General features: G+C 62.0%; 109 protein-coding genes and 1 tRNA gene (1 of these 110 cut by a window edge). 64 read left to right on the top strand and 46 right to left on the bottom strand.

Annotation, left to right across the window (positions count from 1 at the left end; all coding sequences use genetic code 11):
- The 7 genes from LMG28727_RS06385 to LMG28727_RS06355 form a co-directional block, all read right to left on the bottom strand.
- Nucleotides 1-2,352 carry the 5' portion of a fimbria/pilus outer membrane usher protein gene (locus LMG28727_RS06385; RefSeq protein ID WP_236591634.1) on the bottom strand. 237 nt of this gene lie to the left of the window's left edge, so 2,352 of the gene's 2,589 nt are visible here — the first part of the coding sequence; its start codon is at nt 2,350-2,352; its stop codon lies beyond the left edge, outside the window.
- A 129-nt stretch (nt 2,353-2,481) separates the two neighbouring features.
- The gene (locus tag LMG28727_RS06380; protein WP_201641476.1) at nt 2,482-3,237 is read right to left on the bottom strand and encodes a fimbrial biogenesis chaperone; all 756 of its coding nucleotides are present in this window, start codon (nt 3,235-3,237) and stop codon (nt 2,482-2,484) included.
- Nucleotides 3,238-3,254: 17 nt separating this feature from the next.
- The gene (locus tag LMG28727_RS06375) at nt 3,255-3,737 is read right to left on the bottom strand and encodes a Csu type fimbrial protein (RefSeq protein ID WP_236591665.1); all 483 of its coding nucleotides are present in this window, start codon (nt 3,735-3,737) and stop codon (nt 3,255-3,257) included.
- 521 nt (nt 3,738-4,258) lie between these two features.
- A complete protein-coding gene (locus LMG28727_RS06370) occupies nt 4,259-5,467 on the bottom strand; it encodes an MFS transporter (protein ID WP_201641474.1) in 1,209 nt (402 codons plus the stop codon).
- Between the two features lie 113 nt (nt 5,468-5,580).
- Nucleotides 5,581-6,057 carry a VOC family protein gene (locus tag LMG28727_RS06365; RefSeq protein ID WP_201641473.1) on the bottom strand — a complete coding sequence of 159 codons (477 nt, stop codon included), beginning with the start codon at nt 6,055-6,057 and terminating at the stop codon, nt 5,581-5,583.
- A 44-nt stretch (nt 6,058-6,101) separates the two neighbouring features.
- Complete coding sequence (locus LMG28727_RS06360; RefSeq protein ID WP_201641472.1) at nt 6,102-6,569, bottom strand: VOC family protein; 468 nt, start codon at nt 6,567-6,569, stop codon at nt 6,102-6,104.
- 182 nt (nt 6,570-6,751) lie between these two features.
- Nucleotides 6,752-8,431, bottom strand: coding sequence for an SH3 domain-containing protein (locus tag LMG28727_RS06355; protein WP_201641471.1), 1,680 nt, complete (start codon nt 8,429-8,431; stop codon nt 6,752-6,754).
- A gap of 275 nt (nt 8,432-8,706) precedes the next feature.
- Between LMG28727_RS06355 and LMG28727_RS06350 the strand changes: the two genes are divergently transcribed.
- From LMG28727_RS06350 to LMG28727_RS06330, 5 genes are all read left to right on the top strand, one after another.
- Nucleotides 8,707-9,129 (top strand): TOBE domain-containing protein, encoded by a 423-nt coding sequence (locus tag LMG28727_RS06350; protein ID WP_201641470.1) that lies wholly within the window; start codon nt 8,707-8,709, stop codon nt 9,127-9,129.
- Nucleotides 9,130-9,320: 191 nt separating this feature from the next.
- Entirely contained in the window at nt 9,321-9,833 is a 513-nt protein-coding gene (locus tag LMG28727_RS06345) for a GAF domain-containing protein (RefSeq protein ID WP_201641469.1), read from the top strand.
- Nucleotides 9,834-10,070: 237 nt separating this feature from the next.
- The gene (locus tag LMG28727_RS06340; protein ID WP_201641468.1) at nt 10,071-11,141 is read left to right on the top strand and encodes an aromatic ring-hydroxylating oxygenase subunit alpha; all 1,071 of its coding nucleotides are present in this window, start codon (nt 10,071-10,073) and stop codon (nt 11,139-11,141) included.
- 27 nt (nt 11,142-11,168) lie between these two features.
- Nucleotides 11,169-11,336 carry a rubredoxin gene (locus LMG28727_RS06335; protein WP_201641467.1) on the top strand — a complete coding sequence of 56 codons (168 nt, stop codon included), beginning with the start codon at nt 11,169-11,171 and terminating at the stop codon, nt 11,334-11,336.
- Nucleotides 11,333-12,574: an NAD(P)/FAD-dependent oxidoreductase gene (locus tag LMG28727_RS06330; RefSeq protein WP_201641466.1), complete on the top strand. Its 1,242-nt coding sequence runs from the start codon at nt 11,333-11,335 to the stop codon at nt 12,572-12,574. The genes LMG28727_RS06335 and LMG28727_RS06330 overlap by 4 nt, the downstream gene beginning before the upstream one ends.
- 136 nt (nt 12,575-12,710) lie before the next feature.
- On the opposite strand, the gene LMG28727_RS06325 is transcribed toward LMG28727_RS06330, so the two are convergent.
- Nucleotides 12,711-13,631, bottom strand: coding sequence for a LysR family transcriptional regulator (locus LMG28727_RS06325; RefSeq protein ID WP_201641465.1), 921 nt, complete (start codon nt 13,629-13,631; stop codon nt 12,711-12,713).
- Nucleotides 13,632-14,122: 491 nt separating this feature from the next.
- Here LMG28727_RS06325 and LMG28727_RS06320 point away from each other — a divergent pair, with 491 nt between their 5' ends.
- From LMG28727_RS06320 to LMG28727_RS06305, 4 genes are all read left to right on the top strand, one after another.
- A complete protein-coding gene (locus LMG28727_RS06320; protein ID WP_201641464.1) occupies nt 14,123-15,829 on the top strand; it encodes a putative bifunctional diguanylate cyclase/phosphodiesterase in 1,707 nt (568 codons plus the stop codon).
- Nucleotides 15,830-16,074: 245 nt separating this feature from the next.
- Complete coding sequence (locus LMG28727_RS06315) at nt 16,075-16,884, top strand: mechanosensitive ion channel family protein (RefSeq protein WP_201641463.1); 810 nt, start codon at nt 16,075-16,077, stop codon at nt 16,882-16,884.
- A 198-nt stretch (nt 16,885-17,082) separates the two neighbouring features.
- Nucleotides 17,083-17,739, top strand: coding sequence for a biliverdin-producing heme oxygenase (locus LMG28727_RS06310; RefSeq protein WP_236591633.1), 657 nt, complete (start codon nt 17,083-17,085; stop codon nt 17,737-17,739).
- 20 nt (nt 17,740-17,759) lie between these two features.
- Nucleotides 17,760-19,451: a sensor histidine kinase gene (locus LMG28727_RS06305; RefSeq protein ID WP_201641461.1), complete on the top strand. Its 1,692-nt coding sequence runs from the start codon at nt 17,760-17,762 to the stop codon at nt 19,449-19,451.
- A 119-nt stretch (nt 19,452-19,570) separates the two neighbouring features.
- Here the strand turns inward: LMG28727_RS06305 and LMG28727_RS06300 are convergent, their stop codons facing one another.
- The 14 genes from LMG28727_RS06300 to upp form a co-directional block, all read right to left on the bottom strand.
- A complete protein-coding gene (locus LMG28727_RS06300) occupies nt 19,571-20,008 on the bottom strand; it encodes a response regulator (protein ID WP_201641886.1) in 438 nt (145 codons plus the stop codon).
- Nucleotides 20,009-20,018: 10 nt separating this feature from the next.
- A complete protein-coding gene (locus tag LMG28727_RS06295; RefSeq protein WP_201641460.1) occupies nt 20,019-22,394 on the bottom strand; it encodes an ATP-binding protein in 2,376 nt (791 codons plus the stop codon).
- A gap of 257 nt (nt 22,395-22,651) precedes the next feature.
- The gene (locus LMG28727_RS06290) at nt 22,652-23,773 is read right to left on the bottom strand and encodes an extracellular catalytic domain type 1 short-chain-length polyhydroxyalkanoate depolymerase (protein ID WP_201641885.1); all 1,122 of its coding nucleotides are present in this window, start codon (nt 23,771-23,773) and stop codon (nt 22,652-22,654) included.
- Between the two features lie 56 nt (nt 23,774-23,829).
- Nucleotides 23,830-24,255 carry a CopG family transcriptional regulator gene (locus LMG28727_RS06285; protein WP_201641459.1) on the bottom strand — a complete coding sequence of 142 codons (426 nt, stop codon included), beginning with the start codon at nt 24,253-24,255 and terminating at the stop codon, nt 23,830-23,832.
- Nucleotides 24,256-24,540: 285 nt separating this feature from the next.
- Nucleotides 24,541-24,804 (bottom strand): hypothetical protein, encoded by a 264-nt coding sequence (locus LMG28727_RS06280; protein ID WP_201641458.1) that lies wholly within the window; start codon nt 24,802-24,804, stop codon nt 24,541-24,543.
- 230 nt (nt 24,805-25,034) lie between these two features.
- Entirely contained in the window at nt 25,035-26,504 is a 1,470-nt protein-coding gene (gene rng / locus LMG28727_RS06275) for a ribonuclease G (RefSeq protein WP_201641457.1), read from the bottom strand.
- 9 nt (nt 26,505-26,513) lie between these two features.
- Nucleotides 26,514-27,143, bottom strand: coding sequence for a Maf family protein (locus LMG28727_RS06270; protein ID WP_201641456.1), 630 nt, complete (start codon nt 27,141-27,143; stop codon nt 26,514-26,516).
- A 301-nt stretch (nt 27,144-27,444) separates the two neighbouring features.
- Nucleotides 27,445-27,915: a 23S rRNA (pseudouridine(1915)-N(3))-methyltransferase RlmH gene (gene rlmH, locus LMG28727_RS06265; protein ID WP_201641455.1), complete on the bottom strand. Its 471-nt coding sequence runs from the start codon at nt 27,913-27,915 to the stop codon at nt 27,445-27,447.
- A gap of 104 nt (nt 27,916-28,019) precedes the next feature.
- Nucleotides 28,020-28,481, bottom strand: a complete 462-nt coding sequence (gene rsfS / locus LMG28727_RS06260; RefSeq protein ID WP_201641454.1) for a ribosome silencing factor — start codon at nt 28,479-28,481, stop codon at nt 28,020-28,022.
- A gap of 4 nt (nt 28,482-28,485) precedes the next feature.
- Nucleotides 28,486-29,226, bottom strand: coding sequence for a nicotinate-nucleotide adenylyltransferase (locus tag LMG28727_RS06255; protein WP_201641453.1), 741 nt, complete (start codon nt 29,224-29,226; stop codon nt 28,486-28,488).
- A 31-nt stretch (nt 29,227-29,257) separates the two neighbouring features.
- Nucleotides 29,258-30,181, bottom strand: a complete 924-nt coding sequence (gene hemF / locus LMG28727_RS06250) for an oxygen-dependent coproporphyrinogen oxidase (protein WP_201641452.1) — start codon at nt 30,179-30,181, stop codon at nt 29,258-29,260.
- A 263-nt stretch (nt 30,182-30,444) separates the two neighbouring features.
- Nucleotides 30,445-31,743: a phosphoribosylamine--glycine ligase gene (purD, locus tag LMG28727_RS06245; RefSeq protein WP_201641451.1), complete on the bottom strand. Its 1,299-nt coding sequence runs from the start codon at nt 31,741-31,743 to the stop codon at nt 30,445-30,447.
- A gap of 298 nt (nt 31,744-32,041) precedes the next feature.
- Nucleotides 32,042-32,770 carry a YebC/PmpR family DNA-binding transcriptional regulator gene (locus tag LMG28727_RS06240; RefSeq protein ID WP_201641450.1) on the bottom strand — a complete coding sequence of 243 codons (729 nt, stop codon included), beginning with the start codon at nt 32,768-32,770 and terminating at the stop codon, nt 32,042-32,044.
- Nucleotides 32,771-33,538: 768 nt separating this feature from the next.
- On the bottom strand, nt 33,539-34,189 hold the full coding sequence (upp, locus tag LMG28727_RS06235; RefSeq protein WP_201641449.1) for a uracil phosphoribosyltransferase: 651 nt from the start codon (nt 34,187-34,189) through the stop codon (nt 33,539-33,541).
- A gap of 240 nt (nt 34,190-34,429) precedes the next feature.
- Here upp and LMG28727_RS06230 point away from each other — a divergent pair, with 240 nt between their 5' ends.
- The 15 genes from LMG28727_RS06230 to LMG28727_RS06160 all read left to right on the top strand — a co-directional run bounded on the left by LMG28727_RS06230 (nt 34,430) and on the right by LMG28727_RS06160 (nt 50,886).
- Nucleotides 34,430-35,209 (top strand): SDR family oxidoreductase, encoded by a 780-nt coding sequence (locus LMG28727_RS06230; RefSeq protein WP_201641448.1) that lies wholly within the window; start codon nt 34,430-34,432, stop codon nt 35,207-35,209.
- A 192-nt stretch (nt 35,210-35,401) separates the two neighbouring features.
- Nucleotides 35,402-35,791 carry a methylglyoxal synthase gene (locus LMG28727_RS06225; RefSeq protein ID WP_201641447.1) on the top strand — a complete coding sequence of 130 codons (390 nt, stop codon included), beginning with the start codon at nt 35,402-35,404 and terminating at the stop codon, nt 35,789-35,791.
- 67 nt (nt 35,792-35,858) lie between these two features.
- Nucleotides 35,859-36,833, top strand: a complete 975-nt coding sequence (locus LMG28727_RS06220; protein ID WP_201641884.1) for a quinone oxidoreductase family protein — start codon at nt 35,859-35,861, stop codon at nt 36,831-36,833.
- 305 nt (nt 36,834-37,138) lie between these two features.
- The gene (locus LMG28727_RS06215) at nt 37,139-37,252 is read left to right on the top strand and encodes a hypothetical protein (protein WP_007175652.1); all 114 of its coding nucleotides are present in this window, start codon (nt 37,139-37,141) and stop codon (nt 37,250-37,252) included.
- Nucleotides 37,249-37,341, top strand: coding sequence for a K(+)-transporting ATPase subunit F (gene kdpF / locus LMG28727_RS06210; RefSeq protein WP_201641446.1), 93 nt, complete (start codon nt 37,249-37,251; stop codon nt 37,339-37,341). Before LMG28727_RS06215 ends, kdpF begins: the two co-directional genes overlap by 4 nt.
- Nucleotides 37,338-39,143, top strand: a complete 1,806-nt coding sequence (gene kdpA, locus LMG28727_RS06205; protein WP_201641445.1) for a potassium-transporting ATPase subunit KdpA — start codon at nt 37,338-37,340, stop codon at nt 39,141-39,143. The genes kdpF and kdpA overlap by 4 nt, the downstream gene beginning before the upstream one ends.
- Nucleotides 39,144-39,210: 67 nt before the next feature.
- Complete coding sequence (kdpB, locus tag LMG28727_RS06200) at nt 39,211-41,295, top strand: potassium-transporting ATPase subunit KdpB (RefSeq protein ID WP_201641444.1); 2,085 nt, start codon at nt 39,211-39,213, stop codon at nt 41,293-41,295.
- Between the two features lie 30 nt (nt 41,296-41,325).
- Complete coding sequence (gene kdpC / locus LMG28727_RS06195; RefSeq protein ID WP_201641443.1) at nt 41,326-41,904, top strand: potassium-transporting ATPase subunit KdpC; 579 nt, start codon at nt 41,326-41,328, stop codon at nt 41,902-41,904.
- A 166-nt stretch (nt 41,905-42,070) separates the two neighbouring features.
- A complete protein-coding gene (locus LMG28727_RS06190; RefSeq protein ID WP_236591632.1) occupies nt 42,071-45,019 on the top strand; it encodes a DUF4118 domain-containing protein in 2,949 nt (982 codons plus the stop codon).
- Nucleotides 45,012-45,710 carry a two-component system response regulator KdpE gene (kdpE, locus tag LMG28727_RS06185; RefSeq protein WP_201641442.1) on the top strand — a complete coding sequence of 233 codons (699 nt, stop codon included), beginning with the start codon at nt 45,012-45,014 and terminating at the stop codon, nt 45,708-45,710. Before LMG28727_RS06190 ends, kdpE begins: the two co-directional genes overlap by 8 nt.
- 145 nt (nt 45,711-45,855) lie before the next feature.
- Complete coding sequence (gene sugE, locus LMG28727_RS06180) at nt 45,856-46,176, top strand: quaternary ammonium compound efflux SMR transporter SugE (RefSeq protein ID WP_201641441.1); 321 nt, start codon at nt 45,856-45,858, stop codon at nt 46,174-46,176.
- A gap of 279 nt (nt 46,177-46,455) precedes the next feature.
- Nucleotides 46,456-47,067, top strand: a complete 612-nt coding sequence (locus tag LMG28727_RS06175) for a DUF4126 domain-containing protein (RefSeq protein ID WP_201641440.1) — start codon at nt 46,456-46,458, stop codon at nt 47,065-47,067.
- Entirely contained in the window at nt 47,064-49,652 is a 2,589-nt protein-coding gene (locus LMG28727_RS06170; protein WP_201641439.1) for an ABC transporter permease, read from the top strand. Before LMG28727_RS06175 ends, LMG28727_RS06170 begins: the two co-directional genes overlap by 4 nt.
- Before the next feature lie 111 nt (nt 49,653-49,763).
- Nucleotides 49,764-50,177 carry a group II truncated hemoglobin gene (locus LMG28727_RS06165; RefSeq protein ID WP_201641438.1) on the top strand — a complete coding sequence of 138 codons (414 nt, stop codon included), beginning with the start codon at nt 49,764-49,766 and terminating at the stop codon, nt 50,175-50,177.
- Complete coding sequence (locus LMG28727_RS06160) at nt 50,170-50,886, top strand: DUF924 family protein (RefSeq protein ID WP_201641437.1); 717 nt, start codon at nt 50,170-50,172, stop codon at nt 50,884-50,886. Before LMG28727_RS06165 ends, LMG28727_RS06160 begins: the two co-directional genes overlap by 8 nt.
- A gap of 221 nt (nt 50,887-51,107) precedes the next feature.
- Here the strand turns inward: LMG28727_RS06160 and LMG28727_RS06155 are convergent, their stop codons facing one another.
- The 10 genes from LMG28727_RS06155 to LMG28727_RS06110 all read right to left on the bottom strand — a co-directional run bounded on the left by LMG28727_RS06155 (nt 51,108) and on the right by LMG28727_RS06110 (nt 58,822).
- Nucleotides 51,108-51,854, bottom strand: coding sequence for an SDR family oxidoreductase (locus tag LMG28727_RS06155; RefSeq protein WP_201641436.1), 747 nt, complete (start codon nt 51,852-51,854; stop codon nt 51,108-51,110).
- A 198-nt stretch (nt 51,855-52,052) separates the two neighbouring features.
- Nucleotides 52,053-52,637, bottom strand: a complete 585-nt coding sequence (locus LMG28727_RS06150; protein WP_201641435.1) for an LOG family protein — start codon at nt 52,635-52,637, stop codon at nt 52,053-52,055.
- 2 nt (nt 52,638-52,639) lie between these two features.
- Nucleotides 52,640-53,365 carry a TetR/AcrR family transcriptional regulator gene (locus tag LMG28727_RS06145; protein ID WP_201641434.1) on the bottom strand — a complete coding sequence of 242 codons (726 nt, stop codon included), beginning with the start codon at nt 53,363-53,365 and terminating at the stop codon, nt 52,640-52,642.
- 338 nt (nt 53,366-53,703) lie between these two features.
- Complete coding sequence (locus tag LMG28727_RS06140; RefSeq protein ID WP_201641883.1) at nt 53,704-54,387, bottom strand: diacylglycerol kinase; 684 nt, start codon at nt 54,385-54,387, stop codon at nt 53,704-53,706.
- Entirely contained in the window at nt 54,387-55,418 is a 1,032-nt protein-coding gene (locus LMG28727_RS06135) for a glycosyltransferase family 4 protein (RefSeq protein WP_201641433.1), read from the bottom strand. Before LMG28727_RS06135 ends, LMG28727_RS06140 begins: the two co-directional genes overlap by 1 nt.
- A 32-nt stretch (nt 55,419-55,450) precedes the next feature.
- Nucleotides 55,451-56,389: a UDP-2,3-diacylglucosamine diphosphatase gene (locus LMG28727_RS06130; RefSeq protein ID WP_201641432.1), complete on the bottom strand. Its 939-nt coding sequence runs from the start codon at nt 56,387-56,389 to the stop codon at nt 55,451-55,453.
- Between the two features lie 125 nt (nt 56,390-56,514).
- Entirely contained in the window at nt 56,515-57,036 is a 522-nt protein-coding gene (locus LMG28727_RS06125; protein WP_201641431.1) for an RDD family protein, read from the bottom strand.
- Nucleotides 57,037-57,049: 13 nt separating this feature from the next.
- Nucleotides 57,050-57,817, bottom strand: a complete 768-nt coding sequence (locus LMG28727_RS06120) for a DUF3106 domain-containing protein (protein WP_201641430.1) — start codon at nt 57,815-57,817, stop codon at nt 57,050-57,052.
- Between the two features lie 16 nt (nt 57,818-57,833).
- Nucleotides 57,834-58,262, bottom strand: a complete 429-nt coding sequence (locus tag LMG28727_RS06115; protein WP_201641429.1) for a DUF3619 family protein — start codon at nt 58,260-58,262, stop codon at nt 57,834-57,836.
- On the bottom strand, nt 58,259-58,822 hold the full coding sequence (locus tag LMG28727_RS06110; RefSeq protein ID WP_074763516.1) for an RNA polymerase sigma factor: 564 nt from the start codon (nt 58,820-58,822) through the stop codon (nt 58,259-58,261). Before LMG28727_RS06110 ends, LMG28727_RS06115 begins: the two co-directional genes overlap by 4 nt.
- Nucleotides 58,823-59,185: 363 nt before the next feature.
- Between LMG28727_RS06110 and LMG28727_RS06105 the strand changes: the two genes are divergently transcribed.
- The 6 genes from LMG28727_RS06105 (at nt 59,186) to LMG28727_RS06080 (ending at nt 66,333) form a co-directional block, all read left to right on the top strand.
- On the top strand, nt 59,186-60,949 hold the full coding sequence (locus LMG28727_RS06105; protein WP_201641428.1) for an acetolactate synthase 3 catalytic subunit: 1,764 nt from the start codon (nt 59,186-59,188) through the stop codon (nt 60,947-60,949).
- A 134-nt stretch (nt 60,950-61,083) separates the two neighbouring features.
- A complete protein-coding gene (gene ilvN, locus LMG28727_RS06100) occupies nt 61,084-61,575 on the top strand; it encodes an acetolactate synthase small subunit (protein WP_042327505.1) in 492 nt (163 codons plus the stop codon).
- A gap of 109 nt (nt 61,576-61,684) precedes the next feature.
- Complete coding sequence (ilvC, locus tag LMG28727_RS06095) at nt 61,685-62,701, top strand: ketol-acid reductoisomerase (protein ID WP_074763518.1); 1,017 nt, start codon at nt 61,685-61,687, stop codon at nt 62,699-62,701.
- 122 nt (nt 62,702-62,823) lie between these two features.
- Nucleotides 62,824-63,462, top strand: a complete 639-nt coding sequence (locus LMG28727_RS06090) for a phosphatidylserine decarboxylase (protein WP_074763519.1) — start codon at nt 62,824-62,826, stop codon at nt 63,460-63,462.
- Nucleotides 63,463-63,486: 24 nt separating this feature from the next.
- The gene (gene pssA / locus LMG28727_RS06085) at nt 63,487-64,356 is read left to right on the top strand and encodes a CDP-diacylglycerol--serine O-phosphatidyltransferase (RefSeq protein WP_201641427.1); all 870 of its coding nucleotides are present in this window, start codon (nt 63,487-63,489) and stop codon (nt 64,354-64,356) included.
- Nucleotides 64,357-64,785: 429 nt separating this feature from the next.
- Nucleotides 64,786-66,333, top strand: a complete 1,548-nt coding sequence (locus LMG28727_RS06080; RefSeq protein WP_201641426.1) for a 2-isopropylmalate synthase — start codon at nt 64,786-64,788, stop codon at nt 66,331-66,333.
- A 120-nt stretch (nt 66,334-66,453) separates the two neighbouring features.
- Here the strand turns inward: LMG28727_RS06080 and LMG28727_RS06075 are convergent, their stop codons facing one another.
- Entirely contained in the window at nt 66,454-67,005 is a 552-nt protein-coding gene (locus tag LMG28727_RS06075) for a hypothetical protein (RefSeq protein WP_201641425.1), read from the bottom strand.
- A 190-nt stretch (nt 67,006-67,195) separates the two neighbouring features.
- Between LMG28727_RS06075 and LMG28727_RS06070 the strand changes: the two genes are divergently transcribed.
- From LMG28727_RS06070 to LMG28727_RS05930, 30 genes are all read left to right on the top strand, one after another.
- Nucleotides 67,196-68,524, top strand: coding sequence for a branched-chain amino acid ABC transporter substrate-binding protein (locus LMG28727_RS06070; RefSeq protein WP_201641424.1), 1,329 nt, complete (start codon nt 67,196-67,198; stop codon nt 68,522-68,524).
- Nucleotides 68,525-68,742: 218 nt separating this feature from the next.
- A complete protein-coding gene (gene rpsO / locus LMG28727_RS06065; RefSeq protein WP_074763524.1) occupies nt 68,743-69,015 on the top strand; it encodes a 30S ribosomal protein S15 in 273 nt (90 codons plus the stop codon).
- Nucleotides 69,016-69,373: 358 nt separating this feature from the next.
- Nucleotides 69,374-71,509 carry a polyribonucleotide nucleotidyltransferase gene (gene pnp, locus LMG28727_RS06060; RefSeq protein ID WP_201641423.1) on the top strand — a complete coding sequence of 712 codons (2,136 nt, stop codon included), beginning with the start codon at nt 69,374-69,376 and terminating at the stop codon, nt 71,507-71,509.
- 212 nt (nt 71,510-71,721) lie between these two features.
- Entirely contained in the window at nt 71,722-72,738 is a 1,017-nt protein-coding gene (locus LMG28727_RS06055; RefSeq protein WP_201641422.1) for an NAD(P)H-quinone oxidoreductase, read from the top strand.
- Nucleotides 72,739-72,859: 121 nt separating this feature from the next.
- Nucleotides 72,860-73,642 carry a triose-phosphate isomerase gene (tpiA, locus tag LMG28727_RS06050; protein ID WP_201641421.1) on the top strand — a complete coding sequence of 261 codons (783 nt, stop codon included), beginning with the start codon at nt 72,860-72,862 and terminating at the stop codon, nt 73,640-73,642.
- A gap of 79 nt (nt 73,643-73,721) precedes the next feature.
- Nucleotides 73,722-74,108, top strand: a complete 387-nt coding sequence (gene secG / locus LMG28727_RS06045; protein WP_201641420.1) for a preprotein translocase subunit SecG — start codon at nt 73,722-73,724, stop codon at nt 74,106-74,108.
- 111 nt (nt 74,109-74,219) lie between these two features.
- Nucleotides 74,220-74,304, top strand: a tRNA-Leu gene (locus LMG28727_RS06040).
- 169 nt (nt 74,305-74,473) lie between these two features.
- The gene (locus tag LMG28727_RS06035; RefSeq protein ID WP_007175615.1) at nt 74,474-74,833 is read left to right on the top strand and encodes an NADH-quinone oxidoreductase subunit A; all 360 of its coding nucleotides are present in this window, start codon (nt 74,474-74,476) and stop codon (nt 74,831-74,833) included.
- Between the two features lie 63 nt (nt 74,834-74,896).
- Nucleotides 74,897-75,376, top strand: coding sequence for a NuoB/complex I 20 kDa subunit family protein (locus tag LMG28727_RS06030; protein WP_006052903.1), 480 nt, complete (start codon nt 74,897-74,899; stop codon nt 75,374-75,376).
- 21 nt (nt 75,377-75,397) lie between these two features.
- On the top strand, nt 75,398-76,000 hold the full coding sequence (locus tag LMG28727_RS06025) for an NADH-quinone oxidoreductase subunit C (protein ID WP_201641419.1): 603 nt from the start codon (nt 75,398-75,400) through the stop codon (nt 75,998-76,000).
- Between the two features lie 9 nt (nt 76,001-76,009).
- Nucleotides 76,010-77,263: an NADH-quinone oxidoreductase subunit D gene (locus tag LMG28727_RS06020; protein ID WP_201641418.1), complete on the top strand. Its 1,254-nt coding sequence runs from the start codon at nt 76,010-76,012 to the stop codon at nt 77,261-77,263.
- A 130-nt stretch (nt 77,264-77,393) separates the two neighbouring features.
- Nucleotides 77,394-77,879 (top strand): NADH-quinone oxidoreductase subunit NuoE, encoded by a 486-nt coding sequence (nuoE, locus tag LMG28727_RS06015; RefSeq protein WP_074763530.1) that lies wholly within the window; start codon nt 77,394-77,396, stop codon nt 77,877-77,879.
- On the top strand, nt 77,876-79,204 hold the full coding sequence (gene nuoF / locus LMG28727_RS06010; protein ID WP_201641417.1) for an NADH-quinone oxidoreductase subunit NuoF: 1,329 nt from the start codon (nt 77,876-77,878) through the stop codon (nt 79,202-79,204). The genes nuoE and nuoF overlap by 4 nt, the downstream gene beginning before the upstream one ends.
- Nucleotides 79,205-79,314: 110 nt before the next feature.
- Nucleotides 79,315-81,648: an NADH-quinone oxidoreductase subunit NuoG gene (nuoG, locus tag LMG28727_RS06005; protein ID WP_201641416.1), complete on the top strand. Its 2,334-nt coding sequence runs from the start codon at nt 79,315-79,317 to the stop codon at nt 81,646-81,648.
- Nucleotides 81,649-82,713, top strand: a complete 1,065-nt coding sequence (gene nuoH, locus LMG28727_RS06000; RefSeq protein WP_201641415.1) for an NADH-quinone oxidoreductase subunit NuoH — start codon at nt 81,649-81,651, stop codon at nt 82,711-82,713. It abuts the gene before it with no gap.
- Nucleotides 82,714-82,728: 15 nt separating this feature from the next.
- Nucleotides 82,729-83,217 (top strand): NADH-quinone oxidoreductase subunit NuoI, encoded by a 489-nt coding sequence (gene nuoI, locus LMG28727_RS05995; RefSeq protein WP_074763534.1) that lies wholly within the window; start codon nt 82,729-82,731, stop codon nt 83,215-83,217.
- A gap of 199 nt (nt 83,218-83,416) precedes the next feature.
- On the top strand, nt 83,417-84,115 hold the full coding sequence (locus LMG28727_RS05990; protein ID WP_201641414.1) for an NADH-quinone oxidoreductase subunit J: 699 nt from the start codon (nt 83,417-83,419) through the stop codon (nt 84,113-84,115).
- A gap of 20 nt (nt 84,116-84,135) precedes the next feature.
- Complete coding sequence (nuoK, locus tag LMG28727_RS05985) at nt 84,136-84,441, top strand: NADH-quinone oxidoreductase subunit NuoK (RefSeq protein WP_013339863.1); 306 nt, start codon at nt 84,136-84,138, stop codon at nt 84,439-84,441.
- A 17-nt stretch (nt 84,442-84,458) separates the two neighbouring features.
- Nucleotides 84,459-86,531, top strand: a complete 2,073-nt coding sequence (gene nuoL, locus LMG28727_RS05980) for an NADH-quinone oxidoreductase subunit L (RefSeq protein WP_201641413.1) — start codon at nt 84,459-84,461, stop codon at nt 86,529-86,531.
- A gap of 19 nt (nt 86,532-86,550) precedes the next feature.
- Nucleotides 86,551-88,041, top strand: a complete 1,491-nt coding sequence (locus LMG28727_RS05975; protein WP_201641412.1) for an NADH-quinone oxidoreductase subunit M — start codon at nt 86,551-86,553, stop codon at nt 88,039-88,041.
- Nucleotides 88,042-88,066: 25 nt separating this feature from the next.
- Nucleotides 88,067-89,539 carry an NADH-quinone oxidoreductase subunit NuoN gene (nuoN, locus tag LMG28727_RS05970; protein ID WP_201641411.1) on the top strand — a complete coding sequence of 491 codons (1,473 nt, stop codon included), beginning with the start codon at nt 88,067-88,069 and terminating at the stop codon, nt 89,537-89,539.
- A complete protein-coding gene (locus tag LMG28727_RS05965) occupies nt 89,539-89,835 on the top strand; it encodes a DUF2818 family protein (RefSeq protein WP_201641410.1) in 297 nt (98 codons plus the stop codon). Before nuoN ends, LMG28727_RS05965 begins: the two co-directional genes overlap by 1 nt.
- A gap of 43 nt (nt 89,836-89,878) precedes the next feature.
- Complete coding sequence (locus tag LMG28727_RS05960) at nt 89,879-90,463, top strand: NUDIX domain-containing protein (protein ID WP_201641409.1); 585 nt, start codon at nt 89,879-89,881, stop codon at nt 90,461-90,463.
- 313 nt (nt 90,464-90,776) lie between these two features.
- Nucleotides 90,777-91,022 (top strand): hypothetical protein, encoded by a 246-nt coding sequence (locus tag LMG28727_RS34035; RefSeq protein WP_236591631.1) that lies wholly within the window; start codon nt 90,777-90,779, stop codon nt 91,020-91,022.
- Nucleotides 91,023-91,076: 54 nt separating this feature from the next.
- Nucleotides 91,077-91,601, top strand: a complete 525-nt coding sequence (locus tag LMG28727_RS05955) for a helix-turn-helix transcriptional regulator (protein ID WP_201641408.1) — start codon at nt 91,077-91,079, stop codon at nt 91,599-91,601.
- A 244-nt stretch (nt 91,602-91,845) separates the two neighbouring features.
- Nucleotides 91,846-92,271, top strand: a complete 426-nt coding sequence (locus LMG28727_RS05950) for a DUF1178 family protein (RefSeq protein ID WP_201641407.1) — start codon at nt 91,846-91,848, stop codon at nt 92,269-92,271.
- A 48-nt stretch (nt 92,272-92,319) separates the two neighbouring features.
- On the top strand, nt 92,320-93,516 hold the full coding sequence (locus LMG28727_RS05945; protein ID WP_201641406.1) for an acyl-CoA dehydrogenase family protein: 1,197 nt from the start codon (nt 92,320-92,322) through the stop codon (nt 93,514-93,516).
- Between the two features lie 10 nt (nt 93,517-93,526).
- Entirely contained in the window at nt 93,527-94,663 is a 1,137-nt protein-coding gene (locus tag LMG28727_RS05940; RefSeq protein ID WP_201641405.1) for an acyl-CoA dehydrogenase family protein, read from the top strand.
- A 36-nt stretch (nt 94,664-94,699) separates the two neighbouring features.
- Nucleotides 94,700-95,155, top strand: coding sequence for a MaoC family dehydratase (locus LMG28727_RS05935; protein WP_201641404.1), 456 nt, complete (start codon nt 94,700-94,702; stop codon nt 95,153-95,155).
- Nucleotides 95,155-95,631, top strand: a complete 477-nt coding sequence (locus tag LMG28727_RS05930) for a MaoC family dehydratase (RefSeq protein WP_201641403.1) — start codon at nt 95,155-95,157, stop codon at nt 95,629-95,631. Before LMG28727_RS05935 ends, LMG28727_RS05930 begins: the two co-directional genes overlap by 1 nt.
- 141 nt (nt 95,632-95,772) lie before the next feature.
- Here LMG28727_RS05930 and LMG28727_RS05925 read toward each other — a convergent pair whose 3' ends face one another.
- The 6 genes from LMG28727_RS05925 to LMG28727_RS05900 form a co-directional block, all read right to left on the bottom strand.
- Nucleotides 95,773-96,474, bottom strand: coding sequence for a glutathione binding-like protein (locus tag LMG28727_RS05925; protein WP_201641882.1), 702 nt, complete (start codon nt 96,472-96,474; stop codon nt 95,773-95,775).
- A 159-nt stretch (nt 96,475-96,633) separates the two neighbouring features.
- Nucleotides 96,634-97,893 carry an acyl-CoA dehydrogenase family protein gene (locus LMG28727_RS05920; RefSeq protein WP_201641402.1) on the bottom strand — a complete coding sequence of 420 codons (1,260 nt, stop codon included), beginning with the start codon at nt 97,891-97,893 and terminating at the stop codon, nt 96,634-96,636.
- A gap of 82 nt (nt 97,894-97,975) precedes the next feature.
- Nucleotides 97,976-99,082: a phosphotransferase gene (locus LMG28727_RS05915; protein ID WP_201641401.1), complete on the bottom strand. Its 1,107-nt coding sequence runs from the start codon at nt 99,080-99,082 to the stop codon at nt 97,976-97,978.
- A gap of 20 nt (nt 99,083-99,102) precedes the next feature.
- Nucleotides 99,103-99,819: a histidine phosphatase family protein gene (locus LMG28727_RS05910; protein ID WP_201641400.1), complete on the bottom strand. Its 717-nt coding sequence runs from the start codon at nt 99,817-99,819 to the stop codon at nt 99,103-99,105.
- A gap of 35 nt (nt 99,820-99,854) precedes the next feature.
- Nucleotides 99,855-100,643, bottom strand: a complete 789-nt coding sequence (locus LMG28727_RS05905) for an oxepin-CoA hydrolase, alternative type (RefSeq protein ID WP_201641399.1) — start codon at nt 100,641-100,643, stop codon at nt 99,855-99,857.
- On the bottom strand, nt 100,640-102,199 hold the full coding sequence (locus tag LMG28727_RS05900) for a 3-hydroxyacyl-CoA dehydrogenase (RefSeq protein WP_201641398.1): 1,560 nt from the start codon (nt 102,197-102,199) through the stop codon (nt 100,640-100,642). Before LMG28727_RS05900 ends, LMG28727_RS05905 begins: the two co-directional genes overlap by 4 nt.
- Nucleotides 102,200-102,337: 138 nt before the next feature.
- On the opposite strand from LMG28727_RS05900, the gene LMG28727_RS05895 reads away from it, so the two are divergent.
- Complete coding sequence (locus tag LMG28727_RS05895) at nt 102,338-102,985, top strand: glutathione S-transferase family protein (RefSeq protein ID WP_201641397.1); 648 nt, start codon at nt 102,338-102,340, stop codon at nt 102,983-102,985.
- A 119-nt stretch (nt 102,986-103,104) separates the two neighbouring features.
- Here LMG28727_RS05895 and LMG28727_RS05890 read toward each other — a convergent pair whose 3' ends face one another.
- The gene (locus LMG28727_RS05890) at nt 103,105-104,277 is read right to left on the bottom strand and encodes a pyridoxal phosphate-dependent aminotransferase (RefSeq protein WP_201641396.1); all 1,173 of its coding nucleotides are present in this window, start codon (nt 104,275-104,277) and stop codon (nt 103,105-103,107) included.
- A 150-nt stretch (nt 104,278-104,427) separates the two neighbouring features.
- On the bottom strand, nt 104,428-104,925 hold the full coding sequence (locus LMG28727_RS05885) for a putative toxin-antitoxin system toxin component, PIN family (RefSeq protein ID WP_201641395.1): 498 nt from the start codon (nt 104,923-104,925) through the stop codon (nt 104,428-104,430).
- 57 nt (nt 104,926-104,982) lie between these two features.
- Between LMG28727_RS05885 and yaaA the strand changes: the two genes are divergently transcribed.
- Both yaaA and LMG28727_RS05875 read left to right on the top strand, forming a co-directional pair.
- Complete coding sequence (gene yaaA / locus LMG28727_RS05880) at nt 104,983-105,765, top strand: peroxide stress protein YaaA (protein WP_201641394.1); 783 nt, start codon at nt 104,983-104,985, stop codon at nt 105,763-105,765.
- Nucleotides 105,766-105,809: 44 nt separating this feature from the next.
- Entirely contained in the window at nt 105,810-106,964 is a 1,155-nt protein-coding gene (locus LMG28727_RS05875) for a M14 family metallopeptidase (protein ID WP_201641393.1), read from the top strand.
- 122 nt (nt 106,965-107,086) lie between these two features.
- Here LMG28727_RS05875 and LMG28727_RS05870 read toward each other — a convergent pair whose 3' ends face one another.
- From LMG28727_RS05870 to LMG28727_RS05855, 4 genes are all read right to left on the bottom strand, one after another.
- Complete coding sequence (locus LMG28727_RS05870; RefSeq protein WP_201641392.1) at nt 107,087-107,692, bottom strand: BspC domain-containing protein; 606 nt, start codon at nt 107,690-107,692, stop codon at nt 107,087-107,089.
- A gap of 185 nt (nt 107,693-107,877) precedes the next feature.
- A complete protein-coding gene (locus tag LMG28727_RS05865; protein ID WP_201641881.1) occupies nt 107,878-108,552 on the bottom strand; it encodes an energy-coupling factor ABC transporter permease in 675 nt (224 codons plus the stop codon).
- Between the two features lie 117 nt (nt 108,553-108,669).
- Complete coding sequence (locus LMG28727_RS05860) at nt 108,670-109,542, bottom strand: response regulator transcription factor (protein ID WP_201641391.1); 873 nt, start codon at nt 109,540-109,542, stop codon at nt 108,670-108,672.
- A 470-nt stretch (nt 109,543-110,012) separates the two neighbouring features.
- A complete protein-coding gene (locus tag LMG28727_RS05855; protein WP_201641390.1) occupies nt 110,013-111,227 on the bottom strand; it encodes a DUF2863 family protein in 1,215 nt (404 codons plus the stop codon).
- 272 nt (nt 111,228-111,499) lie between these two features.
- On the opposite strand from LMG28727_RS05855, the gene LMG28727_RS05850 reads away from it, so the two are divergent.
- On the top strand, nt 111,500-112,615 hold the full coding sequence (locus LMG28727_RS05850) for an AI-2E family transporter (protein WP_201641389.1): 1,116 nt from the start codon (nt 111,500-111,502) through the stop codon (nt 112,613-112,615).
- On the opposite strand, the gene LMG28727_RS34030 is transcribed toward LMG28727_RS05850, so the two are convergent.
- Nucleotides 112,567-112,774, bottom strand: a 208-nt coding sequence (locus LMG28727_RS34030; RefSeq protein ID WP_236591630.1) for a hypothetical protein, incomplete at its 5' end; no start/stop codon positions are given. The genes LMG28727_RS05850 and LMG28727_RS34030 overlap by 49 nt on opposite strands.

Genomic DNA, 112,774 nt, shown 5'->3' with positions numbered 1-112,774 from the left:
CGTCAACCCGTCATAGCCGACAATCGTGTCGCCGCCGCTTTCGACGTGATGCACGCGGGTGCCCGGCGGCATGAGCTTGCCGTCGGCGTCACGCAGAATCACCGAGGCCGCGCTGTAACGCGACACGCGAAAGCCTGCGAGCACCCCCGCATGCGATTGCGGCACCAGATCCATCGCGACCGTCGCGATGCGTGTGTCGGCGGGAAGATTCATGCTGTCGATCGCCACCTGGTTGTGCTGGTACGCGTTCAGATCGGGGATCAGCAGGTGGCCGCCGGTATCGGTCGTACCGATCACGCGGTTTTCGTGCAGCACCGGCACATTCGCGACGCCGTCGGTGGACACCAGTGCAAAGCCATCGTCGATCCGTCGTGCGGGCTGGACGGTGCGATCCATGAATACGACCGCGCCGCTCATGTCGAGCGACGCGCTCGCCTGCCCATCCAGGTCCTGGGCGATGGCCGTCACCTCGCCGTATTTGCCGAGGTATTGCGCCTGGGCCTGACGGTAGGGCACCGCGCCCGTGCCGCCCGCCTGCACGCCCCAGCCCCAGCCGCCTGCGTAATCGGGCGGGCGCTGCGCATTGACGTTGTAGGTGGACTGGCCGTTCTGCCGTCCCACGCTGGCATTGATCGCGGTGTTGTTGCCCAGACCGAAGCTCGCGGTCAGGAAAATCCCTTGCGAATCGTGCTGCAGAAAATCCTTGTAGGTACTCAACGTCAGCGAAGCGAGGTTGCCGAAGTTCAGCGTGTACGACAGCGAGCCGATCCGCGATGAAGGAGCGCCCGGAAAGCGATAGCCGATATAGCTGAGCGACAGGGTCTGGCGGCTGAAGAAGGGCAGCGCCAGCGTGACGCGGTCGGTGGCGGTGGGTACGGGGGTGCCGTCGCGCGCGCCCAGATCGCCGTAGTTGCCGTACGCGCGCAGGGTCTGCGCATCGATCGAGAAGCGCGGCTCGATCAGTTGATAGCCGATGCCCAGCTGGGCGCCGTTCAGCTTGCCCGCGCTGGCCGACGCCGAGCCGCTGATGACGCCCGCCATCCCCATGCGCACCAGCGCACCCGCGCCGGCGTTGACGAGGCCGCCGGTCGCTTCAGCGTGGCCTTCCAGCGTCAGCGAATCGGTGACGCCCCGGCGTGCGGTCGCGCTCACCGCCGGGCTCGGATCGTATGAAAACGACTCGACGCCGTAATTGCGGCGCAGAAAGCCCGCTTCGAACGAATAGCTCGACAGGCCCGCGGCCAGCATGCGGGTGTCGACATACAGCGGCAGCGTGGTCGAGATCGTCCGGCCGAGCGCGTCGTGCGTGATGACGGTCGCCTCGCCCGCGCCGGTGATGCCCGGCACGTTGTTGACGATGAATGGCCCGCTCGGCACGTTGCCGGTGAACTGCCGCACATTGTTGATATACAGATCCACCGCCGACGGCACGACGGCGGTCCCCGACAGCGCCTGCAAGGGGAAGGTCACGAGGTCGGGGCGCAGCGCGAAGTTGCTGCGCCACTGGAAACCGGCGATCCGAAACGAGCGGGTCCAGTCGAGCGACGACGAGATCGTGTCGCCGAACTGCGTGGTGCTGAGCGTCGCGGGATTCGACATGCTCCACGACGTGTCGTAGCGCACGTAGCGGTGCAGATCGCTGTACAGATACGCGATGCCGGTGTTGCTCAGCACGCCGGCCGGGTCGAAATAGCGTTGTTCGCTCCATAGCGCCAGTTGCGCATTGGATTGAGTCTGCGCGAACGCGTCGTAGTTGATCAGAAAGCCGCGCGACGAGGTCGCGTTCGGCGTCGCGATGAGTTCGCGCGTGTCGAACGTGTACGGCTTGCGAATCGCGTCGGGCACTTCCATGTCGATGCTTTGCGCAGCCGCGTCGTAGCGATAGCGCAGGCCCGCAATCTGGTCGAGTTCGAGCGTCGCGGTGTCGGCTGCGCCGAGTTTATCGGTGGCGATGCCGAGCTCGCTGAGGTCTTTCGCTGTCGCGCTGAGCTTGCCGTCCCGCTCGCGAAAGTGAGCGATCAACGAAGTGCGCTGGCCGTTGAGCATGACTTCCAGATACAGATCGCGGCCCGCTACGGCGCGTGATGCGGCTGTCGTGGCGGCCGGTTGTGTGCCGGACCTGACGCTGGCTGGCGCGGTGCCGCCAGACCCGTCGCCTGCGTTGTCGCCGGCCGCTGCATTCGATCCTCCACCGAGATCAACGCCCGCTGCCACGCGCGCGTCGGCGCCGGTATCCGCGAATGGCAGCGGCGGCTGCGCGGCGGCCCGGGTGGCACCCAGCAGGTAAAGCGTGGTCGTGAGCGCAATGGCATGCGGCCTCCATCCTCCATGACGTTTTTGCCGTCGTGTCATTCTCATTGGTTGCGTGGCGCTGCATCGTGTCCATCCCTATGGGCGCGGCGCGGTCAAAGCCGGGAGCCGGTCTTGCCCGACGCCGGACGCCGGGCGCGGAAGACCGGTCGGGCCGGCGCTCCCGCGTGCTCATTCGATTGCCACGGCGGCTTCAGCGGGCAGTGAGTTGACCGCCGCCCGCACTCTCAGCGGACCGTTCTGCGCGACGTCATCCGGCAGCGTGACCTGCCAGTGCCGTTCGCGTCCGGCCAGCGCGTAGCCGAGCAGCCCCTTGTTGATCGGGTAGGCGTTCCCGGCGTGATCGATGAGTTGCACGGCGGCGATCTGCGCGCGCTTGCCGCCTGCGTTGTCGACCCGCAGCATCCAGTGCTGGGCGTCGCGCGACAGATGCCACGACAGCCGGGGTTGACCGCCATCGGCAGCGGGTTCGACGAACACCGGCACCGAGTAGCGCAAACGGATCGTCACGCCGCTGGTCGGGGCCGCGTCGGGTTCGGGCAATTCGTCGATCAACACGCGATAGCCCTGCTCGGCGGCGTTAGGCCCAGGTGCTGTGCGAACCAGCCGCACCAGTTGATCGGCATGCGCGGCGATCTGGATCAGCGGCGGGCTGGCGACGAGATCCTGGGTCGGCGTCAGCGTGTCCTCGCCGTTCGCCTGATCCCAGCGGAACACGCGCACCTGGCCGAAGAGCGGCTTCTCACCCGGATTCTTCAACGTGATGCCGGTGGCGTTCGCGTCGGCCGATATATCGACCATCACCGGCGAGATCTGCAGCGTCGCCGCTTGCGCGGGCAGCGTGCACAGACTCCACGTAGAGGCAGCTGCGCACGCGCTGGCGACGAGCCCCCGCCATATCCCGCCGCCGTTGCGCCGCGCGCTCATGGCGCTCGCGCGGCCCGTCAAAAGTAGACCGTGGCGGTGACGGTGGTCTGGTAGGTGTCAGGCTTCGGGGTGGTTTGCGCCGGCACCTGGCCGTACACGACGAGCGGTTGCGCCGAGCCGCTGCCCGTGCCGCTGACCGTGTTGGTGCCTTGCGTGTTGCCCCACAACACGGTGTGACCGGCGTCCTGATAGAGCTCGAAGCCCACGGTCGTGCCGGTGTTGCCGGTGGCCGTGCCCGCCATCAGCCGGTTGGTCACCGACGAGCCGGTAACCGTGCCGGCGTCGAGCCCGACGTTGTAGGGCGTGGTGTTGGTGCAGGTGACCGAGACGGTGGTTTGCTGGTTGAGCGCGCTGGTCAGCACGCCGTTGCTGCCGAAGCTCAGCGGCGTGGCGGCGATCGAGCAGTTGGCGTTGAGCGTGAGCGTGACGGTGAAGGTCGCGGTGGCGGTGCCGTTTGAATACACCGCGGCGCGCGCGAGTTGCAAAGGCAAGCCGAACATCAACGCGACGATCAGGCCGGATGACAGCAATTTTCGTTTCATTGTGCAACCTCTCTCAGGGTCACGGAACACCGCTTCCATTGCATGTTCATGTCAAATCGAGTCGCTATAACGCACGCTCAATTACATGGAATTATCATGCTGGATAATTGAATTGTGATTGGTGCTATTGCAATTGCTGAAAATCAGTCTACACACACTTTCTTGTTCATACAAATTATTGCGTGGGTAATTGATGCTGAATGCCTTGGTGGATGGGAGGTTTGATGCGTATATCATCAAGCGTTGACGTAAATATTTCTTAATTCAGGGTGAGTGGGAATGCCTGATTGGAGGTAAATTTTTCTAATCGGTATGATGTGCATAAATTTCCTGATTGAGTAATTAATGGCTAAATATGCGATCAGAATAATTAATTAAAGTGCGGAATAGCCCGGTTCGAAATGATGAAAAAGGCGTTTGCCCGGCGACTGGCGCAGTTCGCAGCTTTTAACGAAGGCCTACAGATAAAACAGAGGCCATCAGTCGCCGAGCGCGACTGCGCGCCTGCGCCGCAACAGCACCGAGCCGATCGTCACCGCGACGCCGATGCCGCCCATCGCGAGCGACAGTCCCACGATCAACGGGCCGGTTTGCGTGCGCGCAGGAAAGAGCGTGACCAGCAGGCCGGCGAGCGGCTGCGTCAGGTTATTCAGCAGGATCACTACCCCTGTCGTCTTGCCGAAATCCTGCGGCGGAATGATCCGCTGACGCGCGCTGCGAATGTAGACGTTGAACATCTTGTCGAAGCCGACGATCAGCAGAAAGCCGAGCGCATAACCCCACGGCGCCGCACTTGCCCCGGCGATCACACCGCCCACGCAGATCGACACGAACGCGACGCGGCCGAGCGTGCGGGCGGGCCACGCGGCGCGCGCGATCGTCAACAGAATCAGGACCGTGGTGACGGCGCCCGCCGTCTGCAAGACGGCGTAGTAGCGGTTGGATTGCGCGTGCAAGCCCGTGACCATTGCTGCGGACGTGGCGAGCGTCACGCCGATGACCAGGTTTTCGGCAGCCGCCAGCAAGACGACTTTCTTAAGGCCGGGCAGCAACGCGACGTGGCGCAACGCGATGCGCAACGGCAGACTCCAGTGCCCCGTGGGACCGGGTGGCGGTCTGTTCGAGTTGAAGCCGCTCGTGCGTTGCCACAGTAACAGCGCGCCATCCGCCGAAAGAAACAGCACGCCGGTTGCAGCAACGACCCATTGCCAGTGCCACAGACCCAGCAGCAATGCGGCCAGCATCGGGCCGAGAACGAAGCCCAACTGGTCGGCCAGTTGCGAATACGCGAGCACACGCTGGAATTGTTGGGTGCTGAAGATTTGCGGCAGCATGACTTCGCGTGCGACCAACCCTTGGCTCGTCAGCACGCCGCAGAGCGCCGACAACGCGATCAGCCAGCCGATACCGCCAACCAGCGCGTACGCGAGCATCCCGCCGAAGCACACCAGCGCGCGCACGGTCTGACTGACCCGCATCAGCCTGAGTGGCGAGATGCGGTCACATAAGGCGCCGAAGAAGGGGAACACCAGATAACGCGGCAGCGTTTCGATGAAGAACGCGAGGCCTGACCACGAGACCTGGCGGGTCGTCTGGAACACGACGAGCGGGACGAGAAATAGCAGGATCTGGTCGGCAAGACGCGCGACAAACAGCGAGCAGAAGAAAGCGTGATGGTTGACTCGCACCGTTGATGTCCCGCCGCGGATGGATCGTGTGTAGGTCGAAGATGGTCGACACCGATCCTATCAAAGTTGGCGATGACGTGGCCGCGCCAGCTCATGCACGACGCGTGTACAACTCACCCGCCGCGATACGCTTGCTCCAGTTGCGCGACATCGAGCTTGACCATCTTCATCATTGCCGCCATCACGCGGCTCGCTTTCGCTTTGTCCGGGTCTCGCAGCATGTCGCCGAGCGCGTCGGGGACGATCTGCCACGAGACCCCGAAGCGGTCCTTCAGCCAGCCGCATTGCCACGGCGAACCGCCACCTTCAATGAGCTTCGTCCAGTAGCGATCCACCTCCTGTTGCGAACTGCAATGCACGAACAGCGAAATGGCCGGTGTGAACGGAAATTGCGGACCGCCGTTCAACGCCATGAATTCCTGACCCTCGATCTCGAACGTGATGGCCAGCACCTTGCCCTCAGGCCCGGGACCGGCATCGGTGTAATGCATCACGGTGGCGATGCGGGAATCGGCAAACACGGACGTATAGAAGTGGGCGGCTTCTTCCGCATTGCCGTCGAACCACAGGCACGGTGCAATTTTCTGCATGACGTTTCTCCTGCCAACCGGCGCATGGGCGCCGGGGGCGCGTGTTATTTCATCGCCGAAGCCATCGCCTGCTGGATGTCGTCCGCACTCATATCGCGCGTGTGCGTGGCAAGCGACCAGCGATGGCCGAACGGATCTTTCAGCTGTCCGTAGCGGTCGCCCCAGAACATGTCGGTGACGGGCAGCGTGACGGTTGCGCCCGCCTCGACGGCCTGTTTGAAACTCGCATCGACGTCTTGCACATAGTGGTGGATGGTGACCGGCGTGCCGTTCAGCGTATTCGGCCCGGCCATCTGATGCTCCGGCCATTCGTCGGTCAGCATCAGCATCGAGTCGCCGATTTTCAGGCACGCGTGCATGACCTTGCCATCCGGACCGGGCAGACGGAACTGTTCGACGGCGTTGAAGGCTTTCGTGTAGAACGCGATGGCCTCCGCCGCGTTGGCGCAGATCAGATACGGTGTGAGCGAATGCATCCCGTCCGGGATCGGTTTGACAGCGGGGCTGGTCATGACGGCGACTCCTTGGTAGCAGATTCGTAAGTTGAAAGGCCGGCTGCGGGAACCTGGTAAGCCAAAACCGGCCAGTCGAACCAGGCCTTCCACATTACGACGACCCCATGACCGTTGAATCGACACTCCGGAAAAAATATTTTCGGCCAGCGATTCGTCTTCGCCGCACGGGCCGGCCAGCTTCAACCCGCCGGATTGTCCTCATCGGATGGCGCGGCGGCGGGCGGCGTCGGCGCGCCGTCCGGCGTGCCGAGGATGCTGATCTGGAAGGTCGGCGTAGCCGCCAGCGACTGCAGCGTGGCGTCTTCGGGAATGTGTTCGAAAAGCGGCAGGATCACCGAGCCGCCGATCACCGCGCGCCGGCTGTTATCGGCCGGCCGCAAGCCCCACACATCCTGATAGACGACGGGAACCGCGACGCCGTTACGCGTCGTGTTGCCGATATACAGCATCACATGGCCGCCGATGTAGATCAGCGTGCGCAGCGGCACGCCGTGCCGGGCCAGATAGTCGAGCCGTTGGGCGGGCGTCGACGCAGAGAGATCGGTCATGCTGCCGGCGTTCATCTGGGTCGACGAATGACGCGGCAGCCACACGCCGAATACGGCGAAGATGCTTTGCAGTTCCGACGAACAATCGTTGTAGAGGCCGCTATTGCCCCAGCCATACGGACGGCCGATCAGCGCCTTCATCAGCATGGCCAGATGGCGCGGCGTGGCGGCGAGCGGCAGCGGCGCGATCTGCGTGTCGTTCAGCGTCGCGGTGCGGAGGAGCGCATGGCCGTCGACATCGCGAGCGGGAATGAGAACGGTGCGCGCGGCACGGAGGTCGGCGTTGCTGGCGGGGTTGTCGGCTGACGCGCGGGTGCCTGGGTTGGCGGGGGCGTTAGCCACGCGCGGCTGCGTGTCGCTGCGGGCGGCAGACAGCGGCAACAGGGTCCCGGCGGGGGCGTCGAAGCGGAACACGCCGTGGCTGTCGCGCACCGGCGCCGACGCGACCGTGACGGCACCGAGCGAGCGGGCTGTCGCCGCACGCCATGTGTCGATGAAGCGCTCGTCCGCCATTGCGACGCCGTCGCTGCGTACCCAGCCCTGCACATCGGGCGTCTGCACGTAAAACCACGCGCCGTCGGTGCTGCTGCCCAGTACATACAACGGCGTGCCGGGCCGCACGGCCGAAATCTGCAGATTGTCGAACGGGTAGCCTTCGCCGGCCAGGTGGTGGTCGTAGAACGCTGGGTCGGTGGTCGGCAGTTCACGCACCATCAGATTGCTGGCCGCGACGGCGCGCCGTTCGGGCTGGTAAAGCGTGTTCTGCGTGAACTGTCCGACATTCATGTTTTGCGCGATGGCGTCGATCCACGCTTTGTCATGCGCACGGAAATTTTCGCCGTAGCCCACGGCAGCGCCGCTTTTGCCGGCGTTGTCGAAACGGTCGAGGCGCCGCTGCTGCAACGCGGCAATATCCGCGCCCTGCTGACGATAGACGCGCATCGTCACATAGGCGGCATTCCACGGCGACGGCGCGTTCGTGCCGGTGCCGAAATAGCGTGCGTAGAGCGCGCTGAAGTGCGCCTGCTGGTCTGCGGGACTCAGGAAGGGGCGGTCGTAGTCCGGGCTGTCGGGATCGAGCCAGTGATCGACGTTCTGGTCGTAAGCCGCGATCGGAAATAGCGTGACGGTGTCGGGCGCTACGTGCGCGTCGCGAGCCGGCGCCGGGTTGCCGCACGCGGAGAGTGTCGCGATCGCGGCGCACAGCGCGGCGGCGCGGCAGAGGTTCGGCCACGACACAGCGGCTGACACGGACGACACAGACACCGCGAAAGATGTGGCAACGCGGCGGGACAGGGCGGCAACGGGCATGAGGTTCGACGCAGTGGATGGGTCAGGAGGCACGATGATACGGTCCAGCGAGCCGGCCATGTGTTGTACGGACGCCGCGCTATGAGCATATCGCTACAACGTTTATGTGGTTTCATTCGGGGTTGTCCGATTTTTCAGCGCGGTTGCGACACGCGGTACGTCAGACACTGGCGGACGCGCTTGTGACTAACTACGGCCGCCTCACATCTCAACGGCTGACCGCGGCTCGCCCGTGCCCCAGCCAGTTCAACCGGAATCAACCAGGAGAGCACACCATGCAAACCAGCGCCCGCAATCAATTCGTCGGCGAAGTCACCGAAGTCAAACACGGCGCCGTGAACGACGAAGTCACGCTACGCACTCAGGACGGCCTCGAGATCGTCGCGATCATTACGCACGGCAGCGCGACGTCGCTCGGACTCGCGGCGGGCAAGAAAGCCTTTGCGCTGGTCAAGGCGTCGTCGGTCATCGTGATGGTCGATGTGGCGGCGCATCAGGTATCGGCGCGCAATTGCATTGCCGGGACGGTGTCGGCGGTCACCAAGGGTGCGGTGAATGCCGAGGTGACGATCGGCGCAGGCGCCGCCCAGATCGCGGCGATCATCACAAACGAGAGCGTTGAGCGCCTGGGACTGGCGAACGGCAAGCCTGCGACGGCGATTTTCAAGGCGTCGAGCGTGATCATCGGGGTCGACTGAGTTGGCAGGGGCCGCAGCGGCGGTGCAATCCGTTGCAGCGCTGACGGCGCTCAGGCAACGCAGGCGCAACTGACGTCTGCCGCAGAAATGAGGGCAGCATGCGCGGTTTCGATCTGATGAACGAAACCGTCGCTTGCTTTAAACTGCACAGCCTCGCTGTTCCTCTTTCCGCTTTCATCACGGACACCGTCATGTTCGAAGTTTCCTCCTCCGCATCGCCTCTGCCCAAAGCCGCGCACTACGAAGAACTGGTCGCTCAGGCGCGCTCGCTGCTTGCCGGCGAAACCGACTGGATCGCCAACGCCGCGAACTTCTCCGCGTTCGTGTTCCATTCGCTGAGCGAGCTGAACTGGGCCGGTTTTTATTTCCACGATGGCCGCGAACTGGTCGTCGGCCCGTTTCAGGGCAAGCCCGCTTGTGTGCGTATCCCGCTCGGCAAGGGTGTGTGCGGTACCGCCGCGCAAACCCGGCAGACCCAGGTCGTCCGTGACGTGCACGAGTTTCCGGGCCATATCGCGTGCGATTCCGCATCGCAATCCGAAATCGTCGTGCCGCTCGTCGCGCCGGACGGCACGCTGATCGGCGTATGGGACGTGGACAGCCCGGTCGTCGCACGATTCGACGACGAAGACGCGAAGGGCATGCAAGCGCTGTGCGCGGTGTTCATCGAAGCGGCGTTGCCGCGCGGTGCGTCGGCGGCGTAACGGCTTCATCGGAGCGTCATAGGGGCGTCCTGAAGGGCGTTCCCGTCGAGCCCCCGGGCAACGCCTGCAGCGCATGGCAACGCACCGGCCATGCGCCAGCCACGCGCCCCATGCGCGTTCGTACATAGACTAGATGCAGTTCAGGGGATGGGTCGGCGGACCTCATCCCGTTATCGTTTCTCCACGCGCTCGGCCCACCCCATGAGCGCGACCAACCCACAGGTTCTGGAGACACGCATGAGTTCCGCCACGGCATCCGCCACCGCCACCGCGCCGCTGACTTTTCAACGCTCCCCCGCATTACCCCGCCATTGCACGTTCGAAAGCCACGACTGGGAGATTCTCAGCCGCTACTGGCATCCGGTCGCGTTTGCCGCCGACGTCGCCGATCGACCCATCAGCGTGACACTGCTCGATGAGCCGCTCGTCGTCTTCCGCTCGAACGGTCAACTGGTGAGCGCGCGCGACATCTGTCCGCATCGCGGCGCGCCGCTGAGTCAGGGGTGGGTCGAGCAGGGCAATATCGTGTGTCCGTATCACGGGCTGGCCTACGGCAACGACGGCAAGTGCAAACACATTCCGTCGCAAACGGGCGGCCCGATCCCCGCGCGCCTGCATCTCGTCACTTACGCGACGCAGGAAGCCTACGGGCTCGTGTGGGTTTCGCTCGGCGGCGGCACCGAAGCGTTGCCCAGCTTTTCTCACTGGGACGACCCCGAGTTCCAGCAGATCCTGCCGCCGTCGATCGATATCAACGCATCGGCCGGACGTCAGACCGAAGGGTTCATCGACGTCGCGCATTTCGCGTGGATTCACCACGACAGTTTCGCGGACCGGCACAACCCGGTGGTCCCGCAATATTCGGTCGAGCGGCGCGACCGCGGCATGCGCGCGGAGTATGTGAGCACGGTCAGCAACTTCCCGAAGTCGATGCAGCATCGCGCGCCCGAGGGCTATTTGTGGCGCCGCAATTTCGAGGTGGACGTGCCGTTCTTTGCGCGTCTGACCGTGCAGTTTCCCGACCATGGCCGTCTGTCGATTCTCAACGCCGCGAGCCCGGTGTCCGCGCGCAAGACGCGTCTGTTCGTGCCGATCGTGCGTAACTTCGACAAGGATCTCCCGCTTGACGACGTGTACGCATTCAACCGCCAGGTATTCGAGGAAGATCGCGCGATCGTCGAGCAGCAGCGTCCCGAAGACTTGCCGATCGACCGCACGGCGGAAGCGCCGATTCTCGCGGATCGTTCGTCGGGCGCCTATCGGCGCGCGCTGGCCGAAATCGGACTCGGCCAGGCGTATGTGCGCTAACCCGCGCGGCCATTCTGGAGAGATGCGATGAGAGTATGGGAATGTGTGATCTGCGGCTTTCGCTATGACGAAGCATTGGGTCTGCCCGAAGCGGGCATCGCGCCGGGCACGCGCTGGGACGATGTTCCGGACGACTGGCTGTGCCCGGACTGCGCGACCGGCAAACATGACTTCGATATGCAGGTGATCGCATGACGGCCGCCCAGCAGGAGAACAGCGCGCAGCCGGTCGTAATCGTCGGCACCGGCATGGCGGGCTATACCGTCGCGCGCGAACTGCGCAAGCTCGACAGCCAGGTGCCCATCGTGATGATCAGCCGCGACAACGGCAGTTTTTATTCGAAGCCGATGTTATCGAATGCGCTCGCCATGAAGAAAGAGCCGCACACGCTGGCCACTTTCGACGCGATGGCGATGGCCTCGCAACTCGGCGCATGGATACGCGTGGGTCAGAACGTCGAGCGAATCGTGCCGGACCAGCATGTGCTGGTCGTGGACCATGCGTTGCTCGGCTATAGCAAGCTGGTGCTCGCAACGGGCGCGGACCCGCGCCGCTTGCAGGTACCGGGCGACGGCGCGGCCGACGTGCTGTCGATTAACGACCTCGACGACTACGCGCGCTTCAGGCTGGCGCTCACGGGTTGCCGTTCGGTGGCGATTCTGGGGGCGGGGCTGATCGGCTGCGAGTTCGCCAACGATCTGGCGGCCGCCGGTTACGCGGTGCATCTGATCGATCCTGCGGCCACCCCGCTAGTGCGTCTGCTGCCGCAGCAGATGGGCGAAATCTTCGCGCGCGCGCTCGGTCACGGCGGCATTCGCTTTCACGCAGGACGCAGCGTGCAGCGGATCGACCGCTTGTCGGACGGCTACCGGTTGAGTTTCGCCGACGCTGAGCCGATCGATGCCGATCTGGTGGTGTCCGCGATCGGGCTGGCGCCGCGCACGTCGCTGGCTGCGGCGGCCGGTCTGCACATCGAGCAGGGCATTCGCACCGACGCGTGGTGCCGTACCAGCGAGCCGGATATTTACGCGCTCGGTGATTGCGCGGCGATCGACGGCAAAGTGCAGCCGTACGTGTTGCCGATCATGCATGCAGCCCGTGCGCTGGCGCGTACTCTCGCTGGCGAACCCACGCGGGTCGCTTTCCCCGTGATGCCGGTGACGGTGAAGACGCCCGCGAGTCCGGCGGTGGTCGTCTCGCCAGCGAGTGAAGGCGCATGGACGATTGAAGCGGGTGAACGCGCGGGTGAACACGCAAGCAACCAGGCGGGCGACGCTATCGCGGTGCACGCGGCGCGCGCCGTTTGCCGCGATGCTGCAAGCGAACGTCCGGTGGGCTTCGCGTTACTCGGCGCGGCCATCGAGGGCAAGGCCGCTCTCGTCAAAGCGATGAGCGCAAACGAAACGAGCCCGCCATCAGCAACAGCACCATAACAACTTCCGTCTGACCGACCTCACCGTGTGATCGTTTGATGTCTGAGAGGGCCTGTCACCTCGAAGGAATCCGATGATTGCGTTTCACGCCGCAAGCTCTGCTTGCGGCTTTTTTTATCGGCATCGACAACGTCGATCAGGATGCCAGATCTTTGGCGATACTCGCAATCAGTCGACGCAGCCAGATCGCCGCCACGCTGCGATGGGTGCGGTCGTGCCACAGCTGGTAGTAGGTGAGCGCGCGCGGTTCGCCGGGAACCGGCTCGATACGCAGCGGCAACAGCTTCGTGTAATGCGTGGCCAACGCGCGCGTGGTCGTGAACAGCAGATCGGAGCGCGCCAGCACATAGGGCGCCATGCCGAAGTAAGGCAGCGTGGTCGTCACCGTACGCGACAGGCTGTTGCGCGCGAGTTCGACATCGACGGTGCCCCACGCCGTCGTGTTGCAGGTCATCACCGCGAGATGATCGGCCTCTTCATACACGGGTTTGCTGAGCCGCCCCGGTTTGACCGGATGACCATTGCGCATCACGCAGACCAGCTCGTCCTTGCATAACGGCTGTAAATGCAGATGCTCCGGCGGCGTGCTCCAGTTGCCGATCACCAGATCGAGAAAGCCACTCTCCAGCCCATGTTCGTAGCCGCCGTCAACCATCATCAGATGACGGAATTCCAGCTTGGCGTGCGGTGCTTCGCGATGAAACGCATCGACGACGGCGGGCACGAAGAACGCGTCGAGATAGTCGGGAGAGCCGATCCGGAACGTCTGGCGGGTGGTGGCCGGATTGAACGATGCAGTGGGATGCAGGATCGCGTCGATACTATTTAATGCCTGCGCGGCAGGCTCGATCAACGTGAGTGCATGCGCGGTCAGCACCATCCGGCTGCCGCTGCGCACCAGCAGCGGATCGCCCGTGAGGTCCCGAAGCCGGCGCAACGCGACGCTGACCGTGGGCTGCGATTGTCCGAGCAAGGTGGCGGTGCGCGAGACGCTCGATTCGGTCAGCAGCGTGTGCAGCACCTTCAGAAGGTGCGAGTCGATGACTTCCCTGGACATGAAATGCGGGACTCTGTACCGCGCGGATCCACCTGTCGGAACGGCGCTTATTTTATCGAAGAAACTGCAGTGGAAACGTGCTCGAAATATATTCACGGATATAACGGTCGTCAATCCGGCGTGCCCCGGTGAAGCGGCCGCGATCACTGGTCAAGTCAGTGTCAAACCGGCGTTCAAGGCCCGTACGGGCTGACTTATTACGCGTGGAATATGCCAGGCATAGTGCGCACGTTATGCGCATGCGACCGGATAAATGCCCGCATGGAGAATCGGCACACGCAGCAGGGAAAGCGATCGGCGCGACGAAGGTGCCGTCCAGGTGGGGCGAATGGGGCTTGAAAGCCGCTATCATATGAACGATAAGGATCGTTTTGGCGCGTCGCCACGGATATCGGACCGGAGACTCCTGGCAACTGAGCGCTTGCGCCTCAAGCGTCGAGACAACGCACAATCGCTTCCACAAAACTCAGGAAAATCAAAAGGCTGTCGCGATGCAAGACCTTCAATACGCCGAACTGCAAAAGCGCGCTGCCGCGCTGGCCGCAGCGCCCTACGGCATGTTCATCTGCACTGCGGACGGCACCTTCGAAACCGTCAACGCCGCTTTCGAAAAGCTGACGGGGCTGACGGCCGAGGAGCTGGTGGGGCGGCGTACGTTCGAATCGCTGCACGACCCCGCTGAACTCGCGAGGCGCCGCGCGGAATTGCCGTCGCTGGCGGCGATCTATTCGCGCTACGAAGGCGAATGGACCTATATGCGGCGCAACAGCCCGCCGATTCGCGTGGTACTCGCGCTGGCGCCTGTCGCTGACCACGCGCACGCGTGTGCGGCGGGCGCGCGGCCAGAACGCTATGTCGGCATCGTGCTCGACATGACGCGTTACGCGCAATCCGAAGCGCGCCTCTGGTACGTGGCTCATCATGACGGCGTGACGCGTCTACCGAACCAGACGCTGTTCACCGAACGTCTCGAACTGATGATCGCGCGTTGCCAGCGCAGCGGTAACGGCTTTACGGTGCTGGTCGCGGAGCTCGATCATCTGCGCAAGCTGCGCGATGCGCTCGGGCTGCATGCAGCCGAACTCGTGTTGCAGATCGTCGGCGAACGGCTGCGCGGACTCTTTCCCCACGACGGCACGATTGCGTCGATCGGCGGCACGCAGTTCGCGTTGCTGATCAACGAATGCGGCCCGCACGCCGACGCTTTCGCGGACGAGGCATTGGGCCGCATTGCCGAATCGATCGATTATGGCGGCACGCCGCTCAACATTACCGCGAGCATCGGCATCGTCGCGTATCCCGCCGACGGTGCCGACGCACCCACGCTGATGCGTCGCGCGGGCGTGGCGTTGTCGGCTGCATCGGCGATCAATGGCAATGCGGTGCGGCGGTTTTCCACCGCGCTCGAAGGTCAGGCCGCGCGCCGCTTCGAACTGGAAACGATGTTGCGCGAAGCGCTCGAGAAGCAGCAACTGCATCTCGTGTATCAGCCGCAGGTGACGCTCGCAACGGGCTGCATCGCGCAGGTTGAAACGCTGCTGCGCTGGAATCATCCGCAGCGCGGTTTGATCAGCCCGGTCGAGTTCGTGCCGGTGGCGGAAGAGTCGGGCCTGATCGAGCAGATCGGTGAATGGGTGATCCGCACCGCGTGTCGCGACGCCGGCAAATTGCTGCGCCAGACGGGCACGTTGCCGCGTATCGCGGTGAACGTGTCGCCTCAGCAGTTCCAGCGCCACAATCTGTTCGAGACGATCCGCGAAGCGCTGGAAGACGCCGCGCTCGATCCCTGCTATCTCGAAGTCGAAATCACCGAGGGCGCGTTGCTGGGGGATACCGAGCAGGCATTGCAAACGCTGCATGCGCTGCGCGAATTAGGCGTGGAAGTCGCCGTCGACGATTTCGGCACCGGTTATTCGAGCCTTGCCTATTTGACGCGCTTTCCATTGAACCGGTTGAAAATCGACCGTTCGTTTGTGACCGGCATGACGACCGATCCGCAAAGCGCGGCGCTGGTTGGCGCGATCATCGCGATGGCGCATGCGCTCAAATTGCGCGTGACGGCCGAAGGTGTCGAGACCGCAGAACAGGCCGCGCAACTGGAAGCGTTGGGCTGCGATGAAGCACAGGGGTTCTGGTTTTCGCGTCCCATCACGATCACCGCACTGCGCAATGTGTTAAAGCCGCTGGGTACCGTTTGATATATCGGGCAATGCATCGGCGTGTACCCGCTGAGGTGGTGAGCGATTCATATTAAACGGCGTGGTGGCTTTGCGCTTTTTTTCCGCTCGTTGCAGTGCGTAAGTAGAAATGACACACGCAACAGGCGTGGCGCGTTGAGCACGCAAGCGCTATGCCTCGTATGTCCGATGGAAGAACGTCAGGAACATATCCTGCTGCTTCGTCCTTTCATGGAACTCATACCGCAACGGAACGAAGGCTCGCGATGAACGATCTCCTTGGCCGCTTATTGCATTTCCAGCCGTCGGTGCTCGTCACGATGACGCACGACGCCCTTCATATCGTCTTGGCCCTGCTGATTCTCGTGATCGGCTGGTGGCTGTCCAACCGGGTAGGTGCGCTGTTTGCGAGGGCACTCGCGCGCACCCATGCCGATCCGACACTTGCACCGATGCTGGCCGCCATGAGCACCTGGGCGGTGCGCGTGCTGGTGTTTATCGCCGCGCTCGGTGAAGTCGGCATCGCGACCGCGAGCGTACTCGCCGTACTCGGCGCCGCCGGTCTTGCGATCGGCCTCGCATTGCAAGGCACCTTGCAGAATATCGCTGCCGGCATGATGTTATTGCTGCTGCGGCCGTTTCGCGTCGGCGACGTGATCGAAGGCAGCGGGGCGGCGGCCGGTATCGTGCGCGAAGTGGGGCTGTTCACCACGCGCATCGAGCGCGGCGACGGCAACGCGGTGTTCGTGCCGAACAGTCAGATCTGGAGTAATCCGGTGATCAACTACAGCAGTGGTGGCACGCAGCGTATCGAGGTCGAAGTAGAACTTGCGCAACGCAAGGACGTTGATGCAGCGATCGGCGAGTTGAAAAAGCTGGTCGCTGACGAACCGCGCGTGCTGAGCGGTTCGACCCTCGCGCCGCTCGTCACGGTCGCCGGCTATCCCGACGACGGCGGCGCGAAATTGCGTATCGCCGCGTGGGTGCGCACGCCGGACGCGTCGCTCACCAGTGACGATCTGCACGAGCATGCGCAGGCGGCGCTTGAACAAGCCGGATGTCCGGTCGCGGCCTGATCTCTTCGCTGGCTCATGTACTCGCGTACTCGTCCCGCCACGCAACGGCGACTCGTCGGGAGCGTGGCAATCAACGGACAATGTGAGCCCGTCATTGAGCCCCGTACGCGCGCCGCCCTTTGTGTCAGACGCGTCTCGCGTCGATAAAAAGGCCCCTCTATAATCGCACTCTGCTTATTCATGTTGAACCGGACGCACTTGATCGACACATCTGAATCCGCCGGCCACTCATCGGGCGAAAAACCCGGCACGCCGGGCGTGCTGGTTGCGTTGCGCGATGCCACGGCCGAGCGCCATGAATTGCTGCACGAGATCATGCCGCTGTCGGTGGATAGCGTCGCGCTGCGCGACTATGTCAGCCATCTGGCCATCCTGCGTGACTGGCTCGAACCGCTGGAAGCGTGGCTTCAGATCTTTAACGATGGTCCGCAATCTCCGGCGCTGCCGCCACGCATACAGCGTCTAGCGTTGATCGACGCCGATCTCGCACACGAATCGGTGCGTCCGCAAGATGCCGCTGTTATGGCGTTACCGGATCGTGTGCGTCCCTGGCGCGGTGCGCAGAGCGCTGCTTACCGGTGGGGCGTCTGCTATGTGATCGAAGGTTCGCAGTTGGGCGGCGCGGTGCTGTATGCGCGGCTGAAACAGCAACTGGCGCCGCATCCGCTTGCCTATCTCGACGCGGGCCGCGATACGCTCGGTCCACGCTGGCGAGCCTTCATTCATGCTATGGCCGCAGAAGTGAACACGCCCATTACGATAGCCGAAGCATGCCGCGGCGCGGCCGAAGCATTCGACCGTCTGATCGAACTTGCGCAGCGTCCCGCCGGGGCTGACTGCGCAAGCATCGTTTGAAGCGCGCGCGGATCTCGCTCATGGACAGCTTCCACCCGAATCCCCCCGCAGCCGCTTATCCGGTTGACGCCGCCGCGGCTTTCGATCTGCTGCCCGAAGCCTACGTGGTCCTGAATGAGCGCTACGAGATCGTGCTCGCCAACGCGCGTTATCTCGACCTGACTGGACAGTCGCTGAGCGACCTGCAGGGTCAGTCGATTCTCGATACCAATCAGTTCGGTTCGGCCGAACAGCGCGACGCGCGTCGCGCGTGGCTCACGGGCGCACTGCGCGACGTGTCGACGGATCAACCGAAATGGTCGCCGTTGTTTCGCTACGAGATGCCCGCATACCGTGACAGCGCAACCGACGAGGCAGCATACCCAGCAGACCCGGCAGACCCGGCGCGGAGGGTGCCGCGCTACTGGAAGATCAAGGTGAGCGTGCTCGCCGCCCCGCCGGGGCAACAACAGGGTGCGCGAAACGGTCATTTCGTGCTGCGTGTCAGCGAAGTCACCGCGCAGATCTCCGACTACGAACGGGATCAGCGGGAACGCGCGAAGCTGCGTTCGCAGGCGCAATTGCGCCTGCTTCTCGCCGATGAAGCCCGCGCGCAATTGCGCGAGCATCAGGAGCGCTTCCAGCTGGCCATGGCATTTTCGCAACTGGGTGCGTGGGAGCTCGAACCGGCCACGGGTGTGATCGAATGTACCGATCAATGCAAGACCAATCTCGGGCTGGGTCCGACGTCGGTTCTCTCCGAACAGCGCCTGTTCGAGCAGATCGTGCATCCGGACGACCGTGACCGATTGCGCGATGCGATGAATCAGGCCCTGGCCGCGCATGAACATTTCGAAGTCGATTACCGGATAGGCTGGGCAAGCGGAGCGATTCGCTGGATTCTGGTGCGTGGCGTAGGCCGTTTTCTGCCGGATGGGACCTTGAGTTCGGTGATCGGCTTCACGCTCGACATCACGTCGCGCAAGGAAGCGGAACTGGAGCAGCGCGAAATCGCCGCGAGTGAGAAGCGGGCGCGCGAACACAGCGAACGGCTCGCGATGGCAATGGATCATTTCGTCACGACAGTCAGTCACGAATTGCGCTCGCCGTTGTCGGCCATCATGTCGTGGACCGATCTGCTGCAACGTTCGGCCGATCCGTCACATGTGACGCGCGCTACCGGCGTGATCAGCCGCAACGCGCGGCAGCTTTCGCATATGGTCGACGATTTGCTCGACAGTGGCGCGATCGTGACCGGCAAGCTCTCGGTCACTCTGCAACCGGTCGATCTCGGTGCGCTCGCCGGGATCGTCGCCGAAGACATGCGCATGCATGCCGAAGCGAAGGGCCTGACGTTGATCGCCGACGACCTCGCGTCCGTGATGGTGCTCGCCGACGAAAACCGGATGAAACAGGTGGTCTGGAATCTGGTGTCCAACGCGGTGAAGTTCAGCGCGCAGGGCACGGTTGAACTATCGGTGCGAGTGGATAGCGAGCGCGTCGAACTGGCGGTGCGCGATACGGGCGGGGGGCTCGGCCGTGATTCGCTGGAGCGGATTTTCGAGCGCTTTCAACAGTTCAGCGCGAACGGTTCCGGGCGTGTTGCCGGCTTGGGATTAGGGCTGTGGCTCGTGAAGAATCTGCTGGATCTGCACCGTGGCACGATTTGCGCGGAGAGCCCTGGCTTGGGGCAGGGGTCGACGTTTCGCGTGACGCTGCCGGTATATCGTTGATGCAGCGTTGATGCAGCCATTGCGGCTTTTCTAACGGCTTCTCTACCTTTCCCTGGCCCGCATCAGGATGCAGTGCGGTCACGCGTCCCGATGTTGGGCACACCGCCCGCCCGATCGAATCAGCGTGGATACGGCGGCGGTTCGTTCAACACCGCCCAGAACATGCCGAGATCGTTGATGGCGGCCATGAAGTCGTCGAACGCTACCGGCTTCACCACATACGCATTCACGCCGAGATCGTAGCTGCGCAGCAAGTCGCTTTCCTCGCGCGACGAAGTCAGCATGACCACCGGAATACGCTTGAGGCTCTCATTGCCGCGCACTGCTTTCAGCACTTCGTGACCGTCGATTTTCGGCAGCTTCTTGTCGAGCAGAATCACCGCCGGATTTTCGTCCGCCCGATCCGCCCACTGTCCTTCGCGGCGCAGATATTGAAGCGCTTCTTCGCCGTCGCGCAACGACACCACCGGATTCGCGAGGCGCGTTTTTTCCAGCGCGATCAGCGTAAGCTCGACGTCGTTCGGATTGTCTTCCACCAGCAGGATCGGTCTTAACACGTTGTTTCCTTCATTTCGATTCATCTTTTGATTCCTTCGGCACCGGGCGGAAACGCTTGTCCGGCGACAACGCCGTCAAGCGTGCCACGGCGGCGGCGGGGGATTCGTCACCCTGGTTCGGGTCGGCCACGAACACGTGCGGAACAGAAAAATATACCGTTGTACCGTGGCCCATTTCACCGACTGCCCAGGTTTTACCGCCATGCCGTTCAATGATCCGTTTGACGCCAGCAAGTCCAATGCCCGTGCCTTCGAATTCTTCCACGCGATGCAGCCGCTGAAACACGCCGAACAGTTTATCGACATACCGCATGTCGAAACCGACGCCGTTATCTTTGACGAAAAATACGTGCTGAGCGGGAAGATCGCGTTGCTGAGCGTCGCGCCCGATTTCAATGACCGCATGCTCGCGAGTCGACGTGAATTTTACGGCGTTCTCGATCAGATTTCGGAGTACCACGTGCATTAATACCGCGTCCGCGTTGACGTGGCCGAGATCGCCGATATGGCACGTGATCGTGCGCGAGGGGGCGTCCTTGACCTCGTCGGCGACGAGCGCTTCGGCCATGGCTTTCAGATCGACCGACTGCGGGCGCAACGCGGCGCGGCCCATCTGCGAGAACGCGAGCAGGTCGTCGACGAGCTTGCCGCCAAAGCGCGCCGACGAAATGATTCGCTCGACGAAATGACTGCCGCGCTCGCTCAGACGCTCGCTTTCCATTTCGCGCAGCAGGTCGGCGAATCCGACGATATGCCGCAAGGGCGCTCGCAGATCGTGCGACACGGTGTACGAAAAGCCCTCCAGTTCCTTGTTCGCGCGACCGAGTTCGAGCGCCAGTTGCGCCAGTTCCTCCGCGCGACGCAACACGATGCCGAGCAACGCCGTGCGGAATTCGACGGCGATTTCGAGTTCGGCCGGACGCCACGCGAGCGAGCGGCCCCGTACCGTATCGGTCCACACGTCGAAGCTCTGGCGCGGCGACAGCGAATCGGACAGGCCGGCCAGCTTCACGCGCGGATCGCCGGCCCATTTGATGGTCTGCACGACTTCCTCGCGAAACCACAGCACATAGTTGCGGAATAGCTTCGAAATCGATACGGCGAGCAAGCCCGCGTAGTCGGGATGCGGCGGCAGCACGGAGCACGCGGTGGCGAGCGTGTCGGTGTCGAAGGTCTCGTCCACTTGCGTGTCGAGCCATTCGACGAGCTTCGCTACCTCCGCTTCACGCGGTGTCGTGCCCACCAGCAGAATGCGTCCGTCGAAGACGATGGCCGCACCGTTCGACGCGGTCAATCCGAGCAGTTCTTTGGGATCGTTGGCGAGCGCGTCGGTGAAGCTTTCGCTATTGGCCATCGTCGCGAGAAGTCGGGCGAGCGTACGGCGCAATTCGAGCCGATACTCGGCCTGCGCGTGATCCTCTTTCGCCTCGATCTGCAACGAGAGCACTTGCGCGATGTGTTCGCATGCGGTGCGTACTTCGAACGGCGGCACGCGGGCGCTGTCGTGATGACAGGAAATCAGTCCCCACAACTTGCCGTCCACCACGATCGACATCGACATCGACGACAGCGTGCCCATGTTCTTCATGTACTGAACGTGGACTGGCGACACGCTGCGCAGCGACGCGTAGGTGAGGTCGGTGGGCTTGCCCGTCGACGGATGTTGCGGCGGTATCAGCGGTGCGGGCTGATAGTCGGCATCGGCGATCAGACGAATGCGGTTGCGCACGTACAGCGCGCGTGCTTGCGCGGGGATGTCCGACGCTGGAAAGTGCTGGCCAGCGTACGACGCGTAACCCGGCTCGATGTGTTCCGCGATCACGTGGCCGCTGCCCGTGTGGTCGAAGTTGTAGACCAGCGTGCGGCCATAGCCGGAAATGCGCTGCACTTCGTCGGCGGCGAGTTGCGCGAGACCCTCGACGGTATCGATGTCTTGCAGGCGGTTGATGAACGTGCGCACCAGCGGGTACATCGACGCGAACACGTCGTTCGTGCCGCGCGCCGGCTCCAGTTCGACGAACGCGATTCCCTGATGACGATGCACGATGACCGCGAATGGCGTGACGTGTGCAGCGGCGCCGCTCGCGCGCGGGTCGTTCATCGAACCGATATAAAGGGGAATGCCGTCTTCGTGATGGGTGCTCAGCGCCTCGACAATGCGTGCCGCCCATTCGTCGCCGACGAGGTGTGCGATCGGCTGGCCCAGCGCCAGCTCGGCGGGCGAGCCGGTCAAGGCCGCGAGATTCGCGCTGACCTGCAGCAACGTGCCGGTGTCGGCGATGCTGAACAGAAAGCCGTGCGGCTGGATGCCGCCTGGAATGTGGATGGGTTCTCTCGCGCAGTCAGCTTCGACTGCCGAAGACGCGGACGATGTGAGGTCTGCCATGCTTGCTCCAGGAACAGGTCGCTGCATTTTCGCATAGCGTGGCGACCGGCGTTTTGCAGAGTGGGCGGCGGGCAGCGCGCAGTGCGCAGCGCAGTTCGCGGGCGGCGACGCGGGCGGGGCGCAACGCGTTTTTGTTTTTCACTACTGCATTGCGGCCCGCCTGGCCTCGTTTTATCTTTGTGCTCCCATTGTGCTTTGGCCTTTGCATGGCCTTTGCATGGCCTTTGCATGGCCAGTGCGTTGGCCATTGGAGGCCGTCAGTTCCGGCGTGGATGCGCCAGAAAAAATCGCAGCATTTCCGTCGATGCGTCCGGCCCCGCCGGGTCCGTATATGAACCGCGCTGACTGCCGCCGGACCACGCGTGGCCGGCATGGTGGATCGACCAGTATTCCGCTTCGACGCCGTTCGGCGCGACCAGCTTTTGCACCGTCACGTCACGCGTGCCGCTGATGGCCGCGCGGGGTGCATTGACGTTCGCGGCGCCTGCGTCGAACGCGGCAAGAAGCTGCGCAGCATTCGACGGATGAACCGTCTTGTCCGCATCGCCCTGAAACACGATCAACGGACGCTGGGGTGCGCCGCCTGCACGAGTGCGATGGGTGTTGCCGCCTTTCATCGCGGCGAGCGCAGAGGGCAGGTCCTTGGCGCAGCCGTACGCGAGACCCGAGTGCACACAGGCCGCTGCGTACAGATCGGGCGACGTCTTCAGCATGATGTCCGCCATCGCGCCGCCTGCCGATAGACCCGCGACATACACGCGCGCCGGATCGATCCGGTAGCGCCCCATCACTTCACGCGTGATGCCCGCGATCAGCGATGGTTCGCCGTGATCGCGCTGCTGATCCGCCGGCTTGAACCAGTTCCAGCACTTCGACGGATTGGCCGATTGCGGCTGCACCGGATAGACGACGATGAACCCCTGCTGCTCAGCCAGTTCGTTCATGCGCGTGCCGGCCGCGAAGTCGTCGGCGTTTTGCGTGCAGCCGTGCAGCATCACGATGAGCGGGACGGCTTCGTCGTGGTAACCGGCTGGCACGTATAGCCTGTATTGGCGATGGCCCGCGCTGTTGCTGAACGTGTGCGTGCTGAAGGTGCCGGGCGTGTCGGCGTCGATGGTGTACGGATCTTCCGTGTTTGGGTGGGCAGGCGTGTGGGCTTGCGATTCGGCCCACGCTTGTGCCCAGTTGTGTGCGCCTGGCGGGGTGAACGGTGTCTGAGCCGGGCGGGGCGGCTGCTGCGCCGGCGCATGGCCCGGCGGCTGCGCGTGAGCGCCGCCGAGCGCTCGCTGAACAGCGGCAGTGGCTTCATGAGGACCCTTCGTGCGCAGTAGCTCGAAGGCGTCTTTCATCGATTTCAGGAAGTCTTTGTTCATGTCCATATTCATGGTGGTGTGCATTGACCGGTTGGCGAGAGAGGCGCGATGCGTTGCGGGCGTTAGCTGATACGTCCCGCGAGCGCCGCCTTTACAGCGGGCGACGCGTGAAACGCGCCGAGCACCACCACCGATGCAATGGTGGCGGCGGCGAGTTCGGGCGGCACGTCGGCGGCGATGCTGGCGAGGCCCAGCACGTGGATGTCCAGTTGCTCATGTGCCGCTTGAGCGGCCTCGAGGTCGCGTCGTGAGAAGTGCTGCAAGCCGAGCACCATCTCGCGCCGTGTCACGGTTTCGGTGACGACCTGCGCGTGTACGGCAAGCTGATTGCGGATCGCCGTGCGGATCAGGTCGGTTCGGTTCGAGTAAAAGCCTTCTTCGACGAGCAGGTCGATCTGACCCAAGTCGATTGGACCCAGGTTGATGGTGATTTTTTCGGTTTCGCCGCCTTTGGGGCGGGAGGTGTCGATCAAGTTGAGTTTCGGCATTTTGAGGTCGTGGCAGCTTGGCGCCATCCAATTAACATCCAGTGGGATGGTTATACGCCTCCGTCGAGATGGGCGTCAAATGGAAAATTTGGGGTCGGGAGGGGGCGGCTCATCGGCCAAGCGCAGGCAGGCGGGGAGGCTCGTCGCAATGGGGACGAGCATCTGGGACGTCGAGGAATGCTTTGAAGAGGCATGGCCCTCGTCGGTGGAAAAGGCGCGCTGTTATCGTGTCGTGCCGCTTCCGTTGCGGGGCGACTGTCGTGCGTCAGTTAGCTGCGGGCGTGCTCAATGGCCATGTCCGCCGTGGCCACCGCCGCCGCCGCCGTGGCCGTGGCCATGCCCGTCGTCATGTCCGCCGCCGTAGTAGCCACCGAAGCCAATGCCAAGGTTGATCGACGGAGCTGCGTAGTAGCCCGGCGCATAGCCGTAGTAGCCGGGCGCCGACTGGTACACCGGAGCCGGATCGTAACCGTAGCCACCATAAGGCGGAGCGACGACACAGCCCGTGAGGCTAGCCACCAACGCGACGATACTGATCAATCTGATCATTGCAGGTTCTCCCGTTGTCTGTCCGAAAATGGATCTGCGACAAAGCTTTCACTTTCAGATAGCGCAGCAAAGGGCGGTCCTGAAAGGAAAGGCATTGCGTTCGGTTTGGGAGAGGGCGGGACAGCACGTAGTGATGCGGAGGCCGAAACGAAAACCGGCCCTGACGGGCCGGTTCGATTGCTCAGGAATTTTCCAGGGCATTATCTCGACATGAATAAACGCCAGTCGATTTACATCAAGACAATGTCGTATTGCTCCTGACTCAAATTCGACTCCACCTGCAACGACACCGGCTTGCCAATAAAATCGATCAACATTGCCAGATGCTGCGACTCTTCTTCGAGAAATAAGTCGATCACCTGCTGCGAAGCCACGACCCGAAACTCACGCGGATTAAACTGCCGCGACTCACGCAGAATCTCGCGCAACACGTCGTAACAAACCGTTCGCGGAGTCTTGACCTGTCCCTTCCCCTGACACACCGGGCAAGGCTCGCACAACACGTGCGCCAATGATTCACGCGTGCGCTTGCGCGTCATTTCAACCAGCCCCAACTGCGAAAACCCGTTCACAGTGACTCGCGTGCGATCGCGAGACAGCGCCTTCTTCAATTCTCCCAATACCTGGTCGCGATGCTCGACGTTCTCCATATCGATGAAGTCGATGATGATCACGCCGCCCAGATTGCGCAGCCGCAATTGCCGGGCAATCGTATGCGCGGCTTCAAGGTTGGTTTTGAAAATCGTATCGTCGAAATTTCGTGCGCCGACATACCCGCCGGTATTCACGTCGATGGTGGTCATCGCCTCGGTCTGATCGATCACGAGATAGCCACCCGACTTCAGATCCACGCGCCGCGACAACGCGCGCTGAATCTCAGCCTCGATGTTGTACAGATCGAATAACGGCCGCTCGCCCGTGTAGTGATGCAGCTTCGACGACACCGCCGGGGTGAATTCGGCCGCGAAATCGGCAAGCATCTGATGCGTCTCGCGTGAGTCGACCTGAATGCGCGACGTTTCATCGTTGACGAAATCGCGCAGCACGCGTTGCGCCAGATTCAGGTCCTGATAGAGCAGGCTGGTGGGCGGCATGCGCTGACCTTGCGCAACGATCGTCGCCCACGTCTTACGCAGATAGGCGACGTCGCCGGCCAGCTCTTCGCTGGTCGCATCTTCAGCGATCGTACGAACGATGTAGCCGCCTTTTTCGTCGGCGGGCAACACGGCGGTCAAACGCTTGCGCACAGCTTCACGCTCAGCTTCGCTCTCGATCTTCTGCGAGATGCCGATATGCGGCTCCTGCGGCAGATACACGAGCGTGCGCCCGGCAATGCTCACTTGCGTGGAGAGCCGCGCACCCTTGGTGCCGATCGGGTCCTTGACGACCTGGACCATCAAGGTCTGACCTTCAAAGACGATTTTTTCGATCGGCTGATGCGGTGCCTGATGAGCCGGCTCGCCAGCAATGCGCGGATGCCAGATATCGGCGACGTGAAGAAACGCGGCACGTTCGAGACCGATGTCGATAAAGGCGGATTGCATGCCCGGCAACACACGGACGACCTTGCCGAGATAGACGTTGCCGACGCGCCCGCGCGACAGCGTTCGTTCGACGTGAAGTTCCTGGACGGCGCCCTGCTGGACGAGCGCGACGCGCGTTTCCTGCGGCGTGACATTGATCAGGATTTCTTCATTCATGATGTTATTTTAGAAGTCGATGCGCGCTGCACGCAGGAGGGCAGCGGTTTCAAAAAGTGGCAAACCCATGATACCTGAATAGGACCCGTCGATATGGCCGATAAACTCCGCGGCGCGTCCCTGTACACCGTAGGCGCCCGCTTTGCCGAGCGGCTCGCCGCTGTCGACATAGCGACGGATCGCCTCTGCGTGCAGTGCAGCAAAGCGCACCTTCGACACCGATAGCGCGGCGGGCAGCAAGATCCCTTCGGCATCGACGAGCGCGACGGCGGTCAGCACTTCGTGATCGCGGCCGGCGAGACGCGTGAGCATCGCGATGGCGTCGTCGGCATCGACGGGCTTGCCGAGGATCGCATCGTCGATGGTGACGGTTGTATCTGCAACCAGAATCGGCCGCGCGGCATGACCCCCTGCGACGAGCCGTGCGCGCGCTGCATGCGCCTTCGCAATGCAAACCCGCTGCACATAGTCGTGCGCGCGTTCGCCGGGCAACTCGGCTTCGAGCGCTTCGGCATCTTCGTCGGGACGCGGCAGCAGCAGTTCATAGCGCACGCCGAGTTGTTGCAGCAACTCCTGGCGACGGGGACTTTGCGAAGCGAGGTAGACGAACGGATGCAGCGAGTCGGCGGGCGTGAGCATGAACGGGTCTCGATAGAGGGGCGGATTGCGGCAACGTGCAGGGTCGCACGTGAAGCACGCGTGAGGTGTCGGTGAAGAACGTGCGATGGGTGCGCGATCCATTGCGCCGCTCAGGCGTTGATCAGGCGTCGATACGTGCAACGGTAAACCGATCAACGCGGAGATCGACGCCCGGGATTGGCGCCGGGACTCGCGCGATACATCGGCATGCGCATCGGCACGCGCATTGAGACGGCGTTAGCAGCGAAACACGAGCCGGCCGGCCGAAGCCGCCCGCGTCGAGTCTCGCCGCGTGGTCCGTTCACACGCGATGATAGGGGTGATTTTGCGTGATGGTCCACGCGCGGTAAAGCTGTTCGGCGAGCAGCACGCGGACCATGGCATGCGGCAGCGTGAGGCTCGATACGCGCAGCAGCATATCGGCGCGTGCCTTCAGGTCGGGATCGAGTCCGTCGGCGCCGCCAATCAGAAACGCGACGTCGCGGCCGTCCTGCTGCCAACCGGGCAGCGCGGTCGCCAACTGCATCGTGGTCCAGTCCTTGCCGCGTTCGTCGAGCGCGACGATGCGCGCGTTCTTCGGCAACGCGGCTTCGATCTTCACCCGCTCGGCGGCCATCACGCTTTCCGCCGCCCGTCCCGACGAACGCTGCTCGGGCTTGATTTCGCGCAGTTCGATGCGCAGCTCGGGCGGCATACGTTTCGCGTATTCGTCGAAGCCGGTGGCGATCCAGTCGGGCATCTTGTGGCCGACGGCGAGGATGTGCAGTTTCATCAGCGATGCAATGAAGAACAGAATCGCGAACCTTGACGGGCAGCAGGCCGCCCGCGAAGTCCGCTTGCTTGCGCTTAGTTGCGCTTAGTTGCGCTTAGTTGCGCTTACTTGCGCTTGGCCGCCGTCTTGCGCGCGGGCTTCTTCGCAGCCGCCGCTTCGCCGTCTTCGTCTTCTTCCTCGTCGTCGGGCTCGCTCGCACGTGCGCCGCCGAACGGATCGGGCGTGGACAGCTTCAGGCGCACCGGCTTGTCACCCCAGATCTCTTCGAGGTTGTAGTACTGGCGCAGTGCCGGTTGCAGGATGTGGACGACTGCGTCGCCGCAGTCCACCAGCACCCATTCGCCGACGTCGTCGCCTTCGGTGCTGATGACGTCGCCGCCCGCTTCCTTCACGCTTTCGCGCACGTTCGACGCAAGCGCCTTGGTTTGCCGGTTCGACGTGCCGCTTGCGACGATCACGCGATCGAACAGCGAGGTCAGGTGGCTGGTGTTGAACACCTTGATGTCTTGCGCCTTGACGTCTTCGAGAGCGTCGACGATCACGCGTTGTAGTTTGCGAATATCCATGGGGTTACCGGTGGTACAGATGATGTTGAAGAATATAGTCCCACACCGCAGTGGGGACATGGCTCGCCGCCTGGTCTTGCTGTTCGCCGCCCGCGAGGGCTAGCCGCTGGCTCACCTGTTCGCGCAGATGCGCGCGAATTTCGGTGGCCGAGACGTTGAACGCAAGCGTCGTATCGATCAGCAAGTGGCCGCAGGGCGTAGCTTGCAGAACGTCGACGCGGGCACGGCGCGCGTCGATTTCTTGAGCGACCGCCGGTGGAATCGACGCGAGGTCGAAACCGGGCCGGGTGGCCGCACAGATGTGGGCGAAGTCGAACAGATGCCGCCAGTCGCGCCATGTGTCGAGGTGCACGAGCTGGTCCGCGCCCATCAACAGCGCGATCGAGGCATCGTTGCCTTCGCGTTCACGCCAGAGTTTCAGCGTGTCGAGTGTATAAGTCGGGCCGTCGTGATCGATTTCGTCGGTCGCGACCCGCACGGTGACGCCCGGCAGCACGAGTGACGTAGCCGCCGCGCGGGTCATCGCCAGACGATGCACAGCGGGCGTCACGTCCGACTTCTGCCATGGCTGACCGGCCGGCAGCAGCACCAGTTCGGTCAGTTGCAGCACGTCGGCGAAACGCCGCGCGAGCGCGAGGTGGCCGTCGTGGATCGGGTCGAAAGTGCCGCCTAGCAGACCGATCCGGCGAGGCAGCGCAACAGGGTGAGCGTTCGGCTTCAGGTGAAGTTCCTTTGTCGTGGCCACAGGGAGCGGGCTGCGGGCGAACCGCGCCTCGTCATACCCACTCGCGCGGCACGAGAAAATCGCTATAAAGACGCGCTTCCGGCGTGCCCGGCTCGGGCTGCCAGTTGTAGCGCCAGTTCACCACAGGCGGCATCGACATCAGGATCGATTCCGTGCGGCCGCCGCTCTGCAATCCAAACAGTGTGCCACGGTCGAAGACCAGATTGAACTCGACATAGCGGCCGCGCCGGTATGCCTGGAAGTCGCGCTCGGCCTCGCCGTACGGAATGTTGCGGCGCTTTTCGATGATCGGCAGGTACGCTTTGAGGAACCCTTCGCCGACGCTTTTGATCATCGCGAACGATTGATCGAAGCCCGGCGCCGAGAAATCGTCGAAGAAAATTCCGCCGATGCCGCGTGGTTCGTTGCGGTGCTTGAGGAAGAAATACTCGTCGCACCAGCGCTTGAAACTCGGGTACAGGTCCGCGCCGTAAGGCGTCAGCGCGTCGCGGCAGGTGCGGTGAAAATGCTGCGCGTCTTCCTCGTAACCGTAGTACGGCGTCAGATCCATGCCGCCGCCGAACCAGAATACCGGCTCTTCGCCAGCCTTGGTCGCGATCAGCAAACGCACGTTCATATGCACGGTCGGGCAGTGCGGATTGTGCGGATGCAGCACGAGCGACACGCCCATGGCTTCAAAACCGCGCCCCGCCAGTTGCGGACGGGCCGCGCTGGCTGAACCCGGCAACGCATCGCCGGCCACATCCGAGAAACCGATACCCGCGCGCTCGAAGAAATTGCCGCCCTCGAGAATCCGCGTGCAGCCGCCGCCGCGCAGCTTCTCGCCCGGCGCGCGCTGCCACGCGTCGGTGGCGAACGGCTTGCCGTCGAACGCGCCGAGCGTGTCCGCGATATGCGTTTGCAGGCCTTGCAGCCAACTGCGCACAGCCTGTGCGTCGTAGTTCGAATCGGTCATGAATGCAGATGCTGAGGGCGGCACGCTGAACGTGTCGCGGGTTCTTCGAGAAGGGCGACGCACGGGCTTCGTCAGGCTCATGCCTGTGAAACGCGCTCGCCCGGTGTTTCGCGCAAGCCTGGCAGCTGCCGCGCTGGACTTGCCAGGCGCGGGCCGCGACGGCTGCGGCGGTGGGGCGGCGGCTCAGAACGTGCAGCCCGGCCGGTGCGAAAACCCGCAGTGTAGCGCCGTTGGCGCTGCACGCGGGCGGGTGGGGTGATGACTTACTGCTTGCCTTCGGTCTTGGCGTCGTGCTTACGGTTCAACGCGCGGTAGCCGATGTCGCGGCGATACTGCATGCCGTCGAACGAAATCTGGTTGATCGTTTCGTACGCGACCGACTGCGCGGTGCGCACTGAATCCGCCAGACCCACCACGCACAGCACGCGGCCGCCGGAGGTGGTCAGCTTGCCGTCGGCGAGCGTGGTGCCGGCGTGGAACGTGACCGAATCCGCTGTCTCAGCGGGAATATCGTTGATGCGGTCGCCCTTGCGCGGCGTATCCGGATAGTTGTGCGCGGCCAGCACGACGCCCAACGCGGTGCGCCGGTCCCATTCGAGTTCGACTGTATCGAGCGTGCCGGCAATGGCCTGCTCGACCACTTTCGAATAGTCGCCCTTCAGACGCGCCATGATCGGCTGCGTTTCGGGGTCGCCCATGCGGCAGTTGAATTCGAGCGTTTTCGGATTGCCTTGCGCGTCGATCATCAGGCCAGCGTACAGGTAGCCGGTAAAGCGGATGCCTTCTTTCTCCATGCCACGCACGGTCGGCAGGATGATTTCGCGCATCACGCGGGCATGCAGTTGCGGGGTGACGATCGGTGCGGGCGAATACGCGCCCATGCCGCCGGTGTTCGGACCCTGATCGGCGTCGAGCAGACGCTTGTGATCCTGGCTCGACGCGAGCGGCAGCACATGCTTGCCGTCGACCATCACGATGAAGCTCGCCTCCTCGCCGGCGAGGAATTCCTCGATCACGACACGCGCGCCGGCGTCGCCGAGCTTGTTGTCGGACAGCATCATGTCGACCGCGGCGTGCGCTTCTTCCAGCGTTTGTGCGACCACCACGCCCTTGCCGGCGGCGAGGCCATCGGCCTTGATCACGATCGGCGCGCCCTTGGCGTCCAGATAGGCGTGAGCGGCGGCGACGTCGGCGAAGGTTTCGTATTCGGCGGTCGGGATCGCGTGGCGCTTCATGAAGGCCTTCGCGAAGTCTTTCGAGCTTTCGAGCTGGGCAGCTTCTCTGGTCGGTCCGAAAATCTTCAGACCGCGCGAGCGGAACAGGTTGACGATACCGGCGGCCAGCGGACCTTCCGGGCCGACCAGCGTGAAAGCGATCTGTTCCTGTTCGACGAAATCGGCGAGCGCGGCCGGCTCGGTGATGTCGATGTTGCGCAGACGCTCGTCCTGGGCGGTGCCGCCGTTGCCCGGAGCAACGTAGACGAGCTGAACCCGCGGCGATTGCGCGAGCTTCCATGCGAGTGCATGTTCGCGACCGCCGGAACCGACGACGAGTAACTTCATGTGAATCCCCGAGACTTAAAAACCATAAACGGCTGAAGCGCGAAGCTCAGCCGTGCAATGAACAGCAATAAACACCAGAAGGCAGCACACAGCAAAATTCGCGCTAGGTTTGCGAGCGCTGGCAAAACAGCTGGCGCAGCCTGACGCACGACTGGTGGAAGCGGTGAGGGTTCGCGCAAAGGCGCGGCAACCCTGACCACAACGCCCACTCAGCAACGACGCGAGGCCTGGCCGGCGGCGATGCGCGGTTCAGCGCCGTTCAATACGAACCCGCGCGCCGTGCCTGGCCGGTACACGCTCACTCGTCGGCGATCGCGGCGTTTGTATAGACTTCCTGCACGTCGTCCAGATTTTCCAGCGCGTCGAGCAGCTTCTGCATTTTCACCGCGTCGTCGCCGGTGAACTCGACTTCTGTCTGAGGTTTCATCGTCACCTCGGCCAGTTCGGCCTTGAAGCCGGCCGCTTCGAGCGCGCTCTTCACCTTCGGGAAATCGTTCGGCGGGCACAGCACTTCGATACTGCCGTCGTCATTCGTGACGACGTCGTCAGCGCCGGCTTCGAGCGCGGCTTCCATCAGCTTGTCTTCAGCGGTGCCGGGCGCGAACAGGAACTGGCCGACGTGATCGAACATGAACGACACCGAGCCGTCCGTGCCCATGTTGCCGCCGTTCTTCGAGAACGCGTGACGCACTTCCGCGACCGTACGGGTGCGGTTGTCAGTCATCGTGTCGACGATCACCGCCGCGCCGCCGATGCCATAGCCTTCGTAACGGATTTCTTCGTACGTCGCGCCGTCGACACCGCCCACGCCGCGCTGGATCGCGCGGTTGACGTTGTCTTTCGGCATGTTGGCGTCGTACGCCTTTTCGACGGCGAGCCGCAGACGCGGGTTCGAGTCGATGTCGCCGCCGCCCATGCGGGCCGCGACCTGAATTTCCTTGATGAGCCGCGTCCAGACCTTGCCGCGCTTGGCGTCGGCCGCTGCTTTCTTATGCTTGATGTTGGCCCATTTCGAATGACCCGCCATACCTTTCTCCGTCGCGCGCGCCAGCGGGGCGCACGCATAGTGCAATTGTCGTTGCGATGCCGGGCGCGCGCTTGATGCGGTTTTGCACGCCTCGATGTCAAAGCTTTTCTTGATGAGACCGCCCGTGACACTGCGCGGTAGCCGATGCCTGCTGGTCAGTCCGGTTGCCGCCGATTTGCCTCGCCGTTCTCTGTAGCTGCCAATCGAGCCGACGTACGTGCTGCCCCGCTGAACCATGGTCCAAGCTCGCCTGGCTAGCCGGTCAACCGGACCGGCGCTCGCTGGCGCGGTTGGGCAACGCAGCCCGCACGCGGCAAACCGGGCGCTCGCTTGACAAACACCGTGCCGGGGCCGCAAAGCGTCAGACGGTAATGGACAGTGGAGCAAGCGGTTCTGGAACCGGTAGTGCCGAGGGCTTGCCGACGAGGCAGCCATGCATGCTGTTAAAGGCGCAGCCGAAACCGGTAAAACTACGACGGTGCTAATCAAGCCGCTTCTGGAGCGGATTCGAATTTTATCACGCCGAAGGGGGGCGGCAGAGGGGGACGTGGCGGGAAACAACGCGGAAAGATCAGGGCGAGAGCGCCGACAATGGCCATGCCAGCGGCGCTCGCCGCATTTCGCGGCCTGTTTTTCAGGCTTCGCTCCGGGACCGCGGGTGGCGGCCCCGCTCAACGGCGGAGCAAAGGCGGCGCGCACACTGCGTTCACGCCGAACTCACGTCACGTCACATCAACGCCGCGATCCGCCGCGTCGCTCCACCCAGCGTCAGTTTTTCGTACCGAACAGCCGGTCGCCCGCGTCGCCGAGACCCGGCACGATGTACGCGTGCTCGTTCAGATGCGAATCGAGCGACGCCACGTACAGCTTGACGTCCGGATGCGCGTCCTGGAACACCTGCACGCCCTCCGGCGCCGCGACCAGCGCGAGGAACATGATGTTTTCGCCGGCCACATTGCGGCGCTTGAGGACGTCTACCGCATGCACGGCCGAGTAGCCGGTCGCGACCATCGGATCGCACAGAATGAACACGCGGTCTTCCAGGTCCGGCAGACGCACGAGGTACTCGACCGGACGGTGGTCGTCGGCGCGATACACGCCGATGTGGCCCACCCGCGCCGACGGCACCAGTTCCAGCAGGCCGTCCGACATGCCGATGCCGGCCCGCAGCACCGGCACGATCGCGAGCTTCTTGCCGGCGATCACCGGCGCGTCGATGTCGACCAGCGGCGTGGTGATGCGGCGCGTGGTCATCGGCAGATTGCGGGTGATTTCGTAGCCCATCAGCAGCGTGATTTCGCGCAGCAGCTCACGGAACGTGCGGGTCGAGGTATCCCGGTCGCGCATGTGTGACAGCTTGTGCTGGATCAGCGGGTGATCGAGGATGAAAAGATTGGGGAAACGGCTGTCCTGGGTCATGGCGGGGGCGCAAGCGGCGCAAGAGGGATCAAATTCGGAATCGGTTCGACGCATCGTCCACCCGCAAAGCGGCAGGTTGGCGGACGCGCCACGGCGCAAGTTTACCGAAAGAGTGCAGTCCGAAGATACCGGAGATTGAAGCGGCCAGGCGCAGTCCGGCACCGATTCTTCTAGAATCGGGGGAAACCTGGTCACACAAGGCGCGCCAATGCGCCGCAACTCCGTCTGAAGGACACACACATGGACATGGGAATCGCAGGACGCACCGCGCTGGTTTGCGCGGCCAGCAAGGGCTTGGGTCGTGGCTGCGCGGAAGCGCTCGCCGCCGAAGGCGTCAACCTGACGATCGTCGCGCGCACCGCTGAGACGCTCGAAGTGACCGCCGAGGAAATCCGCAAGCAGAGCGGTGTGCAGGTCAAAACCGTCGCGTGCGACATCACCACGCCCGCGGGCCGCGCAGCGGCGCTCGCCGCCTGTCCGCAGCCGGACATCCTGGTCAACAACGCGGGCGGGCCGCCGCCGGGCGACTTCCGCGACTTTTCGCATGAAGACTGGATTCGCGCGCTGGAAAGCAACATGCTGACGCCGATCGAGCTGATCCGCGCCACCATCGACACGATGAGCGCACGCGGTTATGGCCGCATCGTCAACATTACGAGTTCGGCGGTGAAAGCCCCGATCGACGTGCTGGGTCTGTCGAACGGCGCCCGCTCGGGGTTGACCGGTTTTGTCGCGGGCCTGGCGCGCAAGGTAGCGCCGACCGGCGTGACGATCAACAACCTGCTACCCGGACTGTTCGACACCGACCGCATCGCGGTCACGTTCGAGGCGCAGGCCCGCAACCAGAACATTTCCGTCGACGACGCCCGTAAGCAGCGCATGAAGACGATTCCCGCCGGCCGCTTCGGCAATCGCGATGAGTTCGGGCGCGCGTGCGCGTTCCTGTGCAGCACGCATGCGGGGTACATCACCGGGCAGAACTGGCTGATCGACGGCGGCGCGTATCCGGGCACGTTCTGATGTGAAGGCCTGAGCGGCAGTTTTCTGGCGTTGCGATACGGCAGCGCCGGAAAGCCGCGTTCACGCGCGTTCGTCACCGGTTCGTCAGAAAAAAGGCGGCGCTCGGCAGCACAGCCGGACAGCATCACCCGAAGCAGTCTCAAAGCATCACCACAACAACGACAATCACAACGGTTTCAGGAGTCTTACGTCATGACCACCCGCATTGCGCTGATCGCGCATGATCACAAGAAAGACGACATCGTCAAACTGTCCGGCGAGTACGTCGAGACGCTGCGGCGTTGCGACATCCTCGCCACCGGCACGACCGGCGGCCGGATTGCCGACGCGCATGGTCTGACGGTCGAGCGCATGCTGTCCGGCCCGCATGGCGGCGATCTTCAGATCGGCGCGCAACTCGCGGAAGGGCGCGTGGACATGGTGATTTTTCTGCGCGATCCGATGACGCCGCAGCCGCACGAGCCGGACATCAACGCGCTGGTGCGTGCGTGCGACGTGCACAACATTCCGTGCGCGACGAATATTTCCACGGCGCGCATGGTGCTCGACGTGCTGACGCTGCGGATGAACGAGCAGGTCTGACCTGACCGCGGGTTCGCAGCCTGAGCACGCGGCATCTTTGAACCCCACCTCACATCAAGGAGACATGATGGCGAAAGCAATCCGATTCGATAAGCCCGGCGGCCCCGAGGTGATGAAATGGGTCGACGTCGAAGTCGGCGAACCCGGCGCGGGCGAGATTCGCATCCGGCAGACGGCGGTCGGGCTGAACTATATCGACGTGTATTTCCGCACGGGTCTGTATCCGCTGCCGTTGCCGGGCGGGCTCGGCATGGAAGCAGCGGGTGAGGTGACCGCCGTGGGTGCGGGCGTTACCGGTCTGAAAGCGGGCGACCGCGTGGCCTATGTCGCGCGTCCGCCGGGCGCGTATGCGCAGGAGCGGGTATTGCCGGCGGTGCAGGCTGTCAAGTTGCCCGACGCGGTGAGCGACGAGCAGGCCGCCTCGGTGATGCTGCAAGGTCTGACCGCGCAATATCTGCTGCGCCGCACGTATCCGGTGAAAGCGGGCGACACGATCCTGATCCAGGCCGCGGCGGGCGGTGTCGGTCTGCTGGCGTGCCAGTGGGCCAAGGCGCTGGGCGCGACGGTGATCGGCACGGTCGGGTCCGACGAAAAAGCCGAGGTTGCGAAGGCGCACGGCTGCGATCACGCGATCGTCTATACGCGCGAGAACTTCACGAAGCGCGTGCGCGAAATCACCGACGGCGCGGGCGTGCCGGTCGTGTATGACTCGATTGGCAAAGACACCTTTACGGGGTCGCTCGACTGCCTCGCGCCGCTCGGCCTGTTCGTGAGCTTCGGCAATGCATCGGGTCCGTTGCCGCCGATCGATTCGTCGGAATTCGCCGGACGCGGCTCGCTGTTCTTTACGCGTCCGACGCTGTTCACATACATCGCGAAGCGCAGCGATTACGAGGCGATGTCGACGGAACTGTTCGACGTGCTGGTGTCGGGCAAGGTGAAGGCGAGTGTGAATCAGCGTTATGCGCTAGAAGATGTCGGGCAGGCGCATGCCGATCTCGAAGGCCGCAAGACCACGGGTTCGACGGTGCTGATGCCGTAAAGAACGTCGATAGCATGGGCACGTTGTTCGCCCCCCACGGTAAGTCACCGGCCGGTTAGCGCGATACCGAAATCCCCGCACTAACCGGCCCTGAGCGGCACTAACCGGCACTGAGCGCCGCGAACTGCGCACGCCCACGCCACGCTGCAATCCCCGCGTGCCCACCCCAAGGCCGTTCACTCTCACGATGGAACGGCCTTGTTCGTTTACACGATTTTTACGCGCTTCCCCCGATCTTTGACCAGCCCTTTAGACGGTTCGGCATACCGTTCCATTTATCCAAAGTCCGTGAATGGAGAACAAAAATGGATGTGCTGTATGTCGGGGGGCTGGTGCTGTTTGCCGCGCTGACCTTTGCATTGATTGCCGGCTGCGAGAAGTTGATGCAGTTCCGGCGCGGCCAGGGAGCACGGTCATGAACTGGATTCTCTGGTTGTCCGCAGCGGCCACCGCGCTGCTGTTTGCCTATCTGGTCTATGCGCTGTTGCGCGCGGAGGACATTGAATGAACTCGAACAATGTCCTGCAAGCGGGCCTTTTTATCGTCGTGCTGCTGGCCTGCGCCGTGCCGATGTCGCGCTATCTGAGCGCGGTGATGGACGGCAGTTCGCGCGTGGTTCGCCTCGGCGGTCCGCTCGAACGTTTGCTGTATCGGGTCGCGGGCGTCGATCCAGCGCAGGAAATGAGCTGGAAACACTACGCGGTTGCGACGATCGCGTTCAACGTGCTCGGCACGGTGTTCCTGTATGTGCTGTTGCGCGTGCAAGGCTGGCTGCCGGGCAATCCCCAGAAGTTCGGCGCAATGACGGTCGACAGCGCGTTCAATACGGCGGTCAGTTTCGTCACCAACACCAACTGGCAGGACTACACGCCTGAGCAAACCGTCGGCTATCTGACGCAGATGCTCGGCCTGACCGTGCAGAACTTCCTGTCCGCCGCCACCGGCATCGTGGTGGTGATCGCGCTGATTCGCGGCTTCGGGCGCCACACCGCGCAAACCATCGGCAACTTCTGGGTCGACATCACGCGGGTGACGCTGTACGTGTTGCTGCCGATGGCGGCGATCGTCGCAGCTCTGCTGATGAGTCAGGGCGTGATCCAGAACTTCAAGGCCTATCAGGACGTACCGACGCTGCAAACCACCAGCTACGCCGCGCCGAAGCTCGACGCACAAGGCAATCCGGTGAAGGACGCGAAGGGCAATCCGGTCACGGTCGATACGCCGGTCAAGACGCAAACCATCGCGATGGGCCCGGTGGCGTCGCAGGAAGCGATCAAGATGCTCGGCACCAACGGCGGCGGCTTCTTCAACGGCAACTCGGCGCATCCGTACGAAAACCCGACGCCGTTCTCGAACTTCGTGCAGATCCTCTCGATCCTGATCATCCCGGCCGCACTGGCGCTGGTGTTTGGACGCATGATCGGCGACCGCAAGCAGGGCGTTGCAGTGCTGGCGGCGATGACGATTGCGTTCGGCGTATGCGTGTTCGGCGAAATTGGCGCAGAGCAGAGCGGCAATCCTGCACTGACCGCATTGAACGTCGATCAGTCGGCGAATGCGTTGCAGTCGGGCGGCAATGCGGAAGGCAAGGAAACGCGTTTCGGTATCGCGCAATCGGGCATCTTCACGGTCGCAACGACCGCGGCTTCCTGCGGCGCCGTGGCCAATACGCATGACTCGCTGACGCCGATTGGCGGCCTCTACCCAATGCTGCTGATGCAACTCGGTGAGGTGATCTTCGGCGGCGTGGGTTCCGGTATGTACGGGATGCTCGTGTTCGCGTTGCTGGCGGTGTTCGTCGCGGGCCTGATGATCGGGCGCACGCCGGAATACGTCGGCAAGAAGATCGAAGCGTACGAAATGAAGATGGTGTCGATCGTCGTATTGCTGACGCCGCTGCTGGTGCTGGTCGGCACGTCGATCGCGGTGCTCAGCGACGCGGGCAAGGCCGGTATCGCCAACCCCGGCGCGCACGGCTTCTCCGAAATCCTCTACGCGTTCAGTTCGGCCGCCAATAACAACGGCAGCGCGTTTGCGGGTCTGACGGTCAGCACACCGTTCTACAACTGGCTCACTGCCATCGCCATGTGGTTCGGCCGCTTCGGCACGATCATTCCGGTGCTCGCGATTGCCGGCTCGCTTGCCGCCAAGAAGCGCATCGGCGTGACGGGCGGCACGCTGCCCACGCACTGCCCGCTGTTCGTCGTGCTGCTACTCGGCACGGTGCTGCTGGTAGGCGCGCTGACATATGTGCCTGCGCTTGCACTCGGCCCGGGTGTCGAACATCTGATGATGATGGGCGCGCATTGATGCGTTTGCTCTGATGACTGATGCGACCAACGGCTGAACAAGCGCAAATGGGATATTCGAGGATTCAATGACTGAACATAATGCAACCAGGTCCATGTTCGACCCGGCGCTGCTGCGCCCGGCGATTGTGGACTCCTTCAAGAAGCTCACACCGCGCACGCAGTTCCGCAATCCGGTGATGTTCTGCGTGTACGTCGGCAGCATTCTGACGACCATTCTGTGGGTCGCCGCGCTCGGTGGCCAGGCCGAGGCGCCGGCGGGCTTCATTCTCGCGGTCACGTTGTGGCTGTGGTTCACGGTGCTGTTCGCGAACTTCGCGGAAGCGCTCGCCGAAGGGCGCTCGAAAGCGCAGGCGGCGTCGCTGCGCAGCGCGAAGAAAGACGTGATGGCGAAGAAGCTCAACGAGCCGCATCCGAAGTCGCCGATCCGCATTCTGACGGCTTCCGATCTACGCCGCGATGACGTCGTGCTGGTCGAAACCGGCGACGTGATTCCGGCCGACGGCGAGGTGATCGAAGGCGTCGCGTCGGTCGACGAATCGGCGATCACCGGCGAATCCGCGCCGGTGATCCGCGAGTCGGGTGGCGATTTTTCATCGGTGACGGGTGGCACGCGGGTGCTGTCGGACTGGATCGTCGTACGCGTGACGGCGAATCCGGGCGAGGCCTTTCTCGACCGGATGATCGCGATGGTCGAAGGCGCGAAGCGTCAGAAGACGCCGAATGAAATCGCGCTGACCATTTTGCTGGTCGCGTTGACCATCGTGATGCTGCTGGCCACCGCCACGCTGCTGCCGTTCTCGATGTTCTCCGTCGAAGCGGCGAAAGCGGGCCATGTGGTGACGATTACCGCGCTGGTCGCGCTGCTCGTATGTCTGATCCCGACCACCATCGGTGGCTTGCTGTCGGCGATCGGTGTGGCCGGCATGAGCCGGATGATGCAGGCAAACGTGATCGCCACCTCGGGCCGTGCTGTCGAAGCAGCCGGGGACGTCGACGTGCTGCTGCTCGACAAGACCGGCACGATCACGCTCGGCAACCGTCAGGCGTCGCAGTTCGTGGCCGCGCCGGGGCTGACCGAAGAAGCGTTAGCGGATGCCGCACAGTTGTCGTCGCTGGCCGATGAAACGCCGGAAGGCCGCAGCATTGTTGTGTTGGCCAAGCAGCGCTTCAACATCCGTCAACGCGACATGGCTTCGCTACATGCTGTGTTTCTGGCATTCACTGCGCAAACGCGCATGAGCGGCGTCGATCTGCCTGGCCGCGAAATCCGCAAAGGCGCTTCCGACGCCGTCAAGCACTACGTCGAAGTCAACGGCGGCCGCTTCCCGAATGAGGTGAGCAATACCGTGGCCGAAGTGGCACGGCGCGGCAGCACGCCGCTGGTCGTCGCGGAGAAAAGCGAGCAGGGCGCACGCGTGCTCGGGGTGATCGAGTTGAAGGACGTGGTGAAGGGCGGCATCAAGGAGCGCTTCGCCGAGCTGCGCAAGATGGGCATCAAAACGGTGATGGTGACCGGCGACAACCGGCTGACCGCAGCGGCCATCGCGGCGGAAGCAGGCGTCGACGATTTCCTCGCGGAGGCTACCCCCGAAGCAAAGCTCGCCACCATTCGTGCGCACCAGGCCGAAGGCCGTCTCGTCGCGATGACCGGCGACGGCACCAACGACGCCCCCGCGCTCGCGCAAGCCGACGTCGCGGTGGCGATGAACACCGGCACCCAGGCGGCGAAAGAAGCCGGCAACATGGTCGACCTCGATTCGAATCCGACCAAGCTGATCGAGATCGTCGAGATCGGCAAGCAGATGCTGATGACGCGCGGCTCGCTGACGACGTTCTCGATTGCGAACGATATCGCCAAATACTTCGCGATCATTCCGGCCGCGTTCGCGACGACGTATCCGGCGCTGAACGCGCTGAATGTGATGCATCTGGCCACGCCCGCGTCGGCCATCATGTCGGCGGTGATTTTCAACGCGCTGATCATCGTGCTGCTGATTCCGCTGGCGCTCAAAGGCGTGCGTTATCGCGCGCTCGGCGCGGCGATCCTGTTACGCCGCAATCTGCTGATTTACGGGCTGGGCGGGATCATCGTGCCGTTCATCGGTATCAAGCTGATCGATATGGTGCTGGCCGCATTCGGCTGGGTTTGAAGGCACTGAGTTCAAAAGGAACGACACATCATGAAAAATCTGTTCCGTCCGTTGATCGTGATTTTCGCGGTCCTGACCGCCGTCACCGGACTCGCTTATCCCGCTGTGATGACCACCGTCGCTCACGTGGCCTTCCGCGATCAGGCCAACGGCAGCCTGATCGAACAGAACGGCAAACTGGTCGGCTCGCAGTTGATCGGTCAGCAGTTCGACGCGCCGCAGTACTTCTGGGGACGTTTGTCGGCGACCAACCCAATGCCGTATAACGCGCTCGGCTCGGGCGGCTCGAACCTCGGGCCGACCAACCCTGCGTTGCTCGACGAAGTGAAAGGCCGTCTCGATGCATTGAAGGCCGCCGGTACCGATATGTCGAAGCCGGTTCCTGTCGATCTGGTGACTTCGTCGGGCAGCGGTCTCGATCCTGAGATCAGTCCGGCTGCGGCCGCGTATCAGATCGAACGGGTCGCGAAAGCGCGCCAGCTTGCGCCGAATGACGTGCAGGCGCTGGTCGATCGTTACACGAGCGGCCGTCAGTTCGGCATTCTCGGCGAGCCGCGCGTGAACGTGCTGAAGCTGAATCTGGCACTCGACGAGATGAAGCGCGGTTAAAGGCGGTCGCAGGCCAAAGGCGGCGTCATTCAGACGCCGCCTTTACCTTTTCCGCCCAACCTGGTCCACCCATCCCGAGTCACGCTGCGCCCGTTATTTGCGAGCCAGCCTGCGCCGTGCCACCATGCACACACCGCCGCTCGTCTACCGATGAAAACCACCACGCATGAACCGTCCCGATCCTGACGAACTGCTCGACAAGTTGCAACGCGACGAAGAAAAGCGTCAGCGTGGCAGGCTGAAAATTTTCTTCGGCGCATCGGCGGGCGTGGGCAAGACTTACGCGATGTTGCAGGCGGCGCGCCGCCGTCACGATGAAGGAGCGGACGTCGTAGTCGGCATCGCCGAAACGCATGGGCGCAGCGAAACGGCCGCGCTGCTCGACGGACTCGCCGTGCTGCCGCTTGCGCGGATCGACTATCGCGGCCGCAAGCTCGCCGAGTTCGATCTCGACGCCGCGCTGGAGCGCAAACCTCAACTGATTCTCGTCGACGAACTGGCCCATTCGAACGTGCAGGGCGCGCGGCATCTGAAGCGCTGGCAGGATGTCTACGAACTGCTCGACGCGGGCATCGACGTTTACACGACGGTCAACGTCCAGCACCTCGAAAGTCTGAACGACGTGGTCGGACAGATCACCGGAATCCGCGTCTGGGAGACAGTCCCTGACCGCGTGTTCGATCATGCCGACGAAGTCACGCTGGTCGATCTTCCCGCCGAGGAATTGCTCGACCGGATGCGCGACGGCAAGGTGTATTTGCCGCAGCAGGCCGAGCGCGCGGTGCGCAACTTCTTCCGCAAAGGCAATCTGATTGCGCTGCGCGAGCTGGCGTTGCGCCGCACCGCCGATCGCGTCGATGCGCAGATGCGGGAATATCGCGCCGACCGTTCGATCCAGCGTATCTGGCAGGCGCGCGAACGCTTGCTGGTGTGTGTCGGCCCGGGTCCCGAAGCGCCTGCGCTGGTGCGCGCGGCGGCGCGTCTTGCCGCGAGTCTCAAAGCCGACTGGCTCGCCGTCTATGTCGAAACCCCCGCGTTGCAGCGTCTGCCCGACGCGCGCCGCGAACGCACGCTGAACGCGTTGAAGCTAGCCGCCGAACTCGGCGCGGAAACCGCCACGCTCGCGGCCGCCGATGCGCTCACCGCGCTGATCGGCTATGCGCAGGCGCGCAACGTGTCGAAGCTGGTCGTGGGTGCGTCGTCGCGGACCGGCGTGCGGCGCTGGCTGCGCAAGCCGCTCGGCGAGCGGATCGCCGAACAGTCGGGCGAGCTCGATCTCACGCTGATTCGAGCGTCGTCGGTCCACGCCGGCGGCGAGCATCGCCAGCTGCTGAACACGACCGCGAATGCATGGCGCGAGGCGTTGAGCGCGGCGCGCGAACGCCGCTCGCCGCCGCGCGCCTATGGCATCGCGCTGGCGATTTGTGCGGCCATCACGCTACTGTCGAGCCAGTTGATCGACCGTATCGATCTGGCGAATCTGGTGATGCTGTATCTGCTCGGCGTGATTTTCACCGCAGTGAAACTGGGCCGTGGACCGGGCGTCGTGCTGTCGTTTCTCAGCGTGGCGGCGTTCGATTTCTTCTTCGTGCCGCCGCGCATGTCGCTGTCGGTATCCGACACGCAGTATCTGCTGACCTTCTTCGGGATGCTGCTGACGTCGCTCGTGATCAGCCATCTGACGTCGAGCCTGCGCCGCGAAGCCAGTGTCGCGCGCCGTCGCGAGCAGCGCACCGGCGCGATGTACGCAATGGCGGGTGAACTGGCGGCGGCGCTGACTACCGAACAGATCGTCGGCATTGGCAGCCGGCATGTCAGCGAGGTGTTCGGCGCGCGCGTGGCGATTCTGCTGCCCGATAGCGCCGATCAGGTCAAACAGAAGATCGAAGACCCCGATGCGGCGATCACACTGGAAGGCGAGTTGCTCGATAGCGATGTCGGTCAATGGGTCTACGATCAGCAAAAGCCCGCCGGTCACGGCACCGATACGTTGCCCGCCGCCAGCGCGCTGTATCTGCCGCTCAAGGCGCCGATGCGCACGCGCGGCGTGCTCGCGGTGGTGATGCGCGACGAGCGCGAACTGGACGTGCCCGAACAGCAGCGCATGCTCGACGCGTTCGCCGCGCAGATCGCACTGGCGCTGGAGCGGGTGCACTACGTCGATATCGCGCGCGATGCGCTCGTCAATATGGAATCGGAACGGCTGCGCAACTCGCTGCTGTCGGCGATCTCGCACGATCTGCGCACGCCGTTGACGACCATCGTCGGTTTTTCGTCGATGCTCGCGCAATCGCGCGACGCGCATCCCGGTGCGCAGCCCGGCGACGATCTGGTCGAGGCGATTCACGAAGAAGCGCTGCGGATGACCGGCATCGTCACGAATCTGCTCGATATGGCGCGGCTGCAAGCGGGCAGTCTGCAACTGAACCAGCAATGGACGCTGCTCGAAGAAACCGTCGGCGCGGCGTTGCGTGCGTGCAAGCGCGTGCTCGCGGGTCATCCGGTGCAGGTGAAATTGCCCGCTGACCTGCCGCTGCTGCATCTCGATGCGGTGTTGATGGAGCGGCTCTTTTCGAATCTGTTCGAAAACGCGGCCAAATACACCGCGCCGGATAGCCCATTGCAGATCGGCGCAGCACGCGTCGACATGGATGGCAAGCCGCTAGTCCGCGTGACGGTCGACGATCACGGCCCCGGTCTGCCGGCCGGCATGGAAGCGCGCGTGTTCGAAAAATTCACGCGCGGCGAGAAGGAGTCGGCGAAGCCGGGCATCGGTCTGGGGCTCGCGATCTGCCGTGCGATTGTCGAAGCGCACGGCGGTACAATCGGCGCGCGCAACCGGCTGGCTCCGGACGGCCGCGTGGAAGGCGCGCAGTTCTGGTTCACGCTGCCGGTGGATACGCCGCCCGATGCGCCGGATTCGCTGGAAAACGAAGGCGCCGATCTGCTGGTTCACGCCGACATGGGTTCAGACATGCATACCGGCCCGCGCGCGGAGGTCGAGGCCGCGCTGCCTGCGGCAACCGGCATCGCACCCGACACCGCAATCGGCGCAAATCACACCACCAACAACGCTTTCCCTCCCAACCCGCTGCCCAAACCGACCCATGAGTGACCCGAGCATCACAGTCGTCCTGATCGAAGACGAAAAGCAGATTCGCCGCTTCGTGCGCACGGCGCTGGAAGGCGAGGGCATCGTCGTGCACGACGCCGAAACCGGCAAGCAGGGTCTCGTCGAAGCCGCGACGCGCAAACCCGATCTGGTGATCGTCGATCTCGGCCTGCCCGACACCGACGGCCTCGACGTGATTCGCGAATTACGGGGCTGGAGCGAGTTGCCGGTGATCGTGCTGTCGGCGCGGACCCAGGAAAGCGAAAAAGTCGCCGCACTCGACGCCGGTGCCGACGACTACCTGACCAAGCCGTTCGGTGTCTCCGAATTGCTGGCTCGGATCCGCGCGCATATGCGCCGACGCAACCAGGGCGGCGCGAACGAATCGCCGCAGGTGCGATTCGGCGCGGTCGTGGTCGATCTGGCTTTACGGCAGGTCACGCGCGACGGCGCGGCGATTCATCTGACGCCGATCGAATACCGGCTGCTCGCGACGCTCGTGCGGCACGCGGGCCGCGTACTGACGCACCGGCAGTTGCTACGCGATGTGTGGGGACCGTCGCATGTCGAGAGTCATCACTATCTGCGCATTTACATGGCGCATTTGCGCGGCAAGCTGGAGCGCGATCCGGCGCAACCTGAGCATATCGTCACGGAAACGGGTGTCGGTTATCGGCTGGTCGGGGCGGCTTAAAGCGTGAAATCGGACGGCTTGATTTAACGTTCTGCGCGTCGCAATTCAGCGAAGACTTCATTTTGATATAATTACGTTTCGTAAGGACGACCTTACGGATTGGTCACAAACGGGGACGGCCCCATTTCTTTTATGGAGCTGTCTCATGTCCTGGTTTCTTCTGTTGATTGCCGGTTTGCTCGAAGTTGCGTGGGCCGCCGGTCTCAAAACTTCTGAAGGTTTCACGCGCCTGTGGCCGTCCGTGTTCACGATCGTGACCGCGCTCGGCAGCTTCGCGCTGCTCGCCGTCGCGATGCGCCAGTTGCCGCTCGGCACCGCCTACGCCGTATGGACGGGGATCGGCGCGGTCGGCGCATTCATCTTCGGGATCGTGATGATGGGCGAGGCGCTGACGGTAGCGCGGGTCGCCAGTGCAGCGCTGATCGTGATCGGATTGATTGGGCTGAAGCTGTCATCGGGGCATTGAGTTTCTTTTTTATTGCCTGATTCGGCGAGTTAATCAATTCCGCGAGAATACGGCCGGTATGCCGATCGGTGTGTCGGTTCTACATCAGTTGAAGCCACCAATTAATTACTCGCTGCGGCCGGTGAATTAACGTGGCTATAATGAGATGGAATACATCTGACGTTGCCCGCGGCCACTTTGGCGCGGCCGGCTTGGCGCGGGTCTGACGACTTCGAGGCGGGCTTTTCTCCGACCCGCCCGTCGAAGCGCCCGGCACGCACAGCGCGCCTGGAGGCGGCCATGCTTGAATCACTTTCGCTTGCTGCGGGTCTCTCATGGGGCAGCGGCCTGCGCCTCTATCTGACGGTCCTGCTGGCCGGCGTGTTCGAACGCCTCGGCCTGATCCATCTTCCCGATACGCTGTCCGCGCTGTCGTCGCCGTGGGTAATCGGCGTGGCGGCGGTGTTGACCATCACCGAATTTCTCGCCGACAAGATTCCCGCGTTCGATTCGCTATGGGACGCGATTCACACGTTCATCCGCATTCCGGCTGGCGCGGTGCTGGCCGCCGGTGCGCTCGGCCATGCCGATCCGGCGTTGCTGACGGTCGCCGCGCTCGCGGGCGGCACGCTGGCAGGCACCGCGCATCTGGCGAAAGCGGGCACGCGCGCGCTGATCAATCTGTCGCCGGAACCGGTGTCGAATGTCGTGACGTCGACCGCTGAAGATGGTCTGGTGGTCGGCGGCATGCTGCTGGCGTTGTTCGTGCCGCTGATCTTTCTGGTGTTGATGGTGGGCTTCCTGATGCTGGCCGGCTGGGCATTGCCCCGGCTCTGGCGCGGCGTGCAGGGCGGTTTTCGCGGCATGGCGACCCATATGGTGTCGCGGTTTGCCAGGAGCAGGCACGATTGAGCGATACGGTACGGGGTTCCACGGCGCGCGCTAACGCAGGGTTGAAGCCGGCGCGCCGTTTCGGCGGCATGGATCTGTTGCGCCAGGCTATCCGCATGACGGCGCGCGACTGGCGCGCAGGCGAATTGACGATGCTGCTGCTGGCGCTGGTGCTGGCCGTCGCGGCTTTGTCGAGTGTCGGCTTTCTGGCTGACCGGCTGCATCAGGGACTGGAGCGCGACGCGCGGCGCATGATCGGCGCCGATTTCATCGTCCGCGCAGATCATCCTGTCGATCCGGTCTTTACCGAACAGGCCAGAACGCTGGGTCTTAACACGGCCAGCACGGCGATCTTCCCCAGCATGATCAACTCGACCGGCGCGCAGCCGGTTTCGCGGCTGGCCGCGGTGAAGGCGGTGTCGCCGGGTTATCCGCTGCGGGGGGCGCTGCGGATCACCTCCGCGCCGGGCGCAGCGGACCATCCCGCTCAATCGATTCCGGCGCCGGGCACCGTGTGGGTCGATCAGGCGCTGCTCGATGCGCTGAAGCTGCATGTCGGCGATCCGGTGAAGGTCGGCAATCGCAGCTTCACGATCGGCGCGGTGATCACGCGTGAGCTCGATCGGGGCTTTTCGTTCGTCAATTTCTCGCCGCGTCTGATGCTGCGCGCCGATGAAGTCCAGTCGACCGGGCTCATCACGTTCGGCAGCCGCGTGACTTACCGGTTGCTGGTGGCAGGCGCGGATACAGCGGTGGGGCGCTTTGCACAGTTCGCGCACGACAAGGTAGACGGCGGCAAGATGCGCGGCGTCGCGCTCGAATCGTTGCAGGACGGCCAGCCGCAAGTGCGCCAGACACTCGATCGCGCGAGTCATTTCCTCACGCTCGTGTCGTTGCTGACCGCGCTGCTCGCGGCGGTGGCGATTGCGATGGCTGCGCATCGTTATATGCGCCGGCATCTGGACGGCTGTGCGGCGATGCGCTGTCTGGGCGTCAGTCAGAGGGCGCTGCGTTCGCTGTTTACGCTGGAATTCGTCGGGCTCGGGTTGATCGGCGGCGCGCTGGGTGTCGGGCTGGGTTTTCTCGGCCATCTCGCGTTGTTGACATGGCTCGGTTCGCTGATCGACGTCGCGCTGCCGTATCCGACTGGATGGCCCGCGCTCGAAGGCATTGCGGCGGGTCTCGTGCTGCTGCTCGGTTTCGCGTTGCCGCCGCTGTTGCCGCTTACCCGCGTGCCGCCGGTGCGCGTGCTGCGTCGCGAATGGGGCGAAGCCGGGCGCACTGCGTGGGCCGCCTACGCGCTCGGCATCGTCTTGTTCGCCGGGTTGCTGATCGTTGCGGCGGGCGAGTTGAAGCTCGGCGGAATCGTCGCGGGCGGCTTTGCAGGCGGACTGCTGGTGTTCGCATGCATTGCGCGGCTGGCGCTGTGGGGCGCAGCCCGCTTCGTGCGCAGCGAGCGGGTGAATGCGGGAATTGGCTGGCGTTACGCGCTGGCATCGCTCGAACGGCGCAGCAGTGCCAGCGCATTGCAGATCACCGCGCTCGGCATCGGCCTGATGTGCCTGCTGCTGATCGCGATGACGCGCGACGATCTGGTCGCCGGCTGGCGCAAATCGACACCGCCCGATGCGCCGAATGAATTCATCATCGACATCCAGCCCGATCAGCGCGACGCCGTCACGCACTATCTCGACGCGCACGGCGTGCCCGGCACGGTGCTCGCGCCGATGGTGCGCGGGCGGCTGACGTCAATCAACGGCAAGCCGGTCAATCCGGATTCGTTCAAGGGCGACGACGCGAAGCGTCTGGTGGACCGGGAATTCAATCTGTCGTACACGACGGAATTGCCCGACGACAACCGGATCGCCGCCGGCAACTGGTACGGCGACACGAAGACGCCGCAGATCTCGATCGAGCAGGGGCTCGCCAAGCTGCTCAACGTGAAGCCAGGCGACACACTGCGTTTCGATGTGACCGGTTTGCAGATCGACGCGCCGGTGACGAGCGTGCGCAAGCTCGACTGGGGCTCGTTCAGGGTGAACTTCTTCGTGCTGATGCCGCCTGCCGCGTTGCAGGATTTTCCGGCGACGTTCATCACGAGTTTCCATCTGCCGCCGGAAAAACAGTCGACCATTGACGGCCTGATCGCCGCCTATCCGAATCTCACCGCGATCGACACAGGTCCGATCCTCGCGCAGATCCAGCGCGTGTTGCAGCAGGTAATCGGCGCGGTGCAGTTTCTGTTCGCGTTCACGCTCGCGGCGGGCGTGCTGGTGTTGTACGCGGCGCTTGCCGGCACGCGTGACGAGCGTATGCGAGAATCCGCGCTGCTGCGCGCGCTGGGCGCGTCGCACAAGCAGGTGCGAGCAGTGCAGGTTGCCGAGTTTGTCGCGGTCGGTGCGCTGGCCGGGTTGATGGCGGCGGTGGGCGCGCAGATTATCGGCTGGATCCTGGCGACTCGCGTGTTCGAGTTTTCTCTCAGCTTCGATCCGTGGCTGCTGCCTGCCGGCATTGCGGCCGGTGTCGCCTGCGCGGGCGTGGGCGGCTGGCTGAGCTTGCGGCATGTGCTGGCACGGCCCGCGCTGCAGTCGCTGCGGGACGCGTGACGGCTTGAGTGAAGGGTTGTGCGCCGGGCTGTGCGCCGGGTTGCACGCTGAATTTGCGCAGCTTTTCTTTCTGGTTGTTTTTAAGGTTGTTTTTGGTTTGATGGGCAGGTTATGAGCGATTTGAACGACGAAGTGACCACGGCCAAGCCGTCGGCCTTCGATCTGGTAGGCGGCGAGGCGCGCGTGCGCGAACTGGTCGACCGGTTTTATGACCTGATGGATCTCGAAGCGGATTTCGCCGGTATTCGCGCGTTGCATCCGGAGTCGCTCGACGGTTCGCGCGACAAGTTCTTCTGGTTTTTGTGCGGCTGGATGGGCGGCCCGGATCACTACATCAGCCGGTTTGGTCACCCACGGTTGCGTGCGCGGCATATGCCGTTTCCGATTGCTTCCAGCGAGCGGGATCAGTGGCTCCGATGCATGGCGTGGGCGATGGAAGATATCGGTCTGGACGACCCGCTGCGGGAGCGCTTGCTCGCGTCGTTTTTCGAGACCGCTGACTGGATGCGCAATCGCAATGGTTGAGCGGGAGCCGGAGCCGGGCGAAGCGTGCGGTGCGATGTCGGCGGATTATGCCGCGCTCGCCCCGGACGCCCGCGCGGTTCTGGATTGCTGGTTCGGTGAGCCGGGTTCGCCGGCTTTCGGCCAGGAGCGCAAGCTCTGGTTTGCGCGCGACAAGGCGTTCGACGCGATGTTGCGTGAGCGCTTTGGTGAGCTGATCGACGCGGCGAATGGAGTGGAAAGCGCGGTGGACGGCGCGGTGGAGAGCGCGGCGGCAAACACGGTGGCAAACGCGGCCACAAATGACGCCACGCCCGACCGCTGGCAAGCAACCCCACTTGGCGCATTGGCGCTGATCATCGTGCTGGATCAGTTTTCGCGGAACTGTCACCGCAATACGCCGCGTGCGTTCGCCGCCGATCACAAAGCATTGGAAGTCGCGCAACGGCTGATTGCGAGCGGGGGCGATCGATTATTGCCTGGCGCGCATCATCGCGCGTTCGCTTATCTGCCGTTCGAACACGACGAAACGCCGGCCAGCCAGCGCGAATCGCTGCGTCTGTTCAAGCAGCTCGAAGCGGAGCCGGGCGGCAAGTCGTACTACCGGTTCGCCGAGCGGCACGCGGCGATCATCGAGCGCTTTGGACGTTTCCCGCATCGGAATGCCGTGCTGGGGCGTGCATCGACCGCTGAGGAGATCGCGTTTTTGAGCAAGCGCGGCTCGTCTTTTTAGCGGCGTCCGGTGCTCCTCATCTAGAGATCTCCGCAGCCATTACGCTGGCTGCAGGTTCGTGGGAACCCGGAACGGGACAACCCTCTGCTTTCCAATCGAACATTGCCCGTGTCCGCAGGGCAGTCCGGCGTGCGCGCACTTCTCGGCAATTAGATGGGAACTCGTGATGGGAAGGGGAAACGCGCGGTGTCTAGCCGCGGGTTGCGCGGGCGGCGCTATGCCTAGCGTCCGCCGGCAACGTCGAGTATCGCGCCGGTCACATACGAGGCCGCATCGCTGAGCAGCCACACAATCGATTGCGCCACTTCATCTGCGCTGCCAGGCCGGCCCAGCGGCGTGGACGCGCCCAGCTGGGCGGCGCGATCGGGCTTGCCGCCGCTCGCATGAATTTCCGTATCGATCAGCCCAGGGCGCACCGCATTCACGCGCACGCCCTGCGGGCCGAGTTCCTTGGCGAGGCCGAGCGTCATCGTGTCGATCGCGCCTTTCGAACCGGCGTAATCGACATATTCGTTCGGCGAACCCAGCCGCGCCGCCGCCGACGACACATTGACGATCACGCCACCTGCGCCGCCACGATCCTTCGACATGCGCCGCGCGGCTTCGCGCGCGCAAAGATACGCGCCGAGCACGTTGACCTCGAACACGCGCTTCAGCCGCGCGAGGTCCATGTCGGCGAGCTGGCTCGACGGCGCGACGATTCCCGCGTTGTTGACGAGCGCATCGAGCCGGCCGAACTTCTGTTGAACCGCGTCGAACATCGCGATCACATCGGCTTCGTTCGCGACGTCGCCGGGAATGGGCAACGCGCGGCCACCGGCACGCTCCACTTCCGCGACGGTTTGCTCGGCAGCGGCGAGATTCTGCGCGTAGTTCACCCCAACGGACCAGCCCTGCGCACCGAGTAGACGCGCGCTCGCGCGGCCAATGCCGCGGCTTCCACCTGTGATCAGAACGGCTTTCGTCATTGCAACCTCATTGTTTGGGGGGCATGCGGGCTGTGCGGGCCGCGCTGACTGTGCGGATCGCGCAGCGGATCTCGCTCGCGCTCACGCGCGGCATGCAGGAAGCGGGGGCGGCCAAGGCGCGCGGCGTGCGACAGAAACGAGCCGCAATCGACTCACGCGAGGCCTGAGCCGCTCACGCGCCGGGCGGGTTACGCCGGGTCAAACGGCGTCGCGTTTGATCGCCCACTTGTCGGCGACAGGCGGCTCATAGCGTTGCAGCTTGCCGATCAGTGCAGCAGGGTCTGCGTCGACCTGAAGGATGTCGAAATACGCCTGCCGCATGAAGCCTTCGTCGACCGTGTGCTGGAGCAGGTTGATCAACGGATCGTAGAAGCCGTCGATGTTCAGCAACGCCACCGGCTTCTGGTGATAGCCGAGTTGCGCCCACGTGAAGACCTCGAAGAACTCTTCGAGCGTGCCCACGCCGCCTGGCATCGCGACAAACGCGTCGGACAGGTCCGCCATCATCTTTTTCCGATGATGCATATCGGGCACGACGTGCAACTCGGTCAGCCCGTTATGGCCGACTTCCTTGTTGACCAGCAGCTCGGGAATCACGCCGATTGCGCGGCCGCCTTCGGCCATCACCGTGTCGGCGATCACGCCCATCAGGCCGACCTTGCCGCCGCCGTAGACCAGCGCCAGATCGGCTTCGACCAGCGCGCGGCCGAAGGCTCGCGCGGCTTCCGTATAAAGAGGTTTGGCTCCGTTGGCGGAGCCGCAATACACACACACCGCCTTCATGCTTAAACGTCCTTGGGTTCGTTGCGGGGCGCGGCGCCTTCCTTGGGCGGAAGATAGTCGTAAAACTCGCGCTTGGGCAGCTTGCCGGACACGAGGTCGTCGAAAATCTGCCGCGAGCGGCCGCGCAGATAAGGCGCCATCAGCGACACGATCTGCACGCTCACCTGATGCAGCTCCGCGCGAATCGCTTCCTGCTCGTTGTACTTGCGCGGATTCATCACGAACTGATACGACAGCCAGTAAGTGCCGATCACGCCGACGTTGGTCGCGATGACCTGCATCTCTTCGGGCGTGACGACCATTTCGCCGTCGGCGATGAGTTGCTCGCAGAACTGCCCGGCAAAACGCACCTTGTGGCTGATGATCTGCTTGAAGTGCGTTTCGAGCGTGCGGTTGCGCGCGAGCAGGTCGTTCAGGTCGCGATACAGGAAACGGTAACGCCAGGTGAAGTCGACCATGTATTGCAGATACGACCACATTTCGTCGATGGTCGCGCGATGGTCGTCGGGGAAACGCAGACGCTTTTCAATCTCCTGCTCGAACTGGCTGAAGATGCTGTTGATGATGTCGTCTTTGTTGCGGAAGTGGTAGTACAGGTTGCCTGGACTGATTTCCATTTCCTCGGCGATGGTCGTCGTCGTGACGTTCGGCTCGCCGATTTCGTTGAACAGCTTCAACGAGAGTTCGAGAATCCGTTCGCGCGTGCGGCGGGGAGGTTTGGCTTCCATGTCGTCCGGCCCTGGTTACGCCGGGCTGTGCGCGTGGCGGCATGCCGCTGCTGCGTGATCCACCCGGACGCGGTTGGTATATAGGTCTGTCGGACGATTATAAACCGTGCGTTCTTATCCTCAGCGTTTTCGTGCGGCGAATAAATCCGGACGAGGCAAAGCCGTGCCGCGGACACTTTTAGATTGGTTTTTGGCTTTTCTGCACGGGTGCTTCGCTCTTTTTTACCGCTTGGATGTGTCGTTGCGCCGGCCGGTCGGTAAATCGGTGAGGGGGCGCCCGTCATGGGATTCGAGCGTCGCATGTGCTCACATCGTCGTCGCCACACGCATGCCAATCCTCACAGCCACGCGCCGACCCACCGGACCACCAGCGGCCCGACGATCAGCCCCCACGTCATCACACACATGCCGAGCGCCACCATCACCGCCGCACTGCCAAGGTCCTTGGCGCGGCGCGACAACTCGTGGCGTTCGAGCGAAATCCGGTCGATCGCCGCTTCCACGCTCGAATTCAGCAACTCGACGATCAGCACCAGCAGCACCGAGCCGAGCAACAGCACGCGCGACACCGGATCGACCGGCACCAGCACGCCGCACGGAATCAGGATCGCGGCGAGCGTGAGTTCCTGGCGGAACGCGCTCTCCTCGCGGATCGCCACCTGAAACCCGGCGAGCGAGTTTTTCATCGCGTGCCACGCGCGGGTGAGGCCGCGATTGCCCTTGTACGGATTGAAGGGCATCGGCGCGAGCGGATCGTCGGGGCTGAGCGGTTCGTGCTGGGTGTCGGGAGCGTGGCCGGGCGGGTTGCCGCCGGCCTCGTCCGCGGGATCAGCGCTGCCGGCGCCGCTGATCCCGCTCACATTATTGACGCCATTCACGCCATTCAAACCGTGCGCGGGCGCGGGCGCGCCAAGTTCGCTGACATCGTCGAACGGCTCGACGCTGGCGGTCTCGCCGTCGGTACGGACGGCGCGTCTCACTGTGGATGAGCTGCTTCGCATGGACGGCTCCGCGCTCCGCATCACGCGGCGGCGCTTTCCTCGCGATACGAGGTATGCGGCAGCGGCTTCAGATGCGCAGCGAATTGCGCCGATGCCGCTGCCCACGAGAAGCGTTCCGCCCACGCGCGCGCATGCTCGCGGTCGATCTTCAGTGCTTCGAGACAGGCCTCGCGCAGATCTTCGTTCATCGCGCCGGCACCGCCGTTTTCGAGCACGTCGATCGGGCCCGTGACCGGATAGGCTGCGACCGGCGTGCCGCACGCGAGCGCTTCGAGCAGCACGAGTCCGAACGTATCGGTACGGCTCGGGAACACGAAGACGTCCGCGGCCGCGTACACCTTCGCCAGTTCGGCCTGGGTCAGCACGCCTAGATAGTTGACCGACGGATAGCGCGACTTCAGTTCGGCGAGCGCCGGGCCTTCACCCGCGACCCACTTCGAACCCGGCAGATCGAGCTTCAGAAACGCCTCGACGTTTTTCTCGACCGCCACGCGTCCCACGTACAAAAAGATCGGACGCGCGGAGTTGAGCACCTTCGAGTCCATCGGATGAAAAATCTCGAGGTCGACGCCGCGCGTCCACAGCACCACATTCGTGAAGCCGAATTTTTCGAGGTCCTGTTTGACGACCGGCGTAGGCGCCATCACGGCCAGTGACGGCTTGTGGAACCAGTGCAAAAACTTGTACGTCGCCGACAGCGGCATGCCGAAGCGCGCCTGCACATATTCCGGAAAGCGCGTGTGATACGCGGTGGTGAACGGCAACTTATGACGGATCGCATAAGCGCGTGCGGCCATGCCGAGCGGGCCTTCGGTGGCGATATGCAGCGCGTCGGGCGCGAACGCGTCGATGCGCGCGCGCAGCTTGCGGCCCGGCAGCAGCGACAGACGAATCTCAGGATAGGTCGGGCACGGAATCGTTTTGAATTCGAGCGGCGTCAGCAACTCGACGCGGTGACCGAGCGCGCTCAGCTCGCGCGTGGTGTTTTTCAGCGTACGCACGACGCCGTTGACCTGCGGTTCCCATGCGTCGGTGACGATCATGATCTTCATCGGTTTCGGCCCAATTGAAGTGGTAAGAGGCACTACGCGGTCGCCCGGGCCTTTTGAGCGCCGGCTTCCGGGGCGCGCATCACGGTCCAGTAAATCACTTTGAGTTCGCCTTCGTATGTCTCGACGAGTGCCGACAGACTCTCGACCCAATCGCCGTCGTTGCAATACAGCACGCCGTCGATATCGCGCATCTCGGCTTTATGGATATGCCCGCAGACCACGCCGTCGCAGCCGCGGCGGCGCGCTTCGTCGGTCATCACGGTTTCGAACGACGAGATGAAATTCACCGCGTTCTTCACCTGATGCTTCAGGTATTGCGACAGCGACCAGTACGGGAAACCGAGCCGGTTGCGGATCCGGTTGAACCAGCGGTTCAGGACCAGGATCATCGTGTAGAGCGTGTCGCCGAGGTAGGCGAGCCACTTCGCGTGCTGGATCACGCCGTCGAACAGATCGCCGTGCACGATCCACAGCCGCTTGCCGGCGAGCGTCGTGTGAAACGCTTCGCCACGCACGTGGATGTCGCCGAACGCGAGGTCGCAGAACTGGCGCGCGGCTTCGTCGTGATTGCCCGGCACGTAGATCACCTGAGTGCCTTTACGTGCTTTACGCAGCACCTTCTGCACGACGTCGTTGTGCGCCTGCGGCCAGTACCAGCCTTTTTTCAACTGCCAGCCGTCGATGATGTCGCCGACGAGGTACAGATATTCCGACTCGTTATGGCGCAGGAAATCGAGCAGATAGTTCGCCTGGCAACCGCTCGATCCGAGATGGATGTCGGACAGCCAGATCGTGCGGTAGCGATGCGGATCGGCGTGCTCGTCTTCGGGATGACTGGCGTGGCTGTCTTGCGGTGGCGTCACGGGTAACGGCAAACCGTGACTGGGGCTGGGTTCCGGGAGGAACGCGACGGAGTCGACGCTCGGGCCGGTCTGGCGGAACAGGGAAGTCGCGGACGTTTTGGGGTCCATGGCTCACGCGTCGAGTTGCAGTGCCCGTATTGAGCCAGGCGCGCGTGACTGTGCCATGACAGTCATGAGAAGTTCTTATTACTGCCGGGCGTGTTGTCGGGCGTGTTGCCGGGAAGACAGCGGATTCAGCGAGTGACGCCGATGATGCGGGTACCCGCGAGGCGGTCGTGCAGGAATTGACGTTGCGGATCGAAGCGGCCGGTGGCGGCCCACAGCACGAACCAGATGCCCGCGATCACCAGCGTCTGCGGCAAACGCAGACCCAGCAGCGGATGCAGCGCGAGCGGCGGCAGGAACCACAACCACGCGAGCACATAGCGGGCGATTGCGCGGGCGGTGGAGAGCGGTGAGCCGTCAGCCGCGACCACGCGCAGGCGCCACGTTTTCATCGGCAACGTCTGGCCGCTGTGCGTCCAGAACCAGACAAAGTACACGCCGACCACGAGGCCGATCCACGCTGCGAGCAGGTTGTGATGGGTCAGTCCGTTGCGTTGCTGCGTCAACGTGCTGAACAGATAGCCGGCGATAAACACCACGCCGAACAGGATCAGTGCCTCGTAAAGCAGCGCAGCGAGCCGGCGACGGACGGTGGGGACGATGCTGGGCGCATCGGCGGGCAGGGATGAGGTAGTCAGGGGCTGGGACACGATGGCGGTCCGCTCAGGAACCCTTGAAGATCGACGGCGCGTCGGCGGGCGAAACGGGCAAGGGCGTGGCGGGGACGAAACTGCCCGCAGCCGGCGTGGCCGGAACGCCGGATGCGGCCGCCGGACCCGGCAATGCCTCGGCTGCCGCTGCGCTTGCCGCCGCTACGCCGCTCGCGCCATGCTCGCGCGCGTTGACGAGGCGGTCGATCCCTTTGATTTCGTTATGTCCGGACGGCGGCGCACTGACGACGCTAGGCCGCCGCTTACGCTCGCTGGCGGCCAGCTTTTCCTTCTGTTCCGGCGACAACTGCTGATAAGCCTTCCACGCGTTCTGACGGGTCTCGCGCGGCAACTCTTTCGACACCTGATAGTTTTCACGGGCGACACGGCGCTGATCGGGCGTCATGCGCACCCACTCGCTCATCCGGTCATGCAGGCGTTTTTGCGTATCCGGCGACATTTTTGGATAACGCGACGCGATCTTGATCCATTTCCGCTTGCGCTCGTCGCTGAACGAATCCCACTGGGCTTCGAAAGGGGCGAGCGCGAGATGTTCGGCTGACGTCAGGCGTGACCACGCGAGCGGGCTGGTGCTGCCAGCCAGATCCGGTAACTCGACAGCGAGGGTGGGGGCGGGAGCCCTGGCGGTCGCATTGCTGCCGGCCGACGGGCCGCTGGCAGGCGACGTGCCCGGGTGAAAGCGCGGATAGGTCGCGGCGAACGACACCAGAGCCGCGATCGCGCATCCGAATACAACGGCCAGGCCGCGCTTGTAACTCACCCGAAGAATCTCCCGCTCAGTGGGCGCGTGAAAGGTACGCGTTAAAGCCGTGGTCGAGATAGGCATTGAGCGGCAGGTCGTCGCTAAGCATGGCGGCATCGATATCGGCGAGTTCGGCGGTGCGCTGCTGGTCTTCCCAGTACGCAATGCCGATCAGGCTCGCCACCAGCGCAGCGAGCGGCCACGCCAGCGCAAAGCGGCTCAGCTTCGAGCGGCGGCGCTGCGGAAGTTCGGGTTGCGCGAGACCGGTCGGCATGCCCGCGCCGGCGAATGCGGGCACGAACACCGGCGCACTGACCGTGTCGGGCTTCTTGCGGGCAAGCGCGGCACGGCGCGCCGCGGCGAGTCGGTCGACGGTGGCGGGGGCAATGCTGGCGGCGTTTTCGTCGAGTGCGCGGCGCACCTGGCGGGCGAACTCGAGTTCTTTGGTTTCGAGGGAGCTCATAGCGTGATTCCTTTGGCCTTGAGCGCTTGCGCCAGCGTGTGGGTGGCCCGCGAACAGTGCGTTTTCACACTGCCTTCGGAGCAGCCCATCGCGGCGGCAGTCTCGGCGACATCCATATCTTCCCAATAACGCATGAGAAACGCCTCCCGTTGACGTGCCGGCAATTTTTGGATCTCGTCGTCGATCAGTTGCAATACCTGTTCGCGTTCGAGTTTTTGCTCATTGCTCTCGGCGCCGGCCGAGCCTTGCTGGGCTTCGAATGTTTCCAGCGGATCGAATTCGTCGTCGTCGGCGTTGCCCAGCGACGAAAACAGACTCACCCAGGTATTGCGTACTTTCGCACGACGGAAATAGTCGTGCATTGCATTTTGCAGAATACGCTGAAACAGCAGCGGAAGTTCGGCGGGTGGACGGTCGCCGTATTTTTCGGCGAGCTTGATCATCGCGTCCTGCACGATATCCAGCGAGGCGTCGTCGTCCCGCACGGCGTAGACCGTCTGCTTGAATGCGCGCCTTTCGACGCCCGCCAGAAAGTCGGCGAGTTCCTTGTCTGATGCCATCCGTTGGGGGTCGGCGCAGCGAGCGTGCGCGTAATCGGTCGAAAAATGTCGTAAAGCTCGCGGATGCTAACAAACTTTTGTGAAGGCTGGGGTGAAACATGTCCTGGCTTGCATTTCGATAACAAAAATTGCAGAAGGATGACGGTCAGCGTGGATTCGGGGGCAGGGCGCAAAGGCAATATTTGCTTGACCGCGCGTCCATCTGCAGATATCTTCGCTGGTTCGCAACATAAGTGAGTTGTCTCAATTGAGGTGTGGCCCAAGAAGCTCACCTGTCAACTGGACGCGCCGCTTGAACCCGAGTCACGAGCCCGGCAGAGAGCACCCGATCAATTTTTTGCCGAAAATTCGAAAGGTGAATAAATGAATATGCCCAGCGCGGAATTCTCCACGTCGGATACGACCCCCCATCAGGATGCTGACTCTATCGGCGCCACCGTGCTCATGAAGGCACTGGCCGACGAGAACGTCGAATACATCTGGGGCTATCCCGGCGGCTCGGTACTCTACATTTACGACGAGCTGTACAAGCAGGACAAATTCCAGCACGTCCTCGTGCGTCACGAACAGGCCGCGGTCCACGCCGCCGACGCCTATGCGCGTTCCACCGGCAATGTCGGTGTGTGTCTCGTGACCTCCGGCCCCGGCGTCACCAATGCGGTGACTGGCATCGCGACCGCCTACATGGATTCGATTCCAATGGTGGTGATCAGCGGCCAGGTGCCGACTGCCGCGATCGGTCAGGATGCGTTTCAGGAGTGCGATACGGTCGGCATCACGCGTCCTTGCGTGAAGCACAACTTCCTCGTGAAAGATGTGCGCGACCTCGCCGCTACCGTCAAGAAAGCGTTTTACATTGCCCGTACCGGTCGTCCCGGCCCGGTGCTGATCGACATTCCGAAAGACGTGTCGAAGGCGCCTTGCCAATATGAACCGCTCAAGAGCGTGTCGCTGCGTTCGTATAACCCGGTTACGAAGGGCCACTCCGGTCAGATCCGCAAGGCGGTTTCGCTGCTGCTGTCGGCGAAGCGCCCGTATATCTACACCGGCGGCGGCATCATTCTCGCGGACGCATCGCGTGAGCTGAACCAGTTCGCCGACCTGCTCGGCTACCCGATCACCAACACGTTGATGGGTCTGGGCGGCTACCGTGCGAGCGACAAGAAATTCCTCGGCATGCTCGGCATGCACGGTACGTACGAAGCCAACATGGCAATGCAGCACTGCGACGTGCTGATCGCCATTGGCGCGCGCTTCGACGACCGCGTGATCGGCGACCCGGCGCACTTCGCGTCGCGTCCGCGCAAGATCATCCATATCGACATCGATCCTTCTTCCATTTCCAAGCGCGTCAAGGTCGACATTCCTATTGTCGGCGACGTGAAGGAAGTGCTGAAAGAGCTGATCGAACAGTTGCAGACCGCCGAGCATGGCCCGGACACCGCGGCCCTCGCCGACTGGTGGAAAGACATCGAAGCCTGGCGCGCGAAAGACTGCCTGAAGTTCGACCGCAAGAGCGACATCATCAAGCCGCAGTACGTGGTGGAAAAGGCGTGGGAATTGACCGACGGCAATGCCTTCGTGTGTTCCGACGTCGGCCAGCACCAGATGTGGGCCGCGCAGTTCTATCGCTTCAACAAGCCGCGTCGCTGGATCAATTCCGGCGGTCTCGGCACGATGGGCTTCGGTCTGCCGGCGGCGATGGGCGTGAAGATGGCGCACCCGGACGACGACGTGCTCTGTATCACGGGCGAAGGCTCGATCCAGATGTGTATCCAGGAGCTCTCGACCTGCAAGCAGTACGAGACGCCCATCAAGATCATTTCGCTGAACAACCGCTATCTGGGCATGGTGCGCCAGTGGCAGCAGATCGAATACAGCAAGCGTTATTCGCATTCGTACATGGATGCGCTGCCTGACTTCGTGAAGCTCGCCGAAGCGTACGGCCATGTCGGCATGCGTATCGAACGCACGGCCGATGTCGAGCCGGCGCTCAAGGAAGCACTGCGCCTGAAAGATCGCACTGTGTTTCTCGATTTCCAGACCGATCCGACCGAAAACGTCTGGCCGATGGTTCAGGCCGGCAAGGGCATCACCGAGATGCTCATGGGTTCGGAAGATCTATAACGGCGGCTCGTTTGGGCTTACTCAAGTAAGCCCAGCGCCGGCTTCGTCACGCACGTCTTCAAAAAAGGCGACAGCGGACGAAGCGGCGCCGAACCGCTCGCGGACATCGACAAAACATCTGGAAGAAGCGAAACATGAGACACATCATTTCAGTCCTGCTGGAAAACGAACCGGGCGCGTTATCACGCGTGGTTGGTCTCTTCTCGGCACGTGGCTACAACATTGAAACCTTGACGGTGGCTCCGACCGAAGACCGTTCGCTGTCGCGCATGACCATCGTCTCCATTGGCTCGGACGACGTGATCGAACAGATCACGAAGCATCTGAACCGCCTTATCGAGGTGGTGAAAGTGGTCGACCTTACCGAGGGTGCCCACATCGAACGCGAGCTGATGTTGATCAAGGTAAGGGCGGTCGGCAAGGAACGTGAGGAGATGAAGCGGATGTCGGACATTTTCCGCGGCCGCATCATCGACGTCACCGAAAAGACCTACACGATCGAACTGACGGGCGCGGCCGACAAGCTCGACGCCTTCATCGAAGGGCTCGATTCCACGGCCATTCTCGAAACGGTCCGTACCGGAAGTTCGGGCATTGGGCGCGGCGAGCGCATTCTGAAGGTCTGACGCGCGTCACGATCGAACGGCTGGGCAGTACCCGATCAACCCGGCCAGCAGCACACTATTCGCAGTATTTGAATTTCACTGAATCATCGAATTTAGCCAAGGAACTGACATGAAAGTTTTCTACGACAAGGACGCCGACCTCTCCCTCATCAAGGGCAAGCAAGTCACCATCATCGGCTACGGCTCGCAAGGCCATGCTCACGCGCTGAACCTGAAGGAAAGCGGCGTGAACATCACCGTTGGCCTGCGTAAGGGCGGCGCATCGTGGAGCAAGGCTGAGAACGCCGGCCTGCAAGTCAAGGAAGTGGCAGAAGCCGTCAAGGGCGCAGACGTCGTCATGATGCTGCTGCCGGACGAGCAGATCGCAGAAGTCTACGCAAAGGAAGTGCACGCTAACGCCAAGCAAGGCGCAGCGCTGGCATTCGCACACGGCTTCAACGTTCACTACGGTCAAGTGATCCCGCGTGCTGACCTCGACGTCATCATGATCGCACCGAAGGCACCGGGCCACACGGTTCGCGGCACCTACTCGCAAGGTGGCGGTGTGCCCCACCTGATCGCTGTTGCGCAAGACAAGTCGGGCGCCGCACGTGACATCGCTCTGTCGTACGCTGCGGCGAACGGCGGCGGCCGTGCCGGCATCATCGAAACGAACTTCCGCGAAGAAACGGAAACCGACCTGTTCGGCGAACAGGCTGTTCTGTGCGGCGGTACGGTCGACCTGATCAAGGCTGGTTTCGAAACGCTGGTTGAAGCTGGCTACGCGCCGGAAATGGCGTACTTCGAGTGCCTGCACGAACTGAAGCTGATCGTCGACCTGATCTACGAAGGCGGCATCGCGAACATGAACTACTCGATCTCGAACAACGCCGAGTACGGCGAGTACGTGACGGGTCCGCGTATCGTGACGGCTGAAACGAAGAAGGCGATGAAGGCTGTGCTGACCGACATTCAGACGGGCGAGTACGCAAAGAGCTTCATCATCGAAAACAAGGCTGGCGCACCGACGCTGCAATCGCGTCGCCGCCTGACGGCTGAGCACCAGATCGAAACGGTCGGTGCAAAGCTGCGTTCGATGATGCCGTGGATCGCTGCGAACAAGCTGGTCGACCAGTCGAAGAACTAAGCATGGGTTGCAAAGGTCCGGCAACGTCGTAACAGCCGGACAAATCAAAAAGCCGTCCAAGGGTGCTGAACCCTGGGCGGCTTTTGCTATCCTACGGTTTTACAAAAATACAGAAGCCATCCATGAATTACCCTCATCCGATCATCGCGCGAGAAGGCTGGCCGTTCATCGCCATCGCGGCTGTTGTTGCATTACTGGTTCACGCCTTCGCGGGGTTCGGTTTTGCGTGGCTCTTCTGGCTGATCCTGATCTTCGTCGTGCAGTTCTTCCGCGACCCTGCCCGTCCGATCCCCACCCAGGCCAACGCGGTGCTGTGCCCGGCTGACGGCCGCATCGTCGCAGTCGAGACTGCGCATGATCCGTACGCCAATCGCGAAGCGCTGAAAATCAGCGTGTTCATGAATGTGTTCAACGTCCACTCACAGCGTTCGCCGGTGGATGGTGCGATCTCCAAGGTCGAATATTTCCCGGGCGCTTATCTGAATGCCGCCGTGGACAAAGCGTCGACCGAAAACGAGCGGAACGCGGTCGTGATCGAAATGGCGGGCGGGCAGACGGTGACGTCGGTTCAGATCGCCGGTTTGATTGCACGGCGCATTCTTTGCTACGTACGCGCGGGTGAGCCGCTTACCCGTGGCCAGCGTTATGGTTTCATCCGGTTTGGCTCGCGCGTCGACGTGTATCTGCCGTTGGGCAGCCGTCCGCGTGTGTCGATCGGCGAGAAGGTCTCCGCGTCGTCCACGATCCTCGCTGAACTCTAAAGCGGCATACAGGAGGTTTTCCGAATGGCCGCATTCAAACCGCGTCGACCCCGTAACAGCGGACAGCTGCCGCGTCCGTTCCGCCGCAACAAGCCGATGGCGGCGGAGTCGTCGGCTGTCGACAGCCGGCGCGCGCAGCGTCAGCAGTTCCTGAGAAAGCGCGGCATTTATCTGCTGCCGAACGCGTTCACCACGGCCGCGCTGTTCTGCGGGTTCTTCGCGGTCGTTCAGGCGATGAACGTGCGCTTCGAGATCGCGGCGATCGCGATTTTCGTCGCGATGGTGCTCGACGGCATGGACGGTCGCGTCGCCCGCATGACCCATACGCAAAGCGCGTTCGGCGAGCAGTTCGACAGCCTGTCGGACATGGTGTCGTTCGGCGTGGCGCCTGCGCTGGTGATGTACGAGTGGATTCTGAAGGACCTGGGCCGCTGGGGCTGGCTCGCGGCGTTCGTCTACTGTTCGGGCGCGGCTTTGCGGCTGGCGCGCTTCAATACGAACATCGGCGTGGTCGACAAGCGGTTTTTCCAGGGCATGCCGAGCCCGGCTGCGGCGGCGCTGATCGCCGGTTTCGTGTGGCTTGCCACCGATAACCGCGTGCCGCTGAAGCTGGTCTGGCTGCCGTGGGTCGCGTTCGTGCTGACCATCTATGCGGGCGTGACGATGGTGTCGAACGCGCCGTTCTACAGCGGCAAGGCGCTCGACGTGCGCCATCGCGTGCCGTTCGGCGTGATTCTGCTGGTGGTGGTCGCGTTCGTGCTGGTGTCGTCCGATCCGCCGCTGATGCTGTTCGGCCTGTTCGTGCTGTACGGTCTGTCGGGCTACGTTTTCTGGGGCTACCAGGCGTTGCGGGGCCGGGCAAATCCGGCTCGTTCGGTGGCGCACGACAGGTAACGGCGCTACGCGGTGCTCCCTGTTCATATCGTAAAAACGGCGGCCTTCGGGCTGCCGTTTTTCGTTTGAGCAGGCCCTTGCAATGCCGTTGGCAGGCAGGTCCGGCGCTAATTGCACGGTGCTGGGAATGCCGTTATAGTCGTTGGATACCTGCGTTGGGTTTCCGTTTGCGCCGCCACGCGAATCTCAAGTTGGGCCTCTGCAAACCGCTTTGTTGCGGCGAGGCGAGCCGAGCCAATGCTGGCGTGGTGAATCCGGCGTCAGGCGCGTCCGCCGCACCGAGTCTGCGCCGACGCCGGGCCAGTCCCCGTGCTCGCCTGTTTGCCTTCCGCCAGCATCATTTCGCGGATGAGCGTCAGCAGCGGTCATGCGAACCGCGACACTCCACGATCCGATCCCCCAATCGAACGACTCCCCAGGAGCCCCGACATGTCCGACAAACTGATCATATTCGACACCACGTTGCGTGACGGCGAGCAATCACCCGGTGCATCGATGACGAAGGAAGAGAAAATCCGCATCGCGAAACAACTCGAGCGGATGAAAGTGGACGTGATCGAAGCCGGCTTCGCGGCGAGCTCGAACGGCGACTTCGACGCGATCCAGACGATCGCAGGGATGATCAAGGACAGCACGATCTGCTCGCTGGCCCGGGCGAACGACAAAGACATCCAGCGCGCAGCCGACGCGCTCAAGCCGGCCGATCATTTCCGCATCCACACGTTCATCGCAACGTCGCCGCTGCATATGGAAAAGAAGCTGCGCATGACAGCGGATCAGGTGTTCGAGCAGGCCAGACTGGCGGTGCGGTTCGCCCGCAAGTTCACGGACGACGTCGAGTTTTCGCCGGAAGACGGCAGCCGTTCCGACATGGACTTTCTGTGCCGCGTGCTGGAAGCCGTGATTGCCGAAGGCGCGACCACCATCAATATCGCGGATACGGTCGGTTACGGCGTGCCGGAACTGTACGGCCAACTGGTGAAAACGCTGCGCGAGCGCATTCCGAACTCGCACAAGGCGGTTTTCTCGGTGCATTGCCATAACGACCTGGGCATGGCGGTCGCGAACTCGCTGGCCGGGGTGCAGATTGGCGGCGCACGGCAGGTCGAGTGCACGATCAACGGTCTCGGCGAGCGCGCTGGCAATACGTCGCTCGAAGAAATCGTGATGGCGGTGAAAACGCGCAAGGATTACTTCGGCCTCGACGTCGGTCTCGATACGACGCAGATCGTGCCGGCGTCGAAGCTGGTGTCGCAGATCACCGGTTTTGTCGTGCAGCCGAACAAGGCGGTAGTCGGTGCGAATGCGTTTGCGCACGCATCCGGTATTCACCAGGACGGCGTGCTGAAGGCGCGCGACACCTACGAAATCATGCGTGCCGAAGACGTGGGCTGGAGTGCGAACAAGATCGTGCTCGGCAAGCTATCGGGCCGCAACGCGTTCAAGCAACGTCTGCAGGAACTCGGCATTGCTCTCGATAGCGAAGCGGAGCTGAATTCCGCCTTTGCGCGCTTCAAGGAACTGGCCGACCGCAAGTCGGAAATTTTCGACGAGGACATCCTCGCGATCGTCACGGAAGAATCGGCAGAAGCGCAGGAGAAGGAGCACTACAAGTTTCTGTCGCTGTCGCAACATTCGGAAACTGGCGAACAGCCGCACGCGAAGATCGTGTTCTCGATGGAAGGCAAGGAGATCACCGGCGAAGCGCGCGGCAACGGCCCGGTCGATGCCACGCTCAATGCGATCGAAACGGAAGTGGGCAGCGGTTCGGAGTTGCTGCTGTATTCGGTCAACGCGATTACGACCGGCACGCAGGCGCAGGGCGAAGTGACGGTGCGGTTGTCCAGGAGTGGGCGCATCGTCAACGGCGTGGGCACTGATCCGGATATCGTCGCGGCTTCTGCGAAGGCTTATATCTCGGCGTTGAACAAGCTGTATTCGAACGTGAATAAATTGAATCCGCAGCGTTCGGAGTGAGGCATCCGCCAGGGACGGTGTGACGGCGGTCGGCTGAAGCTGAATGTGAAAAAGCCCCGCGCCAGTGAAGGCGCGGGGCTTTTTTGTTTTACCGCATCGGTGTCGCGTTTGAGCTTGCGTTTAGAACAGCGCGCGTCGATCCGGATCGTGCAGCGGATCCGGCGTTTTCTGTGTCAGCCGAACAATGCCCTGATCGTCGAAATAGAAGCTGTACATCATGTACCAGACATTGTCTTCCAGGTAGCGGTAGGTCCAGACCTCGCGTTTCATCAACGGAAAGTACGCGGTTTCGACCGGACGGCCGAAGTTCACCAGCACGTCGCTCTTGGTCCATTGGCCAATCTGCGCGCGGTAGAACTCGTTGGGCTGCAACACCTGACGCACGTTCACGATCTTGCCGGCCGCGTCGATGTCGGCGGCGGTGGTGGTTTCGCCCATCGGCTGGGTCGGCCACATCAGGCGTTTGCCGCCGTCCGGCAGGTCGTAGGTTTCGCGCGGCGGCCCAAGGCGCGCGACGATGGTCGATTCGTCCGCCCCTTGCTGGTATTGCTGCCAGGGCTGGACGCAGCCGGCCAGGGTCAGGGCGCTCAGACAGACGAGCGCCGCGCGGCGCAACCGTCCGGCAGCCGGCGTTGCGGTCGAGGCCGCCGTGAAGTGGTGGCGGTTGAACATGGTTTCCTCCGATGGCGTCTAGGTAGCGGTTTTTATCATCGAGACGCATTATTTTGACATGCGCTACGGCAAAAGAACCGCGCTTCGCGCAGGCTCCGCGGCTAAGTACGGTAACGGACAGGGTGGCTTGCTTATTCCGTGCGGGTCGTCCTATGATCCGCGCTTCTACGATTCAGGCGGGGCAGTGACGATGGCGAAGTGGCAACGGGCGGCAGTAGCGGCGCTGGCGGCAATTTCAATGGCCGCGACGGCCTGTGCGGGGGCGGCAACCACCACTCCGGGGGCAGCGCCATCCGCGGCCGCGCCGGGCAAGCCGGGCGCCAAGCCGATGGGCGCGCCGATCCAGCTCGCGTTGATCGAAGGGATGTCTGGCCCGTTCGCCAACGCGGGCGCGGCGGTCGAGCGCAATCTGCGCTTTGGCGTGGAACAGGTGAATGCGCAGGGCGGCGTGAAGCTCGCCGACGGCGCGCATCCGTTCGAACTGGTCGTGCTCGACAGCAAGGGGAGCACCGAAGAAGCGCTCATGCAGCTGCGCGCGGCAGCCGACCGCCAGATCGGCTACATCATGCAAGGCAACAGCTCGGCGGTCGCCGCCGCGCTGATCGGCGCGATCGACAAACAGAACAGCCGCGAGCCGGGCAATCGCGAGCTATTCCTCAACTATTCCGCCGACGACCCCGCGCTGACCAACGCCAACTGCAGCTTCTGGCACTTCCGCTTCGACGCTCACGCGGGCATGCGGATGGACGCGCTGGTCGATGTGATCCAGCGTGATCAGTCCGTGAAGAAGGTGTATCTGCTCAACCAGGACTACAGCTTTGGCCACGACGTTAGCAGCCTCGCCCGGTCGACACTCGCAGCGAAGCGTCCGGATATTTCGGTGGTCGGCGATGAATTTCATCCGATTGGCCGGGTAAAGGATTTCGCGCCCTATATTGCGAAAATTCGTGCAAGCGGCGCGGACGCGGTCATCACCGGCAATTGGGGCAACGACCTGACGCTGCTGGTCAAAGCGGCGCGCGAGCAGGGTCTGGACACGAAGTTTTACACGTTCTACGGCAATAGCCTTGGCGCGCCGGCCGCGCTCGGCGATGCGGGTGTCGGTCATGTGATCGCCGTCGCAGACTGGCATCCGAATGCCGGCGGCGCGGCCTCGGACGCCTGGTATGCGTCCTTCCGGACCCGTTTCCCGGCTGCGCAGGACGATTATCCGGTGCTGCGCATGCCGCTGATGATCGAAACCCTCGCCGCGGCGATGAACCGCGCCGGCAGCGCGGACCCGACCGCAGTGGCGCATGCGCTCGAAGGAATCCGGTTCGACAACGGTTTCCACGCATCGTGGATGCGCGCCGACGACCACCAGCTGATTCAGCCCCTTTACGTCATGCAGATGGACAAGGCCGGCACGTCTGGCGTGCATTTCGATAATGAAGGCTCCGGCTACGGGTTCCGCACGGTGCTGGCGTTGCCAGCCGAACGCACCGTTCTGCCGACCGTTTGCAAAATGCAGCGGCCCTGACGCGTGCCGCCAAGGGCTGAGCGGCGCCCGTCCATCTAGTGTGGATCGGAAGCAGGCCCGGTAGAGCGGGGTTCGCGGCCGGATCGCGCTGTGCTACAATACGCGTCCCGTTGTAAAGCAGTGTCGTCTTCTCGTGAGTCGTGCTGCAATGCTAATGGGGTAATCCACGGCACGGCCTTTCTTCCGTGACCGCCTGTCTAGTTCTTAAGGAAATCGACATGTCCGCAGTTGAAACAAGCAAGAAGTCCGAAGTCGTTGCGCAATTCGCACGCGCAGCTAACGACACCGGCAGCCCCGAAGTTCAGGTCGCGCTGCTCACGACCCGCATCAACGAACTGACCGTTCACTTCAAGGCACACTCGAAGGACCACCACAGCCGCCGCGGTCTGCTGCGCATGGTGAGCCGCCGTCGTAAGCTGCTCGACTACCTGAAGGGTAAGGACGCGGATCGTTACCGCACCCTGATCGAGAAGCTGGGTCTGCGTAAGTAATCGGCCAGTCGTTCAGCAAGATGCCTGTGTCAGTTCCACTGATACAGGCATTTTGTTTTTGCACGGTGCGCTTCATGTGACGCGCATTGCCTGTGGTCCGCAGTAGCGTGCTGATTCATGCGGCGGAGGCAGGAAAAAGCAGGGCAGGCAGTAGAAAAAAGCAGTAGAAGAAGCAGTAAAACAAGTAACACGGCCGGGCTTCAGGGGCGGAGCTTTGTGTCATTCCAGCGGTTCGCGCACGTACTCGTTGTAGGGCGTGGTTCTCTGGAATGGCATAACACTACTCTTCCCATGTGGCGCCGGTCCTGGCGTTGCCGCGCCGCTTCTGGTCCGCGCGGCATTACGATGAGGAAAAGCAATGACTATGTTCAATAAGATCGTCAAAGAGTTCAAGTGGGGACAACACAACGTTCGCCTCGAAACCGGTGAAGTCGCCCGTCAGGCGAGCGGTGCGGTGATCGTCGACATCGAAGACACCGTCGTGCTGGCAACCGTGGTCGGCGCCAAAACGGCCAAGCCGGGTCAGGACTTCTTCCCGCTGACCGTCGATTACCTCGAAAAAACTTATGCAGCCGGCAAGATCCCGGGTGGCTTCTTCCGTCGCGAAGGCCGTCCGTCGGAAGGCGAAACGCTGACTTCGCGCCTGATCGACCGTCCGCTGCGCCCGCTGTTCCCGGAAGGCTTCTACAACGAAGTCCAGGTCGTGATCCACGTCCTGTCGCTGAACCCGGAAATCCCCGCTGACATCCCTGCGCTGATCGGCGCGTCGGCGGCACTCGCCGTGTCCGGCCTGCCGTTCAACGGCCCGGTTGGCGCAGCGCGCGTGGCCTACATCAACAACGAATACGTGTTGAACCCGACGCGTCCGCAAATGAAGGAATCGGCGCTCGACCTGATCGTTGCCGGTACGGAACGCGCGGTGCTGATGGTGGAATCGGAAGCGCAACAACTGAGCGAAGAAGTGATGCTCGGCGGCGTCGTGTTCGGTCACGAGCAAATGCAGATCGCGATCGATGCGATCCACGAACTGGTCCGTGAAGGCGGCAAGCCGGAATGGGATTGGCAGCCGGCAGCGAAGAACGAGCCGCTGATCGCACGCGTGACGGAACTGGCGCAAGCCGAACTGCTCGCGGCTTACCAGATCCGCGACAAGCAGGCTCGTTCGGCGAAGCTGAAGGAAGTCTACGCAGCGACGTCGAAGAAGCTCGAAGAAGATGCTGCAGCAAGCGGCACGGTGGCAGCCGATAAGGCAACCGTCGGCAACGTGCTGTTCGACATCGAAGCGAAGATCGTCCGTACGCAGATCCTGAACGGCGAGCCGCGTATCGACGGCCGCGACACGCGTACCGTGCGCCCGATCGAAATCCGTACCAGCGTGCTGCCGCGTACCCACGGTTCGGCACTGTTCACGCGCGGCGAAACGCAGGCGCTGGTGGTGGCAACGCTGGGCACGAAGGGCGACGAGCAGAACATCGACGCGCTCGAAGGCGAGTACCGCGAACGCTTCATGCTCCACTACAACATGCCTCCGTTCGCGACCGGCGAAACGGGCCGCGTCGGTTCGCCGAAGCGCCGTGAAATCGGTCACGGCCGTCTGGCCAAGCGCGCGCTGGCTGCGTGCCTGCCGAGCGCCGACGAATTCGGCTACTCGATTCGCGTTGTGTCGGAAATCACGGAATCGAATGGTTCGTCGTCGATGGCTTCGGTGTGCGGCGGCTGCCTCGCGCTGATGGACGCCGGCGTGCCGATGAAGGCGCACGTCGCCGGCATCGCAATGGGCCTGATTCTGGAAGGCAACCGCTTTGCGGTGCTGACCGACATCCTCGGCGACGAAGATCACCTCGGCGACATGGACTTCAAGGTGGCGGGTACGGAACAAGGCGTGACCGCGCTGCAGATGGACATCAAGATCCAGGGCATCACGAAGGAAATCATGCAGGTCGCCCTCGCGCAAGCGAAGGAAGGCCGTATGCATATCCTCGGCAAGATGACCTCGGCGGTGTCGGGCGCGAACACGGTGCTGTCGGACTACGCACCGCGCATGATCACCATCAAGATCAATCCGGAAAAGATCCGCGACGTGATCGGCAAGGGTGGTTCGGTGATCCGCGCGTTGACCGAAGAAACCGGCACGACGATCGATATTTCGGACGACGGCGTCGTCACCATCGCCAGCACGAGCAGCGAAGGGATGGCCGAAGCGAAGAAGCGTATCGAGAACATCACGCTGGAAGTCGAAGTGGGCCAGGTGTACGAAGGCACCGTGCTCAAGCTGCTCGATTTCGGCGCGATCGTGAACATCCTGCCGGGCAAGGACGGTCTGCTGCATATCTCCGAAATCGCCAACGAGCGTATCAAGGACATCAACGACTACCTGAAGGATGGCCAGCAAGTGAAGGTCAAGGTTATCCAGACGGACGAAAAGGGCCGCGTGCGTTTGTCGGCCAAGGCGTTGCTGAACGACGCGCCGCAAGGCGAGCCGACGCCGCAGTAATGCGGTAGCGGAACAACGGCCGGCAGCGTGAATACGCGCCGGCCGTTTTTTATGCAGGGTGGATTGCGTTGCAGGCGCGTGCAAACGGAGACAAGCAGGTACTCTGTTTGTGCGGAGCGTGTCGTCGAAGGTTAGACGAATGCGCTTAATGATCGGCGCGAAGCGAACGTGCAACGGGTGTGCAACGCAATCCAATCTTGGAGTTGACGCAGATGAAAGCGATCGAAATCACCGAATTCGGTGCACCGGACGTCCTTAAGCTCGCCGAACGGCCCACGCCGCAGTTGAAAGCGGGTGAGGTGCTGATCAAGGTGGCGGCTTCCGGCATCAACCGTCCGGATGTATTCCAGCGCAAGGGTGGCTATGCGCCGCCGCCCGGCGCGTCGGATCTGCCTGGTCTCGAGGTGGCGGGTGAGATTGTCGGCGGCACGATCGACGAGAAGAACAATCCGTTCGGTCTGAAGATTGGCGATCGCGTTTGCGCGCTGCTGGCGGGCGGCGGTTACGCCGAATACGCGAGCGCGCCGCTGCTGCAGTGTTTGCCGGTGCCGGCGGGCTTGTCGGATATCGAAGCGGCTTCGCTACCGGAAACCTTCTTCACGGTGTGGAGCAATGTGTTCGATCGCGCGCAACTCGGCAAGGGCGAGGGCGCGCCGAATGAAACGCTGCTGGTGCAGGGCGGTTCGAGCGGCATCGGCGTGACGGCAATCCAGATCGCTCATGCGCTCGGTTTTCGGGTATTTGCGACCGCTGGGTCGGACGAAAAATGCCGCGCGTGCGAAGCGTTGGGCGCCGAGCGGGCAATCAACTACAAGACTGAAGATTTCGTCGAAGTCATCAAGTCCCTCACCAACGATCGCGGCGTCGACGTGGTGCTCGACATGGTGGCAGGCAGCTATGTGTCGCGCGAACTCAGTGCGTTGGCCGATGGTGGGCGCATTGTGGTGATCGCGTTGCTCGGCGGCGCGAAAGCGGAACTGAATCTGAACGACATATTGCGTCGTCGTCTGACGGTGACCGGTTCGACGTTGCGTCCGAGACCAATCGAATTCAAGGCGAAAATTGCCGCGCAATTAAAGCAGCAGGTCTGGCCGCATCTCGAGGCGGGCCGCATCAAGCCTGTGATTCATCGCGTGTTTCCGGCTGCACAGGCCGCCGACGCGCATGCGTTGATGGAAAGCAGCACGCATGTCGGCAAGATTGTGCTGGCTTGGGGTCAGGAGAGTTGACACGGTCAGTTTGACCCGATCCAACCCACGCAGTAAAATTGCGCGTTTTGCGCACGCCGAATGAATCCGAAAGGCGGACTATAAGCGCAAACAAAGTCCGCCGCCAAGATAAGACGAGACGATGTCGAAACAACAACGAGCCAAGCTGGTAGTCGGTAACTGGAAAATGCACGGGCGTCTCGCCGCCAATGTCCCTCTGTTGCAGGCTGTGTCGCGAGGCGCGGGTGAATTGCCGGCCGACATACGCGTCGGCGTGTGTGTGCCGAGCCTTTATCTCGCGCAAACCCAATCGTTGCTTGAGGGCGGTCGGGTCGTGTGGGGCGTGCAGGACGTATCCGCATTCACGCACGGCGCGTACACCGGCGAAGTGGCTGCGCCGATGGTGGTCGATTTCGGCGCCACGCTAGCCATCGTCGGACACTCGGAGCGCCGTGCCTATCATCGGGAAAGCGCAGAGTTGGTGGCGGTAAAAACACAGCGCGCGCTGGAAGCAGGTTTGACGCCGATCGTCTGCGTCGGCGAAACGCTTGAAGAGCGCGAAGCCGGTTTGACCGAGCAGGTAGTCGGCTCACAGCTTGACGAAGTGCTGGCGAAATTGTCGGTGCAGGAAGCGGCCCGTCTGGTTGTCGCGTACGAGCCGGTCTGGGCGATCGGCACGGGCAAGAGCGCGACGTCGGGGCAGGCGCAGGCGGTCCACGCGTTCCTGCGTGCGCGCCTGGCGGCAAAGGGCGAAGCGGTAGCGGATGTGCCGTTGTTGTACGGCGGCAGCGTGAAGCCGGAAAACGCGGAAGAATTATTCCGCCAACCGGATATCGACGGTGGCCTGATTGGCGGCGCGTCGTTGAAGGACCAGGATTTCCTGGCGATCTGCAAAGCAGCGGCCGCAACGAGCGTCGCCGGTTAAGCAGGGCGCTTGGGTGGTGACTCCATCCCGCGCAATACACAATGTGTGGCGCGGTTAAATAAAGACTCAGGTGAGTGTGATGCTGTATTTGAAAACATTGATTATCGTCGTTCAGCTGTTGTCGGCACTTGGGGTCATCGGCCTTGTCTTGCTGCAACACGGCAAAGGCGCCGATATGGGCGCTGCTTTCGGTAGTGGCGCGTCGGGCAGCCTGTTCGGTGCGACGGGCTCGGCAAACTTTTTGTCGCGTACAACGGCGGTCCTCGCGGCGGTGTTTTTTGTCACGACGCTGGCGCTGACCTACCTCGGGTCGTATCGTTCGAAACCTTCGGCAGGCTTGCTGGGCGCGGCGGTGACGGCGCCGGCTGCTGCCTCCGCAACACCGTCGGCTTCCGCGCCGGTCGCCGGTTCGGCTGCGCTGCCGGCATCGCCTGCATCGGTTCCGGCTACCGACGTACCGAAATAATTTTTGCGGCAATTTGTCTCTTGTGCGTTGAACAATCTGTTTAGACAAGTTACAATCTAAATCTTGAAGCGATTCGCGGGTTACAAGTTGTTTTCCCGGATTGCATGCAGTGCCGACGTGGTGAAATTGGTAGACACGCTATCTTGAGGGGGTAGTGGCGAAAGCTGTGCGAGTTCGAGTCTCGCCGTCGGCACCAAAATGTTATCTAAATGCCAGCCGCTTGCTTCAGCTTCGGCTGGCATTTTTCACTTCTAGGGCACGGCTTAAGTTGGGCTTGTGGCATGTGCGTTTCGGAAGTGATTTCGCGGCAGGAGTGCTATGCTCCTGTCGGCACTCAGAACCGAACCAACCAATTGAGGATTGTCTTGAACCTCGCAGCCTATTTTCCCGTCTTATTGTTCCTCATCGTAGGCACCGGTTTAGGCGTAGCGCTGGTCAGTATCGGTAAGATTCTTGGTCCCAACAAGCCCGATACAGAGAAGAACGCACCGTACGAGTGCGGCTTCGAAGCATTCGAAGATGCGCGCATGAAGTTCGATGTTCGCTATTACCTCGTCGCCATTCTCTTCATCATTTTCGACCTTGAAACCGCATTCCTGTTTCCGTGGGGCGTAGCTCTGCGCGACATCGGCTGGCCAGGCTTCATGGCAATGATGATTTTCCTGCTCGAATTCCTGCTGGGCTTCGCCTACATCTGGAAGAAGGGCGGCCTCGACTGGGAATGATGGATTAATCACCGGTTTGCGTGGGTGGCCAAGGCTTGCCACCCCGTCTGGAGTGGAAAGCAAATGAGTATCGAAGGGGTCTTGAAGGAAGGGTTTGTCACCACGACGGCTGACAAGCTGATCAACTGGACGCGCACCGGCTCCCTGTGGCCGATGACGTTCGGTCTCGCGTGCTGCGCGGTCGAAATGATGCATGCGGGCGCTGCCCGTTATGACCTCGACCGCTTCGGCGTGGTGTTTCGTCCCAGTCCGCGTCAGTCGGACGTGATGATCGTCGCCGGCACGCTGTGCAACAAGATGGCGCCCGCTCTGCGCAAGGTCTACGACCAGATGGCTGAGCCGCGCTGGGTAATCTCGATGGGCTCGTGTGCGAACGGCGGCGGCTATTACCACTACTCGTATTCGGTAGTGCGTGGCTGTGACCGGATCGTTCCGGTTGACGTTTATGTGCCGGGTTGTCCGCCTACTGCGGAAGCGCTGGTGTACGGCGTGATCCAGTTGCAGGCCAAGATTCGCCGCACCAACACAATCGCCCGTCAATAAGGCCAACGCCTCCCCCACAATATGGCAAGCAAACTCGAGACCCTGAAAGCGAACCTCGAGGCGGCCTTTGGCGGCCTCCTGTTGAGCATCAACGAAGCAATCGGTGAAGTGACGATCGTCGTGAAGGCGGCCGACTACCTCAACGTTGCAACCCGTCTGCGCGACGACCGTTCGCTCGGTTTCGAGCAATGCGTCGATCTTTGTGGTGTCGACTATCAGACCTACGCCGATGGCGCCTACGACGGTCCGCGTTTCGCGGCCGTGCTGCATTTGTTGTCGGTGCAGAACAACTGGCGTGTGCGTCTGCGCGTGTTCGCACCTGATGACGAAGTGCCCATCCTGCCGTCCGTCGTCGAAATCTGGAATTCGGTCAACTGGTACGAGCGCGAAGCATTCGACCTGTACGGCATCGTCTTCGAAGGTCACCCGGACCTGCGCCGCATCCTGACCGACTACGGTTTCATTGGTCACCCGTTCCGTAAAGATTTCCCTGTCTCCGGGTACGTCGAAATGCGTTACGACCCGGAAGAGAAGCGCGTCGTCTATCAGCCTGTGACGATCGAGCCGCGGGAAATCACGCCGCGCGTGATCCGCGAGGATCGCTATGGCGGTCTGAAACACTAAGAGAACGCCATGGCAGAGATCAAGAACTACACGCTCAACTTCGGTCCCCAGCATCCGGCCGCGCACGGTGTGCTGCGCCTCGTGCTGGAACTCGACGGTGAAGTCATCCAGCGCGCCGATCCGCACATCGGTCTGCTGCATCGCGCGACTGAAAAGCTCGCCGAAACCAAAACGTTCATCCAGTCCGTGCCGTACATGGATCGTCTCGACTACGTGTCGATGATGGTCAACGAGCACGGCTACGTGATGGCGATCGAAAAGCTGCTCGGCATCGAAGTGCCGCTGCGCGCCCAGTACATTCGTGTGATGTTCGACGAAGTCACGCGCGTGCTGAACCACTTGATGTGGATCGGCGCGCACGCGCTCGACGTTGGCGCAATGGCGGTGTTCCTGTACGCATTCCGCGAGCGCGAAGACCTGATGGACGTGTACGAAGCGGTATCCGGCGCACGGATGCACGCAGCGTACTACCGCCCGGGTGGTGTGTATCGCGATCTGCCGGATGCGATGCCGCAATACAAGGCATCGAAAATCCGCAACGTGAAGGCGTTGTCGAAGATGAACGAGAACCGTCAAGGTTCGCTGCTCGACTTCATCGACGACTTCTTCACGCGTTTCCCGAAATGTGTCGACGAGTACGAAACGCTGCTGACCGACAACCGGATCTGGAAGCAACGTCTGGTCGGTATCGGCGTCGTCAGCCCGGAGCGTGCTTTGCAACTCGGCATGACGGGTGCAATGCTCCGAGGCTCGGGTATCGAGTGGGATCTGCGCAAGAAACAGCCGTACGAAGTCTATGACAAGATGGATTTCGACATTCCGGTCGGCGTGAATGGCGATTGTTACGACCGCTACCTGGTTCGCGTCGAAGAAATGCGCCAATCCACGCGGATTGTGAAACAGTGCATTGAGTGGCTGCGTAAGAATCCAGGTCCCGTGATGATCGACAATCACAAGGTTGCGCCGCCGTCGCGTGTCGGCATGAAGTCGAACATGGAAGAGTTGATCCATCACTTCAAGCTGTTCACTGAAGGTTTCCACGTTCCTGAAGGTGAAGCGTACGCAGCGGTCGAGCATCCGAAGGGCGAGTTCGGCATCTATCTGATCTCGGACGGCGCGAACAAGCCGTATCGCCTGAAGATCCGTGCACCGGGCTATGCGCACCTGTCCTCGCTCGATGAAATGGCGCGCGGTCACATGATCGCCGACGCCGTGACGATCATCGGTACGCAGGACATCGTGTTCGGCGAAGTGGATCGCTAGGACGTATTCATCGGCGCGCGTTTTCGGATTGCATCGAGACGCGCGTCAAGCAAAGGAACGCCGGGTCTGTCGCAGCGTGATTCAAGCGACGGGTTTCGTTCGGTAGGAATTGAAAGAGTCGTGTCTGAAAATGATCTCAGCTGAAGGCCTGAAAGAAATCGATCGCGCGATCGGGAAATACCCCGCCGATCAGAAACAGTCCGCCGTGATGTCGGCGCTGGCCGTTGCTCAGGAAGAGCATGGCTGGCTGTCGCCCGACGTCATGCAGTTCGTCGCGGACTATCTCGGCATGCCGGCAGTCGCCGTGCAGGAGGTGGCTACCTTCTACACGATGTACGAGACCTCGCCGGTCGGCAAGTACAAGATCACGCTCTGCACAAACCTGCCGTGCCAGCTTGGCCCGGACGGCGGTGCCGAGGGCGCCGCAGAATATTTGAAGCAGAAGCTCGGCATCGACTTCGGCGAAACCACGCCCGACGGCAAATTCACCTTGAAAGAGGGTGAGTGCATGGGTTCGTGCGGCGACGCACCGGTGATGCTGGTGAACAACCATCGCATGTGCAGCTTCATGAGCCGCGCGAAGATCGACCAGCTGCTCGAGGAGCTTTCGAAATGACGGCTTTACACGATCGTCACATCAAACCGCTGATTCTTGCCGGCCTGAACGGCGACAACTGGCACCTTGAAGACTATGTGGCGCGCGGCGGTTACGCCCAGCTGCGACGCATTCTCGAAGAGAAGATTCCGCCCGAGCAGGTGATCGCCGACGTCAAGGCGTCGGGTCTGCGCGGCCGTGGGGGTGCAGGTTTCCCGACCGGTTTGAAGTGGAGCTTCATGCCGCGTCAGTTTCCGGGTCAAAAGTATCTCGTCTGCAATTCGGACGAAGGCGAACCGGGCACATTCAAAGACCGCGACATCCTGCGCTTCAATCCGCATTCGCTGATCGAAGGTATGGCCATCGGCGCTTACGCGATGGGCATCACGGTTGGCTACAACTACATTCACGGCGAAATCTTCGAAGTCTACCGTCGGTTTGAACAGGCGCTGGACGAAGCTCGCCGCGCCGGGTTCCTCGGCGAAAACATCATGGGCTCGGGCTTTTCGTTCGAGCTGCACGCGCACCACGGTTACGGCGCCTACATCTGTGGCGAAGAAACCGCGCTGCTCGAATCGCTGGAAGGCAAGAAAGGCCAGCCGCGCTTCAAGCCGCCATTCCCGGCGAGCTTCGGCGTGTACGGCAAGCCGACCACGATCAACAACACCGAGACGTTTGCCGCAGTGCCGTTCCTGCTGGCAGTCGGTCCGCAGAATTACCTGGAAATTGGCAAGCCGAACAACGGCGGCACCAAGATTTTCTCGATATCGGGCGACGTCGAACGTCCGGGCAACTATGAAATTCCGCTCGGCACGCCGTTCGCGACGTTGCTGGACCTCGCTGGCGGCATGCGCGGCGGCAAGAAGATCAAGGCTGTGATTCCTGGCGGTTCGTCGGCACCGGTAATCCCGGGCGAGATGATGATGAACACCGACATGGACTACGACTCGATCGCCAAGGCTGGCTCGATGCTCGGTTCGGGCGCGGTCATCGTGATGGACGAAACGCGTTGCATGGTGCGTTCGTTGTTGCGTTTGTCGTATTTCTATTACGAAGAGTCGTGCGGTCAATGCACGCCTTGCCGCGAAGGCACGGGCTGGCTGTACCGCGTCGTCCATCGTATCGAGCATGGGCTCGGCCGTCCTGAAGATCTGGATCTGCTGAACTCGGTCGCGGAAAACATCATGGGCCGCACGATTTGCGCGCTCGGCGATGCAGCGGCCATGCCGGTTCGCGGCATGCTCAAGCACTACTGGGACGAGTTCGAATATCACGTCGCCCACAAGCATTGCCTGACTGGCGATCATGCCGGGCACGCAGCGGCGTCGGAAACAGTGGCTGCCTGACTAAGTAGACAAGCACCAGACGAACACGTCAACCGCGGGATTCATCGCCTGATCGGGCGATGAACGGGGCGAACGATTGAGCGGTAACAGGTTAAGGAAGATTGACCATCATGGTTGAACTTGAAATAGACGGCAAGAAAGTAGAGGTGCCTGAAGGCAGCATGGTGATCCAGGCTGCGCATAAGGTCGACACGTATATCCCTCACTTCTGCTATCACAAGAAGCTGTCGATTGCGGCCAACTGCCGGATGTGTCTGGTCGATGTCGAAAAGATGCCGAAGGCTGTGCCGGCATGCGCAACGCCGGTGTCGGCGGGCATGATCGTGCGCACCAAGTCGGACAAGGCGGTGAAGGGCCAGCAAGCCGTGATGGAATTCCTGCTGATCAACCACCCGCTGGATTGCCCGATTTGCGACCAGGGCGGCGAGTGCCAGTTGCAGGATCTGGCCGTCGGTTACGGCAAATCGGGTTCGCGTTATAGCGAAGAAAAGCGCGTGGTGTTCCACAAGAACGTCGGCCCGCTGATCTCGATGGAAGAAATGTCGCGTTGCATTCACTGCACGCGTTGCGTCCGCTTCGGCCAGGAAGTGGCCGGCGTGATGGAACTGGGCATGCTGGGCCGCGGCGAGCATTCGGAAATCACGTCGTTCGTCGGCAAGACGGTCGACTCCGAACTGTCGGGCAACATGATCGATCTGTGCCCGGTCGGCGCGTTGACCAGCAAGCCATTCCGTTACAGCGCCCGTACGTGGGAACTGTCGCGCCGCAAGTCGGTGAGCCCGCACGATTCCGTCGGCGCGAACCTCGTGGTGCAAGTAAAGAACAATCGCGTGATGCGCGTGCTGCCGTTCGAAAACGAATCCATCAACGAATGCTGGATTTCGGACAAGGACCGCTTCTCGTACGAAGGCCTCAATAGCCCGGAACGTCTCACGCAGCCGATGCTCAAGCAGGATGGCAAGTGGCTTGAGACCGACTGGCAGACCGCGCTTGAGTACGTGGTCAAGGGTCTGAAGGGCATCAAGGGCGATCACGGCGCGACTGCGCTGGCCGCGATCGGTAGCGCTCATAGCACGGTCGAAGAACTGTTCCTGTTGAAGCAACTCGCGCAAGCGGTCGGCACGCCTAACGTCGACTTCCGTCTGCGTCAGTCGGACTTCTCGGCTCCGGTCAATGGTGCGCCGTGGCTCGGCGCGGCGATCGCCGAGCTGTCGAACGTCGACGCGGCATTGGTGATCGGTTCCGATCTGCGCCGCGATCATCCTCTGCTCGCAGCTCGTTTGCGTCAGGCAGCCAAGAACGGCGCGAAGCTCACGCTCGTGCAGGCTACCGGTGACGACGCATTGATTCCACAAGCGCAGCGCGTGGTCGCCGCGCCGTCGGCATGGCTCGACGCGCTGGCGGGCATCGCTGGCGCGGTGTCGGAAGCGAACGGTGTTGCGTTGCCGGAAGCGTTTGCCGGCACGCAGCCGACAGACTCTCACAAGCAGATTGCCAAGTCGCTCGCTTCGGGCCAAAGCCGCCTCGTGCTGCTGGGCAACGGCGCGGTCCGTCATCCGGATTTCGCGGTCATTCACGCAGCGGCGCAATGGATTGCAGAGGCGACCGGTGCGACGCTCGGTTTCCTCCCGGAAGCAGCCAACACGGTCGGCGCACACCTCGTGAACGCGCTGCCGGGCGAAGGTGGTTTGAATGCTCGTGAAGTGTTCGAACAACCGCGCAAGGGTTATGTGTTGCTGAACTTCGAGCCGGAGTTCGATACTGCCAATCCGGCGCAGGCTTTGGCCGCGCTGAAGCAGGCTGAAATGGTTGTGGTGATGTCGCCGTTCCAGACGGGCGCCGACTACGCCGACGTGCTGTTGCCGATCGCTCCGTTCACGGAAACGGCCGGTACGTTCGTCAACGCCGAAGGCACAGTGCAGACTTTCAACGGCGTCGTGCGTCCGCTCGGCGAAACGCGTCCGGCATGGAAGGTGTTGCGCGTGCTGGGCAGCCTGCTCGGCGTGCCTGGTTTCGAATTCGACACGTCGGAAGAAGTGCGCAACGCTGCGCTTGGCAACGGTGAGCTGACATCGCGTCTGTCGAACAAGACGGGCGTCACGGTTGCACGCGGCAAGTCGGCGAAGGCAACAGAAGGCAAGTTCGAGCGTATCGCGAACGTGCCGATCTATCACGCTGACTCGTTAGTGCGCCGCGCCGACTCGCTGCATCTGACCGCAGCGGCGCGTACCGCGAACACGGTCGGCCTGCCGGCTGCGCTGTTCGACAAACTGGGTTTGAAAGAAGGCGACGCCGTACGCGTGCGTCAGGGCGAGCAATCGGTGCAGTTGCCGGCCGTGCGCGACGCGAATCTTGCGGAGACGGTCGTCCGCGTATCGGCGGCTACGCCTGCCGGTGCAGCGCTGGGCAGCCTGTTCGGTGAACTGGTGGTGGAGAAGGCGTAAATGAGCTTGTTCGATACGATCAACTCGGGCGGCACCCAGATCCTTGGTGTGGCATGGCCTACGGTGTGGGCACTGGTGCGCATTCTGGTGGTAGCCGTCGTGATCCTGCTGTGCGTGGCTTACCTGATTCTGTGGGAACGTAAGCTGATCGGCTGGATGCACGTGCGTATTGGCCCGAACCGCGTCGGTCCCGCCGGTTTGCTGCAGCCAATCGCCGACGTGCTGAAGTTGTTGCTGAAAGAAGTGATTCAACCGGCACAGGCGAGCCGCTGGACCTATCTGATCGCGCCGATCATGGTGGTGGTGCCTGCCTTCGCGATCTGGGCGGTGATTCCGTTCCAGGCGGGCGCGGTGCTTGGCGACATCAACGCGGGTCTGCTGTACGCGATGGCGATTTCATCGATCGGCGTGTACGGCGTGATTCTGGCCGGTTGGGCGTCGAACTCGAAGTACGCGTTCCTCGGCGCAATGCGTGCCGCAGCGCAAATGGTCTCGTACGAAATCTCGATGGGCTTCGCGCTCGTCGTCGTGCTGATGACCTCCGGCACGCTGAACCTGTCGGGTATCGTCGGTTCGCAGGAACACGGCTTCTTCGCGTCGCACGGTCTGAACTTCCTGTCATGGAACTGGCTGCCGCTGCTGCCGATGTTCGTCGTCTACTTCATCTCGGGCATTGCCGAAACGAACCGCCACCCGTTCGACGTGGTGGAAGGGGAGTCGGAAATCGTCGCGGGTCACATGATCGATTACTCGGGTATGGCGTTCGCGCTGTTCTTCCTCGCCGAGTACATCAACATGATCGTGATCTCGGCGTTGGCTGCAACACTGTTCCTTGGGGGCTGGAGCGCTCCGTTCGGGTTCCTGTCGTTTATCCCGGGCATCTTCTGGCTCGTCCTCAAGGTCTTCTTGCTGTTGTCGGTGTTCATCTGGGCGCGCGCCACGTTCCCGCGTTACCGCTATGACCAGATCATGCGTCTGGGCTGGAAGGTTTTCATTCCGGTCTGCGTGGTGTGGCTGGTGGTGGTCGGCTTCTGGATCATGTCGCCGTTGAACATCTGGAAATAAAGGGCGGATGAACCTATGACCGCAATCCAAAATTTTTTCAAGACCTTCTTTCTGACGGAACTGCTTAAAGGCCTCGCGTTGACCGGACGTTATACGTTCCAGCGCAAGGTGACCGTGCAGTTCCCCGAAGAGAAGACCCCGATGTCGCCGCGTTTTCGCGGTCTGCATGCGCTGCGCCGCTATGAAAATGGCGAAGAGCGCTGCATCGCGTGCAAGCTGTGCGAAGCGGTGTGCCCGGCGCTCGCAATCACGATCGAGTCGGACCCGCGCGCCGACAACACCCGGCGTACGACGCGCTATGACATCGATCTGACCAAGTGCATCTTCTGCGGTTTCTGCGAAGAAAGCTGCCCGGTCGATTCGATCGTCGAAACGCACATTCTCGAGTACCACGGCGAGAAGCGCGGCGATCTGTATTTCACGAAAGAGATGCTGTTGGCCGTGGGTGATCGCTACGAAGCGGAAATCGCTGCGAACAAAGCGGCAGATGCACCGTATCGTTGAAGCATTTGTCTGTTGATGCAGTACAAAGCAGAAGTAAAAATATAGCGGTAAAAGCAGTCAATACGGCCTGTTGTCGGGCCGGAAGCCGCGGCCTGAACGCCGCGGCTCGGCGCACCTGTGCGGCTGTTCTGGCGAAAAGCGCCAGATGCACGTGCCAAAGAACCATGCCTGACAATGGCCTAACGATGAACCGGTAATCATGGAATTCACGACCGTACTGTTCTACATCTTCGCGCTGCTCCTGGTTGTGTCAGGGCTGAAGGTGATCACCTCGCGCAACCCGGTAGCGTCCGCATTGTTTCTGGTGCTGGCGTTCTTCAACGCAGCCGCGATCTGGATGCTGCTCGAAGCCGAGTTCCTTGCAATCCTGCTGGTGCTGGTCTACGTCGGCGCGGTGATGGTGCTGTTCCTGTTCGTCGTGATGATGCTGGACATCAACATGGACGTGCTGCGCAAGGACTTCAAGCGCTTCGTACCGATGGCGACCCTGGTGGGCGCGATCATCGTGATCGAAACCGCGCTGATCCTGTGGCATGGCTACGGTGCGACCTCCACGGCGCTGCGTGACACGACGGCTGTCGCGAACGGCATGGGCGACTGGTCGAACACCCGCCTGATCGGCAAGATCATCTACACGGATTACATCTTCGCGTTCGAAGTTGCCGGCCTCGTGCTGCTGGTCGCAATCATCGCCGCGATCGCTCTGACCACGAGCCATAAGAAGGACAGCAAACGCCAGAACGTGAGCGAGCAGGTCAAGGTTCGCGCTCAGGACCGTGTGCGCGTCGTGAAGATGGCGTCGGAAAAGACCGCGGCAACCGTCGCGGCAGAAGAAGCCGAAGCAGCAGCGCAAGCAGCGGCGGCAGCGGCCGACTCGGCACCAGCTAAAAATAGCTGAGCGGACAGGAGATAGAAATCATGTTGACCCTAGCCCATTACCTTGTCCTTGGCGCGATCCTGTTTGCGATCAGCGTCGTCGGCATTTTCCTGAACCGCCGCAACGTCATCATCATCCTGATGGCGATTGAGCTGATGCTGCTCGCGGTGAACACCAATTTCGTTGCCTTCTCGCATTATCTGGGCGACGTGCATGGACAGATCTTCGTTTTCTTCGTGCTGACGGTAGCAGCGGCGGAGGCGGCGATCGGCCTCGCAATTCTGGTGACCCTGTTCCGTAGCCTCGACACGATCAATGTCGAGGATCTCGATCAGCTCAAAGGTTAACTTCAGGGAAAGTGGTTATGTCTACGATACTCAATGAAAACCTGCTGTTGGCAATTCCTTTGGCACCGCTTGCCGGTTCCTTGATTGCGGGGCTGTTCGGCAAGGCGGTAGGGCGAGCGGGTGCGCACTCGGTCACGATCCTTGGCGTAGCGATTTCGCTCGTCCTGTCGGCCATCGTCTTCTTCCAGGTATTGAACGGCGCGAGCTTCAACGCGACTATTTATCAGTGGATGGCGATCGGCAAGACGCAGTTCGAAGTCGGCTTCCTGGTCGACTCGCTGACGGCGATGATGATGTGCGTCGTGACCTTCGTGTCGCTGATGGTGCACATCTACACGATCGGCTACATGGCCGACGACGACGGCTACCAGCGCTTCTTCTCGTACATTTCGCTGTTCACGTTCTCGATGTTGATGCTCGTGATGAGCAACAACTTCCTGCAACTGTTCTTCGGTTGGGAAGCGGTGGGCCTGGTCTCGTATCTGCTGATCGGCTTCTACTTCACGCGCCCGACGGCGATCTACGCGAACATGAAGGCGTTCATCGTGAACCGCGTCGGTGACTTCGGCTTCCTGCTGGGCATCGGCCTGCTGTTCGCGTTCGCCGGCTCGATGAACTACGGCGACGTGTTCGCAAAGCGTACCGAACTCGCGGCCTTGAGCTTCCCGGGTACCGACTGGGGTCTGCTGACGGTAGCGTGTATTTGCCTCTTCATCGGCGCAATGGGTAAGTCGGCCCAGTTCCCGCTGCACGTGTGGCTGCCGGATTCGATGGAAGGCCCGACGCCGATCTCCGCACTGATTCACGCGGCAACCATGGTGACGGCCGGTATCTTCATGGTCACGCGTATGTCGCCGTTGTTTGAACTGTCGGATACGGCGCTGTCGTTTGTCATGATCATTGGCGCGATCACCGCGCTGTTCATGGGTTTCCTCGGGATCATCCAGAACGACATCAAGCGTGTGGTCGCTTATTCCACGCTGTCGCAACTCGGTTACATGACGGTCGCGCTCGGCGCGTCGGCGTACTCGGTCGCCGTGTTCCACCTGATGACGCACGCGTTCTTCAAGGCGCTGCTGTTCCTCGGCGCGGGTTCGGTGATCATCGGTATGCACCACGATCAGGACATCCGCAACATGGGCGGCCTGCGCAAGTACATGCCGATCACGTGGATCACGTCGCTGATCGGCTCGCTGGCGCTGATCGGTACGCCGTTCTTCTCGGGCTTCTACTCGAAAGACTCGATCATCGATGCCGTGAAGCTGTCGAATCTGCCGGGTTCGGGCTTCGCGTATTTCGCGGTGGTGGCGAGCGTATTCGTTACCGCGCTGTACTCGTTCCGTATGTACTTCCTGGTGTTCCATGGCAAGGAGCGTTTCCGCGGTCCGAAGCATCCGGAATCGCCGATGGGCATCGAAGCCGCAGCACATGCGCATGACGGTCATGATCATGGCCATGACGCGCACGGCCACGGTCACGACGACCACGCTCACGAGCCGCACGAAACGCCGTGGGTCGTATGGCTGCCGCTGGTGTTGCTGGCGATTCCGTCGGTCGTGATCGGCGCGATCGGCATCGGTCCGATGCTGTTCGGCGACTTCTTCCAGCACGGCGTGGCGTTCGACAAGGTGATCTTCATCGGCGCGAACCATCCGGCCGTGCAGGAGATGGCCGAAGAGTTCCACGGCTGGGTGTCGATGGGTTTCCATTCAGTTAGCGGTCTGCCGGTCTGGCTGGCGCTGGCTGGGGTGGTGGTTGCATGGTTCCTGTATCTGGTTCGCCCCGATCTGCCGGCTGTTATCAAGCGCGCGTTCGGCCCGATCTACACGTTGCTCGATAATAAGTACTACATGGACAAGATCAACGAAGTGGTTTTTGCACGCGGCGCAGTGGCAATTGGCCGTGGCCTGTGGAAGGAAGGCGACGTCGTCGTGATCGACGGCATCGTGAACGGTAGTGCGCGCTTTATCGGCTGGTTTGCCGGCGTGATCCGCTTCCTGCAATCGGGCTACATCTATCACTACGCGTTTGCCATGATCATCGGCATGTTGGGGCTCCTGACCCTGTTTGTAACGCTGGGCGGCAAATAAGGCTAGGGGACACTAACTAATGCACGCTTATCCGATTCTCAGTATCGCGATCTGGTTACCGATCCTCGTCGGCCTCGTCGTTCTGGCTATCGGTTCGGACCGCAACCCGGCTCCCGCGCGTTGGATTGCGCTGATCGGCTCGGTCGTCAGCTTTATTGTGACGATCCCGCTGATCACGGGTTTCGATTCGAGCACCGCAGATCTGCAATTCGTCGAGCAGGCAAACTGGATCGAGCGCTTTCACATTTCGTATCACCTGGGTGTCGACGGCATCTCGATGTGGTTCGTCGTGTTGACCGCGTTGATAACGGTGATCGTCGTGATCGCCGGGTGGGAAGTGATTACGAAGAACGTCGCGCAGTACCTGGCGGCGTTCCTGATTCTGTCGGGCATCATGGTTGGCGTGTTCAGCTCGGCCGACGGCATGCTGTTTTACGTCTTCTTCGAAGCGACGCTGATTCCGATGTACATCATCATCGGCGTGTGGGGTGGGGCGAACCGCGTGTACGCGGCGTTCAAGTTCTTCCTCTACACGCTGATGGGCTCGCTGCTGATGCTGGTCGCGCTGATTTATCTGTACGTCGAGACCGGCACGTTCGACCTCGCTACCTGGCAGCATGCGCCGCTCGCGATGACGCCACAGGTGCTGATCTTCATCGCATTTTTCATGGCGTTCGCCGTGAAGGTGCCGATGTGGCCGGTGCACACGTGGTTGCCTGACGCGCACGTGGAAGCGCCGACCGGCGGCTCGGTCGTGCTGGCCGCGATCATGCTGAAGCTGGGTGCGTACGGCTTCCTGCGTTTCTCGCTGCCTATCACGCCAGACGCAAGCCATTTTCTGGCGCCGGTCGTGATTACGCTGTCGCTGGTTGCGGTGATCTACATCGGTCTGGTCGCGATGGTCCAGGCGGACATGAAGAAGCTGGTCGCGTATTCGTCGATCGCGCATATGGGCTTCGTCACGCTCGGCTTTTTCATCTTCAACCAGCTCGGCATGGAAGGCGCGGTCATTCAGATGATCTCGCACGGTTTCGTGTCGGGCGCGATGTTCCTGAGCATCGGTGTGCTGTACGACCGTATGCATTCGCGTCAGATCGCCGATTACGGCGGTGTCGTCAACGTCATGCCGAAATTCGCAGCGTTCGCGATGCTGTTCTCGATGGCGAATTGCGGCTTGCCGGGCACTTCCGGTTTTGTCGGCGAATTCATGGTGATTCTGGCGGCAGTCCAGTACAACTTCTGGATCGCCGGCGGTGCGGCGGTCACGCTGATTCTCGGCGCGGCCTACACGCTGTGGATGTATAAGCGGGTGTATTTCGGCGCGATCGTCAACGATCACGTGAAGACCCTGCTCGATATCAACCGACGCGAATTTTTCATGCTGGCAGTGCTTGCTGCACTGACGCTGTTCATGGGCTTGTATCCGAAGCCTTTTACCGATGTGATGCACGTATCCGTGGAAAACCTCCTCTCCCACGTTGCGCAGTCAAAGCTGCCGTTGCCTCAGTAACGCCGAGCGGAGGAATTAAAAGACCATGCAAAACGCCCCTATGACTGCTCTGTTGCCCGACGCACTGGTGATGTTCGCCGTTGTGCTCGCGTGGCTCAACGACACTTTCGTCGGCCAGGCCGGTCGCCGTACTACGTACTTTATTGCGTTCTTCTCGACGCTCATCGCCGGCATCTGGTTTGCGATGAATGCGTTCGACCCGCAAGTGCGCTATTTCTTTGGCCACATGTACGTGGTGGACCCGTTCGCGAGTGCGATGAAGTCGGTCGTGACGCTTGGCTATGCCGTGTCGATCGTCTATTCGCGCCGGTATCTCGAGGAACGCAATCTGTTCCGCGGCGAGTTCTTCCTGTTGGGCATGTTCTCGTTGCTCGGCCAACTCGTGATGATCTCCGGCAACAACTTCCTGACGCTGTACCTCGGTCTGGAACTGATGTCGCTGTCGCTGTACGCAGTGATCGCGCTGCGCCGTGAAGTGCCGCAGTCGAACGAAGCCGCGATGAAGTACTACGTGCTCGGCGCGCTGGCTTCCGGTTTCCTCCTGTACGGCATTTCGATGCTGTACGGTGCGACCGGCTCGCTCGACCTGAATGAAGTGTTCAAGGCCATCGGTACGAGCCATTACGATCCGAGCGTGCTGCTGTTCGGCGTGATCTTCATCGTGGCGGGCGTGGCGTTCAAGATGGGTGCGGTGCCGTTCCACATGTGGGTGCCTGACGTGTATCAGGGCGCGCCGACGGCGATGTCGTTGATCGTCGGCGGTGGTCCGAAGGTCGCGGCGTTTGCGTGGGGCTTCCGCTTCCTCGTCATGGGCCTGTTGCCGCTGGCTGTCGAATGGCAGCAGATGCTGGTGATTCTCGCGGCGCTGTCGCTGATCGTCGGCAATATCACCGGTATCGTGCAACGCAACGTCAAGCGGATGCTCGCGTACTCGGCGATCTCGAACATGGGCTTCGTGCTGCTGGGCCTGCTGGCCGGCGTGGTCGACCAGAAGACGTCGGGCGCGGCCAATGCGTACGGGTCGGCAATGTTCTACAGCATCGTCTACCTGATCACGACACTGGGCACCTTCGGTGTGATCATGCTGCTGGCTCGCCGCGATTTCGAAGCGGACACGCTCGAGGACTTCAAGGGCCTGAACCAACGCAGCCCGGTGTTTGCGTTCGTGATGATGATCATGATGTTCTCGCTCGCCGGTATTCCGCCCGCCGTGGGCTTCTACGCGAAACTCGCGGTGCTGCAGGCCACGATGAACGCCGGTCTGACCTGGCTGACCGTGCTGGCTGTGATCACGTCGCTGTTCGGCGCGTTCTATTACCTGCGTATCGTCAAGCTGATGTATTTCGACGAGCCGCAAGACAAGTCGCCGATCGCCGCCGACAGCAGCACGCGTGCTCTGCTGGCGCTCAACGGTGTGGCCGTGCTGGTGCTCGGTATCGTGCCGGATCCGCTGCTGAAGGCTTGCCTGCAGGCTATCCAGCACACGCTGCTGTTCTGATGTCGGCTGCGGGTTGGTTTATCGTGTTGTTGGCGCTGGTCGGCGCCAACCTGCCGTTCCTGAATCAGCGCCTCTTCGCCGCCGTTCCGTTGAAAGCGGTGAAGAAGAGCGCGTGGATCCGGATCGCCGAATTGATCGTGCTGTACTTTGTGGTCGGTGCGTTCGGCTTTCTGCTTGAAGCGCGAGCGGGGAACCGCTTCGAACAGGGCTGGCAGTTCTACGCCATCACGTTCGCGCTGTTCATTGTGTTCGCGTTCCCTGGCTTTACCTTCCAATATCTCGTCAAACGCCGCTGACGGCGTCTCGCCGTCGCGCACCACGCTGTCCTGAGGTCCGCATATGGCTGAACTTCCTAATCACGACGCCGCGCTTACCGAGACCTGTATCGATAGCAAGCAGGTCTATCAGGGGCCGTTTCTGACGGTCAAATGCGATACCGTCCGTTTGCCGGACGGCAAGCAGGCGACCCGTGAATATGTTCAGCACCCGGGCGCCGTGATGGTGATTCCGTTGTTCGACGATGGGCGCGTGCTGCTGGAGAGTCAGTATCGCTATCCGATGGGCAAGGTCATGGTCGAATATCCGGCCGGCAAGCTCGATCCGAATGAAGGCGCGCTGGCTTGCGCGATACGTGAACTGCGCGAGGAAACCGGCTATACCGCGCGGGAGTACGTGTATCTGACGCGTATTCACCCGATCATTTCTTACTCGACCGAATTCATCGATATTTATATCGCGCGCGGGTTGACGGCGGGCGAGCGCAAGCTCGACGAGGGCGAGTTCCTCGAATTGTTCACGGCGACGGTAGATGAAATGTCCGAGTGGGTGCGGACCGGCAAGATCACCGACGTCAAGACAATCATCGGCACGTTCTGGCTCGAGAAGGTGCTGTCGGGCGCGTGGCCGACGGCGGAGCCACAGTAACGCTGCGCTTCTGGCGCAGCTTCGAGGATGATGAGAAGCCCCTGCTGGTCTATGACCAGCAGGGGCTTCGTCATTGCGACATTTGATTCTGGTCCCCTGCTGTCGCCGAATTCTTAAAAAATCTCCTTTCTTCCTATGACTTCTGGCCGTCTCGCCGGACGGCCGTTGGGACGCTAGTATGGACTTCCCTTCATGACATTGACGATTCCATTTGCCTGGGATAACGAATGTTCTGAAAAATTGCATTTTGGGTGATTGAATGATGGTTGTCGATTGACAACCTGACTTTCACTCGCTAAATTGGAGGGTGTCGATGGTTCGAGGAAGTCACTCTAAGAAAGAGGTCGAGGCGGCATTGACCTACGCAGAGAAGAACGGCTGGCGCGTTCTGAGCGGTGGGCGAGGTCATGCGTGGGGCAAGATGTACTGTCCTTATAAAGACGCCGAGTGCCGTTGCGGTGAGTTTTGTATATCGAGCATCTGGCGTACGCCGAAGAATCCAGATAATCACGCAAAGCACCTGCGCCGCATTATCGACAACTGCACGGCTCGCCGGTAGCAGAAACGTTTTGGACGGCGAAGATTTAAGGTTGAAGGGAGGCTGAAGTAGCGTATGGAATATGTGTTCACTCTGAAGTACGGGCTCTCCGCAGAAGACTGCGATCTGGACGCGATTGTCGAGCGTCTGGGCGAAGCAGGTTGCGACGACGCGACCGTCGGCGTGGGTCAAGCGGGCCGCCTCGCGCTGCTCTTTTCTCGCGAAGGCGAGTCTGCATTCGCGGCGCTGGTCAGTGCGCTTAAAGACGTCAAACAGGCGGTCCCGTCTGCTCGCCTGGTAGAGGCGGGTCCCGATTTCGTTGGGCTTACCGACGTCGCCGAGGTCGCCGGCGTGTCACGGCAGAATATGCGCAAGCTGATGCTGAGCCACGCAATCGACTTCCCGCCGCCAGTGCATGAAGGTAGCGCATCGGTATGGCATCTGTCGGATGTTCTCGACTGGTTGAACGCGCGCGGCGGCTATGACATCAGGCCAGACGTGGTGGACGTCGCGAAGTCGGCCAAGCAGATCAATCTTGCGAAGGAAGTGCGCGCACTTGAACCGCGCTTTAGCCGCAGGCTCGAGAGGCTGGTTCTATAACCGTCGGATAGTGGGGTGCACAGAGAACTGTTTTATTTCGATTGGCAAGTTTTGCCAACATTTGAGCGGCACCGTTCGACCTTTAGAACACCCTCGGCAGTCGTCTGCGCAAAGCGTTAAAATCGCCCACCGCGTCCGATTTATCTGAGACGCCAAGTGTCGGCGAGTCGTCCGTAAAAATTTACGAACGACCGTTCACAAATTTGTATTTTGCGCTAAACTGGCACGCAAGCCCTGATTCCACATGAAGGTCCTCGATTTACAGTGTCCGCATGGCCATCGGTTCGAAGGTTGGTTCGCTTCGGCAGATGACTTCGAATCGCAGCAATCCCGCAAGCTCGTCGAATGTCCGATCTGCGGGGCGAACGAAGTAAGCCGCTTGCCTTCGGCACCGCGTCTGAATCTGTCGGGCGCGACCGAGACGAAGCCGTCCGCGGAGGCTGGCAATATGCAGGCGCGCGTGATGCGTGCTCTGCGCGAGGTACTGGAAAAGACCGAGAACGTGGGCGACCGCTTCGCCGAGGAAGCGCGGCGCATTCATTACAACGAGGCGCCGGCTCGCAATATTCGCGGGGTTACGACACCGGAAGATGCGCGAGCCTTGGTCGAAGAAGGCATCGAAGTGATGCCGCTGCCAGTCCCGGCCGCTTTGAAGGAACCGCTGCAATAGCGCAGTGGCTCCCTGGCGGCGGGTGGTTGCGGCCAGGAGACACTACGCATGAATCTGGACTATTCCCCCGCAGACGACGCATTTCGCGCCGACATCCGCGCTTGGCTCGAAGCGAATCTGCCTCGCGAGCTGGGCGACAAAGTACTCAACCATAAGCGTCTTGCCCGCGAAGATTTCGCGGACTGGCATAAGCTGCTCGGTACCCGCGGCTGGTCGGTGGTCGCGTGGCCGAAAGAATATGGCGGGCCAGGTTGGGACGCGACCCAACGGCACATCTGGGAAGAAGAATGCGCGCGCATCGGTGCGCCGTCCGTGTTGCCTTTCGGTGTGTCGATGGTGGCGCCCGTGCTGATGAAGTACGGCAGCGAGGCGCAAAAACGCCATTATTTGCCGCGCATTCTCGACGGCACCGACTGGTGGTGCCAGGGCTATTCCGAGCCGGGCTCCGGTTCCGATCTGGCGTCGCTGCGCACACGCGCCGAGCGAGTCGGCGACCACTATGTCGTCAATGGCCAGAAAACCTGGACTACGCTTGGCCAGTACGCCGACATGATGTTCTGCCTCGTGCGCACCGACACCGGCGCTAAAAAGCAGGAGGGCATCTCTTTCCTGCTGATCGACATGAAAACGCCGGGCATCACCGTGCGCCCGATCATCACGCTCGATGAAGATCACGAAGTCAACGAAGTGTTTTTCGAAGACGTGAAGGTGCCGGTCGAAAATCTGGTCGGTGACGAGAACCGTGGCTGGACTTATGCGAAGTATCTGCTCGGCCACGAGCGCACGGGTATTGCGCGTGTCGGCAGTTCAAAGCGCGAACTCGCATTCCTGAAACGCCTCGCATTGAATCAGAAGAAGAACGGCAAACCTCTGCTGCAGGATCCGGTATTCGCCGCGAAAGTCGCGAGCCTCGAAATCGAGTTGATGGCGCTGGAAGTCACCGTGCAACGCGTCGTGGCCAATGAAGCCGGTGGACGTGGGCCTGGACCGGAAGCATCGATGCTGAAGATCAAGGGTACGGAAGTGCAGCAGGCGCTAACCGAACTGATGTTCGAGACCGTCGGTCCGCTCGCCGCGCCGTTTGACGTACCGTTCCTCGAAGGCGCGCGCGAGCACAGCCTGGCCGGCGACGACGATGCGGCACCCCTGGCCGCGTACTACTTCAATTACCGCAAGACGTCGATTTACGGCGGTTCGAACGAAATTCAAAAGAACATCATCGCGCAGATGATTCTCGGACTTTGAGGAGCGGCGCATGGACTTCACTTTTAACGACGAACAACAGCAATTCGCTGACGCGCTGCGCCGCTATCTGGACAAGAGCTACGGTTTCGAAGCGCGTCAGGCAATCGTGCGCTCGGAAGCTGGCGTGTCGGATGCACACTGGGCGGCGTTGACCGAATTAGGCTTGACTGCGTTGCCGGTCCCCGAAGCCCAAGGTGGTTTCAGCGGCGGTCCAATCGACATGCTGGTGGTCATGCAAGAGCTTGGCCGTGCATTAGTTGTCGAGCCGTATTGGGCGACTGCGGTGGGCATCGAGGCACTCCGCCTTGCAGGCTCGGGCGATGGCGAAGATGCCACGTTGCTTGAGCGGGCGGCTCAGGGCGAGGTCAAGCTGGCAGTCGCCTTTCACGAACCACAGGCGCGCTACGATCTGTTCGAGGTCGAGACAGTCGCGAATGAGCAGCGTGATCAGAATGGGCATCAGGCGCTCACGGGCACGAAGTCGGTCGTGCTGCATGGCGCGCAAGCCGATTACTGGATTGTGCCCGCCCGTCTGAATGGCGAGATCGCACTCTTTGTGGTGGCGCGCGACGCTGCAGGCGTCAACGCAACGGACTACCGTACAATCGACGGTCAGCGCGCCGCGACTCTCGAGTTCAACGGTACGCCCGGCCGCCGGCTTGGCGGCAAGCATTCGGGCGCGGCTGCGCTCGAACATATCGCGGACTACGGCACGTTGCTGCTGTGTGCAGAAGCCATTGGTGCCCTGGATGCGCTGAACCTCGCCACCGTCGACTACACCAAAACGCGTCAGCAGTTCGGCCAGCCGATTGCGCGCTTTCAGGCGTTGCAGCATCGTATGGTCGAGATGCTGATTCACGCGGAGCAGGCACGTTCAATCACCTATCTGGCGGCCATGCGCTACACGAGCGAAGACGCGGACGAACGTCGTCGTGCAGTTTCCGCAGCGAAGGTCCGGGTCGGACAGGCCGCGCGTTTTGTCGGCCAGCAGGCGGTGCAATTGCATGGCGGCATGGGCGTCACGAACGAAGTGGCGGCAGCGCATCTGTTCAAGCGGCTGGCCATCATCGAAACAACGTTGGGCGATGTCGATCATCATCTCGCGCGGTTCGCCGCGTTGCCCGGCTTTGTCGCCGTCGAAGCCTGATCAGCCTGTCCAACCAGATAAGCAGGAGGTACGACCGTGGGTTTAAGTTTCGAAGACCTGATCGTCGGTACGAGCACCGAAATCGGCAAGCACACGTTCACGCGCGAAGAGATTGTCGAGTTCGCCGGGAAGTTCGATCCGCAGCCGTTTCATCTGGACGAAGCCGCGGCAGAAAAATCGCCGTTTCGCGGCTTGGTGGCGAGTGGCTGGCATACCTGTTCGGTCATGATGGGCATGCTGGTGCGCAACGCGTTTGCTGACTCGACGTCGATGGGTTCGCCGGGCATCGACGAGATACGCTGGCTGAAGCCGGTGCGTGTCGGCGACACGATCACGATGATGAATGTCGTGCTCGACAAGCGCGTTTCCGAAAGCAAGCCCGATCGCGGCATTGTGTCGACGCGGTGGGAAGGGTTCAATCAGCATGGCGAGATGGTGATTACGGTCAGTTCGAAGGGGATGTTCGGACTGCGCAATCCGGGAGCCGCGTGATGACGGTGGGGGCGGCGTCGGCCGCGACGTTTGGCAGTGCAGACGCGCTACGCGCACGGGTCGGTGGCGAGCCGCTGGTCAGCGACTGGCTGACGGTCGACCAGGCCCGCGTCGACCTGTTCGCTGAAGCCACCGGCGATCATCAGTGGATTCACGTCGACCCGGAGCGGGCCCGCCGCGAATCGCCATTTGGCGGTCCGGTTGCGCATGGCTTCCTGACGCTATCGTTGATCCCGGCTCTGCTGGGCAAGACGGTGACGATCAAACAGCGCATGGGCGTCAACTACGGACTGAACCGCGTGCGGTTCACATCGCCGGTGCTGGTCGGTTCGCAATTGCGCGCTAAATTCGCGGTGGAGTCTGTCACCGAGGTCGAGAACAAGGGTGTTCAAGCCGTGTGGAACGTGACGCTGGAACGGCAGGGCAGTGAGCGGCCGGTGTGTGTCGCGGAGTTCATCACGCGGCATTACTTCTAGCGCGCGAGCAATGCTTTAACGCGTGCATCCCATGTCGCCATGTTGCAAAAAAAGCGCGAACGCCGTTCGCGCTTTTTTATTGCTGCAATGACGCGCATCACTTCAACACGACTGCCATAGCCATTGCAGCCGCCGCGAAAACTAACGCTTCGCGTACTGCGTCGCGCCGAACAGCATCTCCTTCGCTTTATCGTCCATTAGCGGTTTGCGCTCCGACGCCAGCACTTCGACACCTCGCACCACCGCCGGCCGCGCAGCGATCTCTTGCTGCCAGCGCTTCACATTCGGCAACGCGTCCAGCTCGACACCCTGGTTTTGCCACGAACGTGTCCACGGAAAAGCGGCGATGTCCGCGATCGTATAGTCGTTACCCGCGAGGTATTGCGTCTTGCCCAACTGGGTGTCCATCACGCCGTACAAACGCCGTGTCTCGTTCGTGTAGCGGTTGATCGCATATTCGATCGGCTCCGGCGCATAAACGCGAAAGTGATGCGTTTGCCCAAGCATCGGACCGAGTCCGCCCATCTGGAACATCAGCCATTGCAGTACGCTATAACGCGCGGCCGGATCAGCAGGCAGAAACTTGCCAGTTTTCTCGGCGAGATAAATCAGGATCGCGCCTGATTCGAACAGCGCGAACGGCTCCCCGTTCGGTCCTTTGGGCCCTTCGGAATCGACGATCGCCGGAATCTTGTTGTTTGGACTGATAGCGAGGAATTCGGGTTTGAACTGGTCGCCGGCACCGATGTTCACAGCATGCGCCCTGTACGCGAGGCCGGTTTCCTCGAGCATGATGTGAATCTTGTGGCCATTCGGGGTTGCCCAGCTATAGACGTCGATCATCATGTCTCCTCATGTCGTGAAAGCGGCGCCCCAAAGGGCGCCGCAGCTGACAAAAATTAGAGCATAGATCGCGCGATGCTGCTGGCGGTGACGCGGGTGCGTTCAAAATTCAAAAAACGCTGAAGCACCCACCCTGTCACAGCCTGGTCCGTATCGAACTCAACTCCGTGTAACGGGCATCTCCACCTGAGCCGCCGCGCCCGCATCCATATGGCGCGCGAGTTCGAGCTTGGCGATTGCATTGCGATGCACTTCGTCGGGCCCGTCGGCAAAACGCAGCGTTCTCGCCGATGCATACGCATAAGCCAGCGGGAAATCGTCGCTGACGCCGCCGCCGCCATGCGCCTGGATCGCCCAGTCGATTACCTGACACGCCATATTCGGTGCGATCACCTTGATCATCGCGATCTCGCCGCGTGCGCCCTTATTGCCGACGGTATCCATCATGTACGCAGTTTTCAGCGTGAGCAGACGCGCCTGTTCGATCATGCAGCGCGCTTCGGCGAGCCGCTCCAGCGTGACGCCTTGCGCTGCGACCGGTTTGCCGAACGCCACGCGTTGCAACGAGCGTTTCGCCATCAACTCGATGGCGCGTTCGGCGAGGCCGATCAAACGCATGCAGTGGTGAATGCGTCCGGGTCCGAGGCGGCCTTGCGCGATCTCGAAGCCGCGGCCTTCGCCGAGCAGCATGTTGGTGGCAGGTACGCGCACGTTGTCGAGCGTGATTTCCATATGACCGTGCGGCGCGTCGTCGTAACCGAACACCGTGAGCGGACGAAGTACGGTAATGCCGGTGGCGTCGGCGGGAACCAGGATCATCGACTGCTGCTGGTGGCGCGGCGCGTCGGGATCGGTCTTGCCCATCACGATGTAGACCTTGCAGCGCGGATCGCCCGCACCCGACGACCACCACTTGCGGCCATTGATCACGTAGTAATCGCCGTCACGCACGATGCTGGTCTGGATATTGGTCGCATCCGACGACGCCACTTCAGGCTCCGTCATCAGAAATGCCGAGCGGATCTGGCCTTTCAGCAGCGGTTCGAGCCACTCGCGTTTGTTGTCCTCGCTGCCGTAGCGCTCGATCGTTTCCATGTTGCCGGTGTCGGGCGCGCTACAGTTGAACACTTCCGGCGCCCATGGCACGCGGCCCATGATCTCGCACAGCGGCGCGTATTCGAGGTTCGTCAGACCGGCGCCACGCTCGGACTCGGGCAGGAATAGATTCCACAAGCCGGCGTCGCGCGCTTTGTGTTTGAGTTGCTCGATCAGCTCGGTCGGCAGCCATGCGTTGCCGTTCTGGCGATTACGCGCAATCTCCGCGTAAAACTCGTGTTCGTTCGGATAAATGTGCTCGTCGAAGAAGGCGAGCAGCTTTTCGCGCAATGCCTGAACCTTCGGGGTGTAATCGAAATTCATGTATGACCTCGCGATAACGGATAGCGGATGAGGATCTTTCTGCGCGCACGATTCGACACGCGTGTTCGGTTGAGCCAGGCGCTTAGCGCACCTTCTGCGCGTAATGCCACGCAAGCTCGGCCATGGGTTTCGCGCGACGACCGGCGTCGAGCGCTTGCGCGCTGGCCGCGGTGCCGTCCACGACGCGCTTCATGATCCCCTGCAGAATCGCGGCGATGCGGAACATGTTGTAAGCCAGGTAGAAATTCCAGTCGCCATGAATCTCGAAGCCGGTGCGCTTGCAATAGCGCTCGACGTACTGGGCTTCGTCGGGAATGCCAAGGGCTGCCCAGTCCAGGCCCGCAATGCCGCGGAATTTCGCCGGATCGACGTGCCACGCCATGCAGTGGTACGCAAAGTCGGCGAGCGGATCGCCAAGCGTGGACAGCTCCCAGTCGAGCACCGCCAAAACTCGCGGCTCGTGAGGATGGAAGATCAGATTGTCGAGCCGGTAATCGCCATGCACGACCGACGCGCGCTGACCGGTTTCGGCGGGCATATGCTGCGGCAGCCATTCAATCAGCCGCTGCATTGCGTCGATGGGTTCGGTTTCGGACGCAATGTACTGTTTGCTCCACCGGCCGATTTGCCGCGTAAAGTAATTGCCGGGTTTGCCGTAGTCGGCGAGGCCGGCCGCTTCTACGTCAACGCTATGCAAAGCCGCGATCACCCGATTCATTTCGTCGTAGATCGCCGTGCGTTCGGCGGGCGTCATGCCGGGCAGCGACTGATCCCACAGCACGCGGCCTTCGACAAACTCCATCACATAGAACGCGCGGCCAATCACGCTTTCGTCCTCGCACAACGCGAGCATTTGCGCGACCGGTACGTCGGTGTCGGCCAATGCATGCATGACGCGATATTCACGTTCGACAGCATGGGCGGAGGGCAGCAGCTTCGCCGCCGGCCCAGGCTTCGCGCGCATCACGTACGAGCGCGACGGCGTTACCAGCTTGAAAGTCGGGTTGGATTGACCGCCCGCAAATTGTTCCAGCGTAAGGGGGCCGGAAAATCCTTCGACATGCCGGCTCAACCAGGCGGCAAGCGCTTCAGTATCGAAACGCTGACGTTCGTTGACCGGCCGCGTGCCTTCGAAAGCCGAGTAATCCGGTTTGTGTTCTGGTTCGCCGGTCTGTGTGGCTTGCGCCATATGTCTCCTCCAGTTCGGGTTCAGCTACGCTTGTATTGAATGAATTGTGCGTAGAGCATTTCCATCGTGGTGTTGCGAACGTCGCGATGCAGCGGCGACGGCGGGGAATAGTTGAGCGTGCGCAGCACCCAGTCACGTGGCTTCTCGCCTACGTCGAGCGCGTTGATACAGCCCGTTGCCTGCGACAGATGACCGAAGAACGTGCGGCCGCCGGCGGTCAGTGCGTGCGAGAGAATCGCGCGATTCACGCCGCCATGCAGCACCAGCAGCACCGTGTCCCACGAGGTGTCCTCGCGCAATGCCGCCAAGGGCGGCAGCACGCGATCAAACAACGCGCCGATGGTTTCGCCGTCGAGAAAACGCGTGCTTTCCGGCACGATGCCGTCGAACACGCCGAGAAAGGCCGCTTCGATATCTTGCGCTGGAATATTGGCTAACCTGCCGCCGCGTATCTCCTGCCACGCGGGTTCGATTTCGAGTTCGATCTGCTGGCCCGTTTCGGCCAGCACGCGCGTGGCGGTTTCGACGGTACGCGGCAGTCCGCTGACAATCACCCGATCGAAGCGAACCTGCTGTTCGGCAAACACACGGCCTGCCGCGCTTGCCTGTTCGCGGCCGTTGGCGTTCAGCGGCACGGTTTCAGGATCGATCGCGCGGCCGGTGTCGTCGAAGTAAGTGACGTCGCCGTGACGCATCAGAAAGATGCGGCGACGTTTGGGCAGTTGATAGTCAGGCATGGCTTCTTTTGTCTCGCTCCTGTATCGCTGAAGGTTCACTTGTAGACCGGCGCGCGTTTTTCGAGGAACGCGGAAATGCCTTCGAGCCCGTCGCGATGATGCAGCGACGCGACGAAGCTATCGCGCTCCGCCACCAGATGCTCCGCGAGCGGTTGTGCGCCGGCGGCGCCGATCAGGCCTTTGATGCGTGCAACCGAATTGGGCGAAATCTTGCCGAGTTCGTCGGCCCACGCGACGGCGGTGTCGCGCGCGTGGCCAGGCTTGGCCAGTTTGTTGACCACGCCGAGTTCGTAGAGACGCGCGGCACTGATCGGCTTGCCTTCGATTAGCACTTCGGTGGCCAGTTGGCGCGGCAGCGCCTGCGCGAGGAACCACGAGCCGCCACCGTCGGGCGTCAGGCCCACGCGTGCATACGACATCACGAATTTGGCGTCGTCGCCGGCGACGATCAGGTCGCAGGCGAGCGCGAGCGAAAAGCCTGCGCCGGCAGCGGCGCCGTCGACCGCGGCGATGATCGGCTTCGACGATAGGCGCAAAGCTGAAATCCACTGACCGAGCATGTCGATGCTCTCGGCCTGCACCGACGGATCTTTGGCACGGTTCTCAAGCAGACGGTTCAGATTGCCGCCCGCGCAGAAGAAGTTGTCGGCGCCGGTAATCACGACAGCGCGGATCGACGGATCGCGCTCGACCGAATCGAGCGCTTCAATTCCGGCTGCATACATGTCCGGATGCAGCGCGTTGCGTGCACCGGGGTTCGACAGTGTGAGGACCAGCGTCGATTCGCTTTCGGTCGGGCGCGAGGTCAGCAGTTCGGCGCTCATGGTTGCGTCTCCGGTTGGATGTCGGCGGCGTCGCGTTGGGTCAGCGACAGGCCAAGTTGCGCTCGCCGCGCGAGCCATGGCGACGGGCGGTAGCGTGGATCGCCGAGCACGCTGAACATATTGCGCAGGATCGTGAGAATGGTGGTTGCGCCGAGCGCGTCGCCAAGCGCAAGCGGGCCGCGTGGATAGCCGAGGCCGAGCGTGACGGCGAGGTCGATGTCGTCCGGCGTGGCGATCTGTTTCTGCGCGATGTCGCAGCCGATGTTGACGATGGTCGCCACCACGCGTTGCGCGACGAAGCCGGTCGAGTCGCGGATCACGGTGACGGGCACGCCGCCAGACGCGAATAGCGCATGCGCTGCGTCACGCGCGACGCGGCGGGTAGCGGGCGTGGTCATCAGCGTGTGGCGTTGTGCGCCGACGAGCGGGAAGAGGGCGTCGATCGCGACGACGCGGGTTGCATCGAGCGCTTCGTCGACGGCGGCGGTGGTCGCATCGTGACCGAACGGGGTGACGACGATCAGCGAGTCCGCTGCGGGGACGGCGCCGTCGTCGAGCGTCACGCCGCTTGTCTCGCCGATCAGTTTGACGACCGCTTCGTGCGCCTGCGGATAGCGCTTGCTGACCCACACGCTTTTCGGCAGTTCCGTGGGCGCAGGCGCTTCGGCAGGCACCTGCTGCTTGCCATCCACGTAGCGGTAGAAACCTTCGCCCGTTTTGCGGCCAATCAATCCGCCCGCGAGCCGCGTGCCGGTAATCGGCGACGGCGTGAAACGCGGCTCTTCATAGAACTGGTGGTAGATCGACTCCATCACCGGATGCGAGACGTCCAGCGCGGTCAGATCGAGCAACTCGAACGGCCCCAGGCGAAAGCCCGCCTGCTCGCGCATGATCCGGTCGATATCGGCGAAACTCGCGACACCTTCGCCGGCCACGCGCAAGCCTTCGGTATTCATCCCACGACCCGCGTGATTGACGATGAAGCCCGGCATGTCTTTCGCGCGTACCGGTGTGTGTCCCATACGGCGCGCGAGGTCCATCAGCGCGTCGCCCACCGCGGGATCGCTGCGCAAGCCGTCGATCACCTCGACGACTTTCATCAACGGAACGGGGTTGAAGAAGTGATAGCCGACCACGCGCGACGGGTCGCTGCAAGCGGCGGCAATCGCAGTAATTGACAGCGACGACGTGTTCGACGCCAGCACGCAACGGCCGCTCACCACGGTTTCGAGTTCGCGAAAGAGCGCCTGCTTCACGTCTAGCTTTTCGACGATCGCCTCGATCACCAGATCGCAATCGACCAGTTCGCTGATTGCGTGCGCGCCGCTGACATTCGCCAACGCTGCGAGTGAACGCGCCTGATCGAGCTTGCCTTTTGCCGTCAATCTGGCGAAAGTCTCGGCGAGATAGTCGCGCGCCGCGCCGATCGCGCTGGGGTTGGTGTCGTACAGACGAACCTTCAGACCCGCAAGCGCGGCAATCTGGGCAATGCCGCGACCCATTGCTCCGGTTCCGACAATGCCGATAGTCTCGATGCTGAAATGGCGAGAGGTCATTGTGATGCTCGACTCCATGGTTATTTTAGAATAGCACGATCGTGCAATTTACTGGATGATTGTTCGAACGCCGCTGCGTCGATCTTTGTGGCGACTCACGTAAGCGGTCTCATACAACCGGAAAAAAGGAGACACCGGATGATCAAGCTGTGCGGTTTCGCGCTCTCTAACTATTACAACAAAGTAAAGTTCGTGCTTCTCGAACACGGCATTCCGTTCGAAGAAGTGTTCGTGATACCGAGCCAGGACGACGCTGTGCTCGAGCATTCGCCGCTCGGCAAGGTGCCTTATCTGCAGACTGAAGAGGGCGATCTGTGCGAGTCGCAATGCATCGTCGAATATCTGGCCGCGCGGTTTCCCGACAAGGCGATTTTTTCGGTCGACCCGTGGGAAGCGTGCAAGGAGCGCGAACTGATCATGTTCGTCGACGTGCATCTCGAACTGACCGCGCGCAATCTGTACAAGGAAGCGTTCTTCGGCGGCACCGTGACCGATGCCACGAAGGGACGTATCGAGAAGCTGCTCGCGCATCACATTGCGGGCTTCAAACGGATCGCGAAGTTCGGACCGTATCTGGGCGGCGAGCGTTTCAGCGTCGCGGATACGGCCGGTTATGTGAGCTTGCCGCTGGTCGGCATGGCAACGCAGGCGATCTACGGCCGCGATTTCCTGCTCGACGCAGGTCTGGACTGGAAGAGCTACGTGAAGGAGATCAACGCGCGGCCGGCGGCGCAACGTGTGACCGACGACCGCAAGGCATACATTGCGGCGTCGCGTCCGGCTTGATGGGATGTTATGCCCGTGATTCAGGCAGGGAAGCACGTCGACGCGTGCAACGCACGCGTTGACCGCAGCGCGCGATTGCGAGGAACGTGGGTTCGTTCGAAGCATCGCGCCGCGCATTGTTAAAGCCGCGCGAGCCGCTCGAGCGCGGTGGCGAGCGTGCTTTCCTGTTTGGCAAAGCAGAAGCGCACCACGCCCGATTCATGTGCTTCGTGATAGAACGCCGACACCGGAATTGCTGCGACGCCGATCTCACCGGTCAGCCATTGAGCAAACTCGGCTTCTGGCAAATCACTGATGGCCGAATAGTCGACACACTGAAAGTACGTGCCCGTGCACGGCAGCAACTTGAAGCGCGAATTGGCGAGACCCGCGCGGAAGAAGTCGCGCTTCTTCTGATAAAACGCGGGTAGCTCGAGATACGGCGCAGGGTCGTTCATGTAGTCGGCGAGACCGATCTGCATCGGCGTATTGACAGTGAACACATTGAACTGGTGCACCTTGCGGAATTCGGCGGTGAGCGCGGCGGGCGCGGCCACATAGCCGACCTTCCAGCCCGTCACGTGATAAGTCTTGCCGAAGCTCGACACCACGAAACTGCGCTGCGCCAGTTCCGGATAACGCGCGACGCTTTCGTGCGGCGCGCCGTCGTAGACCATGTGCTCGTACACTTCGTCGGACAGGATCAGCACGTTGGTGCCGCGCACGATCTCTTCGAGCTTGCGCATGTCTTCCGCGCGCCAGACCGTGCCGGTCGGATTGTGCGGCGTGTTGATCAGCAATAGCCGGGTTTTCGGCGTGATGGCTGCCGCGAGCTTGTCGAATGGAATCGCGTAGTCGGGCGCGTCGAGTGTGACGAACACCGGCTTGCCGCCAGCCAGTTCGATGGACGGCAGATAGCTGTCGTAAGTCGGCTCGATCACGACCACTTCATCGCCCGGATGCACGGTGCACAGAATCGCCGTCAGCAACGCCTGTGTCGCGCCCGCCGTCACGGTGATTTCGTTCGTGGCGTCGTAGCGGCGGCCATACAGGTTAGCAATCTTGTCCGAGATAGCCTGACGCAGCGGCGCGACGCCGGCCATCGGCGGGTATTGGTTGTGGCCGTCGCGCATCGCGTTCGAGACCGCGTCGACAATGCGTGGATCGCAATTGAAATCAGGAAAGCCCTGGCCCAGGTTCACCGCGCCTTTCTCGGCGGCGAGCGCGCTCATCACGGTGAAAATCGTCGTGCCGACATTGGGCAGGCGCGAAGGAAACGAAGGACTCGTGGGCGTGTCGTGCAGTGCATTCATGGCGCTATCCGAAGCGTTGGCGAGAGAGTTGGCGAAATGAGCGAAGGGCGTCGTTCAGCAAGGACGAAGCCTGATTGTAGGGAATCGCGGCGGCGCGCGGGTGCGGAAACGCCTTCATTAGCCGTTCGGCCAGGACCCACACGGCGCTAATCACGCTGGAGCGGGCTCGTCGGCGTCGCTCAACGAGGCGCTGATTGCCGCGACAAATGGCGCCGGCTGCGCAATCTGGAAACCGAAATCGCGCGCAATCCGTTTCGCGAGCTTCAACACTGCGCGGTCTTTCGACACCAGCCAGTCGGCCTGCGCCGCGTGCGCGAGTTCGAGAAACTTCTGGTCATCGCGATCCTTGCATTTGGGCAGCGGCTTCGCGTCTTCCGCGGGCGGCGCGGGTTCGACCAATTGCGCAAGCCGCGCGACGACGGCAAGCGCGGCCGCTTTATCCACGTTTCGATGCACGAATTGCGGATAGTCGAGTACGTAGGTGAGTTCGGCGAGACAACGCGCGTCGATCAGCGCGGCGAGCGCGCCAGTTTCGAGCGCGGCCGCGATGGGCCGCGTGTGCGGGTCGTCGAACACGAGAATATCGATCCACACATTGGAATCGAGGACGACGCGCAAAGCGCCGTGTGAGGCATGGGAACCGGGCATTCGTTACAATCTGGCTTTCGTCTTTGACCGCCAGGCACGGCGTGCCTGCAAGCCTCTATGATAATCGTTCTGTCGCCGGCGAAATCGCTCGACTACGAAACCCCCCCGCACGTCAAAAAGCACACGATCCCCGATTTCGTCGATGACGCTGCCGAATTGATCGGCGGATTGCGCCGTTTGTCGCCGCAGCAGATCGCCTCGCTGATGGATATTTCCGATCAGCTCGCGCATCTGAATTTTCAACGCTACGCCGAATGGTCGCCGAAATTCGACACGCACAACGCCAAGCAGGCGGTACTCGCGTTCAATGGCGACGTGTATGAGGGCTTCAACGCGAAGACGTTGTCGTCGGCCGATCTGGACTATGCGCAGAACCATGTGCGCGTGCTGTCCGGCCTCTACGGTTTGCTGCGTCCGCTCGATCTGCTGCAACCGTACCGGCTCGAAATGGGCACGCGTTTCGCCAATCCGCGTGGCAAGGACCTGTACGCGTTCTGGGGCGAGCGGATCACGCAGGCGCTGAATGCGCAGTTGAAGAAGAACGCCACGGCTTCACGTGTGCTGGTGAATTGCGCGTCGACCGAATACTTCAAGTCGGTCAAGCCGAAGCTGCTCGACGCGCCTGTCGTCACGCCCGTGTTCGAAGACTGGAAGGGCGGTCGCTATAAGATCATCAGCTTTCACGCCAAGCGCGCACGCGGCCTGATGGCGCGCTACGCGGTCGAAAACCGGGTTGAGCGGCCCGAGCAGTTGAAGGAGTTCGATGCCGAAGGCTATGCGTTCGACGCGCAAGCATCGAACGATTCCACTTACGTATTTCGCCGCCGCGTCGCTGAGTAAGCGTGTCGTTGCGTGTACACAGTCACAATGCAGGGAAGGACATCATGACGTTATCGATTACGAGCAATTTCGACGCGGGCGCGATTGACGTGCTGTCGTGCGAGGACGCCGGCAACATCCGTCTGCGCGTGCGGCCGGACAGCCACGCCGAGTTCGCGCAGTGGTTTTATTTCCGCGTATCGGGCGCGGCGGGCGAGCGTTGCGTGATGACCTTCGAGAACGCCGCCGCGTGTGCGTTCGCCGAGGGCTGGCGCGACTATCAGGCGGTAGCAAGCTACGATCGCGTGAACTGGTTTCGCGTGCCGACCTCGTACGACGGCCGCGCGCTGACAATCGATCACACGCCGGATTTCGACCGTATTTACTACGCGTATTTCGAGCCGTATAGCGAGGAGCGTCATTCGGAGTTTCTCGGTGCGGTTCAGCAGTTGCCGCAAGCCTCGCTGACCGAACTGGGCACGACGGTCGAAGGCCGTCCCGTGTCGTTGCTGACGCTCGGCACGCCGCCGACCGGCGACCAGCCGAAGAAGAAAATCTGGCTGATCGCGCGCCAGCATCCCGGCGAGACGATGGCCGAATGGTTTATCGAGGGTCTGGTGAAGCGCCTCGTGGGTTGGGGCGACTGGTCCGGCGACCCGGTCGCGCGAAAGCTCTACGATCACGCGGTGTTCTACATCGTACCGAACATGAATCCGGACGGCAGCGTACACGGCAATCTGCGTACGAACGCGGCGGGCGCGAATCTGAACCGCGAATGGATGGAGCCGGACGCCACCCGCAGCCCGGAAGTGCTGGTGGTGCGCGATGCAATTCACGCGACCGGTTGCGACCTGTTCTTCGATATCCACGGTGACGAGGCGCTGCCTTATGTGTTCGTGGCCGGCTCCGAAATGCTGCCGGGTTTCACCGAGCGGCAAGGGCAGGAACAGAAGGCGTTCATCGAGGCATTCAAGCAGGCGAGCCCTGATTTCCAGGACAAATACGGCTATGCCGCGAGCAAGTATCGCGAGGATGCGTTGAAGCTGGCGTCGAAGTACATCGGCAACGAATTCGGTTGCCTGTCGTTGACGCTGGAAATGCCGTTCAAGGACAACGCCAACCTGCCCGACGAACGCGTGGGCTGGAACGGCGAGCGCAGCGCGTCACTGGGCGCGGCGATGCTGCAGGCGGTTTTGCATCACGTGGAGACGTTTGCCTGAATCGCGCGAGCTGGATGAAAAAATGCGGTGCGCCCTTTGAAGGATGTACCGCATTTTTTATTGCGAGCGCGTTTTTGTCCGGGTCGCACGCGAGACGATGTCGTTGCCGACCGCGCGCGACGTTAATGAGCGTTCTTTTTCGCCGACGACTTCTTCGAGGCCGATTTGCTCGAGCCGCTCTTTGACGATTTCTTCGTTGCCTTGGCGCCGCTCGCCGAATGCTTGCCCTTCGAACCCTTATGCGTTCCCGACGAACCCTCGCTGTGCGCCCGTGCGGGAGGTACCGGATCGTTCCAGCTGAACGCCAGCATCTGCGCACCGACGTAGCCGCAGCGGAATTTCAGATCGGCTGGATCGCCATTTTCGTTCTGTCGAACCCCGAGCCCTTCGACGGTGACGATGTTGTCCACCTTGACGCGCTGTTTGCCTTCGTCGAACGAGTCGTTCCACGGCGTGACCGACGCGTGCGCACTGTCGAACGAACTGGGTGGAAATTCGACATGATCGAAGGCGGTGGACGTGCTTGCGACAAAGTCGCCATGAGCGGCGCAATCCGCGACGAGCGGGTCCGCGTGCATGTCATTGACGAATTTGTTGACGAGGTCGTTGTGCTGTTCGAGTTGGTCGGCGAAAACGGGAGCGGCACAGAGGAGCGAGAGACTCGCTGCAAGTGTTGCCAACCGGCCGACCAGCCGCAGCAATCGGCGCGGTGTGTTGGTGCGATCCATCTAGTTCTTTAGACGCTAATGGGACATGAGGTTCGTAAGATGCCCGGCGAGCGGATGGAGTTCAATCCTGACACAAATAATTTGGCGTGTCGTCACGCACGGGCCCGTTCAGATAAGCAGTGGGAGCCAGTTATACGCAATGTCTGAAAATACGCAGAACACGCGCAACTGGATGCAGACGAATGTCAGATGCGTGGGCCGCCCAGCCGATATCTGCGCACATCATACGTGGTCACCCAGGCAGGACGGTAGACCGCGATCAGTGCTGTCGACATGCCCGTAAACCACGCTTCGCCAGTGGCAAGCAGAAGCACGCTGAACGCGTAGCCGACGGGCACCACGGTCATTGATCCATTGGTGAGCGTGATATGAATGCCGAGCGCCGCCGCGGCAGTGAGCGTCACGGCGATGGCAGGCGAAATAAAGCCCTGACCGAAGATGAACATAAAGAGATTGCGTGGGAGCCACGCGATGCTGATGCGCTGAAGCAAAGTCGAAATGCCGACGGGCAGTGCACCATACACAAGAAAGGTTAGCGCGATTCCTTGCCAGGGGGCATCGAACATCACGGCGGCCAGTCCAGTGACGATGGCCATGGCGACCAGCGCGAGTGCCCAGTCAAATAGCGTGACGAATAGCGTCGCGCCAAGCAGGTGCATGACGGTGCCGTCGTCGAGCCATGCATTACTCGCCCACAGCACCGAGACTGCGACGATGATCGCAAGCCAGACGTGCTGAAGCGTGCTGTCCTGAAGTCGCTTGAAAGGCTTTTTCCACAGCGCGAGCGCAACCACTATCGCAGTGGCGATCCAGCCACCGACAGCGACCCAGAACGGAAGCGGTGTGTAGAGGAAACCCATGTATCTCATATTACTCGTTGGACGAGAAAAGGTGTGAGCGGATTCCATGCCAGGTAGCGCAAACACCTCAAGAAAATGCGCACCAGATTTTGATGCGCCCGACGGCATCCTGCGCGCCTAGTCCTGGCTTGCCGGCTTCGGTGCCGGCCCGGTGGCGGGCGGGTCGCCATATGGCGTGTCGGGTTCGGCGGCCAGGGGCAATGGCGCGTTCGTGTCGCTGACTTGCAACGGATACTGGAAACGCCCCCGTGGGGTGCGTCTCAACGGGGTCGTGCCGGCTTGCCCCATCATGGGAAGAGACGCACCGTCGCTGTTATTGCGTAGAACCTGCAAATGACTCGACATCCAGCCGTTATAAAGCGCGACGGCGGCGGCGCGATTAGACGCTCCGAGTTGCTGGAATATGCTGGTCAAATGGATCTTGACTGTGCCCTCGCTGATGCCGAGGGTGCGCGCGATCATCTTGTTGGTGCTGCCCATATGCACACATCGCATGATCTGCTCCTGACGGGGCGATAGTCCGCTCGACAATCTGGCGCGACGCGGCGGCGGGTTTTTCTCGTCGAAGATCCGGATCGCGGTATCGGGCGGCAGTGGAGGGTCGAGCGCCAACGCGCCAGGCGGCACATAGTGGCCGCCGAGCAGCACCATTTCAAAAGCGCGCACGATCAGACAGGGATCGGTTTCGCGCGGCACGACACCGAGGACGCCTTCGTCCATCAACTCCCGTACGGTGCCCGGCGAGATCTGATCCGTGAGCACGGCGACGCGTAAATCGGGGTAGTGGCTAAGGAGATGGCAGATTTCTTTCACGGACATCCAGTCCTGCCAGTCGATCACCAGCAGATCGGGTCGGTGACGTTTGAACGTGCGTTCAATCTGACGCCAGTCCTGTGCTTCCGTGAAGCGTGCCAGCCTGTCGATTTGACGCAACAATGCCTTGAGCCCATCACGTCGCTCTGCGTTTGAGTTGAGTATTGAGAATCGCATACATGTCTCCGGATGAATCTGACGAGGGGCGGGCGGCGCATCGTCTGTCCGGCCAATGAGCCGGGCGAGTCGCGATACGTCACCGTGACTATCATGACAAATTCCCTTCGATTTGACGGCCTGTCCAGAAGGCATAGGAAGAGTGGGATGAAAAAGCCTGCGCAAGCGGTCGCGCCAACTGCTCGCGTTTTTTCGAGGCAATCAGGAGGTGCGCGTGAGAGCGCGATTTGACGGCGCGTCAGGTAGGGACGGCGGGGCCCGCGCAGGCTTTCGGCTCGGGTATTGTGTCGATTCGATCGTGCGCGCGCTGTGGTGACTGCGGGCCGAGTTGACGCCGGCAGCAATGAGCCCGAGGTTCGGTCGGCATCGCTCTGAAATGAAAAATGCCGTTCAGTTTTTGACGCTGAACGGCATTAGTCGGAGGGCTGCCATATTTCTACAACAACGCGCGACGAAAGGCGCGCCGATGGTTAGTGAAAATGCGGTTGCGCTGGCTCCGCGTCTTCCGGCATTTCGGCGTGAACAATTTCGCCAAGTGGATCGGCATAAAGCGGCACGCCGCAGTCATCGCAATATTCAGGCTCGAAGCGCCCCGCGTGACGCCGTACATCGGTCACGCCGGTTTCCTTGAGTAGCGCGACGATTTCTTCAAGCGGATCGTCCGATACCGCGGTTTCTTGCGGTTCTTCATCAATACCCGGCTCGCCGTTCTCGCGACCGTAAAGTGGCCATACGACGCCATAAATCACGTCATTGCTGCCCCGGCGCGTAAAGCCCACCCGGTATTCGTCGATACGGCGTTCACCGAAGCCGGCGACAACCGCGCGCAACTCCTGGGGCGCCGCGCCAATTGTGTCGAATAGATAACGCACGGCAGTGCGTACCGTGTGAGGGCGTACGCTTTCGTCGGCATCACGGCACGCCGAGTAATACGCGTCCGGCAGCAGACACTCGAATTCGCAACCGGGCAGCACCAGCGACAAGTTGGCACCCCCTTGCGTGGACCATTGCTCGAGGCATTGGCCGCGTTCGATCCGGTTGCCGTGCTCCTCTTCCTGCCAGCGAAATGCCGGCTCACCCACAGGCGCTGCTACTACGGCCAGCAGGAAGCGCGGGTCGGCGAGAATTGGCGAGGTTTCCGGCAGTTCGCCGAAATTGAGTTTGACGTTGCCGCCAGCCATGGCTGCCTGCGTAAGTTGCTGGGCGATCCGCCATGTTTCCACGTGATGGCGCGGCAACTGGTCGATGCTGTAGAGGAACGGCACCATCGCGACTCGGGTATTCGCCGCCAGCACGTGGGCCTGCAGATGCGCACGCAAAGCGTCGGCTGCGTCAGCCTTGAGCGGGCCGGACGGAATCACGTAGCGGGTCCAGGCGAGCACCGGCGCGGCGATCAGCAGCGCCTCATAAGGCACGCCATCGTGGTCGACGACGAACGACTCGCTATGGGTTTCCGCCATGTCGGCGAGCGCGCCATAAGCATCAGGATGATTTTGCTGCAGATGATCGAGCGCCGCGTCCAGTGTGGTCTGGTTGGCGTTACGGACGATCTTGGTCAGCAGCGCGTCGAGTTTCGCTTCCCAGAAGCGGTCCTCGGTGCGGCTGCCCGACGCGAAAAGCGCGAGCGAGAGACCGACGAGCTTGTCGGCATCGGGGGGGAGACGTTTGGCGATTCGCGAGCGCATAAATCCAGATTTTTGGGGGCACAGAACCTTATATTCTAGTCGTTTCTATGCCGTCACATCGTTTAGCCGACAGCGCCTGATGAATTGGGACGTTTCCCTGCCAAAAATCAGCCTGTTCGGCATGGCCCTATAGCTCGTCGCACGCGGGCCTGGCCGAATGGTATAAGACGCCCCCTAAGGTGCGTCCCGCTTTTATACTGACGGCGTTCAGCGGGTGCCTGACAAGCGTATGTCAATTCGTCGCCGCGGTCTGGCGCAATAGGAGATTCATCGTGAAATCGGACCAACTGATCGAGCGTCTTGCTGCGGTTTTTGCGCTGCTCATTCTCGTGGGCGGCTCGCTGCTAGTGCTGGCGCCTTTTACGACCGCGTTGCTGTGGGGCGCCATTCTCAGCTATAGCTCCTGGGGGCTATACCGAAGACTGACCGCCGCGGTGGGTGGCCGCCGCAAGTGGGCCGCCACGTTGATTGTGCTCATCATTCTGATTGTCGTGCTCGGGCCCTTCGTCTATGCGGGTTTTGCGTTCGGCGCGCATGTTCACGACATCGTGGCATTGGTGCAAAGGCTTTTCGAAGCCGGCTTGCCCGATTTGCCACCATGGGTCGACGGGATTCCGCTGGTGGGTTCGAGCATCGTGGCCTTCTGGACGCGGTTGACGAGCAGCAATTCGGAGTTGATCGCACAGTTGCACACGCTTGCGGCTCCGGCCGGTAAGTGGATTCTGGCAGCGGGGCTTGCCGTTACGCACGGGTTGGGGTTGCTGGCGTTGAGCATCGTTCTTGCGTTCTTCTTTTATACCGGCGGGGAGGGGGCGGCGGCCTGGCTGAATGCCGGCATGCGTCGTATCGCTGGGGAGCGTGCCGATTATTTGCTAGCGCTGGCAGGCAGCACAATAAAGGGCGTCGTCTATGGGATTCTCGGCACGGCGCTTGTACAAGGGATACTGGCTGGTTTCGGCTGCTGGATTGCCGGTGTGCCGGCGCCAGCACTGCTTGGACTGGCGACGTTTTTTCTGTCGGTAGTGCCGGGTGGCCCGGTGATCGTGTGGTTGCCGGCGGCGATCTGGCTGTATCACGGCGGCTCGACTGGCTGGGCGATCTTCCTGGTCGTATGGGGTGTGCTGGTTGTCGGCATGTCCGACAATGTCATCAAGCCAATCCTGATAGGCAAGAATAGCGACATGCCTTTGATCCTGGTGATGCTGGGTATCCTTGGCGGCGCGTTAGCTTTTGGCTTCCTGGGCGTTTTCATTGGACCGACTTTGCTGGCGGTCGCCTACACCGTGCTTCACGACTGGACGATTGGCGCGCCGGGTGCCCGTGCGCTAGCCCCCGATCTTCAGGCACCCGTGGTTGATAAGGCTGCGCGCATAGAAAAAGCGCCTTGAACAAATTTCAGATAACGCTTGCAAGTGCCGGTACGGCTCGCTAGAATCTCGCTCTTTCGTGCTTCGGATACCGGGGCACGGGGAAGCGGGAAAGCCAGCAGTGGCAAGGCTTCCAGCGAAGTGGGCAGGTTCAGTAAGTGATAAAAACCTGTTGACGGC

The sequence above is a fragment of the Paraburkholderia metrosideri genome, assembly GCF_904848625.1.
GTDB lineage: Bacteria > Pseudomonadota > Gammaproteobacteria > Burkholderiales > Burkholderiaceae > Paraburkholderia > Paraburkholderia metrosideri.
Note: the sequence above shows the minus strand (reverse complement) of the source record. Positions and strands in the feature narration are given on the sequence as shown.

What these genes read in the sequence shown, in the direction of transcription:
- LMG28727_RS06380 (WP_201641476.1), bottom strand. Translation starts at nt 3,237, where the DNA reads ATGAGCGCGCGGCGCAACGGCGGCGGGATATGGCGGGGGCTCGTCGCC.
- LMG28727_RS06375 (WP_236591665.1), bottom strand. Translation starts at nt 3,737, where the DNA reads ATGTTCGGCTTGCCTTTGCAACTCGCGCGCGCCGCGGTGTATTCAAAC.
- LMG28727_RS06365 (WP_201641473.1), bottom strand. Translation starts at nt 6,057, where the DNA reads ATGCAGAAAATTGCACCGTGCCTGTGGTTCGACGGCAATGCGGAAGAA.
- LMG28727_RS06360 (WP_201641472.1), bottom strand. Translation starts at nt 6,569, where the DNA reads ATGACCAGCCCCGCTGTCAAACCGATCCCGGACGGGATGCATTCGCTC.
- LMG28727_RS06355 (WP_201641471.1), bottom strand. Translation starts at nt 8,431, where the DNA reads ATGCCCGTTGCCGCCCTGTCCCGCCGCGTTGCCACATCTTTCGCGGTG.
- LMG28727_RS06350 (WP_201641470.1), top strand. Translation starts at nt 8,707, where the DNA reads ATGCAAACCAGCGCCCGCAATCAATTCGTCGGCGAAGTCACCGAAGTC.
- LMG28727_RS06345 (WP_201641469.1), top strand. Translation starts at nt 9,321, where the DNA reads ATGTTCGAAGTTTCCTCCTCCGCATCGCCTCTGCCCAAAGCCGCGCAC.
- LMG28727_RS06340 (WP_201641468.1), top strand. Translation starts at nt 10,071, where the DNA reads ATGAGTTCCGCCACGGCATCCGCCACCGCCACCGCGCCGCTGACTTTT.
- LMG28727_RS06335 (WP_201641467.1), top strand. Translation starts at nt 11,169, where the DNA reads ATGAGAGTATGGGAATGTGTGATCTGCGGCTTTCGCTATGACGAAGCA.
- LMG28727_RS06330 (WP_201641466.1), top strand. Translation starts at nt 11,333, where the DNA reads ATGACGGCCGCCCAGCAGGAGAACAGCGCGCAGCCGGTCGTAATCGTC.
- LMG28727_RS06325 (WP_201641465.1), bottom strand. Translation starts at nt 13,631, where the DNA reads ATGTCCAGGGAAGTCATCGACTCGCACCTTCTGAAGGTGCTGCACACG.
- LMG28727_RS06320 (WP_201641464.1), top strand. Translation starts at nt 14,123, where the DNA reads ATGCAAGACCTTCAATACGCCGAACTGCAAAAGCGCGCTGCCGCGCTG.
- LMG28727_RS06315 (WP_201641463.1), top strand. Translation starts at nt 16,075, where the DNA reads ATGAACGATCTCCTTGGCCGCTTATTGCATTTCCAGCCGTCGGTGCTC.
- LMG28727_RS06305 (WP_201641461.1), top strand. Translation starts at nt 17,760, where the DNA reads ATGGACAGCTTCCACCCGAATCCCCCCGCAGCCGCTTATCCGGTTGAC.
- LMG28727_RS06295 (WP_201641460.1), bottom strand. Translation starts at nt 22,394, where the DNA reads ATGGCAGACCTCACATCGTCCGCGTCTTCGGCAGTCGAAGCTGACTGC.
- LMG28727_RS06290 (WP_201641885.1), bottom strand. Translation starts at nt 23,773, where the DNA reads ATGGACATGAACAAAGACTTCCTGAAATCGATGAAAGACGCCTTCGAG.
- LMG28727_RS06285 (WP_201641459.1), bottom strand. Translation starts at nt 24,255, where the DNA reads ATGCCGAAACTCAACTTGATCGACACCTCCCGCCCCAAAGGCGGCGAA.
- LMG28727_RS06280 (WP_201641458.1), bottom strand. Translation starts at nt 24,804, where the DNA reads ATGATCAGATTGATCAGTATCGTCGCGTTGGTGGCTAGCCTCACGGGC.
- rng (WP_201641457.1), bottom strand. Translation starts at nt 26,504, where the DNA reads ATGAATGAAGAAATCCTGATCAATGTCACGCCGCAGGAAACGCGCGTC.
- LMG28727_RS06270 (WP_201641456.1), bottom strand. Translation starts at nt 27,143, where the DNA reads ATGCTCACGCCCGCCGACTCGCTGCATCCGTTCGTCTACCTCGCTTCG.
- rlmH (WP_201641455.1), bottom strand. Translation starts at nt 27,915, where the DNA reads ATGAAACTGCACATCCTCGCCGTCGGCCACAAGATGCCCGACTGGATC.
- rsfS (WP_201641454.1), bottom strand. Translation starts at nt 28,481, where the DNA reads ATGGATATTCGCAAACTACAACGCGTGATCGTCGACGCTCTCGAAGAC.
- hemF (WP_201641452.1), bottom strand. Translation starts at nt 30,181, where the DNA reads ATGACCGATTCGAACTACGACGCACAGGCTGTGCGCAGTTGGCTGCAA.
- purD (WP_201641451.1), bottom strand. Translation starts at nt 31,743, where the DNA reads ATGAAGTTACTCGTCGTCGGTTCCGGCGGTCGCGAACATGCACTCGCA.
- LMG28727_RS06240 (WP_201641450.1), bottom strand. Translation starts at nt 32,770, where the DNA reads ATGGCGGGTCATTCGAAATGGGCCAACATCAAGCATAAGAAAGCAGCG.
- upp (WP_201641449.1), bottom strand. Translation starts at nt 34,189, where the DNA reads ATGACCCAGGACAGCCGTTTCCCCAATCTTTTCATCCTCGATCACCCG.
- LMG28727_RS06230 (WP_201641448.1), top strand. Translation starts at nt 34,430, where the DNA reads ATGGACATGGGAATCGCAGGACGCACCGCGCTGGTTTGCGCGGCCAGC.
- LMG28727_RS06225 (WP_201641447.1), top strand. Translation starts at nt 35,402, where the DNA reads ATGACCACCCGCATTGCGCTGATCGCGCATGATCACAAGAAAGACGAC.
- LMG28727_RS06220 (WP_201641884.1), top strand. Translation starts at nt 35,859, where the DNA reads ATGGCGAAAGCAATCCGATTCGATAAGCCCGGCGGCCCCGAGGTGATG.
- LMG28727_RS06215 (WP_007175652.1), top strand. Translation starts at nt 37,139, where the DNA reads ATGGATGTGCTGTATGTCGGGGGGCTGGTGCTGTTTGCCGCGCTGACC.
- kdpF (WP_201641446.1), top strand. Translation starts at nt 37,249, where the DNA reads ATGAACTGGATTCTCTGGTTGTCCGCAGCGGCCACCGCGCTGCTGTTT.
- kdpA (WP_201641445.1), top strand. Translation starts at nt 37,338, where the DNA reads ATGAACTCGAACAATGTCCTGCAAGCGGGCCTTTTTATCGTCGTGCTG.
- kdpB (WP_201641444.1), top strand. Translation starts at nt 39,211, where the DNA reads ATGACTGAACATAATGCAACCAGGTCCATGTTCGACCCGGCGCTGCTG.
- kdpC (WP_201641443.1), top strand. Translation starts at nt 41,326, where the DNA reads ATGAAAAATCTGTTCCGTCCGTTGATCGTGATTTTCGCGGTCCTGACC.
- LMG28727_RS06190 (WP_236591632.1), top strand. Translation starts at nt 42,071, where the DNA reads ATGAACCGTCCCGATCCTGACGAACTGCTCGACAAGTTGCAACGCGAC.
- kdpE (WP_201641442.1), top strand. Translation starts at nt 45,012, where the DNA reads ATGAGTGACCCGAGCATCACAGTCGTCCTGATCGAAGACGAAAAGCAG.
- sugE (WP_201641441.1), top strand. Translation starts at nt 45,856, where the DNA reads ATGTCCTGGTTTCTTCTGTTGATTGCCGGTTTGCTCGAAGTTGCGTGG.
- LMG28727_RS06175 (WP_201641440.1), top strand. Translation starts at nt 46,456, where the DNA reads ATGCTTGAATCACTTTCGCTTGCTGCGGGTCTCTCATGGGGCAGCGGC.
- LMG28727_RS06165 (WP_201641438.1), top strand. Translation starts at nt 49,764, where the DNA reads ATGAGCGATTTGAACGACGAAGTGACCACGGCCAAGCCGTCGGCCTTC.
- LMG28727_RS06160 (WP_201641437.1), top strand. Translation starts at nt 50,170, where the DNA reads ATGGTTGAGCGGGAGCCGGAGCCGGGCGAAGCGTGCGGTGCGATGTCG.
- LMG28727_RS06155 (WP_201641436.1), bottom strand. Translation starts at nt 51,854, where the DNA reads ATGACGAAAGCCGTTCTGATCACAGGTGGAAGCCGCGGCATTGGCCGC.
- LMG28727_RS06150 (WP_201641435.1), bottom strand. Translation starts at nt 52,637, where the DNA reads ATGAAGGCGGTGTGTGTGTATTGCGGCTCCGCCAACGGAGCCAAACCT.
- LMG28727_RS06145 (WP_201641434.1), bottom strand. Translation starts at nt 53,365, where the DNA reads ATGGAAGCCAAACCTCCCCGCCGCACGCGCGAACGGATTCTCGAACTC.
- LMG28727_RS06140 (WP_201641883.1), bottom strand. Translation starts at nt 54,387, where the DNA reads ATGCGGAGCGCGGAGCCGTCCATGCGAAGCAGCTCATCCACAGTGAGA.
- LMG28727_RS06135 (WP_201641433.1), bottom strand. Translation starts at nt 55,418, where the DNA reads ATGAAGATCATGATCGTCACCGACGCATGGGAACCGCAGGTCAACGGC.
- LMG28727_RS06130 (WP_201641432.1), bottom strand. Translation starts at nt 56,389, where the DNA reads ATGGACCCCAAAACGTCCGCGACTTCCCTGTTCCGCCAGACCGGCCCG.
- LMG28727_RS06115 (WP_201641429.1), bottom strand. Translation starts at nt 58,262, where the DNA reads ATGAGCTCCCTCGAAACCAAAGAACTCGAGTTCGCCCGCCAGGTGCGC.
- LMG28727_RS06110 (WP_074763516.1), bottom strand. Translation starts at nt 58,822, where the DNA reads ATGGCATCAGACAAGGAACTCGCCGACTTTCTGGCGGGCGTCGAAAGG.
- LMG28727_RS06105 (WP_201641428.1), top strand. Translation starts at nt 59,186, where the DNA reads ATGAATATGCCCAGCGCGGAATTCTCCACGTCGGATACGACCCCCCAT.
- ilvN (WP_042327505.1), top strand. Translation starts at nt 61,084, where the DNA reads ATGAGACACATCATTTCAGTCCTGCTGGAAAACGAACCGGGCGCGTTA.
- ilvC (WP_074763518.1), top strand. Translation starts at nt 61,685, where the DNA reads ATGAAAGTTTTCTACGACAAGGACGCCGACCTCTCCCTCATCAAGGGC.
- LMG28727_RS06090 (WP_074763519.1), top strand. Translation starts at nt 62,824, where the DNA reads ATGAATTACCCTCATCCGATCATCGCGCGAGAAGGCTGGCCGTTCATC.
- pssA (WP_201641427.1), top strand. Translation starts at nt 63,487, where the DNA reads ATGGCCGCATTCAAACCGCGTCGACCCCGTAACAGCGGACAGCTGCCG.
- LMG28727_RS06080 (WP_201641426.1), top strand. Translation starts at nt 64,786, where the DNA reads ATGTCCGACAAACTGATCATATTCGACACCACGTTGCGTGACGGCGAG.
- LMG28727_RS06075 (WP_201641425.1), bottom strand. Translation starts at nt 67,005, where the DNA reads ATGTTCAACCGCCACCACTTCACGGCGGCCTCGACCGCAACGCCGGCT.
- LMG28727_RS06070 (WP_201641424.1), top strand. Translation starts at nt 67,196, where the DNA reads ATGGCGAAGTGGCAACGGGCGGCAGTAGCGGCGCTGGCGGCAATTTCA.
- rpsO (WP_074763524.1), top strand. Translation starts at nt 68,743, where the DNA reads ATGTCCGCAGTTGAAACAAGCAAGAAGTCCGAAGTCGTTGCGCAATTC.
- pnp (WP_201641423.1), top strand. Translation starts at nt 69,374, where the DNA reads ATGACTATGTTCAATAAGATCGTCAAAGAGTTCAAGTGGGGACAACAC.
- LMG28727_RS06055 (WP_201641422.1), top strand. Translation starts at nt 71,722, where the DNA reads ATGAAAGCGATCGAAATCACCGAATTCGGTGCACCGGACGTCCTTAAG.
- tpiA (WP_201641421.1), top strand. Translation starts at nt 72,860, where the DNA reads ATGTCGAAACAACAACGAGCCAAGCTGGTAGTCGGTAACTGGAAAATG.
- secG (WP_201641420.1), top strand. Translation starts at nt 73,722, where the DNA reads ATGCTGTATTTGAAAACATTGATTATCGTCGTTCAGCTGTTGTCGGCA.
- LMG28727_RS06030 (WP_006052903.1), top strand. Translation starts at nt 74,897, where the DNA reads ATGAGTATCGAAGGGGTCTTGAAGGAAGGGTTTGTCACCACGACGGCT.
- LMG28727_RS06025 (WP_201641419.1), top strand. Translation starts at nt 75,398, where the DNA reads ATGGCAAGCAAACTCGAGACCCTGAAAGCGAACCTCGAGGCGGCCTTT.
- LMG28727_RS06020 (WP_201641418.1), top strand. Translation starts at nt 76,010, where the DNA reads ATGGCAGAGATCAAGAACTACACGCTCAACTTCGGTCCCCAGCATCCG.
- nuoE (WP_074763530.1), top strand. Translation starts at nt 77,394, where the DNA reads ATGATCTCAGCTGAAGGCCTGAAAGAAATCGATCGCGCGATCGGGAAA.
- nuoF (WP_201641417.1), top strand. Translation starts at nt 77,876, where the DNA reads ATGACGGCTTTACACGATCGTCACATCAAACCGCTGATTCTTGCCGGC.
- nuoG (WP_201641416.1), top strand. Translation starts at nt 79,315, where the DNA reads ATGGTTGAACTTGAAATAGACGGCAAGAAAGTAGAGGTGCCTGAAGGC.
- nuoH (WP_201641415.1), top strand. Translation starts at nt 81,649, where the DNA reads ATGAGCTTGTTCGATACGATCAACTCGGGCGGCACCCAGATCCTTGGT.
- nuoI (WP_074763534.1), top strand. Translation starts at nt 82,729, where the DNA reads ATGACCGCAATCCAAAATTTTTTCAAGACCTTCTTTCTGACGGAACTG.
- LMG28727_RS05990 (WP_201641414.1), top strand. Translation starts at nt 83,417, where the DNA reads ATGGAATTCACGACCGTACTGTTCTACATCTTCGCGCTGCTCCTGGTT.
- nuoK (WP_013339863.1), top strand. Translation starts at nt 84,136, where the DNA reads ATGTTGACCCTAGCCCATTACCTTGTCCTTGGCGCGATCCTGTTTGCG.
- nuoL (WP_201641413.1), top strand. Translation starts at nt 84,459, where the DNA reads ATGTCTACGATACTCAATGAAAACCTGCTGTTGGCAATTCCTTTGGCA.
- LMG28727_RS05975 (WP_201641412.1), top strand. Translation starts at nt 86,551, where the DNA reads ATGCACGCTTATCCGATTCTCAGTATCGCGATCTGGTTACCGATCCTC.
- nuoN (WP_201641411.1), top strand. Translation starts at nt 88,067, where the DNA reads ATGCAAAACGCCCCTATGACTGCTCTGTTGCCCGACGCACTGGTGATG.
- LMG28727_RS05965 (WP_201641410.1), top strand. Translation starts at nt 89,539, where the DNA reads ATGTCGGCTGCGGGTTGGTTTATCGTGTTGTTGGCGCTGGTCGGCGCC.
- LMG28727_RS05960 (WP_201641409.1), top strand. Translation starts at nt 89,879, where the DNA reads ATGGCTGAACTTCCTAATCACGACGCCGCGCTTACCGAGACCTGTATC.
- LMG28727_RS34035 (WP_236591631.1), top strand. Translation starts at nt 90,777, where the DNA reads ATGGTTCGAGGAAGTCACTCTAAGAAAGAGGTCGAGGCGGCATTGACC.
- LMG28727_RS05955 (WP_201641408.1), top strand. Translation starts at nt 91,077, where the DNA reads ATGGAATATGTGTTCACTCTGAAGTACGGGCTCTCCGCAGAAGACTGC.
- LMG28727_RS05950 (WP_201641407.1), top strand. Translation starts at nt 91,846, where the DNA reads ATGAAGGTCCTCGATTTACAGTGTCCGCATGGCCATCGGTTCGAAGGT.
- LMG28727_RS05945 (WP_201641406.1), top strand. Translation starts at nt 92,320, where the DNA reads ATGAATCTGGACTATTCCCCCGCAGACGACGCATTTCGCGCCGACATC.
- LMG28727_RS05940 (WP_201641405.1), top strand. Translation starts at nt 93,527, where the DNA reads ATGGACTTCACTTTTAACGACGAACAACAGCAATTCGCTGACGCGCTG.
- LMG28727_RS05930 (WP_201641403.1), top strand. Translation starts at nt 95,155, where the DNA reads ATGACGGTGGGGGCGGCGTCGGCCGCGACGTTTGGCAGTGCAGACGCG.
- LMG28727_RS05925 (WP_201641882.1), bottom strand. Translation starts at nt 96,474, where the DNA reads ATGATCGACGTCTATAGCTGGGCAACCCCGAATGGCCACAAGATTCAC.
- LMG28727_RS05920 (WP_201641402.1), bottom strand. Translation starts at nt 97,893, where the DNA reads ATGAATTTCGATTACACCCCGAAGGTTCAGGCATTGCGCGAAAAGCTG.
- LMG28727_RS05915 (WP_201641401.1), bottom strand. Translation starts at nt 99,082, where the DNA reads ATGGCGCAAGCCACACAGACCGGCGAACCAGAACACAAACCGGATTAC.
- LMG28727_RS05910 (WP_201641400.1), bottom strand. Translation starts at nt 99,819, where the DNA reads ATGCCTGACTATCAACTGCCCAAACGTCGCCGCATCTTTCTGATGCGT.
- LMG28727_RS05905 (WP_201641399.1), bottom strand. Translation starts at nt 100,643, where the DNA reads ATGAGCGCCGAACTGCTGACCTCGCGCCCGACCGAAAGCGAATCGACG.
- LMG28727_RS05900 (WP_201641398.1), bottom strand. Translation starts at nt 102,199, where the DNA reads ATGACCTCTCGCCATTTCAGCATCGAGACTATCGGCATTGTCGGAACC.
- LMG28727_RS05895 (WP_201641397.1), top strand. Translation starts at nt 102,338, where the DNA reads ATGATCAAGCTGTGCGGTTTCGCGCTCTCTAACTATTACAACAAAGTA.
- LMG28727_RS05890 (WP_201641396.1), bottom strand. Translation starts at nt 104,277, where the DNA reads ATGAATGCACTGCACGACACGCCCACGAGTCCTTCGTTTCCTTCGCGC.
- LMG28727_RS05885 (WP_201641395.1), bottom strand. Translation starts at nt 104,925, where the DNA reads ATGCCCGGTTCCCATGCCTCACACGGCGCTTTGCGCGTCGTCCTCGAT.
- yaaA (WP_201641394.1), top strand. Translation starts at nt 104,983, where the DNA reads ATGATAATCGTTCTGTCGCCGGCGAAATCGCTCGACTACGAAACCCCC.
- LMG28727_RS05875 (WP_201641393.1), top strand. Translation starts at nt 105,810, where the DNA reads ATGACGTTATCGATTACGAGCAATTTCGACGCGGGCGCGATTGACGTG.
- LMG28727_RS05870 (WP_201641392.1), bottom strand. Translation starts at nt 107,692, where the DNA reads ATGGATCGCACCAACACACCGCGCCGATTGCTGCGGCTGGTCGGCCGG.
- LMG28727_RS05865 (WP_201641881.1), bottom strand. Translation starts at nt 108,552, where the DNA reads ATGGGTTTCCTCTACACACCGCTTCCGTTCTGGGTCGCTGTCGGTGGC.
- LMG28727_RS05860 (WP_201641391.1), bottom strand. Translation starts at nt 109,542, where the DNA reads ATGCGATTCTCAATACTCAACTCAAACGCAGAGCGACGTGATGGGCTC.
- LMG28727_RS05855 (WP_201641390.1), bottom strand. Translation starts at nt 111,227, where the DNA reads ATGCGCTCGCGAATCGCCAAACGTCTCCCCCCCGATGCCGACAAGCTC.